The following is a 115,343-nucleotide window of genomic DNA, read 5'->3' on the forward strand; positions in this document are numbered from 1 at the left end:
TGCATAATGTCGCGCACCATGCGCTTTGAGTCATCGTCATCGTAGATGGTGAACTGACCGGTGTAGCCCAACAGGTCGGCGTCCTCGCGCAGCATGCGCACGCACATGGCATGGAAGGTGCACACCCACATGCCACGGGTGCCGCTGGGAATGAGTGCCGCCAGACGCTCGCGCATCTCTGCCGCGGCCTTGTTGGTAAACGTGATGGCAAGAACCTGCCAAGGTTTAACACCCAGGTCGCCGAGCATATGTGCGATGCGGAAGGTCAAGACGCGGGTCTTGCCCGAGCCGGCGCCGGCGAGCACCAGCAACGGGCCCTCGGTGGACAGGACAGCCTCGCGCTGGGCGGGATTAAGGCTGTCAATGTCGACGAGCGGCTTGGCGGGCTTGGGCGCCGGCGCGGGAGCGTCGTAAATGTCGAGCGGGACGAGCTCGGGCTCCGGCGCAGCAGGAGCGGTGTATGCATCGAGCGGCACGGGTTCCGGCGCGGGCGGCACGGATACCGCGGCGTTCTTTTCCCAGGGCAAGGGCTGGGTCATGGGCGACTCCTCATCTGACGGACGGCGCGCCTGCGGGCGGCGCCATAGTTTGAGCCGTACCAGTATACCGAGCCGCGCGGACACCGACGCAAATCACACCACGACTCCGTGCGTCACCGTCAGGCCGCCCCAGCGAATTTGGCGCAATGGGGTCAGGTTGGTCTGCACCAATCAATTGACAATCACGAAACCGCCGATGTCATGGCAGCAGCAGCGAGCGGTGGCCAGGGCGAACAAATTGGCATGAAAAGGGGCGGCATAGACCTTCTGGTCATGCCGCCCCCTTTGAATGACAAGTTGTCGCCCCGGCCGCCGCGCAGCGTCGACCAAGTTACAGGCCGAGCATAGGCTCCAGGACAAAGAAGTACGCGAGCACCACGATGCCCAGGATGATGCGGTAGACGCCGAAGCACTTAAAGTCGTGACGGCGCACGAAGCCCATAAGCCACTTGATGGCAATGAGCGACACCACAAAGGCGACGACGCAGCCCACGCCCAGGATGGCGATTTCGTTGGTGCCGAACGTGCCGCCCTTAATAAAGTACTTGACCAGCTTGAGCGCGCTCGCGCCAAACATAACGGGAATAGCCAGGAAGAACGTGAACTTAGACGCCACCGAGCGCGTGCAGCCCAGCAGCAGGCCGCCGATGATCGTGGAGCCGGAGCGCGATGTGCCCGGAATCAGCGAAAGCACCTGGAAGCAACCGATACCCAGCGCGGTCTTCCAGCTCAGATCCTCGAGCGTAGTGATGGAGCCAAAGTCCAGGTTATCGTCATCGTCTGAAGCGGCAGCCGCAGCGGGAGTGGCAAAATGCGCACCAGCGGGGCGTCCGCCCGCCACCACGGCACGCGAACCAAACGAACCGGCAAGAGCGGCCTGGTCGCGCTTGTTCGCACGCCAGTTCTCGATCACGATAAACAGCACGCCGTACACAATGAGCGCCAGCGCCACGACGGGAGCATTGTAGAAATGCTCCTCCATCCAGTCGTTAAGCGGCAGACCGATCGCCGCGGCGGGAATGCAGCCGAGCACAATCTTGCCCCACAGCACCCAGGTGTCGCGACGACCCTCCTTGCCTTTGCTGGGAGAAAACGGGTTGAGGTCGTAAAAGAACAGGACGCAGACGGCCAAAATGGCGCCAAGCTGAATCACGACCAGGAACATATTCCAGAACGTCTCGCTCACGTTCATCTTGACGAACTCGTCCACCAAGATCATGTGACCGGTCGACGAAACAGGCAGCCATTCGGTGATGCCCTCGACCAGGCCCATGAAGGCAGATTTTAGAAGCTCAATGATATCCAAAGGGACCCCCTCGTTAGACACCCGCCGATATTGTTCTGCGGACGGTTGCGGGCGATGTCCCATTATCAACCGTTCGGCCGCGACCGCGCCCACCCTTACCAAAAAACTCGCCCGTTCACAGAATTGCGAGCGGTCAAACCCAAATCCTTGGGTATAACTGCAACAAGATAAAGTGTCCGGCGGCCACGCATCCGCGCCCGCCCGATGCACGAGCCCCACGCCCGTGCGATAGACCAAGGAGGAAACCATGAACGAGGGCTACACCAAGGTATTTGTTTCACTCGACGGTACTGAGCAGCAGGATTTTGTGCTCGCACGCGCCATCAAGGTCGCCGCGAACAACGGCGCCAAGCTGATTATCGGCCACGTTATCGATTCCACGGCACTCGAGAGCGCCGGTTCCTATCCGGTCGATCTGGTCAACGGCCTAGAGGAGGCATTTAAGAACTCCATCGCCAAGCAGCTCGAAGAGGCCAAGGCCAATCCCGACATTCCCGAGGTCGAGGTCATGATTCGCGCCGGCCGCATTCGCGAGACGCTCAAAGACGAGATGCTCGACGTGGTCAAGCCCGACCTGGTGCTCTGCGGCGCTCGTGGCCTGTCCTCGATCAAGTATGCACTCCTGGGTTCAATTTCGACGTTCCTGCTGCGCAACACCGACTGCGACATCTTGGTCGTGAAGTAGCAAACGTACGCCTAACGCATCGCGGAGCGCAAGCCCACGTGCCCAAGTCTTCCAAGAGCGGGACCACCATTACGGTGGCCCCGCTTTGCTTTAGGCTGAGAATTGCTCCAGAACCCTCATTCTCTCAACGGAATCCGTCTGAATTTTCAGAGCGACCCGACCCAAATCTCCGGTTGCAGAGGCAAGTTCTGCAAGCTGGGCAGACACCTCTTCAGCCACTTCCGCCGCGATGTTCTTGATCATCTTGAGTGGCAGATGCAAATCTTGAGACATGAATTCGAAATCTTCAGGAGTCACCCCATCGATCACCCGGTGATCCCCAATATCAATCCCAAGATTATGGTCGTATCCCATTATCGTCGTGCAAACAATATCGTATGCAGGGGCCAACCTCTTTTCCCGCCAACTCGGACTATAAAGAAACGAATGGTTCTTGAGATGCGAGTCGCAATTCCCCAACGCATAATCGACCATTACCTGACGAGCGAACATTTGAGTATCAGCAATTACGTTAGACGATTGCTCTCTTATCAATCGGCCGCAAAGAGCCATATAGCAGCTATCGGGACGTGTCTCGTATTTCATATACGAAGGCCAGCCAACCGCTTGGCAAAAATCCTCCTGATGCAGCCTCAGAGGCACACCGAATCCGCTCATCGACGGCGGCTCATTGCTCCAGATTCTGTCATAACGCTCGGAAAAGAACGCACCAGGAATCGTATCCGAAGCTTCTGAACGGGCAATTTCAAGCCCAGCAGCAGACGCTGCCGTCATGCAAATTAATTCGTTGAACGGCAAATCCGGATGTTTAGTTGAAGCAATCTTGACTATGTGAGTCGAGGGGGCAGAGCCGAGCGGCAGCATCCAATCCCCCGACCCGGCCTTTTTTGCATCTTTACCGCGCGGTAAAAACCAACCGGTTTTAGACTGAGCGCCCGCCAACGACAGCCTCGAATCCTGCATATCATTTGCAATCTCAAACACTTCCGCCTTAGAAAGTGCCTCAAAATCCTCGTCTTGCAGAGGACGATAGCCCGGATCGTAGCTCGATTTCTCATCGCCGAGAAACCTCAAGGCACCAACGCACTCATCGCCCAAACGCTCGAGCATCGATAAATAGTCTGACTGGGGGATTTGAAAACGCATCGACAGCTCATGCCGAACCGGGCCCTCGGGAAGCATGCCCGAAAAGAAGGCCGAAAACTCATTGCTGGCATATGGCTCATGTCGCAAAGGAAGAGAAGCTGAGAGTGCGGCAGCATCGTCGCGTTCAAGATATCCCTCATCATATGCAAACGTCTCGTTTACGGGGTCGGCCCTCTCAAATTCTCCGACCAGCTCAAACGTTCCCCGATACTCACGATAAACCTTTAATGCCATGAGCCGTCGCCCCTCTCCCTCAGGATCAAATCGACCCCCAAGCTGTTAGCGATTTGAAGGGTTTGGCGAAGATTGGCACCCGCCTTTCCACGCTCAAGCTCGCTCACAAAGCGCAAACTGCACTGGTTGAAATCAGCCACATCGCGTTGGGTATAACCGAGCTTCTTCCGGCGCTCACGCAAATATGCACCGAGTTCAGCTGGGTCAAAAATCGTTCGCTCATTCCAGTCTTGCATGCTAATCCCCTATGATTATCCCAAACGGGACAATCATAGCACATCATGATGGAATTATCCCGTTTGGGATAATTGTCTTAACGTGAATGACGCTCCGGGACGTTACACCGCGACGACTACTCAAAGTATTGAAACTTGTTGGTCGAGAAGGCAAACGTGACGACAAAGCCTTTGCCGGGCTCGGATGCCGCGGTGACGTCGATGCCCATCTTGGAGCAGAGGCGCGCCACCAGGTAGAGGCCGATGCCCGTTGCGCGCTTGGTGGTGCGGCCGTTGTCGCCGGTAAAGCCCTTCTCGAACACGCGCGGCAGGTCGGCCGCGCTCACGCCGCGGCCGTTGTCCGCGACAGTGAGCTCGATGCGTTCGCTCGCCAGGCCCTCGTCCAGCAACGCGCCCGAAAACACGATCTTCGCGCCGTCCTCGCGCGCATATTTAATACTGTTCTGAATAAGCTGGCCCAGAATAAACTCGAGCCACTTCTCGTCGGTAAAGACCTCGAAGTCGAGGTTCTCGCACACCGGGGCCACGTGCGCCGCGATGAGCTCACGCGCGTTGGCCTTAATCGCGCCCGTCACCAAGGTCTTGAGATCCCAACGGCGAATCAGGTAGTCGCGCTCCACGACTTCCGAGCGCGCGTAGTACAGCGCCTGGTCGATATAGCGCTCCACGCGAGCCAGCTCACGGCCCAGGTCATCCACGCGCGACAGGTCGTCTTCGCTGCCGTCCAGGTTTTCCAAAATCAGGTGAGCCGCCGCCAGGGGCAGCTTGGCCTCGTGGACCCAGCTCTCGATATAGTCACGATAGTCATCGGTCTGACGCCGGCCTTCGGCAACCTCGTCGCAAGCGGCTTTGCCCACCCGGCGCAAGACCTCGTACTCGAGCTCGCCCTCGGCATAGGTCGGGCATTGCACCATCTCCTGCACCCATGTGGGACTCTCGAGCTCCTCTGCCGCACGCTCCAGCTGGCGCAGAAAACGGCGGCGGCGCGCATACTCGATCACGACGCCCAGCATGCCAAAGATAAAGGACACACCAACCGCCACGACCACAATAGATGTCGAAGCACCGGCGACCGCCAGCACAAAGCAGCTCAGCAGCACGCCGCACGTCCACACGGCGACGGGAAGCAGCGAGTCTTTAAAGAACTTGCCAAACGACATAGCCGGCCCCTAGACCGAATAGCCTTGGCCGCGATGCGTCGTCAAATACCCCTTGATGCCGATTTTTTCGAGCGTGGTGCGCAGGCGGTTGATGTTGACGGTGAGCGTATTGTCGTCCACGAAGGCGTCGGAGTCCCACAGGTCCTGCATGATGGCCGAGCGCGAAACGATCTTGCCCGCGCGACTCAGAAGCAGTGAGAGGATACGCAGTTCGTTTTTGGTGAGCTCGGTGCTGGTGCCGGTTTGCGTGTTGGTGACCATTGAGCGGGCGAGGTCGAGCTCCAGCCCCTTGTGGACAAGTGTACTGCGCTCGCCTGCCGCCGCGGTGCGACGCAGCAGTGCGTTGATGCGCGCCACAAGCACGCGCGCGCTGTAGGGCTTGGGAACAAAGTCGTCCGCGCCGAGCGTCATGGCCATGACCTCGTCGATCTCGGTCGTGCGCGACGTGAGAACGATGATGGGGACCTCGGATTCGCGACGGACCTCATGGCAGATATGCTGGCCGTCCTTGACGGGAAGCGTGAGGTCGAGCAGCACCAGGTCGGGCGCGGCGGCGAGAATATCGCGCGAGACATGCTCAAACGATTCGCAGACCTCAATTTCAAACCCGGCGCGGGCAAGGATGTCGATAAGCTCACGACGAATGGGCTCGTCGTCCTCAACGACATAAATCAGCGCCATGTGTCCTCCCATTTCGCGTAACTTGCACTTTCCACACCATTATGCCCACGGCGTCGCAGGTACACGCCTCGCGCGGTGCCAGGTGACAGAACTGTTCGCGAGCGGGGGCGTTTTGTCCGCCTCGCACTCGCAGCGGTGACGGGAACCAAAATGATTCTTTAATCCCCGTCCCAGAATAATCATTTAGCGGCGGGCGCGAAGCTTTTCGTAGCCGTCGGCAAAGAAGGCGACCGTCGCGGCATCAGACTCGGCGGCGTCGGCGTCGGTGGCAGGCACCACGCCGTGCTCGTCGCTTACCAGGAACAAGGCGCCCTTGAGCTGTGCGGGAATGTCTACGCGCGTGACCGGGATGCCCTTGGTCTGGGCCAGCTGCTCGATGAGCGTCGCCGTGCCACACAGGCACTCGTCCGCCGGCGCCACAAAGGCCAGCTCGCCGTTGTTGACGGCAGCGAGCAGCTCGGGCGCCACGCCGGTTTCGTCGGCCTCGGAGCGGGCCTCGGCGGAGCGGGCACGCAGCGCCTTGGCCGAAGTATCGGCCAGCGGCTCGTACTCACCCACCGTCATGGCGGCATTGCCGTTAACGTCGATCACCAGCATGAGCACGCCGTCGTGCGCGGTGTAATCGCCCTCGGCAAGCGACCACTCAACGTGCTGCTTGGCCCAGCTGAGCATGTTATGGGTAAGCGGCTCGCCCTGCACCAAGCGCTCGGACAGCGCGCGAATGTGACGGTTGAGCATGGGCACCTTTTTGTTGGACATGCGCCAACGGCAGATAAGCGCGGGCTTGTCGAGCGTAAACTTCTCGACCGCCTCCTGATTGGCGCAAAAGTCCTCGTACGCACGCTGATCCTCGGCATTGCCAAACAACTCGGCATCATCCACAACGGCCATATCCAACCTTTCTCAAAAACATACACCGCACCGTTATACCCAAAAAAGCCGCCCGCACCAACCGGCACGGACGGCAATAGATAGCTTTGGTTCGGGGCGAGCCAATACCGCTGGTGGAGCATAAGCCAGCGAGCCGGACCCAAGTGCCTCAGGTCGCCGCGAAAGAGGAGCGACGCGTACTTCTGTACGCGAGCGACGGTTTGAGCGGCGAGATGAGGTGCTTGGGTCCGGCGCAGGGTCGAGCAGTTACGCGGTTTGGTAAAACCGCGTAACGATATTAGTGCCTAAAATGCCTAGCTCCGGTGAAGACCATCGCAATACCATGCTCGTTGCAGGCCTGGATGCTCTCGTCATCGCGCTTGGAGCCGCCGGGCTGGATGATGCAGGTCACGCCGTGTGCGGCAAGCACGTCGACGTTGTCGCGGAACGGGAAGAACGCGTCGCTTGCGCAGGCAAAGCCGCCCTTCTCCACGCCCTCGCGCTCGCAGAAGTCCTCGGCGCGCTCGCAGGCAAGCAGCGCAGAGTCAACGCGGTTGGGCTGACCGGGGCCCATGCCAATGCCGGCCTTGCCCTTGGAGACCAGGATGGCGTTGGACTTGACGCCCTTGCAGACCTTCCAGGCAAACTCGAGCTCGGCCATCTCGGCATCGGTGGGCTTGCGGTCGGTGGGGAACGTAAAGGTCGCGGGGTCCTCGGTCACGTGGTCGACCTCCTGCACCAGCATGCCGCCGTCGATGGAGCGCAGTTCCACCTGGGCGCCGTGGTCCACGCCGCCGGTAGCCAGCACGCGCAGGTTGGGGCGCTTGGCCATGCGCTCGAGCGCCTCGGCAGTGTAGCTCGGGGCGATGATGACCTCGACAAACTGCTTGTTCTGATCGGCAAAATGCTCAACCAGCTCAAAGGGAACCTCGCGGTTGCAGGCGATGATGCCGCCGAAGGCGCTCTTGGGATCGCAGGCGAAGGCGCGGTCGTAAGCGGACGTAATGTCCTCGGCAACGGCGGAGCCGCAGGGGTTCTGGTGTTTGAGGATCACGCAGGCAGGCTCGTCGAACTCGCGGACCAGGTTCCAAGCGGCATCGGCATCCAGATAGTTATTGTAGCTGAGCGGCTTGCCCTGGATCTGCTCGGAGCCCACGAGCGGAAACTGCGAGCTCGCGGTGTTCTCGCAACCCTCGGCAAAGCGGTAGACCGTAGCCTTCTGCTGAGGATTCTCGCCATAGCGCAGGTCGTCGACCTTCTCCAGCGAAATCTCGAGCTTGGCAGAGGTATCCGCCACGTCACTTGCCTGGGCGGCAAGCCAACGGGAGATAGCCGTGTCGTAGGCGGCGGTGGTCTGGTAGACCTTCACCTGCAGGCGACGACGGGTGGAAAGCGTGGTGCAACCGCCGGTCTCGTGCATCTCGGCCAGGACGGCGTCGTAGTCGGCCGGATCGGAGATGACGGTAACGCTCGTGGCGTTCTTGGCAGCAGAGCGCAGCATGGAGGGACCGCCGATGTCGATGTGCTCGATGGCATCCGCGAAGGTGACCTCGGGGTTGGCAACGGTCTTCTCGAACTCGTACAGGTTGACGACGACCAGGTCGATCAGCTTAATGCCGTGCTGAGCGGCCTCCTGCATGTGCTGCTCGGAATCGCGGCGGGCCAGCAGCGCGCCGTGAACCTTGGGGTGCAGGGTCTTAACGCGGCCGTCCATCATCTCGGGATAGCCCGTGAACTCCTCGATGGGGGTTACGGGAACGCCCGCGTCCTCGATGGCACGAGCCGTGCCGCCCGTAGAGATGATCTCGACGCCAAAGTCATCGACCAACGTCCGTGCGAAATCGACGACACCCGTTTTATCGGTAACCGAGATCAACGCGCGTGCGATCTTCACATCAGATCCCATGCAGTCCTCCTGTCTGGTACGCCGCCGTGCTCTGTGAGTCGGTGATACGTCGATCTGCAGCGCTCGCGCAGCGGCATTGAAAATACTGATTCAATGTAGCGCATCGAGCGCGACGTTGCACCCCGCAACGCACGGCTGTGCAGAAAAAGTTTGCGAGCGGGGGTTGCAGAGGCGCCGCTGAGCACGGTGAGTTGATGGAACACAGGGGCACCATAATTAGATGCCAATGGCGTGGTAGAACTGTGCTCGATATGCATCCGCAAAAGAAAGAGGCACCATGGTCTCGCGGGTTCTCTACCGACCGTTTGATACTGAAGACTTTGACGCCATCGCGCTGATTCTGCAGCAGCTTTGGCATAACAATTCGGATAACGATGAGTACAACCGCCTTGAGGCCGCATGCGACCTCGCCTATTGCCTTTCGTCTTCGACGTTTTCGCAGGTTGCGGTAATTGACGGCGAGGCGCGCGGCATTGCGCTTGCACGCGCAGGACAGAGCCCCGGCGTCACTATCAACGAGCATTGGATGGATACCGAACGCGCGTTGCTGTCGCAGATGCGCGAACTGGAGCCCGATGCCTGCGCCGAGTATCTCTCGTTTGTGCGCGCAACCATCCGAACCAACAACCGCCTGCTCGAGAGCAGCCCATTGCCGCACGACAACGAAGTCACGCTGCTCGCCGTCGATCCCGATGTCCATGGCCTGGGCGTTGGCTCGGTGTTGCTCGATGCCGCTGTCTCGTACCTTTCCTCGCGCGGGGCGACAAGGGCGCACCTGTACACCGACTCCAACTGCTCGTGGAAGTTCTACGAGCTGCACGGCTTTAAGCGCACCGCCACGCACCGCGCCAACCGCGAGGAACGCCGCCACGCCATGCCGCGCGAAAGTTTCCTCTACGAGCTGGACCTAACCGTCTAGGCCCAGCAGCAGCACCTAGTCGTTGGGGACGTTCTTAAATGACTAGTCGTTGGGGACAATCTTCGCAGGCAGCGCCTAAAAATGGGATGGATCCGTCGGCAGTCGCCGGAGAAGATCCATCCCAAAAATCAAAGCTCGCTAGAACGTTCCGCCGCCGCCTCCGCCGACGCCGCCGCCTCCGCCGCCCGAGAAGCCGCCACCACCGCCGCCGCTCGAGCTATCGGAACTCGAAGCCAGCTCGCGGATGCTCTCGTGATACACATCGTTAAACGAATCGAGCGGCGACTCGGTACCGTAATGATGGTAGTACCACCAGTAGCAGGGGTAATTGTCGTAGAAACCGTCGGCCTCGCGCACCTCAGGAGGAACAGCCTCGGCAAGCTGACGCAGGACTTCCTTCGAAACGCCCAGCGCCGCACCCATCACCAGAAGTTTATTCCACAGGACCAGATCGCCGGGGACGGCCTCCTTTAGGCGCGTGAAGTCCTCGAGCCAATGCTTAAGCGCCCTGCAGCGAGCCGCCACCTCGGCGCCCTCCGGCGTAAAGCGGCGGAACGTAAGGCCCACGCCAATACCCACCAGCACAATCGGCACCGAGATAACCGCGGCTATAATGTTCGCCTGTGCGCCGTCGGTAAAGAAGATGGATCCCACGGGAACAAAGGCAATCAGAATACCGAGAACCAGGCAAAACACCATTGCGACAATGCCGTCCGAGGCAACGTACTCGCTATCGGCCAGCTTACCCTTAACGGTGTTCTGATAGTCCTCGAGCTTGTCGCCCACGGGTGTGGCGTGCTGCTTGACGTAGTGTTGCAGCTCGTCAAACGTGCGCGAGCGATCGCCGTTCTCGTCGGGCTTAGCACCGGCAAAGAAAACCTTGAGCACCATGTGGTCAATGCCCTTGGCCGATTTCCAGCCCGCATCACTCACCGTCACGCGATACGTCTGCTCTTCTTTTTCACGCCCCAACAGACCCTTCTTGGCCTTGGTCACGGTCGCCTGCTCCAGCTTGATCACACGGTCGTCAGTGAGCTTCATGAGCGTGGCGATATATGCCTGATCGGGCACTTCGTTCCAGCTCATGAGGGCCGAAAGCACGGCGGGATGGTCGGCCGAAGGCACATCGCGGAAATATTCGTCCTGAAAAAGCGGCTTGGGCTTGGGCTTGCGCAGCTTGAGCACAACGATTGTGCCGGTAAAGGCTACCGCCGCGACAACACTTAGCACGGCAAGTGCATTGGCAATCATGCGAGCGTGAGCGCGGCGGGCGTTAGCCTCGTCGGCCCATTCCTTCTCTTCGCTCAGGATCGTTGACATGCGCTCTTCGCCCGAGGCGGCAAGCTGCGGCACCCAGTCGCTGGGGAAGGCGATGCGTGCCTCGGCGAATTCGCCCTGATGCACGCAGGGAATGGTATAGGTGACCATGGGCTCGTCCTCATCGAGTGACACGTCACCCGTCAGCGGACCGTGGCCCCATGCGCGGAAGTTGTCGCCCTTGACGGCCGCCGTCCCGGCAGCGGCATTTGCGAAGCGCACTTCCATCTCGACGTCATCGGAATCCGCAGACCAGCCGTCACCCACGAACTTCCAGTAGAGCTCGGCGGTATCGGCCCAGTTCATGACTGCACCGGTCATGGTATAACTCACGTAATAGGTCGCGCTGTCGCCGCTCTCGTGAGGGCTGAACACCTTAATCTTTACGCCGTCACCGGTCTGCTCGACCGTGTAGACGCCAGAGTCGCCCTTGTTCGCGCTATCGACTTTGTTAAACGCGGTGTCCTCTTCCTCGACACTCAGCACGTCGACGCCCGCCGAGCCACCCTGCTGGTTGGAGCCCGTATTGATCTCCCAAAACACGCCGTTGATGTCGTCGTCGAAATCAAACTGGCGTCCCTCGACAACGGTCAGCGATCCATCGGCCTCAACCGTGACACCGATATAGGTTTGGGTCATGGAGTAGTCGCCGGCGTGCGCGGCGACAGGCAACAGCAACAACGCAAGCGCGACGAACGCACAAACGGAAGCGAATCGCGCAAACAGGTGGCGCTGCCGACTGACTTTGGCGGCGAGGGTGTTCATGAGCACATCCTTTATCTGTGGTACCAACAGCGTTATTGTCCCACGTTTGCGAGCGTACGACACGACCGTCTAGGCAAGCGGGGCGTCAATTGGGACAAAAGTCACTCCCTCCGCCAGCAGCTAGTCATTGGGGACATTCTTAAATGACTAGTCGTTTGGGACGCTCTTTGGCCGAGTCCCGCGCCAGCAATAGATACCACTTCATAGCTCCGTCACAGGTGTAGCGGCTTTGTGTGGGCGCGGCATGCGCTGATTGAGCCGCCAGCCGAGGGGCATAAAGCACTTGAGCGAAAACGGTTTGCCCCTTTGCCGTTCGCTTGAGGATCATGTCCCCCTTTTCCGCGGAACCCCCGGCAGTTGCGAAGAGCTGCCGGGGGTTCTGTCGTCTAAGGTACCGAGTTGATGGACGGGAACCAAAGCACCGAGTCTGCGGCCCGCTATACGCAATGCGGGGCCTCGATAACTTGCGGACCACAGTGACGCCTCCCTACCGCGCCCCGCGCTATACTCGTCCGCATGGATATCAACGCACGCAACATAGCAACGCCCGCCGCGAACGCGCCAACGACGCCGCCCGCCTCCGCCCCCGTCGTGGGCCGCTTTGCCCCGTCGCCTTCGGGCCGTATGCACCTGGGCAACGTGTTCAGCTGCCTGTGCGCGTGGCTTTCGGCCCGCAGCCAGGGCGGCAGCATCGTGTTGCGCATCGAGGACCTGGACGATCGCTGTAAGCGCCCGGAACTTGCCGCCCAGCTCATCGACGACCTAGCCTGGCTGGGACTGGAGTGGGACGAAGGCCCCTACTACCAGCACGATCGCCTAGACCTGTACGAGGACGCCCTGCACCAGCTGCAGGACGCCGGCCTCACCTACCCCTGTTTTTGCACGCGCGCCGAGCTCCACACCGCAAGCGCGCCGCATGCCAGCGACGGCACGCCCATCTACCGTGGCGCCTGCAGAGGCCTTTCTGCCGAGGAGGTCGCCCGCCGCAGTGCCCTGCGCGCCCCGGCCACGCGCCTGCGCGTGCCCGCCGTCGACGACCTCGCAGACGATGTGGTCGAATTCGTGGACCGCACGTATGGTGCCCAATGCGAAGCGCTCGCCACCGAGTGCGGCGACTTTTTGGTGCGCCGCAGCGACGGCGTGTTTGCCTATCAGCTGGCCGTGGTGGTCGATGACGCCGCCATGGGTGTTACCGAGATCGTACGCGGATGCGACCTGCTTGGCTCCACGCCGCGCCAGATCTATCTGCAGCATCTGCTGGGACTTCCCACTCCGCACTACGCACATATTCCGCTGCTCATGTCACCGGACGGCCGCCGCCTTTCCAAGCGCGACCGCGATCTGGACCTGGGCGAGCTCCGCGCTCGCTTTGGCACATCCGAGGCACTGCTGGGCTGGCTCGCCGGGCAAACAGGCATCGCGCCGGACACCACGCCGCGCACCGCCGAGCAATTGGTCGAGCACTTTAGCTGGGATGTTATCCACGCGCACCGGAAAAACATCACCATAACGGCCGAGTAGCCAAACGTCTTGCCGCTACGCAACATCCCAGGGCTGGAGTTCATCACCCAAGCGAACGATACAGTCGTAGAGCACGGTGTGGCGCTCGGCCGGGTTGGCATCCCGATGAAAATGGCCGTAGTACCAGCGCTTGTAGTCCAAGCGATCTTCCAGCTCATCGAAAAACGCCGTAAGTCGATCAACGCCGGGGCAATCCCAGCCGGGCGCCGGATAGAGCGTGGGCGAAAGCATGTGCGTAGAGCAGGTGTGGGTGATTACGTAGTCGACCTTCCAGCCCACGCTGTCGAGCTTTGTCCGTGCCTCCTCAAAGTTGCGCTCGTCCGGCAGCTCCTGTGGCCACCAGCTGGAATACGGAATGCGGTATTCCTTGTCCACGCTCGTGGCACCGCCCATAGTAAAGATCGTTGAGTTGTCGAGCTCAAAAACCTCGCCACGCGTCAGGCGCCGTATGGGAGAGGTGTCCGACAGGCGCTGCGTCAGCCCACCGTGCCACAGCTCCATGGGACGCTCCGCCCAATGGTCGAAGCGTTCGTGGTTACCGTCGACAAACAGCACGGTATAGAGCCGCGACTCCAGCCAGGCGATGTCGGCGCATTCCTCGGCAGAGAAATCCCACGGAAAGCCAAAGTCGCCCGCGATGATGAGATAGTCGTTACTCGTCAGACTATCCCCAAGCTCCCAGTCGCGCAGCTTTTGCATGTCGACGCCGCCGTGAATATCGCCCGTCACATAGACCGTCATCGGATTACCACTTCCCTCTTATATGTTTCGAGATCGTGCTCAATCTGCTCCTCACCCGTGGCGTTGACCCACCACGGCCATTTAACGCAACACACCGGCTCGTCTACCTGTGCAAACCGCGACCTGAGCTCTTCCAGGCTCACGGGGGCGTAGCTGTTAGCATCCACGCCCACGTCATAGCGCAGCAGCCCCTGCCTGAGGTTGAACTTGTTGTACGCGCCGCCGCAACTGTGGATATGCCCGTGCAAATGCCAGCTGCCGTGCGACATGCCCTGCCAGTCAGCCATAGGATAGTGGCTCAGCACGATTTTTTGGCGGTCGATCTTGAGCACGCAAATGGGCGGCTCGACGATAAAAGCATCCGCAACCGCAGGCTGCGTCCAGTCTTTGTCGTGGTTGCCGGGCAGTAGGTGGACGCGCTTACATGAAATGCTTTTGCGCAGCTCATAGGCGTCTTGGACCGTCATCTTAAAGCTGAAGTCGCCCAAGATGTAGAGCTCGTCATCCGCAGCAACCTTGCTGTTAATGTTGGCGACCATGGCATCGTTCATCTGCGCAACAGTCGACCAAGGCCTATCGCTAAGCCGTAGCATGTTCTCGTGTCCAAAGTGAGTATCGCCGGTAAACCAGATCACGGGGACCTCCTGTTGCTGCGGGGTATCCATCCCTTAGGGCTTACCCCTCGTTCTTCCATCCAAACGGGTCGAGCACCCAAAAAATCAGATCGAGTACGCCGCCGGTCATCATGGCGCCGGCAAGGGCCATGCAAACGTGCAGAGAACTGGCACTTCGGAGCACGTCGAATGGCCCCAGAACAGCCAGCAGCGCGACCGCTGCGCCGGCAAGGCACAACGCGAGGCACGGCCCCGCGTCCTTGACGCACTTCTTTGCGAGATGCTTGGTGTTGTCACTCATCAAAATCGAACTCCTTAGAGGGTCGTTGTTCAGGTACATGCCGCCGCGGCAGAGCAGGGCGACAGGGCAAGTGTCCCATGTCGTGCGGACACAGCTGAAAGCCCCCGCGCAAAAAACAGCGCGCCGCAGGATTCGTATCACCTGCGGCGCACCGAAAATAATCCGCTTTCCTCCGTCCCCAACGGATCAGCTGAGTTGGCGCCGCTTGACGGAAAGGAAGGAGCCGGCGGCGTCACGAGCTGCGGCAATGTCGCTAGGCATAGGAAACAGACGTGCTCCAAACGCTCTAAGCCCCAAGCCTACCCATTAAGAAATCGACTGCGGAAACGATTTTGATGCCGTCAATGTCGGTCGGATGGCTTCCCCGGCGAACAATGATGATCTTCTCGTAACCGCCGGTGATCTTCTCGAGCGACCTGAGCTCAAATGGACGCAATTCACGCTTGCGCGTCGCCTCCTCGTCAATCGACTCCGTGACCTGAATAAACTTACGATCCGAGCCGTCGCCGATCGCAACAAAGTCGATTTCAGCATCTCGAAGATGACCCGTGAAGACCTGGTATCCGTCATAGACAAGGCGATTGTAAATGGCATTTTCGAGAACACGCCCACTGTCGCTGCCGCGATACCCATCCAAGAAAGCTCGAAGTCCCAGATCCTCAATGTAGAATTTGCCACCGGTCTTCAAAATGTCCCGACCCTTAATATCAAATCGGCGCGCGTGCGAAAAGATATAGGTCTCCTCAAGGGCGGACACACAAGTGTCCACGACGCCGTGTGAGGATTTCGCCCCGTTCTCTGCCAGCGTTCCAACGATCTTATTAATTGATGTCGGGTTTGAAATGTTATCAGCCAAGTAGGAAGTGACGCGGTCGAGCACACTCCTGCTCGTCACCGACCGTCTGCCCCGACGGGCTTCGCGAGCCAAAATATCGCGCCCGACGATTGTCTGGTATGTGCTCCAGATATAGTCCTTCATTTCCTGCTCCGGCAGCTTTGAAGCAGCGAGGAACGGCAGGCCTCCAAACGTCAGATAGCGGTCAAGAAGATCGTCGAGTGCAACAATATCCTCCCGGCCAAAAACAGCAAGCCTATTCGTGACGTCAGTCGGACCAAGAAAGTCGACATATTCCGAAAAAGCGAGCGGATGCATCCGAATCTCGACATACCTGCCCGAGATTAAGGTCGCAATCTCTGACGAGAGGAGAAAAGCATTCGAACCCGTAACATATATATCGCAGTCCCGGTCGACACGAAGTGCGTTAATCGTCTTCTCCCATCCGGCAACCTCCTGAAGCTCGTCGAAGAATAGATAGCACCTCTTGCCCGCAGGCATTAGACCGTCCACGTGGCGGTAAAGCTCTCGCCAATCACGCACGCCCTCCAGCTCAAATGACTCCATCTTAAAGGTCAAAAGACATTCGGATGGAACGCCGTTATCCTCCAGATGTTTGCGCATCATGTCCAGAAGCGTCGATTTGCCACAACGGCGCATACCCGTTACGACCTTGATGACATCCGTGTCACGGAAGGCGATCAATTTTTCGAGATATCGATTTCTAGGGACCATCCGGCTGTTCATCGTTCGCCCCAATCTGCAAGTTTTTCTCACAGCATGACAAAAACTTGCGAATTATGCAAGTTTTTCTTACAAGTGACAAAAACTTGCAGAATCGTCTCCGGGTCATTTGCAACTGGATTCAGGCGAGGCCACGCCAAGGCGCAGACAACGGACGACACTGGGCCGTGGAAGTCGCTTGCTATTGAGAGTACGTCTCCTCCCAACCACCTATAAAACGAGACCGGAAAGAAAAGCCGCCCAAAACACGAACGATCGATCTGTTATCCTGGCGCCAACATAGTCTTTCGAAAGGTTTGGCCGGGATGACTACGCAGCAGCAGATTGATATTGAATTCGACTCGCTTGCACGCGAGAACGATTCACCCAAGCTCATCGCCAACTCGAAGGCGACAGGCGGAACACTACTATCCGTTATGAAGGAGCAGCTCTCAGCCTGCGGCTCTTTTGACTTTTGCGTAGCGTTTGTTGCAGACGGCGGCCTTCAAATCCTGGTCGAGACGTTCCAGGAGCTCAAGCAGCGTGGCATTAAGGGCAGGCTGCTCACGTCCACCTATCTCAACTTCAACTCACCCGATGTCTTTCGCAAGCTCCTGGAATACGACAACATGGAAGTTCGCGTATTCCAGGGTAATTTGCATGCCAAGGGATACATTTTTGATAAGGGCGAAACCAGCACGGTCATCGTCGGCAGCTCCAACATGACGCAGACCGCTCTCACCTGCAATAAAGAATGGAATGTGCTGTACCAGACTGTCGAGAACAGCCGCCTACTCAACGAACTGAGGGGCGAGTTCAATTCGTTGTGGAACGATACCTCAACCGTTTTGCTTTCCCAAGACTGGATTGAGAACTATGCCGCATATCGATCGGCACGTCCGCCAAAGCCCAAATCGAAACCGACATTCAAATCTGCGGAAACGCCGGCGCAGAATGACCTCGAAGAAATCAAGCCCAATAAAATGCAGCAGCGCGCCCTTGAGGCGCTCGGTGCAATCCACCGCAAGGACGAGACCCGCGCCCTGCTGGTCTCGGCAACCGGCACCGGCAAGACCTTCCTTTCGGCGTTCGACGTGCTCGCAACTAAACCCCGGCGCGTCCTCTTTCTTGCGCACCGTCGGCGCATTATCGACGCCTCCCGCGCAAGCTACGAACGCCTCTTAGGTAGTACCTATACGTTCGACACCTATCAAACTGGCAAGAATATAAGCAATGCTACCTGCGTGTTTGCCATGTGTTCTTCGGTCGCCAAACATCTGAGCGATTTCCGTCCCGATGAGTTCGACTACATCGTTATCGACGAGGCCCACCGCACGGGATCCCAGGGTTACCAATCCATCATGTCGCACTTTACGCCTCGGTTTTATCTGGGCATGACCGCTACACCCAATCGCACCGACGGCTATGACGTCTTTGCCCTTTTCAATCACGTCATCGCGTTCCAGATCACGCTGCAGGACGCTTTGGCCGAGGAGATGCTTGCCCCCTTCCATTATTTTGGCATTCACGATCTGGAGATTGACGACGAAACGGTCGAAGATATCGCCCTGTTCGGGCGTTTGACGTCCGACGAGCGCGTGCGTCATATCACCGAGAAGATCGAAGAATATAGCGTCACCAAAAGCAATCGCAGGGGCTTAATTTTTGGCTCTGTTAGACCAAATTTGACACGATCGGCTGTTCGCCGAACCGGAAAATAATCGGGCTATCCCCGCCCATCGCGGTCCGCGCCCTCCCCGTCAGCCTTCCCCGAAGATCCCAGCCTGACGTCGAAGGGCAGGCCGCCCTCGCGGACCACCGCCCTGAGGAATATGTTCATGGCGCCCGACATGGAGAGCCCGAGCTCGTCGAGCACGGCCACGGCCTCCCTTTTGACCTCGGGATCGATTCTTATCGTGGTGGCCGGGACGTTCGATGTCATTGCCGCTCCTTCCGCGGTCGCTGCTCCGTGGCCACCATTTTAATTCGCTAGGCCGCCCGCCCGTCCCAGTAGTCCATGAGGGGAGGCTCGAGGCCGAACATGCCGCGGACGCGGGTCGAGCAGGAGCCGTTGGCGAGCTGGCGGGCGACCGTGGACTCCGCCGCGCGCGAGCCCGCCGCCATGAAGGTGCGGCACCAGCGGAACCAGTCGAGGTAGGCCCCCAGGTGCTTGGTGGACACTCCCCTGAAGCGGGCCATGAACGAGCCGAGGAGCGAATGGACGGCGTTGATGCGGTTGATGGTGCCCTCCGAACGGTCCTTGGAATCATAGGATTCATGCGAGGCGACCTTCAGGTCGCGCAGCACGTCGATGTATGCGGCCGCCTTGTCCGTGGCGACGACCGCGCCCGCGCCGATGCGGTCGCGAAGGGCCTCCGCCGCACGCCTGCGCGAGACAACGCCGCGGCCCGAGACCTCGAAGAAGGTGGCGTCCGTGTCGCTGACGCCCGTCATGACGCAGATCTGCTCGCGGGAGAGGCCGCGCCTATGGACCTGCTTGCCGCGGTGGCGAGCCTTCCTCGGCAGGGTGAAGGAGCCCTTTGAATGGTTGCCCTTGAAGGACTCGGGGAAGTACGTCTCGTCGAGCTCGCAAGCCTGCCCCTGCCCCACATGGAACGTGGGCGAGTATTCCCTCAGGCACTCGATGAGCCTGTGGCGCATGGTCCAGGCGGTCTTGAGGCAGACACCGCAGCGGCCGGCGCACTCGCGGAGAGGGAGCATGAGGGCGAAGCACTCGGCGTAGGCCATCCAGGTCTCGCGGGGCAACTTGCTCGCGCCGAGGATCCGGTCGGTGGAGCCGGAGAACGTCCTGCCGCAGTCGCGGCAGAGGTAGCGCTGCTCGCCGTTCCTGGACTTGCCCTTCTTGACGATAGCGACCGAGCCGCAACGGGGGCAGCGCTCTACCTCATGGCCATCTCCCGCCGCATCGTCGAACATGGCGGCGCGGACGACGTCCCCGACCAACTCGACGGCTTTACGGCGCTCGGTCCTGCTGAGCTTCGCCAGGCTCTTCTTGAGGGTGATGACCAGGTCGTCTGCATCCATGGGCGCTCCTTCGACGTTAATTGAAGGGTACCGCCTCGCGGTGACATCGTTTTTATGTCAACCTTGGTCTAACAGAGCCTAATTTTTTGCAATCGAAACGCCGAGGCCAAGGAACTGTCACACAAATTCAACGCTCTCGGATATCGAACGGTTGCGATTAGCGGTCAAGATTCCGATGAGGTCCGCGATGCCGCGATCAGCCGACTTGAAGCCGGCGAGCTCGAGTACATTTTCTCGGTCGATATCATGAACGAAGGCGTCGACATCCCCTCGCTCAATCAGATCATCATGCTTCGACGCACCGACTCCGCAATCATCTTTATTCAGCAGCTCGGACGAGGTTTGCGCCTGAATGATGATAAGGAATACGCACTGGTGCTCGACTTTATTGGCAACTACCAGAGCAACTTCTTGGTGCCCATCGCGCTTTCGGGTGACAAGACGTATAACAAAGACCGCCTGCGCCGCCTTGTTCAAGAGGGCGATTCGGCGATCCCCGGATGCTCGACCGTGAGCTTCGATCGTATTTCCGAGGCACGCATTTACAAGGCCATCGACGGCGGCGATTTCACCTCCGTCAGGTTTTTGAAAAACGAATATCTCGACTTACGTCAAAAACTCGGCAAGATCCCCTCGCTGCTCGAATTTGATCGTAACGGCTCTATCGATCCGCTGCTTATCTTCAAGAATAGCGGCTTAGGCTCCTACCACGCATTTCTTTCCAAATACGAGCCGGACTACACGGTTCAATTTTCCTCTGATCAAACCAAGATTCTCAAATTTATTTCGCAAAAGCTCGCCGCGGGCAAGCGATTCGAAGACCTCTATTTGCTTCAAACGCTCGTCGAAGCCGGACACGAGGGCTATCGGCATATGCGCGAGGCCGCGCTTAGGAACTACCGCGCACAGCTTAAGGACAGCGCCGTTAGGTCGGCAATCGCAGTCCTTAAGGGCGACTTTGCCACTCCTAAGGATTTCGTTTCCCTGCTTATTGACGATGGAACCGGACCTCGTCTGACCGAAGCGTTTGCGACCGCCCTGCGCAACGCAGAGTTCAAGCGTCAGATTCTCGAGGTGCTGGATTTTGGTATTGAGCGCAACCGACTCGACTATGCCGAGACGTACGAAAACACAAATTTCGTTCTCAACGCCAAGTACACGTACGAGGAGGTTTGCCGTCTGATGAACTGGCAAAAGAACATCAACGGCCAAAACCTTGGCGGATACTTCTACGATGAGAAGACCAATACATTCCCCGTGTTTATTAACTATGACAAGGCTCCCGACATTAGTGAGTCAATTCAGTATGAAGACCGCTTTGTTTCGCCGAGCAAGCTCATCGCAATCTCGAAGGGCAACCGCACGCTCAACTCCCCCGAGATTTTGCGACTGCAGGCATGGCCGGGAAACGGCCTGAAGACGTATTTGTTTATGCGAAAGAACAAGGACGATAAGGATGGTAAGGAGTTCTATTTCTTAGGCGAAATGCATCCGACCGGCAAGTTCGAAGCCATTAAAACTAAGAGCGGCGACAACGCCGTCGAAATCGAATATGAGCTCAATGCGCCCGTGCGTCAGGACATTTACGAGTTTATGCTCAGCGATTTGAGCGAGGCCGAGTAATAACAAAAAAGGAGCGAGTCGCCATATGGCACCCGCTCCTTCTGTCTACTTAAGCCCGAGCTTCTTTTCGAGCTCATCGACAACCTTAACGTCCGCCGGAAGCCAATCGACATCCCACAGGTTATTGGTATCAAGCCATTTCATATCCTCATGAGCGTGCTCTTTGAACTCCCCGGAAAGGATGTTAGCCAGGTAGCACTGCATCGACAGGTGGAACGTCTCATAATCGTGTTCGACCGTGCAAAGATAGGCGAGGTTACCGATTGTGACCTCGAGCTCTTCTTGAATCTCGCGCACGATTGCCTGCTCGCCGGTCTCGCCCGATTCGAGCTTTCCGCCCGGAAACTCCCAGCCGTCTTTAAACTCGCCATAGCCGCGCTGACAACTCAGGATTTTCCCGTCCTTCTGAATAATCGCTGCTGCAACATTGATTGACTTCATAACTAGTTATCACCTCTCCAGTTGAGCCCAACCAGTATAGGTGATCGACCGCCCGCCATGTCCCAGTCGCCTCAAAACCACCTGCTCGACCAACCCATAACGCCGTTTTGCACCGGCACCCCATCCCCCGCTATCGAGGTCTAATGCTTTTCCGCGAAGTGAACGTCTGTTTTTGGACCCCTGAAGCATCCACATTTTTCGTCGGCAAAATCGCAGGATTCCAGCACCGAAACCGCAGGAAACGGCACCTCTAAAGTGTCGATGCTTCGGGGGTCCGATTTAGCTCGTTCACTTCTCGGGAAAAGTATTAGACCTCGTCGGCAGCAGCCCAAAAGGTGAGTCGTTTCTCCCCCGCGCAACCCAATAGACACATTCCGCTCCTCCCTCACACCACCCAAAAACTCATCCACTATTAATCTTGGCTCAAGAATCGCTTAATCTATAACCTGCACTATAGAGTTCGACCAAGGGCGGGGCGGCACCGCGCAACGCAGGCCGCCGAACGCAACGCTCGCGCCCGGGCAGATCGCCCGGCGTCGCGCCCATCGAACGAAAGGACAGGTCATGGACGACCTCGAAAAAGTTGAAACCATCCGCACCAAGTGCAACGTGAGCTACACCGATGCCAAAGCCGCGCTCGACGCCGCCGACGGCAACGTTTTGGACGCCATCATTTGGCTCGAGTCGCAGGGCAAGACCCAGACCACGTCGGCGCACGCCGCCACCGAGTCCGCGCCGGTCGACGAGCCTTCGGCCGAGATGGTCGCCGCGCAGGCTGCCTACGAAAAGTCGAGCGAAAAGACCGACTTCTCCAAGAAGATGGACAGCGTGTGGGAGTACCTCAAAAAGCTCTTCCGCCTGAGCCTGGACACCAAGTTTATCGCCACGCGCCGCGATGCGATCATCCTCAACATCCCCATCCTGATTCCCATCGTCGCGCTGTTCGCCTGGGGCGCCACGATTTGGCTGATGCTGCTTGGCCTGTTCTTTGGCATGCGCTACCGCATCGATAGCGACGGCGACGTGCCCGGCAGCATCAACAACCTGATGGACAGCGCTGCCAATGCCGCGGACGACATCAAGCAAAATCTGAACGACGACAAGTAATCGCAGACGGGGGCACGCATGGCACGGATCCTGATCGTAGAGGACGAGGAGAAAATCGCCCGCTTTGTGACGCTCGAGCTGGAGCACGAGGGCTACCAGGTGGAGCACGCCGCCGACGGCCGCACCGCCGTGGACCTGGCGCTGGAGCGCGACTATGATCTGATTCTGCTCGATGTCCTGTTGCCGCAGCTCAACGGCATGGAGGTCCTGCGGCGTGTCCGCAAGCACAAGGATGTGCCGGTGATCATGGTCACCGCGCGCGATGCCGTGATGGACAAGGTGGCCGGGCTTGATGCCGGTGCCGATGACTATCTGACCAAGCCGTTTGCGATTGAGGAGCTGTTCGCACGGATCCGCGTGGCGCTGAAGCGCTCGGAGGCCGTGCGGGCGGCTTCGGGCGTTGGCGGTGTCGGGGCCGGAGAGGGCGCTACGGGTGCCGCTGCGATGCCCCTGGCCGGCGGCTCGGCCCAGGCATCCGCCTCGCCCTCCCCCGCCGCGCTCGTCGTGGGTTCGGTCGCGCTCAATCCCGATCGCCGCGAAGTCACGGTCGACGGCTCGCCCATCGTGCTGACCGCCCGCGAGTTCGACGTCCTCGCCCTGCTTATGGCACATGCCGGCACCGTGCTCACGCGCGAGCGCATTGCGCACGAGGCGCTGGGCTACGACTACGTGGGCGATACCAACAACGTCGATGTGCACATCGCGCACCTACGCGCCAAGATCGAGGGCGGCGGCAGCGCCCGCATCATCCAGACCGTGCGCGGGGTGGGCTATGTCTGCCGCGCGTAACGCCGAGACCAAGCGCGTCACCTCCATCGCCCGTGCCATCAACTGGAGCTACATGTGGCGCCGCTTGGCGAGCTACGTCTGGCTCGATCTGTTGCTAGTGGTGATTGCGGCGGCGATTCTCGTCTATGGATACAACCAGACGCTGCCCGACGGCGCGTTTACCGCAGGATGGATCCCCAGCGCCACCGTTCGCGGCATGTCGCTGAAGCCCGCGCGCGGCTGGGACCTGACAACGCTCACCTATACCGTCGAGCTTGCGCGTACCACCAAGACCTTCCCCCTCGCGCAGAACCTCGCCGCGCTGTGGCCCCTCTATATCGTTGTTGTAGGTTGGCAGGTCACCAGCGTGCTCAACATGCTCGGCGGCGCCCGACGCGTGCGCCGCACCATGGCACCGCTCAACGACCTGGCTCTACGCGTGGACGAGCTCGGCCGTATGCAGCTCTCCAGCGGCAAGATGGAAACGCTGGAGCAGGCCATCGAGCGCGCAAGCGTCGACTCGCCAAGCGTCACCACCGGCGACGCCGACCTGGCGAGCATCGAGGTCGCGCTCAACCGCCTACTGCGTCAGATGCAAGAGGCCAAGCTGCAGCAGATGCGCTTTGTCAACGATGCGAGTCACGAGCTGCGCACGCCCATCGCGGTGATTCAGGGCTACGTGAACATGCTCGACCGCTGGGGCAAAGACGACCCGGACGTGCTAGCAGAGTCCATCGCCTCGCTCAAGACCGAAAGCGAGCATATGCAGGAGCTCGTGGAGCAGCTGCTGTTTTTGGCGCGCGGCGATGCCGGCCGCACCGTGCTGCGGCGCGCGAATACCAACCTGGCCGCACTGGTCGGCGAGGTTTGCGAAGAATCGCAGATGATTGATGCCACGCACGCGTATCGGCTGGCCTTTGACGCTGCGCTCGCCAGCGACCCGCGCTGCGACGCGCCCGTTGACGTGGCGCTTGTGAAGCAGGCTCTGCGCGTAATCGTGCAGAATGCCGCCAAGTATTCGGACGCGGGAACGACTGTCACATTTGCCATAACGCCCGATACGGGCACGGGCGCGATCGACATAAGTGTTGAGGACGAGGGCATCGGCATGAACCAGGAATCCGCAGCTCACGCGTTTGAACGGTTCTACCGCGCTGACAACGCGCGCGATGCCGGCGCACAGGGTTCGGGCCTGGGGCTCGCTATCGCCAAGTGGATCGTCGACAGCCACGGCGGCGTCATCGGTGTGACCTCGGTCGAAGGGGTCGGCAGCCGCTTTTCGATTCGCCTGCCGCGGTAGGGGCGCCTCTCACGAATCGAAGGTGAATGCTTTTCCACGAAGTGAACGACCTATTTTGGACCCCCGAAGCATCTGCACTTTTTGGCGCCAAAACCGCAAGAAAAACCTGACAAAACCGCAGGAAACGGCGTCTCCAAAGTGTCGATGCTCCAGGGGTTCAATTTCACTCGTTCACTTCGCGGAAAGCCATTCACCTTCGATTTACGGCAGCCCGTCAGTCACCCTCTCGGTATTAAAAATGGGGCAAGGCCACGCGCCTTACCCCATTTTTCGTTGGCTATAGCAGCTTGTGCGCTACTCGCGACACAGATGCACGGCGAAGCCGGCGAACTCGCGCTTAAAGTACACGAGCTTGGTGCCGCCGTCGGGCAGCAGCACGCGCGACTCCTCGTTGACCTCGAGCCCGCGCTCGACGAACCACTTCTCTGCTGCGTCAATGTCATTGACGGCAAAGCCGATGTGGCCCTTGGCGCCACGCCCGTTCTGCTTCATGATCTCGACCAGCGAATCGTTAAAGTACGAAACCGGGGTCTCGATAACGGGCAGACCCATCATCGTCGAGAACAGCTCCGCGATCTCCAAGGCGTCTGCCGAGTCGGTGGCGTTAATGCCCACATGGGCAACGCGCATGCCAAAGAGCTCGACCGGATTGGCGTTCTGCTCACTCATACAGTCAGCGCCTACTGAGCCATGACGTCGAGAACGGCCTTCTCGGCAGCGACGCGGTTCATGCCGGTCATGAAGGGCACGCCGCTCACGTACGGGCAGGTAAGGCCCTCGGGGGCAACGGTGGTGGCGATCAGCAGATCGGCGCCCTCGTCGCAAACGTCCTTGGCCTCGGAGATGGCGCACTGCACGATCTCGTACTTGTCAGCGTAACCGTTGGCGTCGAGCATGGTGGCGACCTTCTGGGCAACGAGCGTGGAAGTAGCAGCGCCAGCACCGCAAGCCAAAACAATCTTCTTCATAGGTAATGTCTCCCTTCGTGGTTTACTTTAGGTAAGTGTACCGCAGCGAGCGATGGCGCTCGGCCTCGATGCGCTTTTATGCCAGTTTGCCTGCGCACTGCGTATAATACATCGAGTACATGTTGTCATACCGCTCGCTTTATGAGCGACTAAGGACCCTAATATGCCCGATTCCCGCACCCTCTGGACCGCCGTCGTCATTATTTGTATCGCCATATCGGTGTTCTTTAGCGTAAAAAAACGCACCACGTTTAAGCGCCTGCAACAGCTTATGGCTGCCAAGCAGTGGGACGAGTTCGATCGTTTGCTCGATGGCAAACTCACCAGCATGCTGTACCCGCGCTACAACCGCGACTACCTGCGCCTGAACTCCTATCTGCTGCGCGAGGACCACAAGCGCGCCGACGAGATGTTCGATTTGCTGTTGGGGCTCAACCTGCCCAAGATGCAGCGCGTCGACCTGGTGATTAAGGCCTTTAACTACTACGTTGGCCAGGAGGACCGCAAAAAATCCAAGGAGCTCCTGCACGAGATCAAGGGCTTTGAGGGCGGTCAGGCCGAGGCAGTCGCGCACGAATGCCAACTGATGTACGACACGATGATCTTGAAGCGCCACAACGACATTCCCGAGCTGGAACGCATGCTCAAGGAGGCCGGTGACGACAAGGTCAAGAGCTGCCGCCTGGAATACCTGCTGGCCCTGCAGTACAAGAACAAGGGCGACGAAGCCAAGTTCCAGGAGTTCCTGGAGAAGTCGGGCCAACACTCGATGGCCGTCAACGCGTAACGGACGGCTTGTGCTAGACTTCTAGTCTCACGGGGGCGTGGCGGAATTGGCATACGCAGGAGACTTAAAATCTCTCGCCGCAAGGATTGTGGGTTCGAGTCCCACCGCCCCTACCACGTATTGTTTACGAGCCCGTGTTCCCCAGGGATGCGGGCTCGTTTCTTTTGGACGCCGATGGGAATCGAACCCGCGAGGGGGCGAGCGTCAAGCGGACGCGCAGCGTCCGCAGCGAGCCGGCGAGGGCGCCGGCAGGCGACCGAAGCCGGTGCGGATTTGCGCAGCAAATACGCGGACGTCCCACCGCCCCTACCATATGACGCTTACGAGCCCGTGTCCCCCAGGGATGCGGGCTCGTTTCTTTTAGATGCCGGTGGGACTCTAAGCTGCGGTGGAATAGATCCTGGTTATACCGTTTACCGGCCCATTTAGGAACTATTTCACCGTAACTCAGAGGGAGACGGTTAAAGAGCGCTCAGACTCGGGGTCCAGGCGATGGTGGGGGTTGCACCGTCGAGAGTCTCGTTGATGGTGGCGGCCATGCCGGCGAGTAGGCTATTCTCGCTTACGGTGAGCGTCTTGTAGCCGCCGGCACGCATGAGCTCGCGAATCACCACGGCGCCAGCCAAGATCACGCCCGCACGCTTGGGCTGCACGCCCGGCAGCGCGGCGATGCTGTCCGCGTCCAGCGCGGACATGCGCTCGATAGCGGCCGAAATCTGTTCCATCGAAAGCTCGCGCAGGTGCACAAAGCTCGAGTCGTACGGCTCCAGCTCGTGAACCAGTGCCACGAGCGTGGTAACGGTGCCGCCCACCGCGACCAAGCGCTCGGCACGCTCAAAATCGACGGGCAGGCCCTCAAAATAGGCAGCGAACTGCTCGCCGGCCCAGTTGGCAGCAGCAGCAAGCTCGCCGTCCGCAGGCGGCAGCGCCGAGAAGAACCGCTCCGTCACGCGGCGACAACCGATGTCCAGCGAACGCGTGCCCTCCAGCGCAAAGATCCCACGCTCCGGTGCGTACACACCCGTCGCGAGTTCCGTGGACCCGCCGCCCGAATCCGCGACAATAATGCGCTCGCCGGCAAAGTCGTGCGCCACGCCAAAAAACGTCAGGCGCGCCTCGACCTCGCCCGGAATCACCTGCGGTTCGAGCCCCAGCTCGCGCAGGCCGTCCAGCAGCAGGGCGGCATTGGACGCATCGCGCGCGGCACTCGTGCACGTGGTGCAGATGCACACGGCCCCAAAGGCATGCGCCTCGTCCACAAACATGCGACACGCGGCGAGCACACGCTCGACAGCCGCCTCGCAAAAGCGACCTGTCGCGTCGACGCCCTCGCCCAGATCGGTAATCTCGGTATGCTTGGACGATTCCACGATCGCCCCGCCCTCGACCTGGGCCAACACCAGTCGCGACGACACCGTTCCTAGATCGATCGCCGCCACCTTATATCGTTTGCAATCTGCCATTGCCGGCTCCCCTCCGGGCGCTATTTGCCGTTGGACACGACCGTCTGGCCCTCGACACCGTTAAACCCAAACAGCATGTCGAGCGCCTGGATGTACCACGGGGCGTCCTTACCGACTTCTTCGATTTCCTTGGCAACTTCGCTGGCCTTCTTGGCGTTCGACGACTTCTTGCTCGAAGACGAATCCGAATCGTCGTCCAGGCCCCGCACTTCAATCCTCTTCTCGCCGGGCATCACCAGGCCCAAGTCCTCGGATGCCGCGTCCTTGATACCCTCCTCCGAGAGCAGCTTGTCGACGCTTTTCTGCAGCTCGTCGTTGTACTGCTGGCGAATCTCGACCTGCTTGGCCAAGATATCGCTCGAACGCTTTGCCACGTACAGATCGCGCACGGGGAAATACAGGCTCACGAGCACCAGGGCAACGACAATGCCGATGAATAGCCCTCGCTGAGGACCGTGGGTAAAGTCGTAAATTGCCTTGACCACTGCGTTGTCGTTGGCGTAGTGCATGAAGTCCGAGCCCGAAAGACGGCTTGAGGGACGGCGCGGCTTGTCGGACGTCTGGGTCGAAGGGCGCGACGCATGCGCGGAACGCGATGGGCGCACCGGACTATCCGAGGAACTATTTGGCTGAACATTGGGATGCGAAGTCGCCGGCGAGCTATACCTGGAGCGATCAGCACCAGCATAACCAGACCCGCCAAGCTGCGCGGTACGCGCACGACGAGACGACGGCTCACGCGAACCGGCGGAATAGTACCTGTTGTCGTAAATCTGATCCATGTGCGCCTTGTGCGGTTGAGGTTTGTTTGCGCTAAGTCCCTTAGTTATAGCACGAGCACCCGCACCGCCTTCGCCAGCCTTTGCTCGACATAAAAAAGGCGCTGAGCCACACGGCCCAGCGCCCAATGGCGACCATCAGAAGTGGAGCGGAGCCGAGTCAACCCCGCCCCCACGGGCACCACTTGTTTAGCGGATGTTGTAGAACGCAGACTTGCCGGCGTAGCGCGCGCTGCCCTCGAGCTCGTCCTCGATACGGATGAGCTGGTTGTACTTGGCGATACGGTCGCTACGGCACGGGGCACCCGACTTAATCTGGCCGGCATTGACGCCCACGACCAGGTCGGCGATCGTGGAATCCTCGGTCTCGCCGGAGCGGTGACTCACGATGCAGGCGTAGCCGGCCTCCTTGGCGGTCTCGATGGCCTCGAGCGACTCGGTGAGCGTACCGATCTGGTTGACCTTGACCAGAATCGCGTTGGCAGCGCCCAGTTCGATGCCCTTCTTGAGGCGCTCGGTGTTGGTAACGAACAGGTCGTCGCCCACCAGCTGCACCTTGTTGCCGATGCGACGGGTCAGCTCGACCCAGCCATCCCAGTCCTCCTCGGCCATGCCGTCCTCGATGGAGATAATGGGGTAGGTGTCGACGAGCTTCTCCCAGTAATCGACCATCTGGGCGCTCGTGTACTCAACACCCTCGCCCTTGAGCTCGTACATACCGGTCTCGGCGTTGTAGAACTCGGTCGAGGCCGGATCCATGGCGTACATGAAGTCGACGCCGGGCTTAAAGCCAGCCTTCTCGACGGCCTTGGTAATGTACTCGAACGGCTCGGCATTGGTCTTGAGGTTGGGCGCGAAGCCGCCCTCGTCGCCCACGCCGCCGCCAAGGCCGGCCTCGTGCAGCACGCCCTTGAGGGTGTGGTAGACCTCGGCGCACCAGCGCAGGCCCTCGGCAAAGCTCGGAGCACCCACGGGCATGATCATGAACTCCTGGAAGTCAACGTTGTTGTCGGCATGCATGCCACCGTTGAGGATGTTCATCATGGGCGTGGGCAGCAGGTGAGCGTTGACGCCGCCCAGGTACTGGTACAGCGAAAGACCCGCCGACTCTGCCGCAGCGCGGGCAACGGCCAGCGACACGCCCAAGATGGCGTTAGCGCCGAGCTTGGTCTTGTTGGGCGTACCGTCGGCGGCGATCAGCGCGGCATCGACGGCACGCTGGTCGAAGGCATCGAGGCCCACGACGGCATCGGCGCACTCGTTGTTGACGTGCTCGACGGCCTGCGAGACGCCCTTGCCCAGATAGCGACCTTTGTCGCCGTCGCGCAACTCGCATGCCTCAAAGGCGCCGGTCGAAGCGCCCGAAGGCACCATCGCGCGACCGAAGCTGCCGTCCTCGAGCACGACCTCGACCTCTACGGTGGGGTTGCCGCGGCTGTCGAGCACCTCGCGACCGTAGACATCCAAAATGTCACTCATGTTGTCTCCCTCTCACTTGGAAACGGTTGATGCAAGCGACTGGCCGACTGTGCACCATTGGTGCGCCTCCGTAAGTTAGCCATGTCGCACTTTTTGCATTATGCCCTAAGTTAGCCGAGGGATACATATGAATTGGAGAAATCATTCTTTGGGGCGCTTGTTTTTGCACCGAGCATTCATCTCTAGAGGTCGCCCCCCCCATTAAATTCTTCTATCGGCATACCGTCTTTACCTGGCTTGCGAATGAAAGAGCCAATAATGTGCTTTTACATCGTTCAAAGTTCTGGATATCGTGCAATTCTAAGGGTCTGAAGTTCTGGATATCGTGCATAATCAGGTTATAAAAGTTCTGGATATCGTGTACGAGGTAGCCATGCTTAAACGAAAAGCCTATGACAAACTACTAAAATGGAAGCATGAAAGCGCTGGTAAAACAGCACTTCTTATTGAAGGAGCCCGCCGCGTCGGCAAGAGCACGCTTGCCCGCACGTTTGGAGAAACCGAATACAAGTCCTGCCTTGTCATTGATTTCTTTCAAGCACCTGCCGAAGTTAAGCAATATTTTGAGGACTATCGCACTGACTTCGACTCGCTCTTCCTCTATCTCTCGGTTTTCTATAACGTCAAACTCTATGAACACGAGACGCTTATCGTCTTTGACGAGGTCCAGATGTACCCGCAAGCACGCGGACTCATCAAGTATCTCGTTGCAGACGGACGTTACGACTACATCGAAACTGGATCCCTGCTCAGCATCAAGCAGAACATTAAAGATATCGTCATCCCATCCGAGGAAGAGTCTCTGGAACTTGAGCCCCTCGACTTTGAGGAGTTTCTTTGGGGCATGGACGAAAAGGGGCTGGCCGATCTCATTCGCATGAGTTTTAACAAGATGAAGCCGCTCCCCGATGCCCTACATCGCAGAGCGCTCTCCCTTATGCGCGAATACATGCTCGTAGGCGGCATGCCTGAGCCGGTATCCATCTATGTTGAACAGCGCGCTTTTGCGCCCGTCGACGCTTCGAAGCGCCGAATCGTCCAGCTCTATCGCAACGATATCTCTCGTTTTGCAACCGGTTACGAATTCAAAGTCGTCTCCGTACTCGATGGCATCCCGGGTCAGCTCTCTAGGCACGAAAAACGATTCAAGCTTTCCTCACTTGATAAAAACGCACGCATGCGCACCTACGAAGAAGCCTTCTTTTGGCTGGCAGACGCGCGAATTGCCAATATCTGCTATGCCGCAAGCGAACCGAGCGTGGGCCTTTCACTCAGCATGGAGCAAACGGCCCTCAAGTGCTACATGGCGGACACCGGCCTGCTTGTAACGCTTGCCTTCTCTGACAACAACGATACCGATGAAGACGTTTACAGGGCCGTGCTTCGCGGCGACATCGGATTGAACGAAGGAATGCTTACCGAAAACTACGTTGCCCAATCTCTAAAGGCCAATGGATACAGACTCTTCTTTTATTCCCAAAGCGGAAAGAAGGAGGGGGAGGAGCGCATGGAAATCGACTTCCTCGTTACCCGACCCTATGTCAATGCCGCCGGAAAGCCGCGCATCAGCCCCATCGAAGTTAAGTCGCCACGCAGATACGGAACCATCTCCCTCGACCGATTCCGCGCGCGCTTTAACAAGAAGATTGGGATGGCTTACGTGTTGCACCCTAAACAACTCGAGTGGGATGCCGAAGCACAGCTGGCACATCTTCCGTTGTATATGGCTTTTTGCTTGTAGAGACCTCTCTACGAATGGATGCCGTGAGAGACGCAGGCCTCACTCGCTTGCTTTTGCTTGGTCCCACAGGTCGTTGAGTTGAGCGGTTGAGCAGGCGGCGAGGTCATCGCCCGCCTCGTGCACGGCGGCCTCCATCGCAGCCCAGCGACGGCGGAACTTTGCCGTGCTGGCGCGAAGGGCGCTCTCGGCGTCGATTCCTTCTTTGCGCGCAACGTTGACTAGGGCAAAGAGCAGGTCGCCAAACTCCATCTCGCGCTCGGGCGAGCCGGGCTCCTCGGCCTCAAACTCGGCACGCTCCTCAGCTACCTCGTCCCACACATCCTGGACCGTCTCCCACTCAAAGCCCACGGCAGCCGCCTTGCGCGACACCTTCTGCGCCTGCATCAGCGCCGGCAGATGCGTGGGCACGCCGTCGAGCAGACCCTCGGGCGCAGCTTCGCCCGCTGCCACGGCCTTGTCCTTGGCAACCTTCTCGGCAAGCTTGACCTCATCCCAAATCTTGAGCACCTCGTCGGAGCTCTCGGCGTCCGCATCGCCAAACACGTGTGGGTGGCGGCGGATGAGCTTGGCGTCGATATCGCGCGCCACGTCGGCCAGCGTAAACTCGCCGGCGTCCGCCGCAATCTGCGCATGCAGTACTACCTGCATGAGCACGTCGCCGAGCTCCTCGCGCAGATGCGTGGCATCATCGGCCTCGATGCAATCGAGCGCCTCGTAGGCTTCCTCGATCATGTTCTTGCCGATGCTCTGATGCGTCTGCTCGCGATCCCACGGGCAGCCATCGGGCTGACGCAGACGCCAGATAGTCTGCACCAGATGCTGCAGCTCGGCCGACGCGTCGACCAGCGTGGACAGGTCGCGCGAACCCTCGGCATTTTGCTGAGCCATGTGCTGCGCCATAGTTATTCCTCCTCCAGGACCACGTGACGGAACACGCCGCCCTCGTAGATGCCGTAGCTATGCGTACCGTCCTTGGGAATGCTCACGCTGCCGGGATTGAAGAGCCACAGGCCCGGGTGCGCGGCGCTCTCCTCGTTGACCTTGATGTGCGTATGGCCGTAGACGAGCGCGGAGCCCTCGGGCAGCGCGGGCGCGTGGTCGACGCTGTTGTGCATGCCGGCGCCAAAGACGTGGCCGTGCGTCAGGAACAGCTCACGGCCGGTCTCGTCAAACAGCGTGGCGTAGTCGGCCATGACCGGGAAATCGAGCACCATCTGGTCGACCTCGGCGTCACAGTTGCCGCGCACCGCGATGATGCGGTCGGCCAGGGCATTGAGCAGCGGAATCACACGCTTGGGAGCGTAATCGCGCGGCGGGTCGTTACGCGGACCGTGATAGAGCAGGTCGCCCAGCAGGACGATGCGGTCGGGCTGCTCGGACTCGATGGCGGCGACCAGGCGCTCGGTCCAGTATGCCGAGCCGTGGATGTCGGAGGCGATGAGGTATTTCATGGTGGTCCTTTCGGGTGGGGTTGATGGAGCTGGGCGTGGCGTGCCGCCAGCCGCGTTACTCAAATCGCAGTGCCGCGCTCTGGGCCGCCTGCATCACGCGTTGGAGCGGCACATTGTGCTCGCGGGCAAGGCGGGCGCAGTCTTCGTACTCGGGCGCCGCGCGCTCGCTGCCGTCGGGCAAAGTCGCCACCTTGACGGACACCTCGCCCCATGGCGTTGTTACGCGCTCAAAGCGGCGTGGTAGGCAAACGCGCTCCATAACCTGGCGGCGGATGCCATTGGTCGTGGTTTCCAAAAAGACAATCGTCTGCAGGCGCTCGATATCCTCGTGGGTACAGATTACCTGCAACTGCCAGCCGGGACGGCCCTTTTTGCAGTAAAGCGGCAACCAATGCACTTCGCGGGCGCCGGCCTTGCGCAGGCAATCGGCAGCGTAGGCAAGCACCTCAGGCGACGCGTCATCGATGTCGCACTCCAGTTTGACGATAGTTTCGGGCGCATCGGTCTCGCGAGACAGCGGGGATGTGGTATCGCATGGCATACGGTCCGGCTCCTTTCCGCACGGGCTCGTTTTGTTCACCCAAACGCTAACACATCGCGGGCGGCGTGGATGTGGCGGAGCGCGATGAGCGCGATTTTCCCTGTCCGCAAGAAACCGACACCCCGGCGCGCTCGTCGCATCGAGAGCCGCGCCGCTACAATGGAGCGAATTCGCCTGACGCAAAGGAGCTGCCATGTCTGCTTGCCCGCTGGTCGATTGCCATACCCACACCTCGTTTTCGGACGGGCACGCCTCGTTTGAGGACAACGTTCGCGCCGCTGCTGCGGCCGGGTGCCACGTCATGGTCTCGACTGACCACCTCACCCTACCCGCCAGCATGGACGCCAACTGCGAAGTGCAGGTTGTCGAGGGCGACCTGCCGGCACATCGCCTGGCCTTTGAGGACGCCCGCAAGCTTGCCGCGCAGATTGCGCCGGAGCTCGAGCTTATCTATGGCTTTGAATGCGATTGGTACGAGGGCTGCGAGCCTTTGGTCGAGCGCTGGTCAGCGGGTGCCATAGTGCGCTTGGGCAGTGTGCACTGGACTGGCGATCCGGGCGATATCATGGCCGGTGCTGCGGGCACGGCGGGGACGGAGGACGTCGCTCGTCCCGATACGCCCGATTCGCTTTGTGGCTGGGTCGACGATGACACCGACCTGCATGTTTGGGAAAACCTGGGCGTACGCGGCGTGTGGGAGCGCTATGTCGATAACTGGTGCCGCGCCTGTGAAAGCCCGCTTAACTTTGATGTAATGGCCCACCCCGACCTGGTCATGCGCTTTTCGAAGGAAGGCTTTGCGCCCGACTTTGACCCCGCGCCATTCTGGGAGCAGATGGCAGAGTGTGCACACGACACGGGCCGCCGCGTTGAGGTCTCGACTGCCGCGCCGCGCAAGGGGCTCGACGACTACTACCCCGCGACCGGATTGCTGCGTTGCTTTGCCCATGCCGAGGTGCCCATTACCTTTGGTTCGGATGCGCACCGCGCCTGCGATATCTGCTGGAACATCCGCGAGGCCCAGGCCCACGCCTACGACTGTGGCTATCGAACCTTCGACATCCCCCACCTCACCGGAGAATGGGAGCCCACGCCCCTCGCCTAAGACTAGTCGTTGGGGACACTCTTCACAAATGACCCCTTGGGGACGGAGGAAAACAGGTCGTTTTGCTCACCACCGACGCCCGTGCAACACCACCCGCCAAAAAGAACGCCCGTTTACTACGATGAACCGCAAACCTCCGACCATCGGCTTAATGTGGAAAATAAAACCGCAGGTAGAAGCGTTGACGATTTGCTCAAAATCGACGTGTGGTCAGCAGATCCAGTTTCATCGTAGTAATTGGGCATGCTATTTGGCAGCGCCGGCAAAGACTGTCCCAAACGACTAGTCGTTTAAGAACGTCCCCAATGACTAGTGGCGGCGGGCGTTGAGTTCGCCGGCCAGTTCGTCGAGGGTGATGCCGTAGCGCTCAAGCGTCACGAGCAGGTGGTAGACCAGGTCGCCGGCCTCGTAGCGAATGTGATCGTGGTCGTTATCCTTACAGGCCATGATGACCTCGCTCGCCTCCTCGGCAAGCTTCTTGAGCAGCTCGTCCTCGACGTCGGTCAACAGGCGAGCGGTGTAGCTCTCCTGCGGCGATGCGTCGCGACGACCATGAATCACCTCGGCCAACCCCGTCAGCGTCTCACCGATATTTCCATCCTGAACATTCGCAGTGCGCACACCCATGGTTCAATCCTTTCTGGTTGGCCAAGCGCTTAGTCGAGCGCCCGCCCTACGCGAGTTTCTTAAAGAAGCAGGTACGGTTGCCGGTGTGGCAGGCCGGACCCGGCGAGTCGACCTTGACCAGCAGCGTATCGCTATCGCAGTCGGCCCAGAGTTCCTTGACCTCCTGCATATTGCCGCTCGTCGCTCCCTTGTTCCAGAGCTCCTGGCGGCTACGGCTCCAAAACCACGTGGTGCCGGTCTTGAGCGTCAACCCCACCGACTCCTCGTTCATCCAGGCAACCATAAGCACCTCGCCGGTGTCATACTGCTGAACAACACAAGGAATCAGCCCCTTGGCGTCGTATGTAAGCTTTGAAGGATCGGTTATCTCTTCCATTTCTCTTCCCAAATTCAAACTTCGCAGGTCGGCGAGGGTTGCCCAGGTGCCCGAGATTCCGAGCGACAAGCCCGACGACGCGTACTTTGGTACGCGAGGAGGGTTGGAGCCGGAAGGTTGGGTGCCTGGGCAAGCCGCAGCGCTAGAAATCCAATCTCATGGGAATACCTTGAGATGCCATGTATTCCTTCACCTGGCGAATGCTGAAGGTTCCAAAGTGAAAGACGCTGGCCGCCAGCACGGCGTCGGCTTCGCCCTCGATCACGCCCTCGGCAAAATGCTCGAGCGTGCCCACGCCGCCGCTCGCGATGACGGGAATCGGCACCGCGCGCGCCACGGCACGAGTGAGTGCCAGGTCAAAGCCAGCCTTGGTGCCGTCGCGATCCATGCTGGTGAGCAAGATCTCGCCGGCGCCGCGACGAACCGCCTCCTCGGCCCACGCCACCGCATCGATACCCGTGGCGTTACGGCCGCCCGCCGTGAAGACCTCCCACTTGTCGGCACCGGATGCGCCGGGCAAACCAACGCGCTTGGCATCGATCGCCACGACCACGGCCTGGCTGCCAAACGCCGCGGCAGCCTGGCTAATCAGCGACGGGTCGCGCACGGCGGCGGAGTTGAGCGACACCTTGTCGGCACCGGCGGCCACCATGGTTCGCATGCCCGCCAGGTCGCGAAAGCCGCCGCCCACGGTATAGAGAATGGCCAGCTCCTCGGCCGCATGCGCCGCCATCTCGATGGTCGTCGCACGGTTGTCGCTCGTTGCGGTAATGTCCAGAAAGACGACCTCGTCCGCACCCTCACAGTCGTAGGCACGCGCCAACTCCACCGGATCGCCCGCATCGCGCAGGCTCACAAAGTTGACACCCTTGACCACGCGGCCGTCCTTAACGTCCAGACAGGGAATCACACGCTTGGTAAGCATGGGCTACTCCTCCCCTCGGGCGGCGGCCAGCGCCTGTGCCAGCGTAAAGTTGCCCTCGTAGAGCGCACGACCGGTAATGGCGCCTTCAATCGCGTCCTCACCGGTCGCGGCCAGCGCGCGGATGTCGTCGAGCGTCGAGATGCCGCCCGAAGCCACGACGGGAAAGCCCACGACCTCGGCCACATGGCGATACGCCGCCACATCGATGCCCGTCTGCATGCCATCGCGCGCGATGTCGGTATACACCAGATGCTTAAAGCCCAGCTCGGAAAGCTGCGCCACGGCATCGTCGAGCGCCACGCCCGCGCCATCGCGCCAGCCGTTCACCTTGACCTGGCCGTCGCGCGCGGCAATGTCAGCCACCAGCAGCTCACCAAAGCCTTGGGCCGCCACCTCGGCAAAACCCGGCTCGGTCACGAGCACGGTGCCCAGCGCGATGCGGCGAGCACCATAGCCTGCCAGCTCGTCGATGCGTGCGAGCGAGCGGACGCCGCCGCCCACGTCCACGGACAGACCGTCGACGCCGCAGATGGCCTCGATCGCTGCCGAGTTGGCAGCGCACGCGTCCTCGTCCTCGCCAAAGGCAGCGGACAGGTCGACGACGTGCACCCAGCTCGCGCCCTGCTCGGCAAACGAGCGGGCGACGGCCACGGGGTCGTCGGAATATACCTTGCAGCGGCTGCGGTCGCCGCGCTCCAGGCGCACGACCTTGCCGCCGATCAAATCGATTGCGGGAAATAGGATCATCGGCCACCCTCCTCGACGATGTTAACGAAGTTCTTAAGGATGCGCTGGCCCAGCGCGGAGGATTTCTCGGGATGGAACTGGCAGCCCCACACGTTGCCATGGCGCACGATGCACGGGAAGCTCCGCGTATAGTGCGTGCGCGCCAGCACATCGGCGGCATCGGCGTCGTCGGCCACCGCGTAGCTGTGGGTGAAATACATGTTGGCGCCCTCGGCAAAACCGGCAAGCAGCGGATCGGCCGCACCGGCGGGCGTCATGTGCACCTGGTCCCAGCCCACGTGCGGCACCTTCAGGCGGCTCGACTCCAAGCGCGTGCACGAGCCGCGCATAATGCCCAGGCCATCGACCCAGGGACCACCAGCCTGCTCGGAAGCGCTGTCGTCCGCGTCCGCACCCTCGTCCGCTGGCACGCCCTCGTTGCCGCGCTCAAAAAACAGCTGAAGGCCCAGGCAGATGCCGAGCAGCGGAGCTCCGGCGGCAACGGCGTCGAGCGCCGCGTCCGCCTCGCCGCTCTGGCGCATAAAGGCGATCGCGTCATAGAACGCGCCCACGCCCGGGATGACCAGGCCGTCGGCGTTGCGGATCTGCTCCGGATCGTCCGACGTGCAGGCAGCGGCACCAGCGCGCGCAAGCCCGCGCACGACGCTCGACAAGTTGCCCTTGTGGTAGTCGACCACCACGATCTTCGGTTCGCCCACGCGACCCTCCCTTTTCCCATTCAAAACCTGCCAAAAAGGGACAGGTTTATTTTGGTCGGTTAAACGTTCACCCACCACATGAGACAGCATTTCCGCAGATAAAACCTGCCAAAATAAACCTGTCCCTTTTTGGCAGGTTACAGCGAGCCCTTGGTACTGGGGATGCCCTGCACGCGGGGATCGAGCTCGCAGGCGTGGCGCATCGTGCGGCCCACGGCCTTAAAGGCGGCCTCGATAATGTGATGCGAGTTGCCGCCCGCCAGCTCGCGCACGTGCAGCGTGAGCTTGGCATCGCGCGCAAAGGCGTAGAAGAACTCAACGGCCAGCTCGGTATCAAAGCTGCCCACGCGCTCGGTCGGCACGGGCAGCTCGCAATAGGCCTGCCCGCGGCCCGAGATATCCACGGCGGCCATCACGAGCGTCTCGTCCATGGCAATCGCCGCGTCGGCAAAGCGTGTAATGCCCGCCTTGTCGCCCAGCGCCTGGCAGAACGCCTCGCCCAGCACGATGCCCGTATCCTCGACGGTATGGTGCGCGTCGACCTCAACGTCGCCCACCGCGTGTACCGTCAAATCAAACAAACCGTGGCGGCCAAAGGCGTTGAGCATGTGGTCGAAAAACGGCACGCCGGTCGAGATATCGCACGTACCGGTTCCATCTAGGTCGAGCTTGACGACAATATCGGTCTCCCCCGTCTTACGGGTTACCTCGGCATAGCGGCCCATCTACATCTCCTCCTTCACCAGCGCGGCAAACGCAGCCAGCACCTCATCATTTTCCTGCGGGGTACCCACGGTAATGCGCAGACAGTCCGCAAGCCCCGGCGCATAGCTAAAATCGCGCACCAAAATCGAATACTCATCGCGCAGACGCTCGCGCACGCGCGTGGCATGCGGCGTGCGCACGAGCACAAAGTTCGCCGCGCTCGGCCACGCCTCCACGGGCAGGCCCTCGGCAGCCATCGCGCGCAGGGCGGCCAGCTCGTGCTCGCGCTCGGATGCGACCTGCGCCACCACGGGCGCATAGGCATCACGGGCACGCACGCAGGCAAGTGCCGCCGCCTGGCTCAGCACGTTGACCGAATAGATCTGGCGAATCGCCGCGAACACGTCGATAACCTCGGGCGCCGCGATCACGCAGCCCAGGCGCGTGCCGGCGGCGCCAAATGCCTTGGACAGCGTATGCAGAATCACCAGGTTGGGATGCTCGGCGATAAGTCCCTGCGCCGTGGTGGCCGCGCCAAACGAATCGTCGGCAAACTCAACGTAGGCCTCGTCGACCATGACCATGCCGGGGCACGCATCGCACAGGGCCGCGACAAAGTCGAGCGGAGCCACATCACCCGTGGGATTGTTGGGCGAGGTTACGATTGCCAGGTTGCATTCGAGTGCCGCTGCAAGCACGGCTGCCTGGTCGAGCTCAAAGGTCGCCGGATCGCGCCACACGTCGCGCACCTCGGTCTGACAGAGCGACGCAAAGAACGCGTACTCGCTAAAGCACGGTGGGCAGTTGAGCAAAGTCCTCCCCGCGCCGCCAAACGCCAGCAGATAGTTATAGAGCAGCTCGTCGCCGCCGTTTCCCACGCAGATGTTCTCGCGCGTCACGCCATGCCAGGCAGCAAGCTCGTCGCGCAGGTCGTTGGACATGGGATCGGGATAGCGGTTGAGCGGCGTGGCAGCCAGGGCGGCGTCGACCGCCTCGCGCACGCCAGCGGGCACGGGATAGGTGTTCTCGTTGGCCGAAAGGTTGATGCGCGTGGGCGTAAAGTTAGGATCGTAGGGCTCAATACCGGCCAAGTAGGGCTGGACGAGCTCCTTCATGCGCGGCGTGAGTTCGGCCATATTAGGCCTCCTCGACGACCGCGCCAACGGCACCGCCCGCAGCCGCCGCCAGGTCCACACCCTCGGCAACCGTCGCCACAGCGTCGCCCGGCCAGGCGACCTTGGTCAGATCGGCCGCGGCCAGAGACTCGGCACTCACGGCATCCTCGCCCTGCTCCAACACGCGGCGACGCAGAGCGGCGGAAAGCGCGTGCGCCCACAGGCCCTCAGCCTCGGCCAGGCGCTGCGTAGCGGGAGCGTCGGAGAGCAGGCCCTCGGGCGTATAGCAGATGACGCTCGAGCGTTTGACGAACTCCTCCACCGAAAGCGGGTTGGAGAACATGGCGGTGCCGCCGGTCGGCAGCGTGTGGTTGGGTCCGGCAACATAATCGCCGAGCGGCTCGGAGCTCCAAGCGCCCACAAAGATGGCCCCGGCGTTGCGAATGCCGCCGAGCAGGCCCATCGCGTCCTTGCAGTGCAGCTCCAGGTGCTCGGGCGCCACGGTGTTCACCGCTTCGACGGCGGCAGCCATGTCGGCGGCCACCACGATGGTGCCCTCATTGTCGAGCGAAGCGCGCGTGATCTCGGCGCGTGGCGACTGCGCTACCAGAATATCGATACCCGCCTCGACCTCACGCGCAAACCGCTCGTCGCAGGTCACCAGATAGCTGGCTGCCAGCGGATCGTGCTCGGCCTGGGCCATCAAGTCGGCCGCGACCACCATGGGCTTGGCCGTAGCATCGGCCAGCACACAGACCTCGGAGGGGCCGGCGACCATGTCGATACCCACGTCGCCCGAGACAATCTGCTTGGCCGCGGCGACAAAGGCGTTGCCCGGGCCGGTGATCTTGTCGACGCGCGGAATGGTCTCGGTACCGTACGCCAGTGCGGCCACGGCCTGGGCGCCGCCCACCATATAGATCTCGTCCACACCGCCGAGCTTTGCCGCGGCGAGCGTGTAGGGGCTGATCAGGCCGTCCCTTTGCGGCGGGGTCACCATGACCACGCGCTTGACGCCGGCGACCTTGGCGGGAATGGCGTTCATAAGCACGGTGGAAGGGTACTGCGCACGACCGCCCGGCACATAGATGCCGGCCGCAGCAAGCGGGGTCACCTTAACGCCGAGCATCGTGCCGTCCGGGCGCGCGGTAAACCAGCTCTGCTCGACCTCGCGCTGGTGGAACTCGCGAATCTGACGCGCGGCCTTCTCGAGCGCCGCGACAAAAGCGGGATCGAGGCCCTCGAGCGCGGCATCAATCTGCTCTTGCGGCAGACGGAAGCTCTGCAGCTCAACGCCGTCAAAGCGCTGGCAATAGTCGCGCACCGCGGCATCGCCGTTGGCACGCACGTTGGCCACGATATCGCGGGCGGTGTCGACGATGTTTTGCGGCAGTACGCCCTTACGGTTGAGCTGGTTGGTAACGAGGCGCTCACCGGGAGCAAGCTTGATGGTCTTCATATCGGTATCCCCTATCGGTCGAGGTTTTGTTCGAAAAACGAGAGACCGGGCGGCGGCGCCAGTCGGCCCGCAACCCGGACGTTGGGGCGCCCGTGCGTGCTCGCGCTATTGTGCCGAGCCCGCAACGGGCTCAAAATGCTTGTCCTTCACGGCTGCCGCCAAGCGATCTGCCAGATTGCGAACGCGCGGATCCAGGCGCGCGGCACCCGGATTGACAAAGAAGCGGGCCGTGCAGTCCATAATGCGACCGGTGATGACCAGGTCGTTGTCGCGCAACGTGGCGCCCGTGGCGGTAATGTCCACGATGCGGTCAGTCATGCCGACGATGGGACCCAGCTCAATATTGCCGTGCAGCGAAACGATGTCGGCATTCACGCCGCGCTCGGCATACCAGGCGCTCGCGATGCGAGGGTATTTGGTGGCCACGCGAAGCGACCCGCGACGGGCGTAGTTGCGCTCGGCCTGACCGGCGCGCCATGCGGGCTCCGCCTCAATGAAAGTGCACAGGCCGTAGCCCAGATCGACCAGCTGCAGCAGGTTGAGGTCTGCCTCGATAAGCGAGTCCCAGCCGCAGATGCCGCAGTCGGCGCCGCCGCAGCCCACAAAGGCAGGCGCGTCGCTGGGGCGCACGATGACAAACTCGACATCTCCGACCGCGCCTTCGCCGGTACGCGTGTCGCGGCCGCGCACGATCAGGTGACGGCCGGGATCGCGCAGCTCAGAGACGTCTAAGCCTGCAGCCTCGAGCACGTCGAGCGTGTCGGCCTTAAGCGAGCCCTTGGGCACGGCAATGCGCAGCGGACCCTCGGCGCCACGGCCCACGGCATGGTCACCATCGGAAGCGGCATCCTCGGCCGAGGTGCGCGCGGCCTCCAGGCGCTCGAGCGAAAAGGCGAAGCCCGCCGCCGGCACCTCGATGCCGTCGCCGAACGCGCCGGTAAAGATGGAGTCGTAACGGCCGCCCGAACCGACCGGGTCAGGCAGGCCGCCGGCATAGGCCTTAAAGACCAGGCCCGTGTAGTAATCGAAAGAGTTCATGATAGAGAAGTCGAACGACAGCACCTGGGCGTCCTCGGGAGCCAGACCCTCGACCAGGGCACGTAGCTCGCGCGTCAGCGGCGCGGCGATACCGGCGGCAGCCAGCAACGCGTCAACGCGGTCGAGCACTTCGGGGCCACCGTGCAGGCGCGGCAGCTCGCTAATGGCGGCTTTGACGGCATCGGACTCGGCGCTTGCCGCCACGCGGGCATCGAGGCCCACAAAGTCGTTGGCGTGCACGCAGCGCAGCGCCTCGGCAGCCAGCTCGCGATCTTCGCACGCCGCAAGCAGCTCCTTAAACGGACGCACGCTACCTGCGATAATGCGTGCATCGGGCAGTGCGAGCTTACGCACAGCCTCGGCCACGAGCGAGACAATCTCAACATCGCCCGCGGTATCGCCCGCACCGATAAGCTCAAAGCCCAACTGTGTAAACTGGCGCGAGCCGCCGGCGTTGCGCTGGCACTCACGAACCACCGGCGCCTCGTAGCGAAGGCGCAGGGGCAGGTCGGCCGCACGCATGCGGGTCGAAACCAGGCGCACAATCGGCAACGTGTTATCGGGACGAACCACCAGCAGGCGACCGTCGTCGTCAAAAAGCTTGAACGGCGTGTCCGCGATGCGGCCGCCTTCCTCGAGCGAACCCTTGTCCTCGAGCAGCGGCGTCTCGACCGGAAGGTAATGATGCTCCCTGAAACAGCCCTTCACCGTCAGCGCAATCTCCTCGCGCGCCTGAGCCTCCTCGGGCAATATGTCCCGGAATCCCCACGGTGTGGCCGTCATCTGGTGAGCCTCCTCATGCTGCGTTTCATATAGAACAGAAGACCGGCATAGCTCCGCCGGTCTTCTGGGTACTTTAGCATACTAGAGTGCTTGCGGGGAGAATCGCCCTCCTCGGCTCACAGCGTATTCATTTGGAAACATAGGAGCGGATCGCCCGCGGCCCCGCTCGCCCAGCGGAAAAGTTCACGGACGAGGGCCGGGGAGGCATGCTTTGTTTTGAGAAGTGGGCTCCGCGAACTTCTCAAAACAAAGCATGCCTCCCCGGCCCCGGCAATGTAATCTTGGCTGACCAAAGTTAGATGCACGGCTTCTAAGGCAGCGTAAGCATGGTCCCCATTACATAAAAAATAATCAGCCCCCGCATATCGAAACGGTCGAGAGGGCCTGCTCCGGGCGGGTTGCCTTGCTCCGGGAAGTTCGCGAAGCCCACTTCCCGGAGCAAGGCAACCCGCCCGGAGCAGGCCCCAGCGCGAGGCCGTCCCGGATGCTATTCGTTGTCGCCTGCGGTCATTTGCGTTGCGGAGAGCGCGCCGTCGGCAGCAGTTGCGGCTGCGGCGTCGGGCCAGACCCAGTCGGTAAAGGCCGGGTGATCGAAGCCCTCGTCGCACGCGAACTCAAAGGCCTCGGTGCGGAAAGCCTCCCACTCATCAATCTGCTCGGCAAACTTATCGGCGTCGACCATGTGCAGCACGTCGGCGGCCAGTGCCCAGCGGTCCATGTTATTCAGGCGCAGCATGTCGAAGGGCGTGGTCGTGGAGCCCTTCTCCTCGTAGCCGTGGACGCGGAAGGCGTCGTGGCCGGGGCGGTTCCAGATCAGGCGGCGAATCGTGCCGGCATAGGCGTGGAATGCAAAGAGCACGGGTTTCTCACCGCAGCCGAACAGCTCAGCCCAGCGCTCATCGCTGATGGCCTGGTCGTTCTCGCAGACGTTCTGAATCTTGAGCAGATCGACCACGTTGACGAACCACACCTTAATGCCCAGCTCGCGCAGCATATCGGTTGCAGCCAGGGCCTCGAGCGTCGGCACGTCGCCGCACGTGGCGACCACGACGTCGGCCTCGGCGAGCGAGTCGGCAGTCGATGCCCACTCCCAAGTCGCGACACCCTCGGCGAGCTCGGACTTGGCCTCGTCGACCGTCTGGAAGGTGGGGGCGGGCTGCTTGCCACAGAAGATGGCGTTAACGCAGTCGGTGGACTGGTAGACGCGCTCGGCCACAGCAAGCGCCATGTTGGCGTCAGCCGGATAGTAAGCATTCACGATATGCGTGTCGTTGGCTTTGTTGAGCAGCAGGTCGATAAAGCCGGGATCCTGGTGCGAGAAACCGTTGTGGTCTTGGCGCCACACGTGGCTCGACAGCAAAATGTTGAGACCGCTGATTGGAGCACGCCACGGAATCTCGCGCTTGGTGGCCTCGAGCCACTTGCAGTGCTGGTTGACCATGGAATCGACCACGTGGACAAAGCTCTCGTAGGAGCTCCACACGCCGGAGCGGCCGGTGAGCACGTAAGCCTCGAGGAAGCCCTCGCACTGGTGCTCGGACAGCTGCTCGACGACCTTGCCGGAGCCGGCCAGCAGCTCGTCGTTGGCCTCGTCCTCGTAGAAGCCGGCATCCCACTGCTTCTTGGTCACCTTGTAGGCGGCCTGCAGGCGGTTAGACGCGGTCTCGTCGGGACCAAAGATGCGGAAGTCGTCCATGTTCTTGGCCAGAACGTCGGCAGTGTACTCGCCAAAGACGCGGGCGGCCTCGGTGGAACCCCAGCCGTGGCCTTTCTCGGCGACGGGAATCTCGTGAGCGTGAATATCGGGCAGCTCGAGCTCGCGGCGCACCTTGCCGCCGTTTGCGTTGGGATTGGCGCCGATGCGCAGCTCGCCGGTCGGCATAAAGGCCGTCACCTCGGGGCGCACCTGGCCCTCGGGCGTAAAGAGCTCCTCGGGCTTGTAGGAGCGCAACCACTCGCGCAGCACGCGGAAGTGCTCGTGGGTGTCCTTGGCACTCGCCAGCGGCACCTGATGCGCGCGCCAGGAGTCCTCGGTCTTCTTGCCGTCAATCTGCTTGGGGCAGGTCCAACCCTTGGGCGTACGGAACACAATCATGGGGTAGGCCGGACGGACCACGGTCTCACCCGCGGCGGCCTGGGCCTGTGCGGTGGCCTTGATGTCGCAAATCTCGTCAAAGACCTGCTCAAACAGGGCGGCGAAACGCTCGTGGATGCTTGCATGGCTCTCGTCGTCAAAACCGGCGACAAAGAAGTGCGGCTTATAGCCCATGCCCTCAAAGAACTTGGTGAGTTCTTCGTCGGACACGCGGGCAAGAATGGTGGGGTTGGCGATCTTATAGCCGTTGAGGTGCAGGATCGGCAGGACGATACCGTCGGTTGCCGGGTTCACGAGCTTGTTGGACTGCCAAGAGGTCGCGAGCGGACCGGTCTCGGACTCGCCGTCGCCCACCACGGCCACGGCCAGCAGGCTCGGGTTGTCCATGACGGCGCCGTAGGCATGGCTGAGCGTGTAGCCGAGCTCACCGCCCTCATGGATGGAGCCGGGCGTCTCGGGCGCAAAGTGGCTCGGGATGCCGCCGGGATAAGAGAACTGGCGGAAGAACTTCTGCAGGCCTGCCTCGTCATTGGTGATGTCGGGGCGAATCTCGCGGTAGGTACCATCGAGCAGCGACTGGGCGGTGCCGGCGGGGCCACCGTGGCCCGGGCCCATCAAGAAAATGGCGTTCTGGTTGTGGTCGGCAATAAGGCGGTTGACGTGGCCGAACAGGAAGTTGATGCCGGGCGTGGTGCCCCAGTGACCGACCAGGCGGTGTTTAACGTCCGGGCGACCAAAGTCGCGCACCTCACCGGTCTTCTCGTCGACAAAGTCGGGGCGCATGAGCGGATTAGAGCGAAGGTAGATCTGACCGACGGACAGATAGTTCGATGCGCGCCAATACAGGTCGACGCCCTCGAGCTCGGAAGCCGGTACCTCGTGGCCCAGCTTTTGCCACGGCGTCCCCAGTGTTTTAGCCATTGTTTACGTCCCTTCGCTGCGCGGTCGCCTTCCGATACGGCAACCTTTCGTTGGGACTAGTATATTTGCTAAAACGTTTTATCATGGTGAAAAAACGTTTTAGCATCCTGATTTGCCATGTAGACAGGCAAAAGCAGACATTCACCTGCGGCATTGCCTGTCACAGGTGCTCCACATTCAGTCTCTGCAAATTGATAAACGTGTTTAGTTGTGTTTAGTAAGCTCGAGAACGCTGTCCTTAACGATAAGCGCCGGCTCCAGAACGACCTCTTCGGCACGCCTACCGCCCCTACCGGCAAGACGCTTGGACATGCAGCCAAAAGCATGCTCCGCGAGGACACCAGGATCCTGCTCGATCGCGGTCAGCGCCGGCTCAAAGAGAACGTCGGCCGCCGAGTTGTCATAGCTCACCACCGAGATATCGCCCGGAATGCTCTTCCCCATCTCGTGCAGGCGCTTGAGCAAACCGAGGGCAATGTTGTCCGAGCTTGCGAACACGGCGGTGGCGTCAGTTGCGAGCACCGCCTCCGACGCCTCGTATGCGCTCGGAATGTAGTACTCGCTCTCAAACTCCAAACGTGCGTCGATCGGCAGCCCCACCTCGCGCAGCGCACGCTCGTAGCCGGCAAGACGTTTACGACCCGTATTGGAACGGCGAGCATTAACCAAGCAGGCAATGCGACGGTGACCCTGCTCGATCAAATAGCGGGTAGCCATGTAGCCACCCATCTCGTGGTCGAACATCACCTTGTCGCACTCGAGCCCCTCAATGGCGCGGTCGACCATTACCGCCGGAATGGGCAGATGGCTGACTTCTTCGCGCAGGGCGCGGTCGTCGGAGAACTCGTCACCCACCACCAGAAAGACGCCGTCGACGCCGCGCGTCACCAGCTGGCGCAGCAGCTCAAGATCATCGTCGGCACTTCCACCCGAGCTGGTAATAAAGAGCGCATAGCCGTCCTCGCGGCAGCGCTTTTCCAAGCTGCCGGCGAGCGAGGCAAAAAAGCGGCTCTCGATATTGGGAACGATAAGGCCCAGCGTACGCGACTCGCGCATGACCAGGCTACGAGCAATCTGGTTAGGAACATAGTGGTTGCGCGCGGCGACCTCCTTGATGAGCTTGCGGTTTTCTTCCGAGATGCGACAGGGCCGATTATTGAGAACAAGCGAGACCGACGAGGGGGAAAGCCCCACCTCCTGGGCGATCTGCTTGAGGGTGACTTTGTTGGCCATCTCGCTCCTTCCGGGTTTACGCGCAATCTCTTGAAAGTATAGCGACTGCCCCTCTACCTCGGTGATAAACACTTTACCAATCCGGTGGACGGCTGTTTTATCGCCGTCAGCGCACCAAATCCGTCCGGGTGGGGTATATTGCAATCGATTGATGACGACGACCACCAAAAGGCGGATATTCATATGCACGAGAACGACTTTTTTAACGAAGACCTGCTGTGCGCGCTCGCTGGCGTTGCCGGCGAGGACAACGTGCTGATGAGCGAGCCCATGCGCGAGCACACCACGTTTAAGATCGGCGGCCCGGCCGACGTCTTTGTCACGCCCGATACCGAGCAGGCCCTCGTCGCCACGCTCGATACCTGCTATCGCTGCGATCTGCCCCTCACCATCGTGGGCAACGGCTCCGACTTGCTCGTCGGTGACAAGGGCATCCGCGGCATCGTCGTGGCACTGGGCGAGGGCCTCTCCGACATTACGGTCAACGGCACGCACGTTACGGCAGCAGCCGGCACCTTGCTTTCCGATGTCGCCGCGGCGGCAGCCGAGGCCGGTCTCACCGGCATGGAGCCCATCTCGGGTATCCCCGGATCGGTCGGCGGCGCCTGCTACATGAACGCCGGCGCCTATGGCGCCTGCATGGCCGATGTGCTGGAGTCTGTGCGCGTCTACAAGCCCGCCCGCATGCTCGACGACGGCACCCGCGGCAGTGGCAACATCATCGAGTTCGATGTCAACGAGCTTAACCTGGGCTATCGCAAGAGCCGCATCGCTGACGACGGCTTTACCGTGCTTTCGGCCACCTTCAATCTCGCCCCGGGCAACGCCGCGATGATCAAGGCCGACATGGACGACTATCGCCAGCGCCGCGAGGACAAGCAGCCACTCGACATGCCGAGCGCCGGCTCCACCTTCAAGCGCCCCGAGGGCTACTTTGCCGGCAAGCTCATCATGGATGCCGGCCTGCGCGGCCATGCTGTCGGCGGCGCGCAGGTAAGTGAGAAGCACTGCGGCTTCATCGTCAACGCCGACCACGCCACCGCCGCCGACGTCGACGAACTCATCCGCCACATCCAAGCAACCGTCAAGGACCAATTCGGAGTAGACCTACAACCCGAAGTCCACCGAGTAGGCGAATTTTTATAGCCCGCTCGCCGCGGTCCACTTTAATTAATAACGGGACAAGTGATGTAGCTCACTTGTCCCGTTTTCATTTATTTGCGAAGAACATCGGCCATCCGCAGGATTGAAATCATCGACCGATAAGTGAGTTCCACCTTTTCGCCCGCAAGCAGTCGTTTCGAGCCAATCTCATCTAGCCCCACAAGCCGAGAAAACAGCAAGCTACTCATCGTGCCCTCGTCAATTGATTCCTTTATGGTCTTCAAAACGTCCGTATCATGAAGCGACGCCGAGCTGTAGGGGGCAACACGAGCGGAACTCTCAATTAACGACGAGACAAAAGGATGGAGATGCTTTGGACATAATCCATCAAACACCACATCCCCATTGTCATCCGAGCCGACTAGTCGCCAACTATAATGATCGACCCAGTCGTCTCCGTCATATATGGTGTCCATGAGCAACTTCCCGTCTAGAGAGAAACCTGTTTGAACATCGGGGCGCAAGACCGCAATCCATATAGGACCCGCAGCAGCTCCAACCCAACGCACCACACGACAATTGTATATTGCGACTATTTTAGATCTACATGATCAGTTCGAGTTCGCAACAAGGCGATTATTGCAGCTAGGTTATATTTCATTTTCCACTTTGATGAGCCGTCGGCTCCAAATTCCAAAACCGAAGTCCACGGAGTCGATAATTTTATTTAAAAAGAAGGCCCCGAAAGGGGCCTTCGCCATCTTTATATCAGACAACCAGTCCGGTGTGTCGCGCTTTGAACCCGGAAGGTCCGGGACTGCGGGCGAGGCATAAGGTTGGTCGCGAGTTCCGCACGCAAAGAAGGCCACTTAATGTGGCCTTCGTCTTGCGCAGGACTGTAGAGCAGGCAACCTTATGCCTCGCCCGCAGTCCCGGACCAACCAGCTTCAAGCCGCAGTTACGACAGCGCAATACCGCCGAGCCAGCCCCAGCGCACGCCAGAGCCAGTGCCGTAGAACCCAATGAACGAGTCAAGCGACCTCGACGTGATGGCGCCCTCGTTACTCATAACGATGCCGCCACCAACATAGATGCCCACGTGGCCATAGATCAGGCCCGGTATGCCGGTACCGCTATGCGATGAGTCGGCAACAATCATGCCCACCTGCAGCGCCGAGCGGTCGGAGCTATAGCACCAGGCATTAAACATGTCGCACGCGTTGCCGCCAAAGTAGCCAACGCCGGCGTTGCGGAAGACATTGGTGACCCACGCTGCGCACCAGTTCTGACCCGGCGAAGGCGTGGAGTAGCACGCGTTGACGACGGCCTGCTGCTTGCCCGAGCCGGCATTCTGTTGCGGGGTTCCGGGCGCATACGATCCGCCACCCGAGCTTGAACCACCCGAGTAGGAATTGTTCTTGTTCGCGGCGGCCGCGGCAGCGGCGGCGGCCTTCTTGGCAGCCTCCTCGGCCTGGGCGGCAGCGAGAATCTCGGAATCGCGCTGAGCCATGAGCTCCTTGACGTCGTCGGAAAGACCGCTCAGCACGGTCTGGACCTCTTGCTGCTTGGCCTGCATGTCCTGCATCTGGGCAGTCTGCTGGTCCTTGAGCTTCTCTAAGTCGGCTTTTTGCGACTCGAGCTCAGACTTCTGCGTATCGAGCTCTTTCTGTATGGTCTGGATATCCTCGATGGCGTCGCGGTCGCTCTTGTTGATCTTCTCAACATAGTGCGCATTGGCGACGAGCTCCTCAAACGAGCCCGAGGCGAGCAGCAGCGACAGGATGTTGGTGCCGCCCGACTTATAGCTGGCGGAAACGCGATCGGAAAGATCGCCGCGCTTCTTTTTGAGCTCGGCCTTCTTTTCGTCAATCTGCGCCTGCGTGCTGTCAATCTGGCCCTGTACGCCCTCGATATCGTTGAGGGTCTGGGCGTTCTTGTTGGCCAGCGCCGCGTATTCATTTGCGATGCTGTCGAGCTGGGCCTGGACCTCGTCAAGCTGAGCCTGGGCCGCATTGAGCTTGTCGGTGGTTTCCTTGGTGGCCTCCGCAGCATGGGCGCGAGTGGGCAGACCAAAAAGAACGGCTGCAGAAGCTGCGCCGAACAGGGCCTTGAGGGCAGTGCGACGCGAAAGCTCCTGGGAAAGGATGGAATCGCTGTTTGGTGACATATCTACTCCGTTACATGTTTATTTATATGTCGCTCAACTCATACATATTAGCGTACATCCGACGCATCCCAACGATTTCCACGAACGGCAGCAAACCGCATGGTCGGCGGCTCGTATGCAAACGTCAAAGTCAAGGTTACGCCCACGCCAAACATTTCAATGAGTACGTTAGCATGTTCATCTGCTTTTCCCGCCCTGCACGTTTTGGGTGCCCCTGCCTGCGCTATACTCCCCTGAAGAAGTGTTCCTGATTCGATAGGAGACTACATGTCCAAAGCACTCGACCCCAAAGACACCTGCGTCCTCGTAACCGGCGGCGCCGGCTTTATCGGCTCGCACACCGTCGTTCAGCTGCTCGAGGGCGGCTACCAGGTCGTCATCGTCGACGACCTCTCCAACTCCAGCGCCGTCGCCGTCGACCGCGTCAAGACCATCGTGGGCGAAGAGGCTGCCAAGAACCTCACCTTCTACGAGGCCAACGTGCTCGACCGCGAGGCCATGAACAAGATCTTCGACACCCATCAGATCGACCGCGTCATCCACTTCGCCGGCTTTAAGGCCGTCGGCGAGTCGGTGAGCAAGCCCGTCGAGTACTACCACAACAACATCGAAAACACCCTGGTGCTCATCGACGTCATGCGCAACCATGGCTGCAAGTCCATCATCTTCTCGAGCTCCTCGACCGTCTACGGCGATCCGGACAACCCGCCTGTCACCGAGGAAGACCCCAAGAAGCCCGCAACCAACCCCTATGGCTGGACCAAGTGGATGATCGAGCAGATCCTTATGGACGTTCACACCGCCGACCCCGAGTGGGACGTCGTGCTGCTCCGCTACTTCAACCCCATCGGCGCCCATCCGTCGGGCCTGATCGGCGAGGACCCCAAGGGCATCCCCAACAACCTGGTGCCCTATGTCGCGCAGGTTGCCGTGGGCAAGCTCGAAGCCGTTCAGGTCTTTGGCAATGACTACCCCACTCCCGACGGCACGGGCGTGCGCGACTATATCCACGTGTGCGATTTGGCCTCCGGCCACGTTGCCGCCCTCAACTGGATGAACGGCAAGACCGGCGTCGAGATCTTTAACCTGGGCACCGGCACCGGCACCTCGGTGCTCGAGGTCGTCGCCGCCTTCTCCAAGGCCTGCGGCAAGGAGCTGCCCTATGTGATTCGCGAGCGCCGTGCCGGCGATATCGCCGCCAACTGGTGCGATGCCTCCAAGGCCGAGCGCATGATGGGCTGGAAGGCCCAGTACGACATCGCGGACATGTGCCGCGATAGCTGGAACTGGCAGAGCCACAATCCCAACGGCTTCGCCGACGCCGAGTAGCAAATACCTACATACCGCTCTTGCCCCGATCTCACGTTGTGAGGTCGGGGCTTTTTCACGGCATGTAACCATTCGCCGAAAATCGACCAACTTTTATATCTTGCCTGTACATGTTTAAACAACATGTTTTACAATAGGCATATCGAATCAGAACATCGGAGGCGGACTGCACACCCATCGGCAGGCCGACCCCACAACAAGAAGGTTGGTGAGCGCATTCATGGAGCGTGCAAGCGGCGTCCTCATGCCCGTCTCATCTCTGCCCGGACCATACGGAATCGGCGGCTTTGGCTGGAATGCCTACGACTTCGTCGATTTTCTCGCCTCGTGCAAACAACATTACTGGCAGATTCTGCCCCTTACGACGACCAGCTATGGCGATTCGCCCTATCAGTCGTTCTCGGCCCGCGCGGGCAACCCTAACTTCATTGACTTTGCCGAGCTTATCGAGGCCGGCTATCTGGAGCAGCACGATATCGACGGCGTGTACCTGGGCTCCGACCCCAGCAACGTCGACTACGGCGCCATCTTTGCTGGCCGCCGCCAAATCCTCGACCGTGCCGCCGAGCGCTTCGCCGCGGATAAACCGGCCGATTTCGACGACTTTATCCAGGCAAACGAGGGCTGGCTCATTCCCTACTGCGAGTTTATGACCGTGAAAGAGGAGTGCGGGCTCAAGGCCTTTTGGGAGTGGCCCGAGGAGCTCCGCCGCCGCGGCGAGGCATCCAGCAAGGTCTGCGCCGCCCATCCCGAGCGCATGCTCTACCACCAGATGACGCAGTACTTCTTCGATCGCCAGTGGGGCCGCCTCAAGGCCTATGCCAACGAGCACGACATCCTGATCATCGGCGACCTGCCCATCTACGTCTCGCGCGACTCCGTCGAGATGTGGGCCACGCCCGAGCTCTTTAAGATCGACGCCGCCGGCAATCCCGTGAGCGTCGCCGGCACGCCGCCCGACCAGTTCTCGGCCACCGGCCAGTACTGGGGCAACCCCATCTATGACTGGGATGCTATGGAAGCAGACGGCTTCTCCTGGTGGGAAGGCCGCATCCGAGCCGCCCTCGACATGTACGACATCATCCGTCTGGACCACTTCCGCGGTTTCGAGGCATTTTGGGAGGTGCCGTTCTCCTCTCCCGATTCGTCATATGGTACATGGACGCAGGGACCCGGCCTCAAGTTCTTCAAGACACTCGAGGAAAAGCTCGGCACGCTGCCCATCATCGCCGAGGACCTGGGCTTCCTCACCCCCGGCGTCATCGACATGCGCGACAACTCGGGCTTCCCCGGCATGAAGATCCTGCAGTTTGCCTTTGAGGGCACCAACTCGTACTACCTGCCGCATAACTACATCGCCAACACCGTCGCCTATGTGGGCACCCACGACAACGAAACGGCGCGCGGTTGGTTTGAGGGAACGGCCACCCCGCGTCAGCGCGAGCAGGCAGCCCTGTACACCCATCAGCAGACCGGCGAACCCATGGCAGATGCACTCAATCGCACCATCGCCGCCAGCGTGAGCGATACCTGCATCTACACCATGCAGGACCTGCTCAATCTGGGCAACGAGGCGCGCATTAACACCCCCGCCACCCTGGGCGGAAACTGGACCTGGCGCATGCTCGATGGCGCCATCACCCGCGAGCTCGAGCACAAGCTCACCGGCTGGACCGAGACCTACTTCCGCATCCCATCGGAAGCCGAAATCGAGCTTCCTCAATAGGAGCCACCGCGCCCGACCCCACCCCACCGTGCGGACGCGACCGCTTTTCCCGCGCGAGGCCACTCCAATCCCCTCGCGCGGGCTTCTTTTGAATTTCTGACATGTCGTCAACTCGCCACAGGAGGAAACATGCCCTGTATCAATCTTGCGGATCTTGCCGAGCAGTCCTTTGGAACTTCGCTCGAGCAACTCGATGACCGCCGCATTTACAAACTGCTGGTCAAGCTCGTGCAGGAGCGCTCTGCTGCCTGCCCACTCAACAATGGCAAGAAAAAGCTCTACTACATCTCTGCTGAGTTTTTGATTGGAAAACTGCTGATCAACAACATGATCGACCTTGGCATCTATGCCGAGGTTAAAGACCAGCTCACCGCTGCCGGCCACGACCTCAACAAGATTGAGGAGTTTGAGGTCGAACCGTCGCTGGGCAACGGCGGCCTGGGCCGTCTGGCCGCGTGCTTCCTGGATTCCATTGCCACGCTGGGCCTTACCGGCGACGGTGTGGGCCTCAATTACCATTACGGTCTGTTCCGTCAGCGTTTTACCGACAACCAGCAAAAGGCCGTCCCCGATGAGTGGCTTAGCGAGCAGGACATCCTGATCGATGACGACCGCTCCTACACCGTCGAGTTTGGCGATTTTGCCGTTACCTCCAAGCTCGTCAACATCGATGTGCCCGGTTACGACCAGCCCACCAAGAACCGCCTGCGTCTGTTCGACCTGGCAAGTGTCGACGACGGCCTGGTCCCCGGCAGCTCCATCGACTTCGACAAGACGAAGATCGCCAAGAACCTCACCTTGTTCCTCTATCCGGATGATTCCGATGAGCAGGGCCGCCTGCTTCGCATCTACCAGGAGTACTTCATGGTGAGCAACGCCGCCCAGCTCCTGATCGATGAGGCCGTCGAGCGCGGCAGCAACCTGCACGATCTGGCCGACTACGCCGTGGTCCAGATCAACGACACGCACCCCACCATGGTCATTCCCGAGCTCATCCGCCTGCTCACCACCGAGCACGACATCGAGTTTGACGAGGCCGTTACCATCGTGCGCTCCATGGTCGCCTACACCAACCACACGATCCTTGCCGAGGCGCTCGAGAAGTGGCCGCTCGCCAGCCTGCAGAAGGTCTCGCCCGCCATCGCCGACATCATCGTCAAGCTCGACGAGGTTGCCAAGGCCGAGCACGACGACCCGCGCGTCGCCATCATCGACGAGCACGACACCGTCCACATGGCCCACATGGACATTCACTTTGGCTTCTCCATCAATGGCGTCGCCGCACTCCACACCAAGATTCTGGAGGACACCGAGCTTCACCCGTTCTACGAGATCTATCCCGAGAAGTTCTCCAACAAGACCAACGGCATCACCTTCCGCCGTTGGATCCATGGCGCCAACCCCGCGCTCGCCAGCCTGCTCGACGATGTGATCGGCACCGATTGGCGCAGCACCGGCGACCTGAGCAAGCTCGCCGAATTCGCTAACGACAAGGATGTTCTTGAGCGCCTGGCCGCCACCAAGGCCGAAGCCAAGACCATCATGCGCCAGTTCATGGCGCTCGAGCAGGGCGTGACCATTCCCTCCAACGCCATCATCGACGTCCAGGTCAAGCGCATCCACGAGTACAAGCGCCAGCAGATGCTCGCGCTCTACATCATCTGGAAGTATCTCGACATCAAGAACGGCAACAGACCTAAGCATCCCGTCACCATCATCTTCGGCGGCAAGGCGGCACCTGCCTACACCATCGCCCAGGACATCATCCATTTGATCCTGACACTGTCGCAGTGGATCGCCAACGACCCCGACGTGGCCCCCTACCTGCAGGTTGTCATGATCGAGAACTACAACGTCACCGCTGCTGAGCGTGTGATCCCCGCCGCCGATATCTCCGAGCAGATCAGCTTGGCCTCCAAGGAGGCGAGCGGCACCTCCAACATGAAGTTCATGCTCAACGGCGCTTTGACCCTGTGCACGCTTGACGGTGCCAACGTGGAGATTGCCGAGCTCGTGGGCGACGAGAACATCTACACCTTTGGTGCCTCTTCCAAGCAGGTCGAGCAGCTCTACGCCGACGGCAGCTATGACGCCGGCGCGCTCTATCGCAAGCCCGGCATCAAGCTGCTGGTGGACTTCATCACCAACCCCGCCTTTATGGCGACCGGCAACGCCGAGCGCCTGCAGCGCCTGCACGACGACATCAAGGGCAAGGACTGGTTTATGGCCCTGCTCGACATTGAGGAGTACATCCAGACCAAGGAGCGCGTGCTAGCCGACTACGAGGACCAGGACGCTTGGATGCGCAAGGCGCTGATCAACATCGCCAACGCCGGCACCTTCTCGTCTGACCGCACGATCTCCCAGTACAACGACGAGATTTGGCACCTGAGCTAATTTCGTTTCCTTTACCCATCCTCTTGAAAGCGGAGTCGCAGCAACGCGGCTCCGCTTTTTTGCCCGCGTGTTGCCCGTGGCCCGCCTCGACAAAATCGTCTCAATCTGTAACACCTACTCGGCCAAAACGGCCCTACCTGTTACAGATCAAGCCAAACCGGTCCTTTCCCTAGGGTTTATCTCAATCTGTAACATCTAACGTCTGAAATCCGCCCTTACTGTTACAGATCGAAACAAATGGATAAGCCGGCTAAAACAATCTCGTTCTGTAACAGGTAGCTGCCGAAATCAGTCTCTCGTGTTACAGATCGAGACGGAAGGACAGGCGGCTCAACTCAATCTCGTTCTGTAACATCTAAACCCAATTCGAACCTCTACCTGTTACAGATCAAGACAAACGACCGACCAGACAACCCCGTCATAAAGAAAGGCTCCCCTCTCGCCTAGTGGACGGAAGGGGAGCCTTATATGTGACCACGGCAAAAGGATGGCAAAGCCGCAGTCGCCCAAAAGGAGGGCCTGATTGGATCGGGCCTAGATAAGGTTCTTGCCAGACACCTTATCGAAGAGGTGGGTCGCGTTCTTCTCAAACTTGAACCAGATGGGGTCGCCCGCCTTGAGCGCACCCTTGGCCTCGAGGTCGACAACGGGAATGATCAGGACGAACTGGCCATCGGGAGCGGTCACGTGGACATGCTCGGTCGAACCCATGAGCTCGGTCACCTCGACGGTACCCTGGAGCGCGCCCTCCTCGTCCTTGTCGGCAAGCAGAATCTGCTCGGGACGCACGCCGGCCGTGATCTCCTTCACGTCGCCGCCGTCCCAATTAAGGGCGAGCTGAGCGCAGGTCTCGGGGGCCAGCGCGACATTCATGTCGTCGGTCTTGACGGTAAAGCCGTTGCCCGAGCGCACCAGCTGGGCATCGAAGAAGTTCATCTGCGGCACGCCGATGAAGCCGGCGACGAAGATGTTCGCGGGATGGTTGAAGACCTCCTGCGGGGTGGCGATCTGCTGGACGACGCCGTCCTTCATGACCACGATGCGATCGCCGAGGGTCATAGCCTCGGTCTGGTCGTGGGTAACGTAGATGAAGGTGCCCTTGATCTCGTGACGCAGCTTAATGAGCTCGGCGCGCATCTGGTTACGCAGCTTGGCATCCAGGTTGGACAAGGGCTCGTCCATCAGGAAGACCTTGGGGTCACGCACGATGGCGCGGCCGATGGCGACACGCTGGCGCTGGCCGCCGGAGAGTGCCTTGGGCTTACGGTCAAGGTACTCGGTAATACCCAGGATCTCGGCAGCAGAGCGAACCTTGCGGTCGATCTCGTCCTTGGGGACCTTCTTGAGCTCGAGCGTAAATGCCATGTTCTCGTACACCGTCATGTTGGGGTACAGAGCGTAGCTCTGGAACACCATGGCGATGTCGCGGTCCTTGGGCGCCACGTCGTTGACGCGCTTGCCGTCGATGAGCACGTCGCCCGAGGTAATGTCCTCCAGGCCGGCGACCATGCGCATCGTCGTGGACTTACCGCAGCCAGAGGGGCCAACGAGGACGATGAACTCCTGGTCGTGAACGGTGAGGTTGAAGTCCTCTACAGCGAGCACACCGTCCTCGGTAACCTTGAGGTTGTGCTTCTTCTCCTCGGTCTTCTTCTTTTTGCCAAAGAAGCCCTTCTTTTTGGACTCGGTGTTGGGATACACCTTCTGAACATGTTTGAGAACAATCTCGGCCATGTCTCTACCTTTCGATATGCGGCGCCGCGCTGAGGGGCGCCGCAGAAACTTGCAAAACAGTTACGGCATTAGCCCTTGACGGCACCTGCCACCACGCCGTCGATGATGTACTTCTGACAGAGGATGTACATGATAACGATGGGGATAACGACCATCATGATGCAGGCCATCATGGGGCCGAGCTCGACGTGGCCGTAGCCGCCGCGGAAGTACTGAATCAAGATAGGAATGGTCTTGTACTTGGTGGAGTCGAGCGTAAGGTAGGGCAGCAGATAGTCGTTCCAGACCCACATGGTCTCGAGGATGCCGACCGAAAGATAGGTGGGCTTCATGATGGGAAGGACGATCTTAAAGAACACCTGGACCGGGTTGCAGCCATCAATCATGGCCGCCTCCTCGATCTCGAGCGGGATGTTCTTTACAAAACCGGCGAACATAAAGACCGCCAGGCCCGCGCCAAAGCCCAGATAGATAAAGCAGATGTTGAACGGCGTGTTAAAGCCGATGCGGTCCGCCAAATTGGACAGCGTGAACATGAGCATCTGGAACGGCACGACCATCGAGAACACGAACAGGTAATAGAAGAAGTTCGAGATCTTGTTGTTGACACGAACCACGTACCAAGCGCACATGGAGCAGCACACCAAGATCAGCACGACCGACGTGACCGTGATGATGAGCGAGTACATAAATGCCGAGGCAAAGCCCTGCTCGTTAAGGGCGTGCATGTAGTTTGCGAGGCCGTTGAACGTCTCGGGCGTGAGCAGATCGAATGCCGTGGTGGTGCTGATTGCGGTCGCTTTCTTAAAAGAATTAAGCGCAATCATGAACACGGGGTAGATCCACGCGAGCGACAGGATCGTAAAGAAAATCGAGAGCGCGCGGTTGATAACCTTATCGCGTTTCATTACTGCTGCACCTCCTTGGACCTCGTGGCCTTAAGCTGGATCATGGAAATAGCAACAACCAGGATGCAGAAGATAACCGCCTTGGCCTGACCGATGCCCTGCCATGCAATACCGGCACGCGAATAGAACGTGTTGTAGATGTTCAGGGCGAGCATCTCGGTGGAGTGCGCGGGGGCGCCGCCGGTAAGGGCGAGGTTCTGGTCGAACAGCTTAAAGCCGTTGGTGATGGACAGGAACAGGCAGATGGTGATGGTCGGCATCAGGTTAGGGACCTTAACCTTCCAAAACGTCTGCCATGCCGTGGCACCGTCGACCTTGGCGGCCTCGATGTAGTCGGACGGAATGGACTGCAGACCAGCGATGTAGATGATCATCATGTAGCCGACCTGCTGCCACAGGGTCAGGATGATAAGGCCCCAGAAGCCAGCAGCAGAGTTAAGGGCGATGAGCTGGGCGCCGATGTTGGAGAGCAGGCAGTTGATCAAGATCTGCCAGATGTAGCCCAGCACGATGCCGCCGATCAGGTTCGGCATAAAGAAGATCGTACGGAAGATGTTAGTGCCCTTGAGCGCCTTGCGGGTGAGCGCCTGCGCGATGGCGAGGGCAATCACGTTGATGAGCACCGTCGACAGGAAGGCAAACGCCACCGTAAAGAAGAACGACGTGGTAAACTGCGAATCGGACAATGCGCGCACGTAGTTCTCGATACCGACAAAGTGCGCGTTGTTAATGGTAATAAACTGGCAGAACGAGAGATAGAAGCCCTGGATAAAGGGAATCACGAACCCGATCATAAACGCCAGGCACGTGGGCAGCATAAAGAGCGGCCACCAGCGCTTGAGTGCTTTGCCCATAAAAGGGTCCTTTCAATATGCAGGGGGCGGGCAAACCTACGTCTGCCCGCCCCCTGTCGCTAATCAGATAGCTTGGGCAGCAACTGCTTACTCGGAAGCAGCCTTCTCGGTCTTCCAGCCATCGACGAAGGCGTTCTTGACGCCGTCCCACTTGCTGTTATCGGCAGCGTAGGCAATCAGAGCCTGCTTGAGGTTCTTCTTCCACTCCTCGGAGGGAATGTAGACGAAGTCCCAAGCGACGGTCTTCTTGCCGTCCTTGGCCATGGCAACGGCCTGCTGCGAGAAGACGTTGGTGGTCTCCTTGGCGCTCTTGAACGGAGCGGTCAGACCCATCTTGTCGGCGATGATGCTGGTCGGGGTGTCAGCGGTGACGCACCAATACATGAAGTCCTCGGTGGCCTTCTGGGCATCCTCGGAAGCCTGGGAACTGACGCACCAATAGTTCTCGCCGCCGGAGCACAGGCCCTGGTTCTCCTCGCCGTCAACACCGATGTAGATGGGCATCATGCCAATCTGATCGTCGGTCATGCCGGCCTTGACGAGGTCAGAGTAGGCCCAAGAGCCGTTCTGGTAGAAGACGGCCTTGCCGGTTGCGAACTCGTTGGTGGCGTCGTCGCCGGTCTTGGAAGCAAGCTGCGAAGGATCGCAGGTGGAGTCGGTGATGTACAGGTCGAAGATCTGCTTGTAGTTGTCGAGGAACTCACCCTTGATCTCGTCGTCCTCCTGGTTGTGCTCCTTCTCAAACTCGTAGTAGAGCGGCATGTTGGCAAGGTGGGTGGTGTAGCGCCAGCTGGAGGAGTCGTCCATGCCGGCGGAAGTGAAGGCACCCTCGACACCAAGCTCGTCCTTGCGGGCCTGGATGTCATCGGCACAAGCCTTCAGCTTGTCGAAGGAGTTGATGTCCTCGGCCTTGTAGCCAGCCTTCTCGAGCAGCTGCTTGTTGTAGATGATGCCGAAGCTCTCCTGGACCCAGTCGATACCCAGATCCTTGCCGTCGGACTGCAGAGCCAGGGAGTCGTCAATGAGCTCACCGCGGAGCTTGGTATCGGACAGGTCGGCGCAGTAATCCTTCCAGTTCTTAAGACCGGTGGGGCCGTTGACCTGGAACAGGGTCGGAGCGGAGCTCTTGGACATCTCGGACTTAAGCTTCTCCTCGTAGGTGTTGGAAGCGGCGGTCACGATCTTGACCTCGACGCCCTTCTCCTTCTTATAGGCCTTGGCGATCTCCTTCCACTCCTTGTCGACCTCGGGCTTGAATTGGAGGAAGTAGACCTCGGCAGCGTCACCAGAAGCAGAGGAGCCGGAGCCGGCAGAACCACCGCAACCCACGAGGCCCAGACCAAGAACCGCAGCCGCGGAACCAGCAAAACCCAGGAACTGCCTTCTGCTCATTTCGTTCTTCATTACAATCCACCCTTTCACACCGTGGCGGCACCCTTTGCCGCCGCCTTCGGAGATTGGCTCGGGGACTTTGCCCCTTTTGCTGATTTGAACGATACGCTATTTGACTAGTTGTTTGAACAAGTATTACTAGAGCGGTAGAAAAACTTCGGTGAACGGTAATTTCAACTTGATACTTGACAAGTTTTGTATAAACAATTATTTGTTATCGAATGCAGAGAAAACGCCCGGTCAAGCCGATGCATCGTCGGTTTGACCGGGCGTTTTCGCTTTGAGGGCATGAGTCTCGTCAGGCTGCGAGCTAGCCGGCTATCGCTTGGAGTTGACGCGGTAGTGGAAGATCTCGGGATGCGTGCGGGCATGCGTGACCTCGAACAAGATGCCATCCGAGGTGTACGACTGGCTCTCCATGACGGCAACGCAGTTGTATTTGCCGAGGTCAAGATAGCTGCAGTCCTCATCGTTGGCGAGCTCGACGCTCACTGTACGGCGACTCGCCATCACCTTGACGCCGCGTTTGTGCTCCAGATAGTCGTAAATTGACTTTGCGGCGATCTCGGGCGTCAGGCCCTTGGCGATTGACGCCAAAAAGTAACCATGGTCCACTTGGCGCGCGTTGCCGTTGAGGCTTCGGACACGCACCACGCGAATCAACTCCTCGCCCACCTTAAAGCCCAGGCGACGAGAGAGTTGCTCGGTGCAAATCAAATGCTCAAAAGACTTAACGTCCGTCGATGCAACGGCATTGTTGCGCTTTGCAAATTCGCCAAACGACTCGACTTCCTCGAGTGCGCCCAGCATGTCGGTTTCACCCTTGAGCCAAATAACGCGCACGCCCTTGCCGTGTATAGGCTGCACAAACATCTGGTCGGCCAGCATGCTCAAGGCGCGTCGAACGGTATTGCGCGTGCAGCCAAATTCCGCGGTCAGCTCGGCTTCGGTTGGCAGCATCTCCTGAAACGCATAAGTCCCGTTAATGATGCGCGAACGGATCTCGCGGTAGATTCCTTCGTAAATCGCTTTTGGCATGACTTCACCTCTAATGAATATGTATGGCTAGGCACGATAGCATTTCTTGAAGTTGTTTAAACCGATTATCGGCAAAGCGACAGGATTTAACCGTTGACGGTTTCTGTCACGCTCAAACCGGTTTCGCTCAAAACTGCCGGTATGACAATCGTCTGGTCCTCTACAATGAATCCATTGTTTAAACGTTTCACCACGCGCAACGCGCCTCGATATTCGGGAGGCAGAACATGCTGCAAAAAATCCAACGCTTTGGCGGGGCAATGTTCGCGCCCGCCATGTTGTTTTCCATATCGGGCCTTATGGTCGGCGTCTCCGCCCTCGCAACGTCTGCGGATATCGTCGGCGACCTCGCCGTATACGGAACCCCTTGGTACGTTTTTTGGACCATCATCCAGCGCGGCTCGTGGACGGTCTTTAAACGACTTCCGCTCCTTTTTGCCGTAGCGCTGCCCATCGGCCTTGCCCAAAAGCAACCGGCACGTTGTTGCCTCGAGGCGCTCGTGGCCTATTTTGCCTATTGCTTCTTTTTGAGCGAGATCATCAAGCTGAGCGGAGACAACCTTGGACTTAAGTACCCGTCGTCTTTGACCTCCGCTAGCGGCATCACCATCATCGACGGCATCAAGACGCTCGACACCGGCATTATCGGCCCGCTGGCGGTGTCGGCAACCGTCGTCGCCATCCATGACCGCTTCTACGATGTCAAGGTTCCCGATTGGCTCGGCACCTTCTCGGGCTCCTCGCTGGTCTACCTCATCAGCTTTTTTGCCGTGTTTGCCCTTGCCGCCATCTCGGCCGCCATCGTGCCCTTCGCATACGCCGTGACCGAAACGCTGCGCCACGCACTTGCGGGCGTCGGCCCCTTCGGCGTGGGCATCTTTGTGTTTTTGGAGCGAGCACTCGAGCCCATGGGGCTGCACCACCTGCTCTATATGCCCATCTATTACGACAATCTGGTCATTCACGACGGTATTTACGCCACGTGGACCAACCTGCTCCCCATTCTCTCCCATAGCACGCGCCCTTTAAATGAACTTGCGCCCTGGGCAGGTTTTACCGCCACCGGCTGGGGCAAGCTCTTTGGCCTTCCCGCCATCGCGGCAGCATTCTATTTCACCGCCAAACCCGAACGCCGCGCCGGCCTTAAGGTCATCCTTTTGCCCGCCATCGTCGCCTCGGTGGTCTGCGGTGTCACCGAGCCGCTCGAGTTTCTCTTTATGTTCACCTATCCTGGACTCTTTTTGCTCTACGCCGTCCTATCCTCCTGCCTTGCCATGACCATGAACTTCTTCGGTATCGTCGGCATCTTCTCGGGCGGTCTCATGGAAATGACGGCCTTCAACTTCATCCCACTCATGCGAATGCATGCCGGCTCCTACCTTTTGGCGCTCGGTATCGGTCTTGCCTTTAGCCTCATCTTTTTTGTTAGTTTTCGAGCACTCATCTTGGTCTATGACCTTAAGACGCCGGGCCGCGAGGATCATGTCTCCAATCGCGCGGCAATCGATCGTTTAACGGGAAGCGGCTTTGCCAAAGAGCAATCTCCCAATGGCGAGGTCAGTATTCAATCCGATCAAGATCACGTCCTCGCTGAGCGGGTAATTCAGCTTTTAGGTGGCGTTGGCAATATCGTGGGCGCAACCAACTGCGCCACGCGCCTGCGCGTCGAGGTCGCAGACCCTTCCATCGTTGCAGATAACGCGTCGTTTGTCGCGGTGGGCGCCAAGGGCCTCATCATTACGGGCAAGACCGCCCAGGTGATTATCGGCATCTCCGTTCCCCGCGTTAAAGAGCATTTTGACCAGATCATGGGCCTCGAGCCGGGATTTGTGCCCACCACCTCGGCCTCCCCTGCCGCCAGCGCAGCCCATAAGCGCGGCGATATCTGCTTCTTCGATATCGACGGAACACTCGCCTGGCAAGACCCTCGAGTGGCACAAGAGCTTCCCGAGAGCGAGCGAGACCTCTCCCCCTATCCCAATGAAGCGGTCTCGCAAGCCATCCGTAATTTTGTCGCCAAGGGCAATATGGCGTTTATCTGCACAGGGCGCACGCTGAGCTGCATCCATCCAAAGCTGCTCGATCTGCCCTGGACCGGCATCGTCTGCCTCGCGGGTGGCTATGTCGAACTTGAGGGACACGTGATTCGCGATTTGGCGATGACGCCCGGCATGCTGCAGCGCCTTGCTCCCATTCTTGAGCAATCGGACGAAGTGATTCGTTTTGAGGGACTCAATGGCGTCGTTCGCATGAGTGCCGATGCGCCCGACGCCCCCGGATACGCCCGCACCGTGGGCGATGCAATTACGCAGCTGCAACATTACAGCGCCTACAAGATCTTAATGTCCACGTCGCTTGCCAACCGCATCGCTCAGGATCAAGCGTTTGAGCCGCTGCTCTGCTTTAACGAGCTCGAGCTCGAAGTGACCGAGATTTCGCCTCGCGAATGCACCAAGCGCGAGGGTATCCAGTCCGTACTCGACGCCCTCGACCCCCACCACGGAACCGTATACGGCATCGGCGACGCCAGCAATGACGTCTCGCTGATGAACGCCGTCGATGTCGGTATCGCCATGGGTAATGCGCCGGACTTCCTCAAGGAAAAGGCCGACTATGTCACCGACAGCATCGACCACGACGGCGTCGTCACCGCGCTCGAACACTTTGGGCTTATCTAGCCAAGCCCCTACCGCACTTGCGGCCGCATGGACCAATCGTCTTCAACCGCCGCGCTCGACGCCCTAATGTGGCAATATGTTGTCTGCATAATGCAACGATGCAACCTATCAAAGAATGCGAGAACCCGTGTCCAGTCCGTTTACCAGCTTTTTAGCCCAGCACTTTGACCAGATTAACGACTATCTGGCCACGTTCTTTGACGGACAGGCGACTTCCGCCGATATCGAGCGCTACCTGTACGCGCCGCTCTCGGCTTTTACGGCCAACGCCGGCAAGCGCCACCGCCCGCTTATCTGCATGCTCGCCGCAACCGCAGTGGGCGGTAGCTTTGAGAGCGCCCGCAGCGCCGCGGCAGCTATCGAGCATTTCCAGTCAGGCGCGCTGATTCACGACGACATCGCCGACAACGGACAGCTTCGTCGAGGCAAGCCCTGCATGCACCTTACCGAGGGCACGGGCCTTGCCATCAATTGTGGCGACCTGGCGCTCACCATGGTCACCAAGACGGTTCTCGACGATCCCACGCTCGAGTCCGACGTGAAGCTGCGTGTGCTCCACGAGCTTACCGAGATGATCGTCCGCACCATCGAGGGTCAAGCGCTTGACCTGGGTTGGGTCCGTGACGAGCGCTTTGATATCTCGGTTGATGACTACCTGGACATGGCGACGCACAAGACCGCGTATTACAGCGGAGCCACGCCGCTTGCCGCCGGAGCCATTATCGGCGGCGGCAGCGAAGAGCAGGTCGAGGCGCTACGCGCCTTTGGCCTGCACACCGGCCTTGCCTTTCAGATTCAGGACGACCTGCTCAACTTGGTCGGCACCAAAGAGGCCGCCAACAAGGACTTCCGCACCGACATCACCGAGGGTAAACGCACGCTCGTTGCCGTGCACGCCCTGTCTGATGAGCGCCATCACGACGAGGTCGAGGCAATCCTTTCCTCGGGCACCGAGGACCCCGCGCAGCTCGCGCGCGCCGTGGAGATCTTCCAGGAGACCGGCTCCATCGATTACGCCCACAACTATGCGCTCGACCTGACCGCCAAGGCCAAGGCCGCTATCGAAGGCGTCGAGCTCGACCCGCATGCGCGCGAGCTCTTCCTCTCCATGGCAGATTTCTTTGTGGAGCGCCTCAACTAGCGGGGGTCACAAAACCTGTGGGCAGCGCGTTTGGGTACAAGTTGCTACACTGTTGAGTGCATGTTTATGCATCCCTTTGCGTTGTCTATCCGACACGTGTTCAAATAGTACGAATGGTACGCCGAAAGGGGTTCGTTCATGGAACCTATTACAACGGGCATGCAGGGAGCAGCCGTCGAGGACGTGCAGTCTCGTCTCCTGCAGCTCGGCTACACGATTGATGCCACCGAGGTCGCCGACAAGCGTTTTGGTGCCACCACCGAGCAGGCTGTTGGCACCTTCAGGCTCGACAGCGGTCTTGCCGCTGGCTGCGCCGTCGATATCCCCTGCTGGAGCGCCCTGGTCGACGCCTCGTACAAGCTGGGCGACCGCACGCTTTACCTGCGTATGCCCAATTTCCATGGCGCCGACGTTCAGGCCCTGCAGCGCGCGCTCAACGTTTTGGGTTTTGCCTGCGGTGAGGACGACGGCTATTTTGGCCCGCACACCGAGGCCGCTCTGCAGCAGTTCCAGGAAAATGTTGGCCTGTTTGCCGATGGCATGGCGTTCCAGGATACCTACGCCTATATCAACCGCCTGCATCACGTGTGGGAGGGCAAGCCCTCGGTTACCGAGGCCGAGTCGCGCATCGGTTTTGCCCGCGCCGCCAACGTGCTCGAGCGCTTCCAGATTGCCGTCATCGGTGAGGACCCCATCGCACGCAGCGTTGCATCGCGCATGTGGAACATCGCCACGGCGACGACCGACAGCAGCGGCATGATGCTTTGCGATTCCGAGGTTCCGACCGACGTGGATCTGGTGCTCGAGATTGCAAGCGATGAGCTGCCCGCAGATGCTGCGCCGCGCGCCACGATCGCCCTTGCCGAGTGTCACAACCTTGCACAGCGCATCCGCACCGCCAATGTCGCCGCGCAGCAAAAGCCCGCGCGCATCCGCATTGAGCTCACGGGCATGACGCGCTACAACGGAACCTTCACCGCAAGTGATGCGCAGACACTCGCCGTACGCCTGCTCGATGGCGTTTGCGATGCCCTCGCAGATTAGGTAAACTAAACGGGTTGCTTTTGGGCAACACCACACATTGGGACGTAGTTCAACGGTAGAACTCCGGTTTTTGGTGCCGGCTGTTGGGGGTTCGAATCCCTCCGTCCCAGCCCCAAAGAACATAGCGCTCCAGGCTCTTATGAACCTGGAGCGCTTTTTCGTGGGCATGCGGAGGGATTCGAACCCGCAAGGGTGCGGAGCTGAGGAAACGCGAAGCGTTTTCCAGCGCAGCACGCAAGGAGCGAAGCGACGCAGCGGGGCGCGGCCGCCGGCAGGCGGACGCGGAATCCCTCCGTCCCACATCGACCGAGAGCTCCTCGCGTTAAGAAAATCGAGCCAACGCCGCCAAGCGGAGGGATTCGAACCCGCAAGGAATCCACCTATATAAGACAGACGCCCCAGGCCCATAACGACCAAGAGCGCCTTGCATCTAGAATTATCAGCCCAGTTCCGAAAAGCGAGCCGCATGCAACAACCAAGTAACCACAGGCCCCGGGAGAGCGGGGACATCGGCTTAGGTTTATCGCGAGTTCCGCACGAACAGGAGGCCACGTGACCTCGATGTTTTGGACGTGACAGCGAGAGGGGTCCTGGTATGGCAAGGTGACGTGAAACAAGGCGGCGCTGACCTTCTGGTCGCGCCGCCGAAGTTGAACGTCAGATTGCCGTGCCAGGGCCCCTCGCAGCGTCAAGAAGACCGCCGTTCGGTAGAACGGCGGAACTAATTGTTCAGCATGCGGTCGAAGCTTCCCGAGTCGCCATCCCGATAGTCGGCGGTCATCAGAATCTCCTGCGGAATGCGTCCGCCCTCGCGCAGCACATTGCGGAACTGCACGCGCGTGACCATGGGCAGGTCTTTGATCGCCGCCGCCAGGTTCTGCGGCACGCCCTGGTTGGCAGCTGCGGGCTCGCACTCGCCGCCAGCTTTCACGCGACGCTTGTGCTCGGCGAGCATGGCGCGATACATACCGGCATGCAGGCGGATCTCAACCACATTGGCGTTACGGGTCTGCTCGACAATGCGCGCACCCTCTCGATCGATGTCGCCCACGTAGTAGACATAGTTAAAGCGATAGCCGATCTCGGCCAGATAATCATCCAGTGCGTGTGAAACGCTCGCCTTGCAGCCGCCGCCAAAGATCACGCCACCCACCTTGGTGCCAAAAAGCTTGGCGTGCTTGCGGCCGCGCAGGAGCTTGACGATCTCGTCATAGGTGTCCAGGTTCTCGACCATAATGAACGGCTTGTCGGCGCCCAGCGTAAAGAAGCCCGTAAAGTGCACAGGACGGTTGGGAGCAACCTTGATTGCCTGCATGCTAATGCCCTTTTCGGTCATACGCCGAATCAGACGCTCGCCATGCTTGCCGTCAAAGGCCTTCTCATCGTTAAAAATCTGGTAGGCGCGCTGGCGACGCGAAGCGACCGGCGTGTCGGCGCCGCGATTCTGCTCTATCCAAGCCTGGATGATCGCAATCTCCTCGGCAATCTTGCGGTTGGACATCTCGTTGTGCTGAGTGCGCTGCTGAGCCTTTTTGCCATCCTTGCCCTCGACCTTAACAATTTGAGTCTGCTGCTCCTTAATCTTGGAGAGCGCCATTGGCGTAGGAACGACCTTGAGCAGCTGCCTTCCCAGGACACGTGCCAGAGCAAACGCCGAAACCTCGCCATGAGCGGGCGGCTCAGGCTGCTGGACGTCCGCATCGTTTGCAGTCGGTTTGGGCTGCGTCTGGGATTTGCGCTTGGAATCTGCCTGAGCTTTGCGCTCTTGCTTTGGCGCGGACGAGCTCTTTTGCGAACGTTCGGGCTTGTCCTCCTTCGCCGGCTGGCGCTTGGGCTGCTCCCCCGGGGTCTCAGCCTTCGCATCCTTGTTTTGCGTCGCTGCATTCTCGGCCGCAGCCTCGGCATTTGAGCCACGACCGCCGCGGTGACGACGGCGGCGGGGCTTGCTCGAAGCGCTCTCCCCTGCCTGCTTATCAGCGGACTGTTGAGCTTTGACCTCGGTGCCAGCCGCAGACTGCGGCTCGGAAGGCTGCTGCTCGCGAGCCACCGGCTCAACGGTTTTCTCGGTTTGTTCGGCCTTCTCGGCCTGAGTGGTCGAAGCCGGCTCGCCCTTCTCCTGACGCTTTACGGGATACGCGCGTCCCGCAAAACCGCGACCGGGACGACACGAACCCGGAGCCCTCTTGGCAGACTCCTCAACATCGCCTGCAGCATTGGAAGGCTCTTCAGCCTCATGCGCGACATCCTGCTGCGCAGCCTTAAAGTGAGCACCGCGACGACGCTTGGGCTCTTGGGCCTCCATGGGCTTTTGCTCCTTCGCGGGCTTCTGCGACTCGGCAGCAACCTCGGTCTCAACAGCCTCGGTATCGAGCTCATCCTTTTGAGCCACGGCGCGACGGAAGCGCTCCTGCTGGGCACGGCGCTGAGCATCGCGCTTGCCGCCCCCGCCAAAACCGCCGCGGCCAGCCTTGGCCGTAAAGGCGCGAACGACGCTCTCGTCAAGCAGCTCGTCGGTATCGACATGCTCGCGCGGAGCTGTTTCCACCGAAGCGGGCGCCTCTACAACGTCCTCGACGGCCTCTTCGACAGCCTCGGCAAGCTGCTCCTGAGCATCACTTATCTCGGCATGAATGGTATAGAACGCCGGACGTCCGTTAATGCCGCTGCCCTCGATCTTGGTAACGATCTTTGCCGCGATGAGTTCGTCGCGCATCGCCTTGGTGTCGCATTCCTTATCGACGGAGCGGAAAATCTGCGCCAGCGCGCTCGACTTGATCTTGAGTGCCTTGCGGCAGAGCAGGTCGTAGGCAACTAGCTTGGCGCGCTCGGCAGAAAGCGACGTCTGGCTGCTCAGACGCTCAGCCAGGGCATCGACATTATTTTGGTTATCGGAATATACCGTCTTGGCCACGGGGCCCCTTTCATATGTACACATATACGTCTATATGGTACATCGCGCGAGCCTATCCACGCAAAACATCTGCGAGGACGCCTTTGCATCACCCGTTCCCGCAAGAAAAAAGACCGAGCCCGCGTCGTTGCGGACCCGGTCTTTCCGAGTCATATGGATGGAACGGTTAGCTCATCAAGTTGACTAGGCCTTGGCAGCCTCGGCGTCGGCGGGAGCCTCGGCGGCAGCAGTGCGGCCATACTCGGCCTTGCCCATCTCGGACCACTCGGGCTCCTCGTCGGGCATGGAACCGGCCTCCTTGCCGAAGAACTCCTTGAGGCAGTTGACGGCAACGATGAGGCCCAGGACCATCAGCAGGACGGCGAAAACGAGCTGCAGGCCCTTGGTGGCGGCGACGGAGACGGCGGCCGTGGTGGCGGTAGCCGGGATGGTACCGAAGAAGCCGTAAGCCTGGACAGCGGCCATGCAGCCCATGGCGCTCTGGACCAGCGAGGTGAAGGTGCAGCAGAGCAGGAAGGCGACGGGCACGTAGAGCATCCAGCCCTTGCGGCCGGTGCACTTGCAGAACACGGCGAGGGTGATCATGGTCATACCGCCGAGCAGCTGGTTGGAAGCACCAAAGAGCGGCCAGATGTTGGCATAGCCACCAAAAGCAAGGGCGAGACCGGGAAGCAGGGTGACGACCGTGGCGAACCAGGGGTTGCCGAGAACCTTCATGTAGCCGGCCTTGGACTCGATGGCCAGGGCGTCGTTGGTCTGGGCAAAGAACTCGGAGAACGAGGTGCGGGCGATGCGGGCGACGGCATCGAGCGAGGTCAGGGCCAGAGCGGAAACGTTCATGGTCATAAAGACGGTAGCGAGCGTGCCGTCAACACCGAAGGCCTGCATACCGCGGGAGATGCCAGCGGCGAAGATCTGGAACGGGGTGGAAGCGACGCCGGCGTTGAGGGCGCCGGTACCGGCGGTGTTCATGTCGGAGAACATGATGCCGGCGACGATGATGGCAAGGATGCCGACGAAGGACTCGACGATCATGGCGCCATAACCGACCTTGACGGCGTCCTGCTCCTTCTCGACCTGCTTAGAAGAGGTGCCGGAAGAAACGAGGCTGTGGAAACCGGAGAGAGCACCGCAAGCGACGGAGACGAACAGGACCGGGAACATCATGCCGGAGGCAGTGGAGAAGCCGGTGAAAACCGGAGCGGTGATGGTGGCCTGGCCGTTGACGCCCAGGACGACGATGCCGAGGACAGCGCAAACGATCATGACGATCATCATGATGGAAGTGAGGTAGTCGCGAGGGGTCTTGAGCATCTGGATGGGCATGGCACCGGCAAAGACCAGGTAGACCATGACGACGGCGAACCACTGGAACTTGTCCAGGTAGACCGGGAACTGCATGCCGACGGCGAACATGAGGACCATGAGTACCACGCCGGTGACGAACTCGGCAGCGCCGGTGAGGTTGAACTTCTTCTGGGCCCAACCAAAGGCCATGGCGACGAAGGTAAACAGGATGGAGATGGTGCCAGCGCAGCCAGCGGCATAGGACTTGGTGAAGTCGATGGCACCGGTAGCAGCACCAGAAGCGTCAACGGCCGGGGTGAACATGAACGTCTTGCAGACCATGTCGGTGAAAGCGGCGATGACGATGATGCAGAACAGCCAGCAGAACAGCAGGAACAGGCGACGGCCGGTCTTGCCGATGTACTTCTCGATGAGCTGGGCCAGGGACTTGCCGTTGTTCTTCATCGAGGCGTACAGGGCGCCAAAGTCGTGGACGGCGCCAAAGAAGATGCCGCCGACGAGGACCCAGAGCACGACGGGAAGCCAGCCGAAGGCCATGGCGACGATCGTACCCGTAACAGGGCCGGCACCGCAGATCGAGCTGAACTGGTGCGAGAACGCGGTGAAGGCGGAGACGGGCGAGAAGCTGTTGCCGTCTTTCATGCGCTTGGCCGGCGTGAGGGCCTCTTTGTCAACGCCCCACTTGTTGGCCAGCCATCGGCCATAGCCCAGATAGCCGCAGGCGAGCACCGCCGCGGCCACAACCATGAGCAAAACTCCGTTCATTACATTTCCTCCTCTAAAAAGAACTTCCCAGACATAAAAAATGAGGGCCGTCGGTTGCGCTCGACGGCCCTCATCTTCATCAGCCGCCCGTTATCGTACGGGCTAGCTGTATGTGCTAACCCGCATCAGATAATTACTACGCTGATAATGTTTAGCTGATGCGTGAACATGTCTAAGAAATCCTCTTCAATCATGATGTGAACGATCCGTGCGTGTTCACATCCCCCAGTGGTTGAAAAGGAGTATGAAACTTTAGTTACCTAAAGTCAACGCAAATATGTAATGAATTTTCAACTTTTTTGAATTTCTCGGTATAAAACGCCACTGACCTCGGACTTTACCCCACGACAGTTTTTGCTTGAGAGATGCTCCTCGGGGGCGGGGCGGGCGCCTGCCGCCATATATGAACTTTCCTGCTCGGACAATCCTGCTCACGACGGAGGCCACATTAAGTGGCCTCCTGTTCGTGCGGAACTCGCGATAAAGTTCATATATGGCGGCAGGCGCCCGCCCCGCCCCCGAGGAATTCCCATCCCAAATGTGCGGAGCAAAGCTCCGCACACCAACTTATTCTTTCAGCCAAAGCACGCCGGAAATTCGATGCAGGCTGGCTAACCTTGCCGGACGCTGTCGACGCCGAACCAGCTCAGAAGCTATATCGATACAGAAAGGTCCCCGACCGGAGGGGCCGGATATAAGGTTTATCGCGAGTTCCGCACGCAAAGAAGGCCACTTAATGTGGCCTTCGTCTTGCGCAGGACTGTAGAGCAGGAAACCTTATATCCGGCCCCTCCGGTCGGGGACCGCACCCGTACGACTACAGCGTCATGTTTGGATCGGCGTCGACGTCGAACGGCGAGATTTCACCTCGGTCGAATTTACGGCGGGCGACCTCCGCGATCATGGCGGCGTTATCGGTGCAGGCAGACAAGGGCGGCACCGTCACGCGGATCCCCTGACGCCCGAGCTTCTTGATCATCATCTCGCGCAGATGCGGATTGGCCGAGACGCCGCCGCCGATGCAATACTCCTTGCACCCGGTGGCATGCAGAGCGTTTTTTGCCTTCTTGTACTGCACGTCAAAGACCGCCGCCTCGAACGAAGCCGCCAGGTCGGGCAGGTGGATCGTGCGCCCGGCCTTAGTCTCCTGCTCGATGTAGAGCGTCACCGCCGTCTTGAGGCCCGAAAGCGAGAAGCGATAGTCCCCCCTGCTGTTCAGCGCACGGGGGAAATCGATCGCCTTGGGGTTGCCCGTCTCGGCAAGCTTGGAGATGATGGGGCCTCCGGGATAGCCAAGACCCAGTGCCTTTGCCACCTTGTCGAAGGCTTCGCCCACGGCGTCGTCCAGCGTCTCGCCAAGCACTTCGTAGTCGCCCCATGCCTTTACGTGCACGAGCATGGTGTGCCCGCCCGAAACGAGCGTAAAGATAAACGGGGGCTTAAGGTCGGGCTGCGCCAACAGGTTGGCAAACAGGTGACCCTCCAGATGATTGACGCACACCAGCGGTTTGCCGGCAGCATACGCAAAGCCCTTGGCAAAGGCGACACCCACCACCAGGGCACCCACCAGGCCAGGACCTTGCGTCACGCCCACGGCGGCAAGCTCACTTGGTGCAATGGCTCCGCCCGTAAGGCCCAGCGACGCTGCGGCGTCCTCGAGCGCCGCGTCCACGACGCTCACGATGACCTCAACGTGCTTGCGCGAGGCGATTTCGGGCACCACGCCGCCAAAGCGAGCATGAAAATCGATCTGCGTCGACACCTGGTTGGCCAGCATATTGCCGTCCGCATCGATAATTGCCACGGCCGTCTCGTCGCAGGAGCTCTCGATGGCAAGCACCAGGCGACGGCGTTCGATTTCGGCACGCTCCTCAACGGTGCGCTCGGACGCGGGCAGCGGCCATGCGCGCTGCTCGGCAGCAGTTGGCTCGGGCGAGGCATTGTCGAGAGGAAGCACCAGGGGCAGCGGTGCCGTCATGACGATGGCATCCTTGCCGGCACCGTAGTAGCCACGGCGACGACCCGCCTCGGTAAAGCCTAGGGCGGTATAGAGTGCAATTGCGCCCTCGTTGCCGTCCTCAACCTCAAGCGAAGCCGTGGTGCAGCCGAGCATCTGCGCGTCATAGCTCACGTGCGACAGAAGCTTGCGGGCGATACCCTCACGGCGATGAGTCGGATCGACGGCAACGTCCATAATCTGCACGTCCCCGTCGACGACCATGCCGCCGGCAAGACCCAGCAGCTGACCGTCGTCGTGCGCCACCCACCAGCTACGCGGAGCGGCAACGTCCTCGCCCAGCTCGGACAGGAACATGCCCGGCGTCCACGCCTCGTGTCCGGCGCCTTCAAAGCAGGCTGCCTCCAGCGCGCTCGCACCCTCGGCATCCGCCACGCCCATGGGGCGGAATTGCAGATGACGTCCGGCGAGCTCGTCGGCAACACCTGTCACCTCACTCTGCGCGCTCTCGGCAAGGCCCAGGCGCTTGCGCTCGTTTTCCTCGGCGTCCGAAAGGCGCGTATAGATCGGCAAGACGCGAGCCGGATCGCCATCGCCTGCGGCGTGCGCCATCAGCAGGCCCTCGCCCGAGGGCCACCACAGATCTCGCTCCACGCAGCGCGCCGTCTCGTCCTCACCCAGCAGCTTGCCATAACGCACGAGACCGTCACCAGTCAGCTGAACCTGATCCCAGTCCGCGGTCTGGCGCCACTCATCAAGCGCCACGGCGGCCTTGACCACACGCTCGCGCTCAAACAGACGCTCGGGACCCTCATCCCCCAGCACATACAGCGCCGGGTACACCTCGCCGCGCATGGCGTCGGCAAGAACACCAAGCTTGCCGCGTACGCCGGCCTTCCATGCCGTCCAGGCGCAAGCGTCAAGTGTCGACACCCCGAGCAACGGCACGTTGGCACCACGTGCCAGACCCTTTGCGGTGGAGATGCCGATACGCACGCCCGTAAACGAACCCGGGCCGCGGCCGACCACATAACAGCCGACATCGCTGCGATCCAGGCCGGTCTGCTTCAGTAGGCCATCAACAGTATTCACGAGCTCAACGTTGGCATGACGGCGACACAGATGGTCCCCACTCACCAACTTTGCCTCGCCTGTCTGCACGTCAATCCAGCTTGCCGCGCAGGCAAGCATGTCGGTCGATGTGTCGAGCGCCACCACCAGCGCGTTGTCGTTATGCAAGCTCATCTTGTACAGCCTTATCTATCAAATGGGAAAGCTCATCCGCGCGCTCGCCGTGTGCCTCAAGCGTTATCGTTCGCACGTCGCTGTCGTCCTCATCGCGCTTAAGCGTCACCGAAAGATACTCATCTGTCAGTTCATCCTGAAACTGCTCGCCCCATTCCAGCAGGCAAACACCCTCATAGCCCAGCACGTCAAAAATGCCCGTATCCTCAAGCTCGTAGGCATGCTCCAGGCGGTACAGATCAAAATGGAACAGCGGAATACGCCCTTGGTCATGAACGGCCATGAGTGCGAACGTAGGGCTCGTGACCATATGCTCATCGCCCAGAGCGCGCGAAACGCCCTTGGTAAAGCGGGTTTTGCCCACCCCGAGGCCGCCGGTCAAAATCAGCACATCGCCATCTTCTAGACACGGTGCGACCAGCTCGCCAAAATGCTCCGTATCGGCAGTACGAGCCGTTCTATAGGTACCTACCCCCAGGCGCTCCAGGGACATATGCGCTCCTTATTATTCCGAGGCGGTCTCCGGCGCGGGGTGCCGCTCCAGATAGTCGCCCAGCATCTTAAAGTCTTCCTCCAGCAACTCCTGCCACGCCGGATTGCGCAGCGCCGCCGCAGGATGAAACGTCGGCATCACCACAAAGTGGCCCATCTGATGGAACCTGCCGCGCAGCTTGGTAATGCCGATCTCGGTCTTGAGCACAAAGTGCGTTGCGGGGTTACCGAGCGTCACGATGATATCGGGCCAGATGCTTCGAATCTGCTCGCGCAAAAACGGTGAGCAAGCCAGCACTTCCTCGGGACGCGGATTGCGGTTTCCCGGCGGGCGACACTTAAGCACGTTGGCGATATAGACGTCCTCGCGCTTAAGACCTGCCAGGGACAAAATGCCGTTGAGGTCTTCACCCGCCGCCCCCACAAAGGGTTCGCCCTGCAAATCCTCGTTGCGACCCGGTGCTTCACCAATAAACATGACGCGAGCGTGGGGGTTTCCCACGCCAAACACGATGCTATGGCGCGACTGATAGAGCTGGCAGAGATGGCAGTCGCCTAAAACAGCCTCAATCTCCTCGAGTGCGACCTCACGTGGCGCCTGATGGGTATGGCCGGGGATGTGCATGACGCCCATAGCGGCTCCTACACGTAGACCTTGTCGAGACGCATGCCAAAGCCGCAGGCGACCTCGTAGTTAATCGTTCCGCGCAGTCGGGCCATCTCGTCCATAGTGATCTCGGCATCGCCATCGCGGCCGACAATAATCATCTCGTCACCATACTCGGCCTCGGGAATCTCGTGTGCCGGGTTGGACTGAATGGCGACCATAAACTGATCCATGCAGATATTGCCAACCTGACGCACGCGCTCGCCGCGATACAGCACATCCATACGATTGGAAAGCGTACGCGATAGGCCGTCGGCATAACCGATCGGCAGCGTGCAGATCTGAACGCGCGTACGCGGTACGCGGTAGGTAAAACCGTAGCCCACGCCCTCGCCCATCGCAGGGTGCGCCACGCGCGTCACGCGCGCATGAACGCTCATAACGGGATCGAGCTGCATCACACGGCTACTCAGCTCGCACGGCTGCATGCCATACAAGCCAACGCCGGCGCGAATCATATCAAAATGCATCGAGGGGTCGAGCATCGAGGACGGCGTGTTGGCGCAATGCACGATACCGCACTCAAAACCCGCATCCTTAATGGCCTGAACGGCCTCGGTAAAGCGCTGGCACTGCAGCTTGTAGTCCCAGCCCGAAGGTTCATCGGCCGTGGCAAAGTGCGTAAATACGCCGTCGCACTGAATACCGCGATGGAAATCAATACCGCGGACAAAGTCGAGCACCTGCGTGTAATGTACGCCGATGCGGTTCATGCCCGTCTCGATGGCGAGATGATACTTGCCCACCTTGCCCGCCGCGACGGCACATTCGCCATACGCAAGAGCAAAGTCGGACGTATAGACCGAGGGCATGATATCGAACTCGAGCAACGTCGGAATGGCCTCGATAGGCGGCTCGCTTAGGATGAGGACGGGTTTCGTAATCCCGCCCTGTCGGAGCTCAACGCCCTCGTTAACCGTCGCCACGGCAAACATGTCGGCGCCGGCCGAATACATAATCTTGGCGCACTCAACAGCTCCATGACCATAAGCGTCGGCTTTAACCACGCAGCACAGGCGCTGACGCGGATTCAGCAAATTCTTATAGGCCCTCGTGTTGCGGCGAAGCGCCCCGCGGTCGATCTCGACCCAGGACCAACGCGTCAAATCGGCTTTATTCATAATTAGTCATCCGACCCTTCGTCCGTGATTCCCAGATCATCGAGCGCATCCTTTGCCGCCAACTCCATGGCGGGACCGATCAAGTCGATAAGATCGGTCGCGATAACGCTCTTCTCGCCAAACTCCGTCGCCGCGGCAAAACCGGCATAGCTATGAAGCGCGACGGCATACGAGTACAGCAGCTCCCAGCGGTCCATCTCGTCGCGCATGGTGGCTAGCGTGCCGGCCAGAATACCCGCAAGGACGTCACCCGAGCCAGCGGTCGCCAACGACGCCGGGCCAGAGAGCGGCAGCAGCACGCGCTCAACACCGCAAATGGCCGTCGTCGGGCCCTTAGCGATAACAACGAGGTTATCGGAACCGGCGGCCCAGACAACCTTTTGCGCGGCGGCAATCGCGGTTCCAAGGTCATTGACCTCATCACCGGCGACGAGACGCGAAAGCTCACGATAATGCGGCGTCATAACGAGCGGCTGCTCACGACGATACATCTCGGGATTACTGTCGATGCCATCGATTGCAATCTTGGCAAGGCAGTTGAGAGCATCGGCATCCAAGATAAGCGGTACGTCGAGCTCAAGCAGACCCGAAACCACCTGCATGGCACCGGCAGATGTCGTCATGCCGGGACCACACAGCACGCAGCTATATTTCTTGGCAATCTCACATACCGTCATGCGCGCAGCGGCACCAAAAGAACCGCGGGAATCAGATGGAATAGCAAAGACCGGAATCGAGGGGAGCGCCATGCGGATAAGGTTGGCACACGCATCCGGAGTCGCGACTGCCACATAGCCGGCGCCTGCGCGGGCAGCGGACTTGGCAGCCATAATGGCCGCACCAGGATACTGCGCCGATCCGGCAACAATGAGCACCGAGCCGCGCGAGTACTTATCGATATTCGTAGGCAGCGGAGCAAAATAGTCCACAAGGTCACCGAGTTCCACGATCTCGGCAGCATGGTCGACATCGTCAATAACCTCATCAAGGCGGTCATACAGACCGCCGCAGACCAGATCGCCTGCATATTCGGGACCGTCAGCGCTGTATAAGCCGATCTTGGGAGCAATCATCGTCACCGTACGCTCGGCACGAATGCAGTCGTCATCCACCACACCCGTCTCGGCATTCAGGCCCGAGGGAACATCGATGGAGACAACGCGATCGGCATTTTCATTGACCGTGGGGATCCAGATTGAAAACGGCGCACGAAGATCACCATGAAAACCGGTACCAAAAATGGCATCGACTACAACATCAGCCTTATCAATCAGCACCTCCAGCTCATCACGAGAGGGGCCGACACACACACGCACGTCGCGACCAGCAGTACGACGGGCGACATGACGAGCGAGAGCGGCAGGGATCTCATCCGGCTCAACCGGAGAGACGATATCTACATCAACGCCCTTATGCGTCAGAATGTCAGCGGCAACCCAGCCATCTCCGCCATTGTTGCCAAAACCGACCAATACAAGAACGCGATCGGGGTTGAGCTTTAAAATCTCGTTGGCAGCAAATTCGCCCGCCAACTCCATGAGTTCGGCCTTCGAGGTACCCTCACGCTCGATAATATCTTCGAGGCGAACGACTTCCTCGGTACTCAAAACCGGTTTCATCTATGCTCCTAGCATATCTTGCGGATCATCATCCAGATGTTCCGACAAAGCAGATTGTTGCAGCTGTTCGAGCTCGTCTAAGACAGAACGAGCCTCTTTAAATGTCTGAGCAACGCGCTCCTTCGTGCTCACCTTTTCTTCCTTGGGTTTAGGTCGAGCATCCTCGGTGATCGCAATGGCATTAGCGACAGCCAAGTCACCCGTCAGAGTAATAGAAAGAGCGACCTCGACAACACCCAATTCCCGGGCGATTTCAAGAGCACGACCCGAAAGCAGCGCTTTTGGCTTGCCGAGCTTATCGCGCGTTACGGAAACGTCTTTACGGCCAACGCCCTGGCTAAAACCCGTACCAAGCGCCTTAAGCACCGCCTCGCGAGAAGCAAAACGACTGGCATAATGCGCGGCAGGACGAGACGAGGCATCGCAATACGAACGCTCTTCATCGGTAAACACGCGCCGAACAAACGCGGGCGTATTCTCAAGGATTGATTTCATTCGCGAAATCTCGACGATATCAACGCCGATTCCGGCTTCGGCCATAATCACCTCCATGCTGCACAGACTATGACATTGTAGCCCGTTCGCAGAAGATGCGACAAACGAGGGTCAAAAACACAGCGAGAGTGGAGTGATGGCCCTATAAACGCAAAAAAGGGGGAGGCCGCGAGGCCTCCCCCTTCTACATTCCCAATGGCGGCTCGGTGCCGTCCACCGGTCAGCGGCGCCCTGGCCTCCCACGGGCTGACCCCGCAGTACTCTCGGCGCGATGGGGCTTAGCTTCCGGGTTCGGAACGGGACCGGGCGTGCCCCCCATGCTCTGGCCGCTGACCGGTGGGCGGCGCCCACCGTTCTCGGTGTCCGGTATCGCGTACACGTGCCCTGGGGGCCGCATGGCGTATAGGGGGGAGTGACTCGGGGGCATCCTCGTGCCCGGACCGCGCATGGGCGCTGGGTCCCGCGGGCCGCGAGGTGCGGTTCCGGAAGAGCTCGGGCGATTAGTGCGGCTCGGCTGAGGACGTCGCCGTCCTTGCACCTGCCGTCTATCGACCAGGTAGTCTACCTGGGCCCTTACCGGAAGGAGAACTAATCCCTGGAACGGCTTCCCGCTTAGATGCCTTCAGCGGTTATCCGCGCCGCACGCGGCTACCCGGCCGTGCCGTTGGTCGACAACCGGTTCACCGGAGGTGCGTCCACCCCGGTCCTCTCGTACTGGGGGCAGCCTCCATCGATTCTCCTGCGCCCACGGAGGATAGGGACCGAACTGTCTCACGACGTTCTGAACCCAGCTCGCGTACCGCTTTAAACGGCGAACAGCCGTACCCTTGGGACCTGCTCCAGCCCCAGGATGCGATGAGCCGACATCGAGGTGCCAAACCTTGCCGTCGATGTGGACTCTTGGGCAAGATCAGCCTGTTATCCCCGGAGTACCTTTTATCCGTTGAGCGACGGCCCACCCACTCGGGGCCGCCGGATCACTAGAGCCTGCTTTCGCACCTGCTCGGCTTGTGGGCCTCGCAGTCAAGCCCGCTTGTACTCTTGCATTCAAAAGGACGGTTGCCGACCGTCCCGAGCGGACCTTCGCGCGCCTCCGTTACCCTTTAGGAGGCGACCGCCCCAGTCAAACTGCCCGCCTGGCACGGTCCCCGAGCCGGTTGACGGCCTCGGGTTAGGACGCCGGTCGCGCGAGGGCAGTATTCCAAGGGCGGCTCCCCGGGGGCTGGCGCCTCCGGATCGATGCCTCCTGCCTATCCTCTACACGCGGGACCAGCGGCCAATGCCAAGCTGCAGTGAAGGTTCACGGGGTCTTTCCGTCCTTCCGCGGGTAAGTCGCATCTTCACGACCAGTGCAATTTCACCGGGTCCATGGTCGAGACAGCGCCCAAGTCGTTGCGCCTTTCGTGCAGGTCGGAACTTACCCGACAAGGAATTTCGCTACCTTAGGACCGTTATAGTTACGGCCGCCGTTTACCGGGGCTTGGCTTCGGGGCCTCGCCTTAACGGCTAACCCCTCCGCGTGACCTTCCGGCACCGGGCAGGCGTCAGACCCTATACGTCGCCTTGCGGCTTCTGCAGAGTCCTGTGTTTTTGGTAAACAGTCGCTTGGGCCTCTCCACTGCGGCCCGCCTCCGCTCCCCGGGCAAGCCGGTTCACGTACGCGCGGGCACCCCTTCTCCCGAAGTTACGGGGCCATTGTGCCGAGTTCCTTGACCATGGTTGACCCGATCGCCTCGGTATGTTCTACCCACCCACCTGTGTCGGTTTGCGGTACGGGCGCGCACGCGCCTGCCTAGGGGTTTTTCTAGGGACCTCGGGCTCACTCGCTTCGCTCAGTCGCTTCGTCCGGAGCCTCGCCCTTCTGCGGACCGGATTTCCCTGGTCCGCGGGCCGCGCTCCATCACGGGGACGTCCAGAACCCCGCCGAGCCACCCCCATCCGTCGCCCCGTCGGTCGTAGCGCCGCGTGCGCGGTGCAGGAATGTCTGCCTGCTGCGCGTCGGCTACGCCTCCCGGCCTCGCCTTAGCCCCCGACTGACCCTGGGAGGATTAGCCTTGCCCAGGAAACCTCGGGTTCACGGCGGACGAGTTACTCTCTCGTCTCTCGCTACTCATGCCAGCATTCTCACTCCCATGCGCTCCACCGTCGGTCGCCCTGACGGCTTCTCCGCCCATGGGAAGCTCCCCTACCGATTCTAATGAATAAAATCCCGCCGCTTCGGTGTCCAGCTTAGCCCCGTGTATTGTCGGCGCATGTCCACTCGACCAGTGAGCTGTTACGCACTCTTTGAATGCATGGCTGCTTCTAAGCCAACATCCTGGTTGTCTGGGCGGACGCACATCCTTTGCCACTCGGCTGGAACTTGGGGACCTTAGCGGGCGGTCCGGGCTGTTTCCCTCTCGAGCACACAGCTTAGCCCACATGCTCTGACTGCCGCGCTCTGGGCCGCCGGCATTCGGAGTTCGGTTGGATTCGGTAGGCGGCGAAGCCCCCTCGTCCATCCGGTGCTCTACCTCCGGCGGTGAACGCGCGACGCTAGCCCTAAAGCTATTTCGGGGAGAACGAGATATCTCCGGGTTTGATTGGCCTTTCACCCCTATCCGCAGGTCATCGCCGCCGTTTTCAACCGACGTGCGTTCGGCCCTCCACGGGGTCTTACCCCCGCTTCAGCCTGCCCACGGATAGCTCACCCGGCTTCGCGTCCGCGGCGCGGGACTCAAGTCGCCCTGTTAAGGCTCGCTTTCGCTCCGGCTCCCTTTCGGTTAACCTCGCCCCGCGCCAGCGACTCGCTGGCTCATTCTACAAAAGGCACGCCGTCACACCCTAAAAGGGTGCTCCGACTGCTCGTGGGCGCACGGTTTCAGGTACTGTTTCACTCCCCTCCCGGGGTGCTTTTCACCTTTCCCTCACGGTACTGGTGCGCTATCGGTCACAGGGTAGTACTCAGGCTTGGATGGTGGTCCACCCAGGTTCGGACCGGGTTTCACGTGCCCGGCCCTACTCAGGGACCGCGTCGCGCCGTCCGGTCTGGGTTCGCGTACGGGGCTGTCACCCGCTGCGGCCGGCCCTCCCATGCCGTTCCGCTCCCCAGCCGGACCTGCGCCCGGGGGCGGCAGCCCCCGGATGCGCGGCCCTGCAACCCCGTCGGCGGAACCCCTGCCGGGTATGCCCGCTCGACGGTTTGGCCATCGGTCCCCTTTCGCTCGCCGCTACTCGGGGAGTCTCGAGATTGATTTCCTCTCCTCCGGGTACTTAGATGTTTCAGTTCCCCGGGTTGTCCTCCCCGGCCCTATGTGTTCAGGCCGGGGATATGCACACTGCTGTGCATGGGTTCGCCCATTCGGAGACCCCCGGGTCGAAGGATGTGTGCTCCTCGCCGGGGATTATCGCAGCTTGCCGCGTCCTTCATCGGCTCCCTGTGCCAAGGCATCCGCCGTGCGCCCGTGGTATCTTGCGGGACCGCATCGGGCCCGCGGGATATCCACGTGTCGCTAAAATTAATTAATCGATATCATGAATAGCGCTCGTATGTCGCAATTCGGGTATCTCATACCGCGGCACAGTGTATGTACTGTGCTCGCGATCAGATGCTCCTCACTCATATATAAGTGAATTCTTCTTGTTTGGATCGGATGAATGATTGCTATCATTCTCTGTTTAAATCGCAGAAAAGAATCGAGTCTGGAAGATGAATCTCTTCCATCTCTCTCCTATCGCTATGCGGCTCTCAAGGTACGCGGGTGCGACCCCGGGGACCGGGTGCTGCGGGGACTTCCCCGGGAAGACATCTGCCGGACGGGCTCCTGCCCTCTATTCGAGTTAAGTTGATCTCTCTAGAAGATTTATCTCCCTAGAAAGGAGGTGATCCAGCCGCACCTTCCGGTACGGCTACCTTGTTACGACTTCACCCCCCTCACCCTCCACACCTTCGGCGCCTCCCCCCTCTCGGTTGGGCCGGCGACTTCGGGTGCAGACGACTCGGGTGGTGTGACGGGCGGTGTGTACAAGGCCCGGGAACGCATTCACCGCGGCATGCTGATCCGCGATTACTAGCAACTCCGACTTCATGGGGGCGGGTTGCAGCCCCCAATCCGAACTGGGGCCGGCTTTCCGGGATCCGCTCCCCCTCGCGGGGTGGCATCCCTCTGTACCGGCCATTGTAGCACGTGTGCAGCCCAGGGCATAAGGGGCATGATGACTTGACGTCGTCCCCGCCCTCCTCCGCCTTGACGGCGGCGGTCCCGCGTGGGTTCCCGGCATCACCCGATGGCAACACGCGGCGGGGGTTGCGCTCGTTGCGGGACTTAACCCAACATCTCACGACACGAGCTGACGACAGCCATGCACCACCTGTATGGGCTCCTCTCGGCCACGGGGTCTCCCCCGCTTCACCCATATGTCAAGCCCTGGTAAGGTTCTTCGCGTTGCTTCGAATTAAGCCACATGCTCCGCTGCTTGTGCGGGCCCCCGTCAATTCCTTTGAGTTTTAGCCTTGCGGCCGTACTCCCCAGGCGGGACGCTTAATGCGTTGGCTGCGGCACGGGGGGGATCGTCCCCCCACACCTAGCGTCCATCGTTTACGGCTGGGACTACCAGGGTATCTAATCCTGTTCGCTCCCCCAGCTTTCGCGCCTCAGCGTCGGTCTCGGCCCAGAGGGCCGCCTTCGCCACCGGTGTTCCACCCGATATCTGCGCATTCCACCGCTACACCGGGTGTTCCACCCTCCCCTACCGGACCCAAGCCGCGGAGGTTCCGGGGGCTTCGGGGGGTTGAGCCCCCCGCTTCGACCCCCGGCCTGCCGGGCCGCCTACGCGCGCTTTACGCCCAATGAATCCGGATAACGCTCGCCCCCTACGTATTACCGCGGCTGCTGGCACGTAGTTAGCCGGGGCTTCTTCTGCAGGTACAGTCTTGACTCTTCCCTGCTGAAAGCGGTTTACGACCCGAAGGCCTCCGTCCCGCACGCGGCGTCGCTGCGTCAGGGTTCCCCCCATTGCGCAAGATTCCCCACTGCTGCCTCCCGTAGGAGTCTGGGCCGTGTCTCAGTCCCAATCTGGCCGGTCGGTCTCTCAACCCGGCTACCCGTTGTCGGCACGGTGGGCCGTCACCCCGCCGTCTACCTGATGGGCCGCGGAGCCATCCCCTCCCGTCGGGGCTTTAGCCGGGGTGCCATGCGGCACCCCGGGGTATCCGGTATTACCCGTCCTTTCGGGCGGCTATCCCGGGGGAGGGGGCAGGTTCTCCACGTGTTACTCAGCCGTTCGCCACTCGCTTCTGCCCGAAGGCAGGTGCCGTTCGACTTGCATGTGTTAGGCGCGCCGCCAGCGTTCATCCTGAGCCAGGATCGAACTCTCCGTCCAAAGTAAATGGGCTTCGAGCCCGTCCGGTCCTCTCAGTTCATCGCTGATCGGTTCCGTTCGATTCATATGGTTTTAGTATAGGAAAAGGAATTTCTCGGGGCCGCCTCTCGGCGGCCTTGCGAAAAACAAATCCAAGTTAGACCATTTCAAATGGTTCGATGTCTGCCCGGATGCGACACCCGTAGGTGTCCATCCTCGCAGTATCCGGTTCTCAAGGTGCACGCCTGCGCGGTACATCCGGTTCGACCGGGCCGCGCGGCAAGGAGATATATTGCCAGACCGGAGGGGCCCCGGGGGCGGGAATCTGAGCGCACACATTTCCTACACAACCAAGAATCATCCGCCTTTAAATCCAAAAAGGAGGGGACCTCGTATCCGAGATCCCCTCCTCCGCCTATCTATGGAAATAGGATTTCAAACCCTTAGGCCAACAGCTTGCGACCAGATTCCTCGATGGAATCAAGCGCCGCATCCGCCTCAGCTGCATCCGCGCCCTTAGCGAAGATGTACAGCTTGATCTTAGGCTCGGTACCAGACGGACGGACAATGCCCTTGTTGCCGCCCTCGAGATCGAACTCGATGACGTTTGCCTTGGGCAGGCCGTTCAAGCAGGTGTTGTAGTCCACAACAGCCTCGATCTTGGACCCTGCGAGCTCCGCAGGCGGATTCTCGCGCAGACCGGCCATGATGCCCGCCATCTTTGCAGCACCCTCAGCACCCGGATAGCTCAGCGAAATCGTCTTGTTGTGATAGTAGCCATACTTCTCGTAAAGCTCGTGCATCGCGTCGGCGAGGTTCTTACCCTGCAGCTTGTAATACTGAGCCATCTGGCAAATCAGCAGCGAAGTGCTCACCGCGTCCTTGTCGCGTACGTGATCACCGGCCAGATAGCCGTAGCTCTCCTCGAAACCGAAGATAAAGCGATCGACTTCACCAGCATCGGAAAGCGAGGTAATGATGTCACCGATGTACTTGAAGCCCGTCAGGCAGCGACGGAGCTCAAAGCCATACTCCTCGGCCAGAGCATCGACCATGGCGGAAGAAACAATGGTAGTGACCGCGACTTTCTTTGTGAGATCCTCGCCGCGAGCGGCACGGGTCTTGCAAATATAGTCGAGCAGCAGGACGCCCATCTCGTTACCGGTCAACAGCAGGTAGTCATCACCATTCTTGACAGCAACGCCAACACGGTCGGCGTCGGGATCGGTCGCAAGCAGCAGATCGGGGTGAACCTGCTCGCAGAGATCGATGCCCTTCTGCATAGCCTGACGGATCTCGGGGTTAGGATACGGGCAGGTCGGGAAATCGCCGTTAGGCTCCTTCTGCTCGGGAACAACCGTGACATCGGTGATGCCAGCGCGCTCAAGAACCGTAGTAACGGGGATAAGGCCCGTACCGTTGAGCGGCGTGTAGACAAGCTTAAGCGGAGCGCCGGCAATTTCCTCGGCAGAAAGGTTCGTCACGCCGCGAGCAAGGACGGCCTCGTAATAACGCTCGAGACAGGAGTCGTCAATCCACTTGACCAGGCCCTGCTCAACAGCCTCATCAAAGTCCATAGACTTCACGCCGGTAAACGCATCGGTCTCGGCGATAGCCTTAGAAATTGCATCGGCGGCCTCACTGGTGATCTGGCAGCCGTCGGGGCCATAGGCCTTATAGCCGTTATAAGGCGCCGGATTATGGCTAGCGGTCATGCAAATACCACCGGAGCACTTAAGGTCGCGGACGGCCCAGGAAAGCGTCGGCACGGGAGAAATCTTAGGATACACGAGAGCAGTCACGCCGTTTGCTGCAAGAATGGCAGCCGTCGTCTTAACGAACAGCTCACCTTTATTGCGGCTATCGCGAGCGATGGCGACCGTCGGATGCTCGAAGGTCGCATTGAGGTAGTCAGCGAATCCCTGGGTCGCACGACCGACCGTATAGATATTCATACGGTTAGTGCCCGCACCGATAGTGCCGCGAAGGCCAGCAGTACCGAAGGCGAGATCCTGGAAGAAAGCGTCGGTGATGGCGTCCTCATCACCCTGCTCCTTCATCGTGTTAAGCTCAGCGAGGAGCTCCTCGTCCTTGACATTGGCAATCCAAGTATCAAGCAGCTCATGAACATCTGCCATGTGAGTCCTTCCGTCACAATCAATAAAACGACCCGTGTAAAACAGGACAAGCGCAGCAGTGCGCTAAAGCAAATATTAGTCCATTGAGAACAGAGAACCGACAAAAGAACGGTGAACGTCTATATTCAGCGGTGGATGATTAAATTGATTTAATTGCAAAAGGAATGTTGCCTATAAACGCAAAAAGGGGGAGGCCGCGAGGCCTCCCCCTTCTACATTCCCAATGGCGGCTCGGTGCCGTCCACCGGTCAGCGGCGCCCTGGCCTCCCACGGGCTGACCCCGCAGTACTCTCGGCGCGATGGGGCTTAGCTTCCGGGTTCGGAACGGGACCGGGCGTGCCCCCCATGCTCTGGCCGCTGACCGGTGGGCGGCGCCCACCGTTACGGTGTCCGGTGTCCACTCACGTGCCCTGGGGGCCGCATGGCGTATAGGGGGGAGTGACTCGGGGGCATCCTCGTGCCCGGACCGCGCATGAGCGCTTGTCCCGCGGGCCGCGAGGTGCGGTTCCGGAAGAGCTCGGGCGATTAGTGCGGCTCGGCTGAGGACGTCGCCGTCCTTGCACCTGCCGTCTATCGACCAGGTAGTCTACCTGGGCCCTTACCGGAAGGAGAACTAATCCCTGGAACGGCTTCCCGCTTAGATGCCTTCAGCGGTTATCCGCGCCGCACGCGGCTACCCGGCCGTGCCGTTGGTCGACAACCGGTTCACCGGAGGTGCGTCCACCCCGGTCCTCTCGTACTGGGGGCAGCCTCCATCGATTCTCCTGCGCCCACGGAGGATAGGGACCGAACTGTCTCACGACGTTCTGAACCCAGCTCGCGTACCGCTTTAAACGGCGAACAGCCGTACCCTTGGGACCTGCTCCAGCCCCAGGATGCGATGAGCCGACATCGAGGTGCCAAACCTTGCCGTCGATGTGGACTCTTGGGCAAGATCAGCCTGTTATCCCCGGAGTACCTTTTATCCGTTGAGCGACGGCCCACCCACTCGGGGCCGCCGGATCACTAGAGCCTGCTTTCGCACCTGCTCGGCTTGTGGGCCTCGCAGTCAAGCCCGCTTGTACTCTTGCATTCAAAAGGACGGTTGCCGACCGTCCCGAGCGGACCTTCGCGCGCCTCCGTTACCCTTTAGGAGGCGACCGCCCCAGTCAAACTGCCCGCCTGGCACGGTCCCCGAGCCGGTTGACGGCCTCGGGTTAGGACGCCGGTCGCGCGAGGGCAGTATTCCAAGGGCGGCTCCCCGGGGGCTGGCGCCTCCGGATCGATGCCTCCTGCCTATCCTCTACACGCGGGACCAGCGGCCAATGCCAAGCTGCAGTGAAGGTTCACGGGGTCTTTCCGTCCTTCCGCGGGTAAGTCGCATCTTCACGACCAGTGCAATTTCACCGGGTCCATGGTCGAGACAGCGCCCAAGTCGTTGCGCCTTTCGTGCAGGTCGGAACTTACCCGACAAGGAATTTCGCTACCTTAGGACCGTTATAGTTACGGCCGCCGTTTACCGGGGCTTGGCTTCGGGGCCTCGCCTTAACGGCTAACCCCTCCGCGTGACCTTCCGGCACCGGGCAGGCGTCAGACCCTATACGTCGCCTTGCGGCTTCTGCAGAGTCCTGTGTTTTTGGTAAACAGTCGCTTGGGCCTCTCCACTGCGGCCCGCCTCCGCTCCCCGGGCAAGCCGGTTCACGTACGCGCGGGCACCCCTTCTCCCGAAGTTACGGGGCCATTGTGCCGAGTTCCTTGACCATGGTTGACCCGATCGCCTCGGTATGTTCTACCCACCCACCTGTGTCGGTTTGCGGTACGGGCGCGCACGCGCCTGCCTAGGGGTTTTTCTAGGGACCTCGGGCTCACTCGCTTCGCTCAGTCGCTTCGTCCGGAGCCTCGCCCTTCTGCGGACCGGATTTCCCTGGTCCGCGGGCCGCGCTCCATCACGGGGACGTCCAGAACCCCGCCGAGCCACCCCCATCCGTCGCCCCGTCGGTCGTAGCGCCGCGTGCGCGGTGCAGGAATGTCTGCCTGCTGCGCGTCGGCTACGCCTCCCGGCCTCGCCTTAGCCCCCGACTGACCCTGGGAGGATTAGCCTTGCCCAGGAAACCTCGGGTTCACGGCGGACGAGTTACTCTCTCGTCTCTCGCTACTCATGCCAGCATTCTCACTCCCATGCGCTCCACCGTCGGTCGCCCTGACGGCTTCTCCGCCCATGGGAAGCTCCCCTACCGATTCTAATGAATAAAATCCCGCCGCTTCGGTGTCCAGCTTAGCCCCGTGTATTGTCGGCGCATGTCCACTCGACCAGTGAGCTGTTACGCACTCTTTGAATGCATGGCTGCTTCTAAGCCAACATCCTGGTTGTCTGGGCGGACGCACATCCTTTGCCACTCGGCTGGAACTTGGGGACCTTAGCGGGCGGTCCGGGCTGTTTCCCTCTCGAGCACACAGCTTAGCCCACATGCTCTGACTGCCGCGCTCTGGGCCGCCGGCATTCGGAGTTCGGTTGGATTCGGTAGGCGGCGAAGCCCCCTCGTCCATCCGGTGCTCTACCTCCGGCGGTGAACGCGCGACGCTAGCCCTAAAGCTATTTCGGGGAGAACGAGATATCTCCGGGTTTGATTGGCCTTTCACCCCTATCCGCAGGTCATCGCCGCCGTTTTCAACCGACGTGCGTTCGGCCCTCCACGGGGTCTTACCCCCGCTTCAGCCTGCCCACGGATAGCTCACCCGGCTTCGCGTCCGCGGCGCGGGACTCAAGTCGCCCTGTTAAGGCTCGCTTTCGCTCCGGCTCCCTTTCGGTTAACCTCGCCCCGCGCCAGCGACTCGCTGGCTCATTCTACAAAAGGCACGCCGTCACACCCTAAAAGGGTGCTCCGACTGCTCGTGGGCGCACGGTTTCAGGTACTGTTTCACTCCCCTCCCGGGGTGCTTTTCACCTTTCCCTCACGGTACTGGTGCGCTATCGGTCACAGGGTAGTACTCAGGCTTGGATGGTGGTCCACCCAGGTTCGGACCGGGTTTCACGTGCCCGGCCCTACTCAGGGACCGCGTCGCGCCGTCCGGTCTGGGTTCGCGTACGGGGCTGTCACCCGCTGCGGCCGGCCCTCCCATGCCGTTCCGCTCCCCAGCCGGACCTGCGCCCGGGGGCGGCAGCCCCCGGATGCGCGGCCCTGCAACCCCGTCGGCGGAACCCCTGCCGGGTATGCCCGCTCGACGGTTTGGCCATCGGTCCCCTTTCGCTCGCCGCTACTCGGGGAGTCTCGAGATTGATTTCCTCTCCTCCGGGTACTTAGATGTTTCAGTTCCCCGGGTTGTCCTCCCCGGCCCTATGTGTTCAGGCCGGGGATATGCACACTGCTGTGCATGGGTTCGCCCATTCGGAGACCCCCGGGTCGAAGGATGTGTGCTCCTCGCCGGGGATTATCGCAGCTTGCCGCGTCCTTCATCGGCTCCCTGTGCCAAGGCATCCGCCGTGCGCCCGTGGTATCTTGCGGGACCGCATCGGGCCCGCGGGATATCCACGTGTCGCTAAAATTAATTAATCGATATCATGAATAGCGCTCGTATGTCGCAATTCGGGTATCTCATACCGCGGCACAGTGTATGTACTGTGCTCGCGATCAGATGCTCCTCACTCATATATAAGTGAATTCTTCTTGTTTGGATCGGATGAATGATTGCTATCATTCTCTGTTTAAATCGCAGAAAAGAATCGAGTCTGGAAGATGAATCTCTTCCATCTCTCTCCTATCGCTATGCGGCTCTCAAGGTACGCGGGTGCGACCCCGGGGACCGGGTGCTGCGGGGACTTCCCCGGGAAGACATCTGCCGGACGGGCTCCTGCCCTCTATTCGAGTTAAGTTGATCTCTCTAGAAGATTTATCTCCCTAGAAAGGAGGTGATCCAGCCGCACCTTCCGGTACGGCTACCTTGTTACGACTTCACCCCCCTCACCCTCCACACCTTCGGCGCCTCCCCCCTCTCGGTTGGGCCGGCGACTTCGGGTGCAGACGACTCGGGTGGTGTGACGGGCGGTGTGTACAAGGCCCGGGAACGCATTCACCGCGGCATGCTGATCCGCGATTACTAGCAACTCCGACTTCATGGGGGCGGGTTGCAGCCCCCAATCCGAACTGGGGCCGGCTTTCCGGGATCCGCTCCCCCTCGCGGGGTGGCATCCCTCTGTACCGGCCATTGTAGCACGTGTGCAGCCCAGGGCATAAGGGGCATGATGACTTGACGTCGTCCCCGCCCTCCTCCGCCTTGACGGCGGCGGTCCCGCGTGGGTTCCCGGCATCACCCGATGGCAACACGCGGCGGGGGTTGCGCTCGTTGCGGGACTTAACCCAACATCTCACGACACGAGCTGACGACAGCCATGCACCACCTGTATGGGCTCCTCTCGGCCACGGGGTCTCCCCCGCTTCACCCATATGTCAAGCCCTGGTAAGGTTCTTCGCGTTGCTTCGAATTAAGCCACATGCTCCGCTGCTTGTGCGGGCCCCCGTCAATTCCTTTGAGTTTTAGCCTTGCGGCCGTACTCCCCAGGCGGGACGCTTAATGCGTTGGCTGCGGCACGGGGGGGATCGTCCCCCCACACCTAGCGTCCATCGTTTACGGCTGGGACTACCAGGGTATCTAATCCTGTTCGCTCCCCCAGCTTTCGCGCCTCAGCGTCGGTCTCGGCCCAGAGGGCCGCCTTCGCCACCGGTGTTCCACCCGATATCTGCGCATTCCACCGCTACACCGGGTGTTCCACCCTCCCCTACCGGACCCAAGCCGCGGAGGTTCCGGGGGCTTCGGGGGGTTGAGCCCCCCGCTTCGACCCCCGGCCTGCCGGGCCGCCTACGCGCGCTTTACGCCCAATGAATCCGGATAACGCTCGCCCCCTACGTATTACCGCGGCTGCTGGCACGTAGTTAGCCGGGGCTTCTTCTGCAGGTACAGTCTTGACTCTTCCCTGCTGAAAGCGGTTTACGACCCGAAGGCCTCCGTCCCGCACGCGGCGTCGCTGCGTCAGGGTTCCCCCCATTGCGCAAGATTCCCCACTGCTGCCTCCCGTAGGAGTCTGGGCCGTGTCTCAGTCCCAATCTGGCCGGTCGGTCTCTCAACCCGGCTACCCGTTGTCGGCACGGTGGGCCGTCACCCCGCCGTCTACCTGATGGGCCGCGGAGCCATCCCCTCCCGTCGGGGCTTTAGCCGGGGTGCCATGCGGCACCCCGGGGTATCCGGTATTACCCGTCCTTTCGGGCGGCTATCCCGGGGGAGGGGGCAGGTTCTCCACGTGTTACTCAGCCGTTCGCCACTCGCTTCTGCCCGAAGGCAGGTGCCGTTCGACTTGCATGTGTTAGGCGCGCCGCCAGCGTTCATCCTGAGCCAGGATCGAACTCTCCGTCCAAAGTAAATGGGCTTCGAGCCCGTCCGGTCCTCTCAGTTCATCGCTGATCGGTTCCGTTCGATTCATATGGTTTTAGTATAGGAAAAGGAATTTCTCGGGGCCGCCTCTCGGCGGCCTTGCGAAAAACAAATCCAAGTTAGACCATTTCAAATGGTTCGATGTCTGCCCGGATGCGACACTGAATGTGTCCATCCTCGCAGTATCCGGTTCTCAAGGTGCACGCCCCGCGGCTGATCCGGTCCCACCGGGCCGCGCGGCAAGGAGATATATTGCCAGACCGGAGGGGCCCCGGGGGCGGGAATCTGAGCGCACACATTTCCTACACAACTATGCCTCTGACTGACGTTTGCCAGTCGTTTGCTACCGCTCGCCGAGCACATCTTTATATAGAGAGGCCCCTTGGCTAGAGCCGATATGCGCCCCTGGCCAAAGCGCAGCCGGCATCTAGCAGTTCATCGCGCTCCTCCACCGAAAAGCCCTCGGCGTACACGCGCACCACCGGTTCGGTCCCGCTGGGACGGATCAGCAGCCAGGTGTCATCCTCAAATGCCAGACGTAAGCCGTCCATATGGCTTACGCTCTGCGGCGCCTTGCCGCATATCGACTTGGGATTCACGCCGGGAAGCAGCGTGCGCAACGTCTCGGCATCCTCGGCCTCAAGGCGCAAATCTCGACGTCCGTAACTCGTCTTGCCAAAGCTCGCCTCGAGCTGATCGATAAGCACGCCCAAGGGCGCGCCGGTCTTGGCCATGAGCTCGCACAAAATCAGGCAGGCAAGGATGCCGTCGCGCTCGGGCATGTGCGCGGCGATACCGATACCACCGGCCTCTTCACCGCCCACGAGAACGCCGCCCTTCTTCATCTCGGCGGCTATATATTTAAAACCGACGGGCTTGATGACCACGCGGCAACCGAGCGCCTCGGCAATGCGACGCACAAGCGTGGAGCATGAAAGGTTGACGACGACGCGTCCCTTTAGATTGCGATACTGGACCAAATCGCCCAAAACGAGCGCCATAATCTGATGTGGATGTATATATCTGCCGCGCTCATCAACCGCGCCGATACGATCGGCGTCGCCATCAGTCACCAGACCGGCGCACGCCCCGTCTTCGACAACTGCGCGCTCACAAGCATCCACCCACGGCTCGACCGGGTCGGGGCAGATATCTCCCCTATCGGTCGTCTCGTCGGCGTGAATCTCATGGACTTCGACGCCAAGCTCTCGAAGCAAGTCGGCAAGATATCCCTGCGCAGCTCCGCCCATGGGGTCAACCACCACACGCATATGCGCGGCGCGAATGGCATCCGCGTCGACAAACGATGCCACCGCTCGCATATAGTCGGGAATGATATCTGCCGTGCGGTATTGCCCCTCAAGCCCCAGCGGCTCGGCGGCCATCGTCTCCTCGAGCTCTTCGATGACATCCTGGTTGGCCGTCGAGCCATCACCCATCCGCAGCTTGAGGCATAGATAGCCCTGCGGATGATGTGAGCCCGTCACCATAAGCGCGCCGCATGCCTCGCCGTCATACGCAGCCGCCCACGTAAGAGCGGGAGTCGGCACCGGTCGAGACACGAGCACGGCATCGAGCCCGTGGGCGGCAATCACACCCGCCGCGAGCTCGGCGAACTCGCGCGCTTGCGGCCGAGTATCAAATCCTACATATACCGTTTTACCGGGATTCGTCTTTTGCCATAGCCTGCCGATAGCATCAGTGACACGAGCGACGTTGTTGATAGTAAAGTCTCCGTCGACGCGAGCTCGCCAACCGTCAGTTCCAAAGTGAATTATCGCGCACACGCGCAGACACCTCGCAGTGTTTGGATCATGGTACGCATGAGGTATACCCGCAACGGGCATCCGGCAAGCCGCCGGCACGCTCGTTCACCGTTTAGGCAAAAGCGTCGAGGTGCGCACCGCCAACAAAAAAACCGCCCCAGCGGGGGCGGTGATTCGATACTCCCATTTTCGGGTTCTATATATTGAGCGCATCTGCCATAGCGGCTGTCGTAACCGCCGTGGTTCCGCAGCAGCTGCCTACCATTGCGGCGCCCGCCCGCTTCCACTCGACGCATGCGCGAGCGAAGGCTTCGGGGTCCTCATGCCACACGGGACCATCCTGTGTCTGAACCGGATTTCCCGCATTGGGACGCACCGTGACGGGAGTAGTCGCCGATGCAACCATCCTGGGCACCGCCGCGTTCGCGGCCGCAAGCGAACAGCAATTAACACCAACCGAGTTTGCGCCGTGTTTTTCGGCGTACAAAACGGCTGCCTCGATGTTGAGGCCATCGCCCAACAGGTCGCCTTTATCGTCAACGACAAAACTCACCAGGACAGGCATACCGTCGGCGGCATCTCGGGCGCCGGCAAGCATGGGCTGCAAATTACGGATAGACGTCACCGTCTCGATCAGCAGACCGTCAACACCAGCATTGAGCAAGGCGTGCGCTTGTTCGCGCGCAATGCCTCGGATTTCACGATACTCGGCAGAGTCCTCGGCAAACCACTCAATACAAATCGGGCCCATCGAGCCCAGCAGCAGCTGTGGGTGCGCCTGGCGAGCATCGTCGACGGCCCCGCGATTGACCTCCGCCACGGACGGCGCAATCTGGTCGTGCTTGAGGGCATAGCTTGATGCCTGAAAGGTGTTGGTAATGAGCACCTGCGCGCCGGCGGCGACATACAAGCGATGGATACGAGAAACGGTCTGCGGCTCTGCCAGATTCCAAAACGCCGGTGGAATGTCGGCGGCATCGTACTCACTCAACAGAACACTGCCCATGGGGCCCTGCGCCAACAAGGTCTCGCTCGACAAGCGGCGCGTAAGTTCCTCGGCACCAAAGCGGTTGTAATAACTCGTATCCATATATATCCCGCTATTCCTCGACGCTGATTCCCTGCTTTTCGAGATAGGCGAGCCAGCGGTTCATCGTGTCCTCGGATAGAGCATGCTCCATCATGCAGGCCTCGGAATCGGCTCGCTCAAATTCGACACCGAGCTCCTGAACCAAAAACGTGCGGACCAGACGATGGCGATACCAGATAGCCGAGCCGACCTCGCGCCCACGGTCAGTCAGGATAACTTTGCCGTAGTGAGACTGTTCGACAAGTTCAGATGCCTTGAGAGCCGAAACCGCCTTGTTGACCGATGCCTTCGAGACGCCAAGGCGCTGTGCGATATCGACCGACCGCACGCCGCCGGTCTCCCCATCTTCGCTTTCGATGCGAACCATGCACTCCAAGTAGTCTTCGTTCGCCACCGTTAGGTGTAGCTCGCGCGAGCTATTTGTCGTATCCATGAACATCCGTCCCTTCTGCACTCAATGGCTGATTCTACCCCATCCAAGCGTCGCGGTATGCCGCGGCATACCGTGCTAGAGTTCTTGTTGCACACGACGACCAAGATTGGAGCGATCTTTATGGAAAACACCACCACGGACCCCGACGTCCTCGAGCGTTTTTTGCGCTATGTCCAGATCAACACGCAGTCCGAGGATGCCAACTGCGACCAGGTGCCGTCGAGCACCGTACAGTTCGACCTTGCCAACGTGCTTGCCGAAGAACTGCGCGAGCTGGGTGCAACCGATGCCCATGTAAGCGAAAACGCCTATGTCTGCGCGCACATTCCCGCTAGCGCCGGTTCCGAGAATAAGCCCGCCCTGGGCCTGATCGCGCACCTCGATACCACCGAGGTCGCGCCGGGCGCCGGCGTAGCGCCGCACATCGTGCACTACGAGGGCGGCGATCTGGTTTGCGGCATCGTCGACGGCAAGCCCGTGTCCATGAGCACCGCCAAACTTCCTGCCCTCAACAACCTGGTGGGTGAGGACCTTGTCTGTACCGACGGAACTACGCTGCTGGGCGCCGATGACAAGGCGGGTGTCGCCGAAATCATGGCGCTTGTCGCACGCATCGCGCAGGATCCCTCCCTGCCCCATCCCGCGCTCGGCATTTGCTTCTGCCCGGACGAGGAAATCGGTCACGGTGCCGAGCTGTTGGATATCGAGGCCTTCGGCTGCAAGTACGCTTACACGGTCGACGGCGGTCCGGTTGGCGAGCTTGAGTGGGAGTGCTTCAACGCCGCCGAGGCAACCGTTCGCTTTGAGGGCCAGTCCATTCACCCCGGCGACGCCAAGGGGCGCATGGTCAACGCGGGCAACCTGTTCTGCGACTTCAACGCCCTGCTCCCCTACGAGCAGCGCCCGGAATACACCGAGGGCTACGAGGGCTTCTATCACCTTGAGGGCGTCTCGGCAACGGTCGACCATGCCACGGCGCGCTATATCGTCCGTGATCACGATGCCGCCAAGTTCCAGCAGAAACTCGAGCTGATGAATGCCGCCGCCGCACTGCTCAACCAGCGACTGGGCGAGGAGCGCGTAACGGTCGAGATTAAGCAGCAGTATCGAAATATGGCCGAGATCGTTCGTGACTATCCCGAGCTTATTGATGTTGCCAAGGAAGCCTACCTTGCCTGCGGCGTTGAGCCCCAAGTACTGCCGATTCGCGGCGGCACCGACGGCGCACAGCTGTCGTTCCGCGGCCTGCCCTGCCCCAACCTCTCGACAGGCGGCTACTGTTACCACGGCGTCAACGAGTTTGTCCCGGTCAGCTCGCTCGTCAAGATGACCGACGTCCTGCAGGAGCTCGTCGCCCGTTTCGCATAAGACTGGCTGCATGAGGCCAAAAGACGAATCGCCCCGTCCTCAACCGAGAACGGGGCGTTTTTTGGTGCAAGAAAAGTAGTCGGCATCGCAGGTTGAGCCAACGTCAGCGAGCGACGTCCAGAGCGAACAAGTTGGCATGAAAAAGGCAGGGCATTGACCTTCTGGTCATGCCCTGCCTTTTGAATGACAAATTGTAGCTCTGGGCGTCGCGCAGCGTCGAGCCGCTACGCGGGCTGGTAAGCCCGCGTAACCCTAGTAGTTGGCTTCGTAGCCGTTGCCGTCACCGGTGGGCTCTTCGTAGTAATCGGAGCCGTCGCTCGAATCGTCGGAATCGTCCGAGCCACCCGACGAGGTCGCGGTGCCATATGCGTAGTCCTCGGACGTATTGTTGTTGAGGTCACCGATCGTGGAGCTGGAGCCGTCTGAAAGGCCCATGGTGTTGGGGCCCTTGGGATCCTCACCGGCGTCGACGCGGGCCATCATTTCCTTAAGCTCGTCTTCGTAAACAAAGACATAGCTCACGCCGTCGATCATAGTGCTGTCGTCGGCGTACGAGGGCAGGTTGGCCGAGTAGATGCCCTCGACATCCATGCCGCGCATGGCGTTGACCGTGGACACGATATCCTGAACGCTCATATCGGTTACGAGCATATCGGACAGCGAATTAACCAGGCCAAAGATCTTCGTGGCATCGAAGTTATTGAGAATCTGGTTGGCAAGGGCGCCAAGCACCTGACGCTGATGGCGCATGCGCGTGTAATCGCCGTCGGCATAGGTGTAGCGGCAGCGGGCATAGGTAAGGGCAGTAGCGCCGTCCATATGCTGCTGACCAGCGGTAATCTTAATATCCAGGTGCTCGGGATCGTCGACGTCGTCGGTCGCGTTGATGTCGATACCGCCAACCGAATCAATAAGCGACTGCATGCCGTCAAAGCTGACCTCGGCATAGTGAGAAATCTGCACGCCGCACAGCTCGTTGACCGCCTGGACCATGGCCTCGGCGCCGCCAACGGTGTGGCAGGCGTTGATCTTCATGGTCTCGCCCTTGTACACGACCTTGGTGTCGCGCGGAACGGAAATGAGCGTCGCCTGCTTTTGCGTGGGGTCGATGCGTGCCAGGATAATCGAGTCGGCACGATACGTATCTTCGCCCGGACGACCGTCGGTACCAAGAAGCAACACGTAGAACGGATCTTTTGCCTCATCGGTATCGACCAGAATCTGGCGCAGGTTGTTGGTAATGACATTGGAGTCGCCAAGCTTGCCCATGATAGTGGCAAACCACAGACCTGCAGCGGTCGTGGCGCTCAGCAACACACCGAGCACGGCGATGAGCGCGACACGGCGAACCGTGCGGCCGCGACGGCGCTGACGGGCGCGCTCGGAATAGCGTGCGACATTGTCGCGACTGTAGATCTTGGCCTGCGCACCAGTCGAGGGTCTTCGGGTGTTATCCGCTAGGGGCTTCTTGTTAAACATAGGCAACCTGCATTAGTAGATGACGGGATCGGGAACGGTGGCATGTTCGACATGCGCGCCAAGCGCCTGCAGCTTTTCGACAAACTGCTCGTAGCCACGTTTGATGTGATGGATGGCCGAGACCTCGGTAACGCCATCGGCGATAAGACCGGCAACCACAAGAGCCGCGCCGCCACGCAGGTCGGGTGAGGTGACCTGTGCGCCCGAGAAGCCCTTGACGCCGTGAATCATGGCGTGATGGCTCTCGATACGAATATCGGCACCCATACGCACGAGCTCGGAGGCGAACATGAAGCGGTTCTCGAAGATGTTCTCGGTAATTACGGAGCTTCCGTCGGCAAGGGCCGAAAGCACCATGATCTGCGCCTGCATGTCGGTCGGGAAACCCGGGAACGGAAGCGTCTGGATATCGACCGGCTTGATGCGCTCGGCGCGATTGACGTGGACACCGTTCTCGATACGCTCGCACTCGATGCCCATAAGTTCCATCTTTTTGAGCACCATTCCCAGGTGGATGGGGCAGAAGCCCGTAACATCGACGCCGCGCTCATCGGCCATGAGGGCGCCGGCGACGATAAAGGTGCCGGCCTCGATGCGGTCACCCACCACGCAATGGGTAACGGGATGCAGCTCCTCCACGCCCTCGATGGTCACGACGGGCGTGCCTGCGCCGACGATCTTGGCACCCATCTCGTTGAGCATGTTGGCAAGGTCGACGATCTCGGGCTCGCGGGCAGCGTTGTCGATAACCGTGGTGCCCTGTGCGCGCACGGCAGCCATGATGAGGTTCTCGGTGGCGCCCACGCTCGCGAATTCGAGCGTGACGGTGGTGCCGTGCAGACCCTGGGGAGCACTGGCGTTGATGTAGCCGTGGGCGGTGTCGAACTCGACGCCCAGAGCCTCGAGACCCAAGATATGCATATCGATCTTGCGAGCACCCAGGTTGCAGCCGCCCGGCATGGCGATCTTGGCGCGATGGAAACGACCCAGCAGGGGACCCATCACAGCCGTGGAGGCGCGCATCTTGGCGACAAGCTCGTAGGGCGCCTCCCAAGAATCGACCTGGGAGGTATCGATCTCGAGCGTGTGCTCGTCGAGAACATCGATCGTAGCGCCCATGCCCTTGAGCACCTTGCCCATCACGTGGACATCGGAAATATCGGGCACGTTCCGCAGCGTCGTCTTGCCCGGCGCCAGAAGCGTTGCCGCCATAAGTTTGAGCGCGGAGTTCTTAGCACCCGAGACAGGCACGGAACCTCCGATGGCGTGGCCACCCTCAACGCGGATAATATCCAAGGTCTACCCTTTCAAAAAGCATGCCCGGGGTGGCTGGGCCATCCCGGGCATGATGTGTTCGCAAATGGTCGAACGCTAAAACGTTTGACTATTGGGCAAGCTTGAGCTTACACCATGCGATTTCATTATAGAGGTAGGCGCGGCGTGCATCATCCTCCGACAAATTACCCAGCTTCTCTTCAAAACCTTGAATATCAGCTTTAACCTTGTCGGCGTCGACGGTCGCCAAATCGCAAGCGCGCTCGGCGAGGACGGTCACGACATCTTCCGCAACCTGGGCATAGCCGCCGGCCACGGCAAACGTGTGGTCGACAGTGCCCATGGCCTTATCGGAAACGCGAACGTAACCGCGGTCGATCGTGCAGATTTCGCTGGAGTGAGCAGGTAAAACGCCAAACTCGCCATCCGTAGACGGAATCGACACAAACGCAGCGTCACCCTCATAGGCGAGGCTCACGGGGCACACGATGCGGATACGCATAACCTACTTCTCCTCCATCTTGCGGGCGCGCTCGCGCACGTCCTCAATCGTGGAGGCATAGCGGAATGCCTGCTCGGGCAGGTCATCGGCCTTGCCGTCGACAATCTCGGCGAAGGAGCGGACGGTATCCTCGACACGGACGTAGACGCCGGGGTTGCCGGTGAACTTCTCGGCAACGTGGAAGGACTGCGAGAGGAACTGCTGGATCTTACGAGCACGGTTGACCGTAAGGCGCTGCTCCTCGGACAGCTCGTCCATACCCAGAATGGCGATGATGTCCTGAAGGTCGGAGTACTCCTGCAGGAGCTCCTGGACCTTGACGGCAACACGGTAGTGCTCCTCGCCGACGATCGAGGGATCGAGAGCGTCAGAAGAAGACGCGAGCGGGTCGATAGCCGGGAACAGGCCGAGCGACGAAATGCTACGCGAAAGAACCGTGGTGGCGTCGAGGTGCGTAAACGTCGTGGCAGGTGCCGGGTCGGTCAGGTCGTCTGCAGGGACATAGACAGCCTGGACGGAGGTAATGGAGCCCGTCTTGGTCGAGGTAATGCGCTCCTGGAGGTCACCCATCTCGGTAGCCAGCGTGGGCTGGTAACCGACGGCGGACGGCATACGGCCCAGCAGTGCGGAAACCTCGGAACCTGCCTGGGAGAAGCGGAAAATGTTGTCGATGAACAGCAGAACGTCCTGGCCGCGATCGCGGAAGTACTCAGCGGTGGTAAGGCCGGCCAGACCGATGCGCAGACGCGCTCCGGGCGGCTCGTTCATCTGACCATAGACCAAGCAGGTCTTGTCGATAACGCCCGACTCGCTCATCTCGAGATAAAGGTCGGTACCCTCACGGGTACGCTCGCCGACACCGGTGAACACCGAGGTGCCGCCATGCTCCTGGGCGAGGTTGTTAATGAGTTCCTGAATCAGAACGGTCTTGCCGACGCCGGCGCCGCCGAACAGACCCGTCTTGCCGCCACGGATGTAGGGCTCGAGCAGGTCAACGGCCTTGATGCCGGTTTCGAAGATCTCGGTCTTGGTGGTGAGCTCGTCGAAGCGGGGCGCTGCGTGGTGGATGGGATGGAACTCCTCCACCTCGGGCATAGGCTTGCCGTCGACGGGCTTGCCCATGACGTTCCAAATGCGGCCGAGTGTCTTGGGACCAACGGGCATCTTCATGGGCTCACCGGTATCGGTGGCAATGAGACCACGCTGCAGACCGTCGGTCGAGGACATGGCGACCGTGCGGACGACGCCGCCCGGAAGCTGGCTCTCAACCTCGAGGATCGTGCTCAGGTGACCGATCGGGGTCTCGGCCTCGACCGTGAGCGCGTTGTAGATCGGGGGCACCGCACCGTCAAACTTGACGTCGACGACAGGGCCGATGATACGCACGATGCGACCATCACCGGCAGTCGTCTTCTTGGTGGCTTCCTCGACCGCAAGCTTTACGGTGTTATTAGCCATTACTGTTCCTCCAATGCTGAGGCTCCGCCGACGATCTCGTTAATCTCGGTCGTGATCGAAGCCTGGCGCACGCGACTATACGTGCGGGTAAGGGTCGAGATGATCGCGGTGGCGTTTTCCGTCGCGGAGTGCATGGCCTTGCGACGTGCACCCTGCTCGGCAGCCGCCGAATCGATCAGGGCCTGGTAGATGACCGTCAGGATATACGACGGTACAAGCTTGCCGAGAACATGCTCGGGAGAGGGCACGAACTCGAACGTGGACGAGATGCGCTTAGGGGCGTCGGTCTCGTTCTTACGCGGACCGTGGGCCATAGCGATCATCTCGGGATCGAGCGGCAGCAAGTGCTCGACGCGAAGCTCCTGATCCACGCGGTTCTTGGCGTGGTGGTAGACAAGCTCGACGCGGTCAAGCTCGCCGGCACGATACGCATCGCAGATATGAGAGGAAATCATGCGAGCCTGATTAAAATCGGGCTCGGAGGAATTGCCCTCAAAGTGCATGACGACGTTTGCGCGGTCGCGGAAATACGTGGCCGGCTTACGTCCACACGCAATGATCTCGCACTCGATGCCATCGTTCGCCCAAGAAGCGGCGAGCTTTTCGGCCGTGCGCTCCACCGTCGTATTGAAACCGCCGGCAAGGCCGCGGTCCGAGGCAATAACGACAATCAGGCCATGCTTGACGCTCTCATGCTTCTGTAGCATGGGATCGGTGCCCGAGCAGGAGGCGTCGCCGGCGACCGTCAACATGACGTCGGTCAGCGCCTCCTTATAGGGCTCGGCCTGCTTGGAGCGATCGAGGGCACGACGGATCTTGGCCGTAGAGACCATCTCCATCGTGCGCGTGATCTGCTTGGTCGTGGTAACCGAGGAGATTCGCTTCTTAATGTCGCGAAGGTTGGCCATAGGGCTTAGTTCTCCTCTGATCCAGTCGTATCGGCATGGTGCTTGGCCATGAACTGCTGCTTGAAGTCACCGATAACGCGCAGAAGCTCAGCCTTGGTGTCATCGTCGATCTTCTTGGCGCGAACCTTATCGAGCAGCGAGCCAAAGCCGTTGTCCAGGTACTCGATAAGCTCAGCGCGGAAAGGCAGCACGTCGGCGATCTCCAGGTCGTCCAGGAAGCCCTCGTTGCCTGCAAACAGAACTGCAATCTGCTCGCCAACCTCAAACGGCTTGTAGCGCGGCTGCTTAAGGAGCTCAGTCATGCGAGCGCCGTGGGTAAGCTGCTTTTGCGTGGCCTCGTCGAGGTCGGAGCCGAACTGCGTAAAGCCGGCGAGCTCCTGGTACGAAGCGAGGTCAAGACGAAGATTGCCGGCAACCTGCTTCATGGCCTTGGTCTGTGCGTCGCCACCGACGCGGGACACGGAGATACCCACGTCGACTGCCGGGCGCTGGCCCTGGAAGAAGAGCTCGGACTGCAGGTAGATCTGACCATCGGTAATGGAAATGACGTTGGTCGGAATGTAGGCCGAGACGTCGCCGTCCTGGGTCTCGATGATCGGCAGAGCCGTCATGGAGCCGTAACCGTTCTTCTTGGACATCTTGACGGCACGCTCGAGCAGACGAGAGTGCAGGTAGAAGATGTCGCCAGGATAGGCCTCGCGTCCGGGCGGACGATGCAGCGTCAGCGACATCTGACGGTAGGCCACAGCCTGCTTGGACAGGTCGTCGTAGATGACGAGCACGTGGCCGCCGGGGTTGGTCTCGCTGGCGGGCTTGCCGTCCTCGCCGTTGTACATGAAGAACTCGCCGATAGCGGCACCGGCCATAGGCGCGATGTACTGCATAGGGGCGGAATCGGCAGCGGTTGCCGAAACGATGATGGTGTACTCGAGCGCACCGTGCTGAGCGAGGGTCTCGCGGATGTTGGCAACCGTGGAGGCCTTCTGGCCGATGGCGACATAGATGCAGACCATGCCCTTGCCGCGCTGATTGAGGATAGCGTCGATGGCAATGGCGGTCTTACCGGTCTTACGGTCGCCGATGATGAGCTCACGCTGACCACGGCCGATAGGCACCATGGAGTCGATGGCCAACAGACCGGTCTGAACCGGCTCGCACACCGGGGTACGGTCGATGACGCCGGGGGCCTTAAACTCGATAGGACGACGGTGCGTGGCGACAATGTCACCCAAACCGTCGATAGGCTGGCCGAGCGGATTGACGACGCGGCCGAGCATGGCACGGCTCACGGGGATATCCATAATGCGGCCAGTGGTGCGGCACTCGTCGCCTTCCTTGATGGAGTCGACGGCACCAAACAGAACGGCGCCGACCTCGTCACGGTCAAGGTTCTGGGCAAGGCCGAAGACGGTCTCACCGGTATCGGAGCTCTTGAACTCCAGAAGCTCGCCTGCCATGGCGCTCTTGAGGCCGGTGACGCGCGCGATGCCGTCGCCTACCTCGTCGACCGTTGAAACCTCATGCGTATCGACCGTCGCGGAGAGGCTCGTGAGCTGCTCCTGCAGTTTCTTGGCGATATCCTGGGCATTGAGGGTTTCGGACATTAGGCTTCACCTCCGTACGAATTAGCAGAGTTTGCGAGGGTCTCCTGCGCAACGCGCAGCTGCGTCTTGACGGAAATGTCACGACGCTCGCCGCGGGCCTCGAGCACCAGGCCGCCCACGATAGACGGGTCGACCTGCTCGATAAGGAATACCTTGCGACCGAAGTCCTGCTCGCATTTCTTAGTGATGGTTTGACGCAGCTCGTCGTCGAGCGGGATCGCCGTGGTGACGGTCACGCCCACTACATCCTCGTCTTCCTCGGCAACATACTTAAAGGCAGCTGCCACCTTGGGAAGAAGGTCGAGCTGGTCGCGCTTGGACATGGTGTCGAGCACGGCGATGATCTCGGGGCTGGCGGAAGCCAGGCGCTCGATCATCTCGAGGTCCTCGAACACATGGTTCTCGGCCTTAGCGGCTTCCAGAAGGGAGCGCGCGTAAGTCTCGAGCACCTTGTCCTGATAGCGGCTAGTCGGCATTCAGGCTACCTGCTTCCTGGATGTAGCGCTCGATGAGCTTCTTCTGCTCGGTCTCGTCCTCGAGTGCCTCGCCCACGATCTTGGTGGCGACGGCAACGGACAGGTCGGCGATGGAGCTCGCGGCACCGGCGTAGATGGACTTGCGCTCGTCCTCGACGGTCGTATGGGCCTTGGCGATGATCTCCTCGGCCTCCTTGTGAGCAGCCTCGATGATACGGGCGCGCTCGGACTCGGCGTCCTTACGGGCCTCGAGAACGATGTCGGCAGCCTGACGACGGGCGTCGGTGACGATCGAGTCGGACTCAGCGCGCTTGGCGATAGCCTCCTGCTTGGTCTTCTCGGCCTCGTCGAGGCTCTCCTCGATCTTCTTGCCGCGCTCCTCCATGGTTTTCATGATGCCCGGCAGGGCGACCTTGGCCAGCACGATCCAGATAATCAGGAAGGCGATAAGCGCCGGGATGAACTCCGCCATCTTAGGGATGAGGATGTCCGCACCGGCAGCGCCGTCCTCGGCGAACGCGGAAACCGGCATGAGCAGCGCGGCCGCGGACGCGGAGAGTGCGATCGCGCTCTTCTGGGATGAAAGATTCATACTTGACGCTCCGTGCTATTTAACGATCAGCGCGACAACGAAGCCGATCAGAGCCAGAGCCTCGCCGAAGGCGGAGCCCATGATGAAGACGGTGAACACGCGGCCCTGGACCTCAGGCTGACGGGCCATAGCACCCGTAGCACCCAGAGCAGACAGGCCGATAGCAAGACCAGCGCCGATAACACCGAGACCGTAACCGATAACTCCCACGATTCCTCCTTTGTCGTGCGTGTCTTATTTCACGCAGGATAACCTTATTTATAACTGCCGGGCTCCATGGGTACGGGCACCGGCGGTTTAACGAATTGCCTTACCTTTAAGGCGCGAACGGAAGACTACTCCTCCTCCGCGACCTCCTCTGCCTCGGAGACGTACACGGCGGTAAGGACCGTGAAGACGTAAGCCTGGATGGCGCCGACCACAAGCTCGATCGCATAGATCAGGATGAGGATGGCAAGCCAGGCCAGCGAAGGCAGGGCACCGACGGCGTGGGCCGCGGAAACCTGCTGAAGCAGCGGCTGCATGAACATGCTCGCCATGATGGCGAACGAGCCCATGACCACGTGTCCTGCGAACATGTTGCAGAACAGACGGACGGCGAGCGTGATGAGGCGCAGGAAGGTCGAGAAAAGCTCGACGACCCACACAAGCACGTTCATCGGGAAGCTCACGCCCTGCGGGGCGAGGCTCTTGATGTAGCCGATCACGCCGTGAGCCTTGCATCCGTAGTAGATGAAGTACACGAAGGCGAAGATGGCGAGCGCGGCGGTGGAGCCGATTGCGCCGGTGCCGGGCTTCATTCCCGGAATCAGGCCGATCATGTTATTGATCAGGATGAACAGGAAAAGCGAGCACAGGAACGGGAAGTGCTTCTTCCAGTTCTCACCCACGACGCCCTTGCCGATATCGTTCTCGACGTACTCGATGATGTACTCGAAACCGTTGACGAAGAAGCCCTTGGGAACCAAGGTCTGCTTCTTCTTGAACACGGCCAGGACGATCAGGAGCACGATCGTGGAGACGATCAGCCAAAACGAGTACTGCGTGATGCCGCAGCTTAGATCGCCCACGACGGGGGTGGAGCTGAACTCGCTGACCAGATGATTAATCTCATCAGGCAGCTTTTCAAAAATTTCCACGACTTACCTTTCGACCTCATGAGGATCTCGCAGCGCCTTGGCGACACGAACCGTGCAGGCGGCCATAAAGGCCACGAAGCCGATCGCCTCGCCCAGAAGGAACATGCGAAATGCCTCTCCGAACAACGCAAACACAACCAAGGTAAAGACGAGCAGGGCGATTGCCGAGACCGCCAGACTCACCATGCCCTTGAGCATGTCCGCATTCTGCTTATCGTCAAGAACCGGCTTGAGCGTAAAAACAAAGGGAAGAAAGGCGATTGCGCCCGCGATGGCGCCCGCAACGATAGCGAGCAGATCGGCTACCTGAAACACTGGCGTCCTCACTTTCCTTTTTAACGCTTCACAGAACAGTTCCCGCCAAACATTGGTGACTATTGTACGAGCCAATCGCTAAAGTACAACCGAAAAAGCATCGGTTAGTACGCACCTGTTCGTTTTCTTAAGACCTTCTTTATGCCGCAGGTACGGTAACGCGTTTTTCCGTACCCTGCGGGGCGAAACGTCCGTTAACAGGGGTGAGCGCGGTCGCCTTTTATTTGTCCGCGCGCACCGTTTCTTCGTATTTTCGACGTTAGCCGGTTTGGCCCAGAGACTACAGCGTGCCGTAGATGCGGTCGCCGGCATCGCCCAGGCCGGGGACGATGTAGGCGGCCTCGTTGAGGTGGTCGTCAATGGCGCAGGTATAGATATGCACGTCGGGGTCTTTCTCGGTCAGCGACTTGAGGCCCTCGGGGGCCGCGACGATGCACAGCATGCGAATGTCCTTGACACCGCGCTCGCGCAGATAGCCGATAGCCATCTCGGCAGAACCGCCCGTGGCGAGCATGGGATCGACGACCAGGCAGATACGTTGGTCGATATCCCTGGGCATCTTGCAGTAATACTCATGCGGCTCGTGGGTGACCTCGTCGCGCTCCATGCCAATGTGGCCCACGCGGGCAGAGGGCACCAGGTCGAGGATGCCGTCGACCATGCCAAGGCCCGCGCGCAGAATGGGGACGATGGCGAGCTTCTTGCCGGCAAGCTGCTTAAACGTGGCAGTGGTGATGGGAGTCTCGACTTCGACATCCTCCATGGGCAGGTCGCGCATGGCCTCGTAGCCGTCAAAAAGCGCGAGCTCGCGCACGAGCTGGCGGAACTGGTTGGTGCCGGTCGACTTATCGCGCAGGATCGACAACTTGTGCTGGACGAGCGGATGGTCGACAAGCGTCACGCGGGACGCATCGTAGGTAACGGTCATGGGTTGATTGCCCCTTTCGTTGCGGCCGCAAAACGACCTTGCTGACATGACGCACAGCGATGTTGCCGCCGCCCGCCATGCATAAGTTTAGCGGTTTGTTGTATCGAACGCTCCGTCACAACCCTACTGAGTGGTGCTGAGCGAACGCCTGACCGCATCGTGCCAACCGTCCAGGTTGCGCTCGCGACGCTCAACGGACATATGGGGATGGAACGTCTTGACGATCTGGGCGTTTTGCTCCAGCTCCTCCAGATCCTCCCAATACCCAACCGCAAGACCCGCCAAGTACGCGGCACCGATTGCCGTGGTCTCCACCGTCTCGCATTGCAGTACAGGGATATCCAGCAAGTCTGCCTGGAACTGCATGATGAACTCGTTGCGCGAGGCACCGCCATCGACGGACAGGCGCTCAATCGAAAGACCCACATCCTGCTCCATGGCACGCAGCACGTCATAGCTCTGATAGGCCATGGACTCGCAAGCGGCGCGCACGATGGTCGCTCGAGTCGAAGCTCCAGTCAGACCGCATACGATGCCGCGGGCGTGCGCGTCCCACCAAGGTGCACCCAAGCCCGCAAAAGCGGGGACAAAGTAGCATCCCTCGTTATCGCCGATCGAGGAGGCGAGCCGTGCCGATTCGGATACGTTGGAGATAACGCCCATGTTGTCGCGCAGCCAGTTCATCGTTGAGCCGGCGGCAAAAATAGAGCCCTCGAGCGCATAGCTGACCTTGCCGTCCGCAGCGATACCGATGGTGGAGACCAGGCCATTCTTGGATTCGACGATCTCGTCGCCGGTATTCATGAGCATAAAGCAGCCCGTGCCATAGGTGTTTTTGGTCTGGCCGGGATGGAAGCAGCAGTGACCGAACAGCGACGCCTGCTGGTCGCCCGCCACACCCATGATGGGCGGCATGTTGGTCATGATGTCGCTCGCTACGCGGCCGTAGTCACCGGCGCTCCAACGGACCTCGGGCATCATGGCACGCGGGATGTCGAAGAGAGCCAGCAGGTCATCGTCCCAGTCCAGCGTATGAATATTGAAGAGCGCCGTGCGGCTGGCGTTGGTGTAGTCGGTGGCGAAGGTTTGGCCGCCGGTGAGGTTATAGATGAGCCAGGTATCGATGGTGCCAAACATGAGGTCGCCCGCTGCCGCGCTCTCGCGCGCGCCGTCGACGTTGTCGAGAATCCACTGCACCTTGGAGGCCGAGAAATACGGGTCGAGCGTAAGGCCGGTGCGGGAACGCACCAGCTCCTCGCGGCCCTGCTCGGCCAGTTTATCGATTGTCGAGGCGGTGCGGCGACACTGCCACACGATGGCGTTGTAGATAGGCTGGCCACTCACGCGGTCCCACACCACCGTGGTCTCGCGCTGGTTGGAGATACCGATGGCGGCGATGCGATCGGAATGGATGCCGCTCTTAAACTGGACCTCCATCATCACGCCGATCTGGCTGGCAAGCACCTCCGTGGGATCCTGCTCCACCCAGCCGGGGCGCGGGAAGCTGGTTTTGACGCTACGACGTGCCTGGGCGACAATGCAGCCGTACTCGTCGACGATGGTCGCGAGCACCGAGGTGGTGCCGCAGTCGAGCGCCATGATGTAGGAACCGCCAAAGTTAAACGAGGCATCTTCCATGCCCAGGCTGCCCAGATTCAACGACATCGCTTACACCTTTCTATTGCATCGGGTCGGACAGAACCCGCTCGATCTCTGATGCGGGAAGTGCGCCTTGGCGCAGGATCTGAAGCTCGCCATGCTTAAACGTCACGATGGTCGAAGCGTCGCGGCACGGGGTCTCGCCCGCGTCGACGGCCAGATCAACCCCCTCCAGAATACGGTCCTCAACGTCGGCAAAGCTTGCCGGCGCGGGCGTGCCATGCGTATTGGCGCTGGTGCAGGCAAGAGGGCTGCCGCAGGCGCGGATGAGCGCTTGCACCACGGGCGAGGCCGAAGCGCGAAGTGCCACCGTGTCGTCGGCGGCGCGCATAAAGGTCGGCACGCAGGGGGCCGCCTTGACCACGATAGTCAGGGCACCCGGCCAGCATCGTCGGGCGAGCACGCGGGCCTCATGAGGGATATCCACGCCATAGCGATCGAGTGCCTCGGCATCATCAACCAGCCAGGCGACCGTTTGCGTGAGCTCGCGCTGCTTGAGGGTAAAGATACGACGATAGCCGGTACCGAGTGCGGGGACCGCGGCGCCGTTGACGGTGACCTGCGGATCGCGCGGCCACGGCAGAGGTTCACTTGTATCTTGTGGAACGGCATCCGAGAAGACGTTGACTGCCACGGCGACACCGTAGACCGTCTCGGTTGGAATAAGCGCCAGGCCACCGCGACCGAGTAGCTCGGCCGTACGCTCGACGGCGAGCCGATGCGGCTCACGCGTTCCCTCGAATACCCGATAGACCGTCTGCATGTGTATGCCAGCCCCTTACGCTCTGGTGCAAGTTTATTTACTGTGGGGCATTCTCGCACGAAACGTTCAACCTATTTGCCCAGAGCGCATGTTGGTTTGGTGAGCGGCTCTAGTAGTCGGTGAAAGTGAGGGGGTTATTGGACTGCGACGAACTTCTTTGGCCTGCCGGCGTGGCGTTCTTGGGCGGCGTAGCGCTCGATGCTGTCTATCGTTATCATCCGACGGCCGTCGACGAGTTCAACATCGAGCTTTCCTGCTTTGACCAGCGCGGTAATCCGCGAAGCGGAGACTTTGAGGTCCAGCGCTGCGTCTTTAAATGTTCGGCACGCCGCTTCCCGAGCGTCATCGTGGTCGATTTCGACTGAAAGGGCCACGACCTCGGCCGAGCGTTCGTACCCTGCCGGAGTCAAACCGTTGTTGAGGTCGTCGGCCAAAAACGCCATCAGTGCCTCGGTGGCATGGGCAATCGCTTCTTCGCGCGTGTCGCCATCGGCAAAGGTGCCAGGAATCTGCGGGAAGCTAGCGCAGTAACCGTCGTCTTCTTTTATGAGAACGCAGTCATAGGTAAATCGCTGCCTCATTTTGCCTCCAGCTACCATCCAGCTTGGCGACGAATACTTGCCCACGTGCCCTTCTTTGGTCGATCACCACCAGAGCCGTTCGCGGTGACAACACGGTCACCAGAAACATGCTTAGCATGACTACCGACTTGCGCGACCTCCACGAATCCATCGTGCTTGAGTAGGGCAATGATTTCCCGAAAGGTAGGAGGTTGCATGGGCCGACCTCTTTCAGCCGTCCTAATTATAAACTAATTTATAATTTTTGCTAACCAGTTAATAAATATTACTGGCGCTGTTTGGGCTCGGTGACGATGGCTCGGACGATGCGGGGACGATCGGTGAGGTCGCGGACGATGCGCACGTCCGAGAGACCCGCCTGGCGACAGAGCTCGGCCGCGGCATCGAGGGCGCCCTCGTAGAGCTCGCAGGCAAACAGGCCGCCGGCGCGCAGCATATAGGGCGCCGCATTGAGCAGGCGGCGGAAGATATCGAGGCCGTCGGCGCCGCCCTCGAGCGCTAAATCGGGCTCGAAGTCCTTGACCTCGTGCGGCAGCGAGCGCATGACGTCAGTCGGAATGTAAGGCGGGTTGGAGACGAGCACGTCGAAGGTGCCCCATTCCTCGCGGGGGATAGAGCTCACCAGGTTTGTGAGGCTGAAGGCGACCTCATCGGACGTAAGCCCGAGCGCGTCGCGGTTTTTGGTGGCCAGGTCAATGGCACGCGGTTCGATATCGGTAGCGGTGCAGGTGACATGGCCGCGGCGCTCCCAGGCAAGGGAAAGCGAGATGCAGCCCGTGCCGCAGCCGACCTCGAGAACGCGGGCGATACGGGGCTCGACCGGAGCGGGCGCGGCGGCATCCTCCGTCAGAGACGCCTCGTGGTCGGCGCCTTCGATGGCGATGCCGTATTCGTCGAGCTCGGGCTCGGCGGCTTCCGCGGCTTCGGCTTCTGCTATCTGCGTGGCGGCTTCCTCGGCCTCGCGGTCGGCCAGTTCCTCGGCATAGGCACGGCTGCCCAGTACGTCGCCACCCAGCGCAGCCTCATCGGCAGCCGTGAGGTTAGCGGCACGGCGCTCGGCCGTCGCTCGCTCGTCGGCCAATGCGGCTTCGACTTTGCGCGCTTGCTCGACCTCGTCGTTCCAGGGCAGCTCAACGCGCTGACGGGCGGCAGCCTCGGGGCTCAGCACCTCGGCATCCAGATAATTGAGGACTTCCTCGACGAGCATCTCGGTCTCGGGACGCGGAATGAGTACGCCGGGGGCGCACGCGACGTCGATCATGCGGAACTGCGTGCTGCCGGTGATGTACTGCAGCGGCTCGCCCTTGGCGCGGCGGACGACCGCCGCGTGCATGGTCTCGAGCTGCGCCGCATCGAGCGTCTCGTCCATACGCATATATAAGTCAATGCGCGCCAGACCCGTGGCTGCGCACAGCAGCCACTCGGCAGAAAGTCGGGGGTGTTCCTCGCCGCGCTCGGCCAGGTACTCCTTGGTCCACTCGAGACAACGCTTGATGGTCCAGATCTCGTTTGCCATGGGGTCCTCCCCTCTTAAGCGCCGGGCGGCGCGCGAATGTCGGAGCAGATTGTACGCGAGGCCAGCGCTTGGCAAGAGACGATTGAAGGCGATTATCGAGAATCAGCCCAGAATTTTGCACCGGGCTCGCTCAAAGTGTTCATTCGCCGACGTCTAGATTTGCATTCGTCAAGCTTTTGGCAAGGTTGCCCCAAAACTAACCAATATCTAACCAAACGCTTGCCACATCACTTGACGCGCAACGCGTCAAAAATCACCCCGCGACTTCTTGGACGATTTTTCAAGCAATATTTTCAATTGCAGATGCATACCGTTAATTGCTTTCAGCAGGTAGACAGCTTGAAGTCTATCAAAGACGATTGAATAACATCTCAAAGCAATAAGCCCAACCTAGTCGTTTAAGAACGTCCCCAATGACCACCTCTAAGGCGCCGCAGGTTGAGCATAAGTCAGCGAAAACGCCCCTAAGCGAGCAAGGTGACGTGAAAGAGGAGGGAAGCGTACTTCGGTACGCGACCGACGATTGAACGTCAGATTGCCGCTTAGGGGCGTTTGCAGCGTCGAGCCGTTACGCGGTTTGGTAAAACCGCGTAACCTAAACAGCCTGTGCCAGCTTCTCGGCTCGCTCGGCGGCGGCGAGCGCCTCGATCACGGTGCCGAGCTGGTCGCCCAGAAGGACGCCGTTGTAGGTGGAGTTGAAACCGATGCGGTGGTCGGTCACGCGGTCCTGGGGCTGGTTGTAGGTACGGATCTTCTCGGAACGGTTGCCGTGGCCGATCTGGCTTTGGCGCTCGGCACCAAGCTCTGCCTGCTGCTTCTCGAGCTCCATCTCGTACAGACGGGCGCGCAGCATCTGCATGCAGACCTCGCGGTTCTGGATCTGGGAGCGCTGCTCCTGCGACTGCACCACGGTGTTGGTGGGCAGGTGGGTGATACGCACGGCGGAGTAGGTGGTGTTAACGCACTGACCGCCAGGGCCCGAAGCGCAGTAAGTATCGATGCGCAGGTCGGACTGGTTGATCTGGACGTCAATCTCCTCGGCCTCGGGAAGCACGGCGACGGTTGCCGTGGAGGTCTGGATGCGGCCCTGGGACTCGGTCTTGGGAACGCGCTGGACACGGTGCACGCCGGACTCGAACTTCATGACGGAGTAGACGCGGTCACCCTCGACCTTGAACTCGATGGACTTAAAGCCGCCGGCCTCGCTGGGACTGGAATCGAGCACGGTGGTCTTCCAGCCGCGAGACTCGCAAAAGCGCTGGTACATCTTGTACAGGTCGCCGGCGAAGATGGCCGCCTCGTCGCCACCGGCGGCAGAGCGGATCTCGACGATGGTATTCTTGTCGTCGTTGGGGTCGCTCGGGATGAGCATGTACTTGATATCTTCCTCGAGCTGGGGAAGCTTAGCCTCGTTTTCGGAGATGTCCATCTGGAGCATCTCCTTCTCATCGGCGTCGGTGGTATCGTGGAGCATTTCCTTGGCAGCCTCGATGTCGTCGAGCGCGCCGATGTACTCGCGCGAGGCAGCAATGAGGTCGGACTGGTGCGCGTACTCCTTGTTGAGACGCGTGAACTCCTTGATGTCGGAGGCGACGGCCGGGTCGGACAGCTTCTTCTCGAGCTCCTCGTAGGCCTTGATGATCTTTTCGAGCTTGTCGCGCATGGCAGGACTCCTTTATATGCGTGAAGATGAAAATCGGCAGAGTTGATGGGGCGCATGGCGCCACTGCGGGGGTAAGCCCAGCTAGAACATGTCGATCTTCAGATACATGCGCATCCCTTCGCGTGTGGGGTACATAGTTGCGGTCTAACCCATACATGATAGCGTGCGCAGACAAACCTGCATATAACCCGCACGGAATGAGTGGACGTAGCCGTTGGGGACGCTCCTTAACGACTAGTCGTTTAAGAACGCCCAACGGCTAACAAAGGGACTGTCGCTTTGTCACATTCTAGAGCGTTTGAAGCAGAGCGATGAAAAAGCGGATACCCTGGAGGTAGGCGCGGCGGGTAATGCGCTCGTTAGTGCCGTGGACACCGCACTCACACTCGTCGTCATCAACCACAAAGGCCGAGAAGCGAATGCACTCAGGGCAAATGTGCTGGTAGTTGGCAGCGTCGGTCGCACCGATTACGGTCGAGGGCACAATTGCTACCGGCTCGAATGATCCGTTTTCCTCCGTCCCCTTTGGATCACGGAAATAGCGGGCGGCAATGGAGCGAACCGCCTCGAGGCCGGGACCACCGATGCGCGGGGACGGCGAGGGTTCGGAGCTACCGGGGCCCAGCTCCACTTCGACACGACCGGCAAGGTCCGCCCCGGCAACCGCCTCACGGCAGCGCGCCACAACGTCGGCCACGCTCGTGCCCTCGAGCATGCGGAAGTTGATGTTGGCCCACATATCCTGCGGCATTACGTTGGCGCCGGTGCTGCCACCCTCGATCTGCGTGGGTGCGCAGGTGGTCGTCACCAGCGGATAGAGCTTTTTGCTGGCGAGGCAATCGCAGACAATGGCATCCCCGTTGGCGGCAATTTCATCGGCCGTGTAGAGCCCCAACTCGACGAGTTGGGCGGCAAGCAAGTCGGTCACGCGCGGCGGCCACTCGATATCGCAGATTGCGGTGATGGCACGACTGAGCATCTCGAGCGATGTGCCGCCGTAGGGGTTAGACGAATGCCCGCCTTCACTCTTCGTCTT

General features: G+C 60.3%; 93 protein-coding genes, 2 tRNA genes and 6 rRNA genes (2 of these 101 running past the window's edge). 22 read left to right on the forward strand and 79 right to left on the reverse strand.

Annotated features, from left to right (window positions below):
- Both ACGHEN_RS09680 and ACGHEN_RS09685 read right to left on the reverse strand, forming a co-directional pair.
- A protein-coding gene (locus tag ACGHEN_RS09680; protein WP_390399063.1) for an ATP-dependent helicase crosses the window boundary here: on the reverse strand, positions 1–539 show its 5' portion. It extends 2,338 nt beyond the left edge of the window; 539 of the gene's 2,877 nt are visible here — the first part of the coding sequence; its start codon is at positions 537–539; its stop codon lies off the left edge, out of view.
- A 331-nt stretch (positions 540–870) separates the two neighbouring features.
- Positions 871–1,845: an undecaprenyl-diphosphate phosphatase gene (locus ACGHEN_RS09685; RefSeq protein ID WP_195246632.1), complete on the reverse strand. Its 975-nt coding sequence runs from the start codon at positions 1,843–1,845 to the stop codon at positions 871–873.
- A gap of 247 nt (positions 1,846–2,092) precedes the next feature.
- Between ACGHEN_RS09685 and ACGHEN_RS09690 the strand changes: the two genes are divergently transcribed.
- The gene (locus ACGHEN_RS09690; protein ID WP_006235921.1) at positions 2,093–2,530 is read left to right on the forward strand and encodes a universal stress protein; all 438 of its coding nucleotides are present in this window, start codon (positions 2,093–2,095) and stop codon (positions 2,528–2,530) included.
- Between the two features lie 90 nt (positions 2,531–2,620).
- Here ACGHEN_RS09690 and ACGHEN_RS09695 read toward each other — a convergent pair whose 3' ends face one another.
- The 6 genes from ACGHEN_RS09695 to purH all read right to left on the reverse strand — a co-directional run bounded on the left by ACGHEN_RS09695 (position 2,621) and on the right by purH (position 8,763).
- On the reverse strand, positions 2,621–3,910 hold the full coding sequence (locus ACGHEN_RS09695) for a HipA domain-containing protein (protein WP_390399066.1): 1,290 nt from the start codon (positions 3,908–3,910) through the stop codon (positions 2,621–2,623).
- Entirely contained in the window at positions 3,901–4,146 is a 246-nt protein-coding gene (locus tag ACGHEN_RS09700) for a helix-turn-helix domain-containing protein (RefSeq protein WP_138374527.1), read from the reverse strand. The genes ACGHEN_RS09695 and ACGHEN_RS09700 overlap by 10 nt, the downstream gene beginning before the upstream one ends.
- Before the next feature lie 116 nt (positions 4,147–4,262).
- Positions 4,263–5,306 carry a sensor histidine kinase gene (locus ACGHEN_RS09705; protein WP_390399068.1) on the reverse strand — a complete coding sequence of 348 codons (1,044 nt, stop codon included), beginning with the start codon at positions 5,304–5,306 and terminating at the stop codon, positions 4,263–4,265.
- A gap of 9 nt (positions 5,307–5,315) precedes the next feature.
- Positions 5,316–5,987, reverse strand: a complete 672-nt coding sequence (locus tag ACGHEN_RS09710) for a response regulator transcription factor (RefSeq protein ID WP_390399071.1) — start codon at positions 5,985–5,987, stop codon at positions 5,316–5,318.
- A gap of 183 nt (positions 5,988–6,170) precedes the next feature.
- Complete coding sequence (locus ACGHEN_RS09715) at positions 6,171–6,878, reverse strand: hypothetical protein (protein WP_390399074.1); 708 nt, start codon at positions 6,876–6,878, stop codon at positions 6,171–6,173.
- 277 nt (positions 6,879–7,155) lie between these two features.
- Positions 7,156–8,763 carry a bifunctional phosphoribosylaminoimidazolecarboxamide formyltransferase/IMP cyclohydrolase gene (gene purH / locus ACGHEN_RS09720; protein WP_117766417.1) on the reverse strand — a complete coding sequence of 536 codons (1,608 nt, stop codon included), beginning with the start codon at positions 8,761–8,763 and terminating at the stop codon, positions 7,156–7,158.
- A 277-nt stretch (positions 8,764–9,040) separates the two neighbouring features.
- Here purH and ACGHEN_RS09725 point away from each other — a divergent pair, with 277 nt between their 5' ends.
- Positions 9,041–9,682, forward strand: coding sequence for a GNAT family N-acetyltransferase (locus ACGHEN_RS09725; RefSeq protein ID WP_390399075.1), 642 nt, complete (start codon positions 9,041–9,043; stop codon positions 9,680–9,682).
- 138 nt (positions 9,683–9,820) lie between these two features.
- Here ACGHEN_RS09725 and ACGHEN_RS09730 read toward each other — a convergent pair whose 3' ends face one another.
- A complete protein-coding gene (locus ACGHEN_RS09730) occupies positions 9,821–11,764 on the reverse strand; it encodes a DUF2207 family protein (RefSeq protein ID WP_390399077.1) in 1,944 nt (647 codons plus the stop codon).
- Positions 11,765–12,280: 516 nt separating this feature from the next.
- Here ACGHEN_RS09730 and gluQRS point away from each other — a divergent pair.
- Positions 12,281–13,285 (forward strand): tRNA glutamyl-Q(34) synthetase GluQRS, encoded by a 1,005-nt coding sequence (gluQRS, locus tag ACGHEN_RS09735; protein ID WP_390399078.1) that lies wholly within the window; start codon positions 12,281–12,283, stop codon positions 13,283–13,285.
- 15 nt (positions 13,286–13,300) lie between these two features.
- Here gluQRS and ACGHEN_RS09740 read toward each other — a convergent pair whose 3' ends face one another.
- From ACGHEN_RS09740 to ACGHEN_RS09755, 4 genes are all read right to left on the reverse strand, one after another.
- Positions 13,301–14,026 (reverse strand): metallophosphoesterase, encoded by a 726-nt coding sequence (locus ACGHEN_RS09740; RefSeq protein ID WP_390399080.1) that lies wholly within the window; start codon positions 14,024–14,026, stop codon positions 13,301–13,303.
- Complete coding sequence (locus tag ACGHEN_RS09745; RefSeq protein WP_390399082.1) at positions 14,023–14,661, reverse strand: metallophosphoesterase; 639 nt, start codon at positions 14,659–14,661, stop codon at positions 14,023–14,025. Before ACGHEN_RS09745 ends, ACGHEN_RS09740 begins: the two co-directional genes overlap by 4 nt.
- Positions 14,662–14,701: 40 nt before the next feature.
- On the reverse strand, positions 14,702–14,941 hold the full coding sequence (locus ACGHEN_RS09750) for a hypothetical protein (protein WP_118081513.1): 240 nt from the start codon (positions 14,939–14,941) through the stop codon (positions 14,702–14,704).
- 286 nt (positions 14,942–15,227) lie between these two features.
- Positions 15,228–16,523, reverse strand: coding sequence for an ATP-binding protein (locus ACGHEN_RS09755; RefSeq protein ID WP_390399083.1), 1,296 nt, complete (start codon positions 16,521–16,523; stop codon positions 15,228–15,230).
- Positions 16,524–16,825: 302 nt separating this feature from the next.
- Between ACGHEN_RS09755 and ACGHEN_RS09760 the strand changes: the two genes are divergently transcribed.
- The gene (locus tag ACGHEN_RS09760) at positions 16,826–18,220 is read left to right on the forward strand and encodes a DEAD/DEAH box helicase family protein (protein ID WP_390399084.1); all 1,395 of its coding nucleotides are present in this window, start codon (positions 16,826–16,828) and stop codon (positions 18,218–18,220) included.
- A gap of 5 nt (positions 18,221–18,225) precedes the next feature.
- Here the strand turns inward: ACGHEN_RS09760 and ACGHEN_RS09765 are convergent, their stop codons facing one another.
- Both ACGHEN_RS09765 and ACGHEN_RS09770 read right to left on the reverse strand, forming a co-directional pair.
- The gene (locus ACGHEN_RS09765; protein WP_390397797.1) at positions 18,226–18,441 is read right to left on the reverse strand and encodes a type II toxin-antitoxin system RelB/DinJ family antitoxin; all 216 of its coding nucleotides are present in this window, start codon (positions 18,439–18,441) and stop codon (positions 18,226–18,228) included.
- Positions 18,442–18,488: 47 nt separating this feature from the next.
- The gene (locus ACGHEN_RS09770; RefSeq protein WP_390397795.1) at positions 18,489–19,544 is read right to left on the reverse strand and encodes an IS1595 family transposase; all 1,056 of its coding nucleotides are present in this window, start codon (positions 19,542–19,544) and stop codon (positions 18,489–18,491) included.
- An 81-nt stretch (positions 19,545–19,625) separates the two neighbouring features.
- Here ACGHEN_RS09770 and ACGHEN_RS09775 point away from each other — a divergent pair, with 81 nt between their 5' ends.
- The gene (locus tag ACGHEN_RS09775) at positions 19,626–21,167 is read left to right on the forward strand and encodes a DUF3427 domain-containing protein (RefSeq protein ID WP_390399412.1); all 1,542 of its coding nucleotides are present in this window, start codon (positions 19,626–19,628) and stop codon (positions 21,165–21,167) included.
- Between the two features lie 45 nt (positions 21,168–21,212).
- Here ACGHEN_RS09775 and ACGHEN_RS09780 read toward each other — a convergent pair whose 3' ends face one another.
- Positions 21,213–21,608, reverse strand: coding sequence for a (deoxy)nucleoside triphosphate pyrophosphohydrolase (locus ACGHEN_RS09780; RefSeq protein ID WP_022093855.1), 396 nt, complete (start codon positions 21,606–21,608; stop codon positions 21,213–21,215).
- A gap of 564 nt (positions 21,609–22,172) precedes the next feature.
- Here ACGHEN_RS09780 and ACGHEN_RS09785 point away from each other — a divergent pair.
- Genes ACGHEN_RS09785 through ACGHEN_RS09795 form a run of 3 tightly spaced genes read left to right on the forward strand, consistent with a single transcriptional unit; the run spans position 22,173 to position 24,783 of the window.
- Positions 22,173–22,715 carry a DUF4342 domain-containing protein gene (locus ACGHEN_RS09785; protein WP_390399086.1) on the forward strand — a complete coding sequence of 181 codons (543 nt, stop codon included), beginning with the start codon at positions 22,173–22,175 and terminating at the stop codon, positions 22,713–22,715.
- An 18-nt stretch (positions 22,716–22,733) separates the two neighbouring features.
- Positions 22,734–23,504, forward strand: coding sequence for a response regulator transcription factor (locus tag ACGHEN_RS09790; RefSeq protein ID WP_390399088.1), 771 nt, complete (start codon positions 22,734–22,736; stop codon positions 23,502–23,504).
- A complete protein-coding gene (locus tag ACGHEN_RS09795) occupies positions 23,488–24,783 on the forward strand; it encodes a sensor histidine kinase (RefSeq protein ID WP_390399090.1) in 1,296 nt (431 codons plus the stop codon). Before ACGHEN_RS09790 ends, ACGHEN_RS09795 begins: the two co-directional genes overlap by 17 nt.
- A 294-nt stretch (positions 24,784–25,077) precedes the next feature.
- Here the strand turns inward: ACGHEN_RS09795 and ACGHEN_RS09800 are convergent, their stop codons facing one another.
- Complete coding sequence (locus ACGHEN_RS09800; RefSeq protein ID WP_390399091.1) at positions 25,078–25,452, reverse strand: VOC family protein; 375 nt, start codon at positions 25,450–25,452, stop codon at positions 25,078–25,080.
- 11 nt (positions 25,453–25,463) lie between these two features.
- Positions 25,464–25,751 (reverse strand): PTS sugar transporter subunit IIB, encoded by a 288-nt coding sequence (locus ACGHEN_RS09805; protein WP_148332642.1) that lies wholly within the window; start codon positions 25,749–25,751, stop codon positions 25,464–25,466.
- A 163-nt stretch (positions 25,752–25,914) separates the two neighbouring features.
- Here ACGHEN_RS09805 and ACGHEN_RS09810 point away from each other — a divergent pair, with 163 nt between their 5' ends.
- Positions 25,915–26,538: a hypothetical protein gene (locus ACGHEN_RS09810; protein ID WP_148332640.1), complete on the forward strand. Its 624-nt coding sequence runs from the start codon at positions 25,915–25,917 to the stop codon at positions 26,536–26,538.
- Between the two features lie 31 nt (positions 26,539–26,569).
- Positions 26,570–26,654: transfer RNA gene (locus ACGHEN_RS09815), tRNA-Leu, on the forward strand.
- Positions 26,655–26,999: 345 nt separating this feature from the next.
- On the opposite strand, the gene ACGHEN_RS09820 is transcribed toward ACGHEN_RS09815, so the two are convergent.
- The 3 genes from ACGHEN_RS09820 to eno all read right to left on the reverse strand — a co-directional run bounded on the left by ACGHEN_RS09820 (position 27,000) and on the right by eno (position 30,259).
- Complete coding sequence (locus tag ACGHEN_RS09820; protein WP_390399093.1) at positions 27,000–28,001, reverse strand: hypothetical protein; 1,002 nt, start codon at positions 27,999–28,001, stop codon at positions 27,000–27,002.
- 20 nt (positions 28,002–28,021) lie between these two features.
- Positions 28,022–28,783, reverse strand: a complete 762-nt coding sequence (locus ACGHEN_RS09825; RefSeq protein WP_390399094.1) for a hypothetical protein — start codon at positions 28,781–28,783, stop codon at positions 28,022–28,024.
- A 186-nt stretch (positions 28,784–28,969) separates the two neighbouring features.
- Positions 28,970–30,259 carry a phosphopyruvate hydratase gene (gene eno, locus ACGHEN_RS09830; protein WP_390399095.1) on the reverse strand — a complete coding sequence of 430 codons (1,290 nt, stop codon included), beginning with the start codon at positions 30,257–30,259 and terminating at the stop codon, positions 28,970–28,972.
- A gap of 373 nt (positions 30,260–30,632) precedes the next feature.
- Here eno and ACGHEN_RS09835 point away from each other — a divergent pair, with 373 nt between their 5' ends.
- A complete protein-coding gene (locus tag ACGHEN_RS09835) occupies positions 30,633–32,000 on the forward strand; it encodes an ATP-binding protein (RefSeq protein ID WP_390399098.1) in 1,368 nt (455 codons plus the stop codon).
- Positions 32,001–32,039: 39 nt separating this feature from the next.
- Here the strand turns inward: ACGHEN_RS09835 and mazG are convergent, their stop codons facing one another.
- The 3 genes from mazG to larC are packed head-to-tail and all read right to left on the reverse strand — an operon-like array spanning position 32,040 to position 33,992.
- On the reverse strand, positions 32,040–32,900 hold the full coding sequence (mazG, locus tag ACGHEN_RS09840) for a nucleoside triphosphate pyrophosphohydrolase (protein WP_118081466.1): 861 nt from the start codon (positions 32,898–32,900) through the stop codon (positions 32,040–32,042).
- Between the two features lie 2 nt (positions 32,901–32,902).
- Complete coding sequence (yfcE, locus tag ACGHEN_RS09845; protein ID WP_373204951.1) at positions 32,903–33,451, reverse strand: phosphodiesterase; 549 nt, start codon at positions 33,449–33,451, stop codon at positions 32,903–32,905.
- A gap of 55 nt (positions 33,452–33,506) precedes the next feature.
- On the reverse strand, positions 33,507–33,992 hold the full coding sequence (gene larC, locus ACGHEN_RS09850) for a nickel insertion protein (RefSeq protein ID WP_373204952.1): 486 nt from the start codon (positions 33,990–33,992) through the stop codon (positions 33,507–33,509).
- A 193-nt stretch (positions 33,993–34,185) separates the two neighbouring features.
- Here larC and ACGHEN_RS09855 point away from each other — a divergent pair, with 193 nt between their 5' ends.
- Complete coding sequence (locus tag ACGHEN_RS09855) at positions 34,186–35,097, forward strand: PHP domain-containing protein (protein WP_390399101.1); 912 nt, start codon at positions 34,186–34,188, stop codon at positions 35,095–35,097.
- Positions 35,098–35,406: 309 nt separating this feature from the next.
- Here ACGHEN_RS09855 and hisE read toward each other — a convergent pair whose 3' ends face one another.
- The 11 genes from hisE to ACGHEN_RS09910 all read right to left on the reverse strand — a co-directional run bounded on the left by hisE (position 35,407) and on the right by ACGHEN_RS09910 (position 47,819).
- Positions 35,407–35,724 (reverse strand): phosphoribosyl-ATP diphosphatase, encoded by a 318-nt coding sequence (hisE, locus tag ACGHEN_RS09860; RefSeq protein ID WP_006235893.1) that lies wholly within the window; start codon positions 35,722–35,724, stop codon positions 35,407–35,409.
- Between the two features lie 46 nt (positions 35,725–35,770).
- The gene (gene hisI, locus ACGHEN_RS09865) at positions 35,771–36,100 is read right to left on the reverse strand and encodes a phosphoribosyl-AMP cyclohydrolase (protein WP_055285578.1); all 330 of its coding nucleotides are present in this window, start codon (positions 36,098–36,100) and stop codon (positions 35,771–35,773) included.
- A gap of 142 nt (positions 36,101–36,242) precedes the next feature.
- Complete coding sequence (hisF, locus tag ACGHEN_RS09870) at positions 36,243–37,025, reverse strand: imidazole glycerol phosphate synthase subunit HisF (protein WP_390399103.1); 783 nt, start codon at positions 37,023–37,025, stop codon at positions 36,243–36,245.
- Between the two features lie 3 nt (positions 37,026–37,028).
- Positions 37,029–37,772, reverse strand: coding sequence for a HisA/HisF-related TIM barrel protein (locus tag ACGHEN_RS09875; RefSeq protein WP_390399106.1), 744 nt, complete (start codon positions 37,770–37,772; stop codon positions 37,029–37,031).
- Positions 37,769–38,470 (reverse strand): imidazole glycerol phosphate synthase subunit HisH, encoded by a 702-nt coding sequence (locus ACGHEN_RS09880; protein WP_316365380.1) that lies wholly within the window; start codon positions 38,468–38,470, stop codon positions 37,769–37,771. Before ACGHEN_RS09880 ends, ACGHEN_RS09875 begins: the two co-directional genes overlap by 4 nt.
- Positions 38,471–38,607: 137 nt before the next feature.
- The gene (hisB, locus tag ACGHEN_RS09885) at positions 38,608–39,195 is read right to left on the reverse strand and encodes an imidazoleglycerol-phosphate dehydratase HisB (RefSeq protein ID WP_118388252.1); all 588 of its coding nucleotides are present in this window, start codon (positions 39,193–39,195) and stop codon (positions 38,608–38,610) included.
- Positions 39,196–40,311 (reverse strand): histidinol-phosphate transaminase, encoded by a 1,116-nt coding sequence (hisC, locus tag ACGHEN_RS09890; protein ID WP_390399110.1) that lies wholly within the window; start codon positions 40,309–40,311, stop codon positions 39,196–39,198. It abuts the gene before it with no gap.
- A gap of 1 nt (position 40,312) precedes the next feature.
- Positions 40,313–41,749 (reverse strand): histidinol dehydrogenase, encoded by a 1,437-nt coding sequence (gene hisD, locus ACGHEN_RS09895; RefSeq protein WP_390399111.1) that lies wholly within the window; start codon positions 41,747–41,749, stop codon positions 40,313–40,315.
- Between the two features lie 105 nt (positions 41,750–41,854).
- The gene (gene hisG, locus ACGHEN_RS09900) at positions 41,855–43,570 is read right to left on the reverse strand and encodes an ATP phosphoribosyltransferase (RefSeq protein WP_390399112.1); all 1,716 of its coding nucleotides are present in this window, start codon (positions 43,568–43,570) and stop codon (positions 41,855–41,857) included.
- Between the two features lie 487 nt (positions 43,571–44,057).
- The gene (locus tag ACGHEN_RS09905) at positions 44,058–46,586 is read right to left on the reverse strand and encodes a phosphoketolase (protein WP_390399115.1); all 2,529 of its coding nucleotides are present in this window, start codon (positions 46,584–46,586) and stop codon (positions 44,058–44,060) included.
- A gap of 204 nt (positions 46,587–46,790) precedes the next feature.
- A complete protein-coding gene (locus ACGHEN_RS09910; RefSeq protein WP_117774262.1) occupies positions 46,791–47,819 on the reverse strand; it encodes a LacI family DNA-binding transcriptional regulator in 1,029 nt (342 codons plus the stop codon).
- Between the two features lie 183 nt (positions 47,820–48,002).
- On the opposite strand from ACGHEN_RS09910, the gene murB reads away from it, so the two are divergent.
- The gene (gene murB / locus ACGHEN_RS09915) at positions 48,003–48,965 is read left to right on the forward strand and encodes a UDP-N-acetylmuramate dehydrogenase (protein WP_390399117.1); all 963 of its coding nucleotides are present in this window, start codon (positions 48,003–48,005) and stop codon (positions 48,963–48,965) included.
- A gap of 68 nt (positions 48,966–49,033) precedes the next feature.
- Here the strand turns inward: murB and ACGHEN_RS09920 are convergent, their stop codons facing one another.
- Complete coding sequence (locus ACGHEN_RS09920) at positions 49,034–49,399, reverse strand: hypothetical protein (RefSeq protein WP_147350683.1); 366 nt, start codon at positions 49,397–49,399, stop codon at positions 49,034–49,036.
- A gap of 482 nt (positions 49,400–49,881) precedes the next feature.
- Positions 49,882–51,090, reverse strand: a complete 1,209-nt coding sequence (locus ACGHEN_RS09925) for a hypothetical protein (RefSeq protein ID WP_390399119.1) — start codon at positions 51,088–51,090, stop codon at positions 49,882–49,884.
- 267 nt (positions 51,091–51,357) lie between these two features.
- Between ACGHEN_RS09925 and galE the strand changes: the two genes are divergently transcribed.
- The 3 genes from galE to ACGHEN_RS09940 all read left to right on the forward strand — a co-directional run bounded on the left by galE (position 51,358) and on the right by ACGHEN_RS09940 (position 56,542).
- Positions 51,358–52,419, forward strand: coding sequence for a UDP-glucose 4-epimerase GalE (galE, locus tag ACGHEN_RS09930; protein ID WP_118081984.1), 1,062 nt, complete (start codon positions 51,358–51,360; stop codon positions 52,417–52,419).
- Between the two features lie 208 nt (positions 52,420–52,627).
- Positions 52,628–54,145, forward strand: coding sequence for a 4-alpha-glucanotransferase (gene malQ, locus ACGHEN_RS09935; RefSeq protein WP_390399121.1), 1,518 nt, complete (start codon positions 52,628–52,630; stop codon positions 54,143–54,145).
- Positions 54,146–54,274: 129 nt separating this feature from the next.
- Positions 54,275–56,542 carry a glycogen/starch/alpha-glucan phosphorylase gene (locus tag ACGHEN_RS09940; protein ID WP_390399123.1) on the forward strand — a complete coding sequence of 756 codons (2,268 nt, stop codon included), beginning with the start codon at positions 54,275–54,277 and terminating at the stop codon, positions 56,540–56,542.
- Positions 56,543–57,076: 534 nt separating this feature from the next.
- Here the strand turns inward: ACGHEN_RS09940 and ACGHEN_RS09945 are convergent.
- From ACGHEN_RS09945 to ACGHEN_RS09965, 5 genes are all read right to left on the reverse strand, one after another.
- Positions 57,077–58,276, reverse strand: a complete 1,200-nt coding sequence (locus ACGHEN_RS09945; protein WP_390399126.1) for an ABC transporter ATP-binding protein — start codon at positions 58,274–58,276, stop codon at positions 57,077–57,079.
- A gap of 68 nt (positions 58,277–58,344) precedes the next feature.
- Positions 58,345–59,184: a carbohydrate ABC transporter permease gene (locus ACGHEN_RS09950; protein ID WP_022095055.1), complete on the reverse strand. Its 840-nt coding sequence runs from the start codon at positions 59,182–59,184 to the stop codon at positions 58,345–58,347.
- Positions 59,184–60,038: a carbohydrate ABC transporter permease gene (locus ACGHEN_RS09955; RefSeq protein WP_225093984.1), complete on the reverse strand. Its 855-nt coding sequence runs from the start codon at positions 60,036–60,038 to the stop codon at positions 59,184–59,186. The genes ACGHEN_RS09950 and ACGHEN_RS09955 overlap by 1 nt, the downstream gene beginning before the upstream one ends.
- Positions 60,039–60,125: 87 nt before the next feature.
- Positions 60,126–61,442 (reverse strand): ABC transporter substrate-binding protein, encoded by a 1,317-nt coding sequence (locus tag ACGHEN_RS09960; protein ID WP_022095056.1) that lies wholly within the window; start codon positions 61,440–61,442, stop codon positions 60,126–60,128.
- Positions 61,443–61,748: 306 nt separating this feature from the next.
- The gene (locus ACGHEN_RS09965; RefSeq protein WP_390399130.1) at positions 61,749–62,468 is read right to left on the reverse strand and encodes a GntR family transcriptional regulator; all 720 of its coding nucleotides are present in this window, start codon (positions 62,466–62,468) and stop codon (positions 61,749–61,751) included.
- Positions 62,469–62,695: 227 nt separating this feature from the next.
- On the opposite strand from ACGHEN_RS09965, the gene ACGHEN_RS09970 reads away from it, so the two are divergent.
- The 4 genes from ACGHEN_RS09970 (at position 62,696) to ACGHEN_RS09985 (ending at position 67,441) form a co-directional block, all read left to right on the forward strand.
- The gene (locus ACGHEN_RS09970) at positions 62,696–65,146 is read left to right on the forward strand and encodes a PTS transporter subunit EIIC (RefSeq protein ID WP_390399131.1); all 2,451 of its coding nucleotides are present in this window, start codon (positions 62,696–62,698) and stop codon (positions 65,144–65,146) included.
- A 127-nt stretch (positions 65,147–65,273) separates the two neighbouring features.
- Positions 65,274–66,287, forward strand: coding sequence for a polyprenyl synthetase family protein (locus ACGHEN_RS09975; RefSeq protein WP_390399133.1), 1,014 nt, complete (start codon positions 65,274–65,276; stop codon positions 66,285–66,287).
- Between the two features lie 138 nt (positions 66,288–66,425).
- Positions 66,426–67,331, forward strand: a complete 906-nt coding sequence (locus ACGHEN_RS09980; protein ID WP_390399136.1) for a peptidoglycan-binding protein — start codon at positions 66,426–66,428, stop codon at positions 67,329–67,331.
- Positions 67,332–67,369: 38 nt separating this feature from the next.
- Positions 67,370–67,441 (forward strand) — tRNA-Gln (locus ACGHEN_RS09985).
- A gap of 611 nt (positions 67,442–68,052) precedes the next feature.
- Here ACGHEN_RS09985 and ACGHEN_RS09990 read toward each other — a convergent pair.
- From ACGHEN_RS09990 to ACGHEN_RS10075, 18 genes are all read right to left on the reverse strand, one after another.
- Positions 68,053–70,242, reverse strand: coding sequence for a hypothetical protein (locus tag ACGHEN_RS09990; RefSeq protein WP_390399138.1), 2,190 nt, complete (start codon positions 70,240–70,242; stop codon positions 68,053–68,055).
- Positions 70,243–70,425: 183 nt separating this feature from the next.
- The gene (locus tag ACGHEN_RS09995) at positions 70,426–72,315 is read right to left on the reverse strand and encodes a carbon starvation protein A (RefSeq protein ID WP_390399141.1); all 1,890 of its coding nucleotides are present in this window, start codon (positions 72,313–72,315) and stop codon (positions 70,426–70,428) included.
- Between the two features lie 817 nt (positions 72,316–73,132).
- Entirely contained in the window at positions 73,133–75,517 is a 2,385-nt protein-coding gene (gene tsaD / locus ACGHEN_RS10000) for a tRNA (adenosine(37)-N6)-threonylcarbamoyltransferase complex transferase subunit TsaD (RefSeq protein WP_390399144.1), read from the reverse strand.
- Positions 75,504–76,010, reverse strand: coding sequence for a tRNA (adenosine(37)-N6)-threonylcarbamoyltransferase complex ATPase subunit type 1 TsaE (gene tsaE / locus ACGHEN_RS10005; RefSeq protein WP_390399147.1), 507 nt, complete (start codon positions 76,008–76,010; stop codon positions 75,504–75,506). The genes tsaD and tsaE overlap by 14 nt, the downstream gene beginning before the upstream one ends.
- A 12-nt stretch (positions 76,011–76,022) precedes the next feature.
- Positions 76,023–76,643, reverse strand: coding sequence for a uracil-DNA glycosylase (locus ACGHEN_RS10010; RefSeq protein WP_390399150.1), 621 nt, complete (start codon positions 76,641–76,643; stop codon positions 76,023–76,025).
- Positions 76,644–76,651: 8 nt separating this feature from the next.
- On the reverse strand, positions 76,652–77,797 hold the full coding sequence (gene alr / locus ACGHEN_RS10015) for an alanine racemase (RefSeq protein WP_349125497.1): 1,146 nt from the start codon (positions 77,795–77,797) through the stop codon (positions 76,652–76,654).
- A 2-nt stretch (positions 77,798–77,799) separates the two neighbouring features.
- The gene (locus ACGHEN_RS10020; RefSeq protein WP_390399153.1) at positions 77,800–79,416 is read right to left on the reverse strand and encodes an NAD(P)H-hydrate dehydratase; all 1,617 of its coding nucleotides are present in this window, start codon (positions 79,414–79,416) and stop codon (positions 77,800–77,802) included.
- Entirely contained in the window at positions 79,417–79,956 is a 540-nt protein-coding gene (gene acpS / locus ACGHEN_RS10025) for a holo-ACP synthase (protein ID WP_390399156.1), read from the reverse strand. It abuts the gene before it with no gap.
- Positions 79,957–80,129: 173 nt separating this feature from the next.
- A 5S ribosomal RNA gene (rrf, locus tag ACGHEN_RS10030) occupies positions 80,130–80,245 on the reverse strand.
- Positions 80,246–80,391: 146 nt separating this feature from the next.
- Positions 80,392–83,368: ribosomal RNA gene (locus ACGHEN_RS10035) — 23S ribosomal RNA — on the reverse strand.
- 397 nt (positions 83,369–83,765) lie between these two features.
- A 16S ribosomal RNA gene (locus ACGHEN_RS10040) occupies positions 83,766–85,272 on the reverse strand.
- The 16S, 23S and 5S rRNA genes sit together here, the layout of an rRNA operon.
- A 422-nt stretch (positions 85,273–85,694) precedes the next feature.
- Positions 85,695–87,389, reverse strand: coding sequence for a phospho-sugar mutase (locus ACGHEN_RS10045; protein ID WP_390399158.1), 1,695 nt, complete (start codon positions 87,387–87,389; stop codon positions 85,695–85,697).
- Positions 87,390–87,635: 246 nt separating this feature from the next.
- Positions 87,636–87,751 (reverse strand): 5S ribosomal RNA (rrf, locus tag ACGHEN_RS10050).
- A gap of 143 nt (positions 87,752–87,894) precedes the next feature.
- A 23S ribosomal RNA gene (locus ACGHEN_RS10055) occupies positions 87,895–90,871 on the reverse strand.
- A 397-nt stretch (positions 90,872–91,268) separates the two neighbouring features.
- Positions 91,269–92,775: ribosomal RNA gene (locus tag ACGHEN_RS10060) — 16S ribosomal RNA — on the reverse strand.
- Between the two features lie 403 nt (positions 92,776–93,178).
- The gene (locus ACGHEN_RS10065) at positions 93,179–94,579 is read right to left on the reverse strand and encodes a phosphoglucomutase/phosphomannomutase family protein (protein ID WP_390399160.1); all 1,401 of its coding nucleotides are present in this window, start codon (positions 94,577–94,579) and stop codon (positions 93,179–93,181) included.
- A gap of 175 nt (positions 94,580–94,754) precedes the next feature.
- Positions 94,755–95,648 carry a homocysteine S-methyltransferase family protein gene (locus ACGHEN_RS10070; protein ID WP_373204965.1) on the reverse strand — a complete coding sequence of 298 codons (894 nt, stop codon included), beginning with the start codon at positions 95,646–95,648 and terminating at the stop codon, positions 94,755–94,757.
- Positions 95,649–95,658: 10 nt separating this feature from the next.
- Positions 95,659–96,081, reverse strand: coding sequence for a metal-dependent transcriptional regulator (locus ACGHEN_RS10075; RefSeq protein WP_118081609.1), 423 nt, complete (start codon positions 96,079–96,081; stop codon positions 95,659–95,661).
- A 120-nt stretch (positions 96,082–96,201) separates the two neighbouring features.
- On the opposite strand from ACGHEN_RS10075, the gene pepT reads away from it, so the two are divergent.
- Positions 96,202–97,449 carry a peptidase T gene (gene pepT, locus ACGHEN_RS10080; protein ID WP_390399164.1) on the forward strand — a complete coding sequence of 416 codons (1,248 nt, stop codon included), beginning with the start codon at positions 96,202–96,204 and terminating at the stop codon, positions 97,447–97,449.
- Positions 97,450–97,701: 252 nt separating this feature from the next.
- Here pepT and ACGHEN_RS10085 read toward each other — a convergent pair whose 3' ends face one another.
- The 17 genes from ACGHEN_RS10085 to ACGHEN_RS10165 form a co-directional block, all read right to left on the reverse strand.
- Positions 97,702–98,928: an LCP family protein gene (locus tag ACGHEN_RS10085; protein WP_390399166.1), complete on the reverse strand. Its 1,227-nt coding sequence runs from the start codon at positions 98,926–98,928 to the stop codon at positions 97,702–97,704.
- Positions 98,929–98,940: 12 nt separating this feature from the next.
- Complete coding sequence (gene murA / locus ACGHEN_RS10090; protein WP_390399169.1) at positions 98,941–100,224, reverse strand: UDP-N-acetylglucosamine 1-carboxyvinyltransferase; 1,284 nt, start codon at positions 100,222–100,224, stop codon at positions 98,941–98,943.
- An 88-nt stretch (positions 100,225–100,312) separates the two neighbouring features.
- Positions 100,313–100,705, reverse strand: a complete 393-nt coding sequence (gene atpC, locus ACGHEN_RS10095; RefSeq protein WP_055286336.1) for an ATP synthase F1 subunit epsilon — start codon at positions 100,703–100,705, stop codon at positions 100,313–100,315.
- A gap of 3 nt (positions 100,706–100,708) precedes the next feature.
- The gene (atpD, locus tag ACGHEN_RS10100; protein ID WP_390399171.1) at positions 100,709–102,163 is read right to left on the reverse strand and encodes a F0F1 ATP synthase subunit beta; all 1,455 of its coding nucleotides are present in this window, start codon (positions 102,161–102,163) and stop codon (positions 100,709–100,711) included.
- Entirely contained in the window at positions 102,163–103,071 is a 909-nt protein-coding gene (gene atpG / locus ACGHEN_RS10105; RefSeq protein WP_006235716.1) for an ATP synthase F1 subunit gamma, read from the reverse strand. The genes atpD and atpG overlap by 1 nt, the downstream gene beginning before the upstream one ends.
- A 5-nt stretch (positions 103,072–103,076) precedes the next feature.
- Entirely contained in the window at positions 103,077–104,675 is a 1,599-nt protein-coding gene (atpA, locus tag ACGHEN_RS10110) for a F0F1 ATP synthase subunit alpha (protein ID WP_390399174.1), read from the reverse strand.
- A complete protein-coding gene (locus ACGHEN_RS10115; RefSeq protein ID WP_099432315.1) occupies positions 104,675–105,151 on the reverse strand; it encodes a FoF1 ATP synthase subunit delta in 477 nt (158 codons plus the stop codon). Before ACGHEN_RS10115 ends, atpA begins: the two co-directional genes overlap by 1 nt.
- Positions 105,141–105,743 (reverse strand): F0F1 ATP synthase subunit B, encoded by a 603-nt coding sequence (gene atpF / locus ACGHEN_RS10120; RefSeq protein ID WP_117716380.1) that lies wholly within the window; start codon positions 105,741–105,743, stop codon positions 105,141–105,143. Before atpF ends, ACGHEN_RS10115 begins: the two co-directional genes overlap by 11 nt.
- 15 nt (positions 105,744–105,758) lie before the next feature.
- Positions 105,759–105,953 (reverse strand): ATP synthase subunit C, encoded by a 195-nt coding sequence (locus ACGHEN_RS10125; protein WP_022094262.1) that lies wholly within the window; start codon positions 105,951–105,953, stop codon positions 105,759–105,761.
- A 125-nt stretch (positions 105,954–106,078) separates the two neighbouring features.
- Positions 106,079–106,882 carry a F0F1 ATP synthase subunit A gene (gene atpB, locus ACGHEN_RS10130; protein ID WP_022094263.1) on the reverse strand — a complete coding sequence of 268 codons (804 nt, stop codon included), beginning with the start codon at positions 106,880–106,882 and terminating at the stop codon, positions 106,079–106,081.
- 3 nt (positions 106,883–106,885) lie between these two features.
- The gene (locus ACGHEN_RS10135; protein ID WP_390399179.1) at positions 106,886–107,197 is read right to left on the reverse strand and encodes a hypothetical protein; all 312 of its coding nucleotides are present in this window, start codon (positions 107,195–107,197) and stop codon (positions 106,886–106,888) included.
- A gap of 280 nt (positions 107,198–107,477) precedes the next feature.
- Positions 107,478–108,125, reverse strand: coding sequence for a uracil phosphoribosyltransferase (gene upp / locus ACGHEN_RS10140; RefSeq protein WP_390399181.1), 648 nt, complete (start codon positions 108,123–108,125; stop codon positions 107,478–107,480).
- A 123-nt stretch (positions 108,126–108,248) separates the two neighbouring features.
- Complete coding sequence (gene glpK, locus ACGHEN_RS10145; RefSeq protein ID WP_390399184.1) at positions 108,249–109,790, reverse strand: glycerol kinase GlpK; 1,542 nt, start codon at positions 109,788–109,790, stop codon at positions 108,249–108,251.
- Between the two features lie 13 nt (positions 109,791–109,803).
- Positions 109,804–110,547, reverse strand: coding sequence for an L-threonylcarbamoyladenylate synthase (locus tag ACGHEN_RS10150; RefSeq protein ID WP_390399186.1), 744 nt, complete (start codon positions 110,545–110,547; stop codon positions 109,804–109,806).
- Positions 110,548–110,681: 134 nt separating this feature from the next.
- Positions 110,682–111,173, reverse strand: a complete 492-nt coding sequence (locus ACGHEN_RS10155) for a type II toxin-antitoxin system HicB family antitoxin (protein WP_390399188.1) — start codon at positions 111,171–111,173, stop codon at positions 110,682–110,684.
- Complete coding sequence (locus ACGHEN_RS10160) at positions 111,140–111,325, reverse strand: type II toxin-antitoxin system HicA family toxin (RefSeq protein WP_390399191.1); 186 nt, start codon at positions 111,323–111,325, stop codon at positions 111,140–111,142. Before ACGHEN_RS10160 ends, ACGHEN_RS10155 begins: the two co-directional genes overlap by 34 nt.
- Positions 111,326–111,393: 68 nt before the next feature.
- The gene (locus ACGHEN_RS10165) at positions 111,394–112,644 is read right to left on the reverse strand and encodes a N5-glutamine methyltransferase family protein (protein WP_390399193.1); all 1,251 of its coding nucleotides are present in this window, start codon (positions 112,642–112,644) and stop codon (positions 111,394–111,396) included.
- Between the two features lie 36 nt (positions 112,645–112,680).
- Here ACGHEN_RS10165 and ACGHEN_RS10170 point away from each other — a divergent pair, with 36 nt between their 5' ends.
- On the forward strand, positions 112,681–113,007 hold the full coding sequence (locus ACGHEN_RS10170) for a hypothetical protein (protein ID WP_349125219.1): 327 nt from the start codon (positions 112,681–112,683) through the stop codon (positions 113,005–113,007).
- Between the two features lie 232 nt (positions 113,008–113,239).
- Here ACGHEN_RS10170 and prfA read toward each other — a convergent pair whose 3' ends face one another.
- Both prfA and ACGHEN_RS10180 read right to left on the reverse strand, forming a co-directional pair.
- Positions 113,240–114,307 carry a peptide chain release factor 1 gene (gene prfA, locus ACGHEN_RS10175; RefSeq protein WP_055252487.1) on the reverse strand — a complete coding sequence of 356 codons (1,068 nt, stop codon included), beginning with the start codon at positions 114,305–114,307 and terminating at the stop codon, positions 113,240–113,242.
- A gap of 289 nt (positions 114,308–114,596) precedes the next feature.
- Positions 114,597–115,343 carry the 3' portion of a M20/M25/M40 family metallo-hydrolase gene (locus ACGHEN_RS10180; protein WP_390399196.1) on the reverse strand. The gene runs 669 nt beyond the window's last position, so only the last 747 of its 1,416 coding nucleotides appear in the window; its start codon lies beyond the right edge, outside the window; its stop codon occupies positions 114,597–114,599.

Source organism: Collinsella sp. i06-0019-1H4, from assembly GCF_042849575.1.
Taxonomy (GTDB): Bacteria; Actinomycetota; Coriobacteriia; order Coriobacteriales; family Coriobacteriaceae; genus Collinsella.

Coding starts and splice junctions, on each gene's coding strand:
- ACGHEN_RS09690 (WP_006235921.1), top strand. CDS start 2,093: ATGAACGAGGGCTACACCAAGGTATTTGTTTCACTCGACGGTACTGAG.
- ACGHEN_RS09695 (WP_390399066.1), bottom strand. CDS start 3,910: ATGGCATTAAAGGTTTATCGTGAGTATCGGGGAACGTTTGAGCTGGTC.
- ACGHEN_RS09700 (WP_138374527.1), bottom strand. CDS start 4,146: ATGCAAGACTGGAATGAGCGAACGATTTTTGACCCAGCTGAACTCGGT.
- ACGHEN_RS09705 (WP_390399068.1), bottom strand. CDS start 5,306: ATGTCGTTTGGCAAGTTCTTTAAAGACTCGCTGCTTCCCGTCGCCGTG.
- ACGHEN_RS09710 (WP_390399071.1), bottom strand. CDS start 5,987: ATGGCGCTGATTTATGTCGTTGAGGACGACGAGCCCATTCGTCGTGAG.
- ACGHEN_RS09715 (WP_390399074.1), bottom strand. CDS start 6,878: ATGGCCGTTGTGGATGATGCCGAGTTGTTTGGCAATGCCGAGGATCAG.
- purH (WP_117766417.1), bottom strand. CDS start 8,763: ATGGGATCTGATGTGAAGATCGCACGCGCGTTGATCTCGGTTACCGAT.
- ACGHEN_RS09725 (WP_390399075.1), top strand. CDS start 9,041: ATGGTCTCGCGGGTTCTCTACCGACCGTTTGATACTGAAGACTTTGAC.
- ACGHEN_RS09730 (WP_390399077.1), bottom strand. CDS start 11,764: ATGAACACCCTCGCCGCCAAAGTCAGTCGGCAGCGCCACCTGTTTGCG.
- gluQRS (WP_390399078.1), top strand. CDS start 12,281: ATGGATATCAACGCACGCAACATAGCAACGCCCGCCGCGAACGCGCCA.
- ACGHEN_RS09740 (WP_390399080.1), bottom strand. CDS start 14,026: ATGACGGTCTATGTGACGGGCGATATTCACGGCGGCGTCGACATGCAA.
- ACGHEN_RS09750 (WP_118081513.1), bottom strand. CDS start 14,941: ATGAGTGACAACACCAAGCATCTCGCAAAGAAGTGCGTCAAGGACGCG.
- ACGHEN_RS09755 (WP_390399083.1), bottom strand. CDS start 16,523: ATGAACAGCCGGATGGTCCCTAGAAATCGATATCTCGAAAAATTGATC.
- ACGHEN_RS09760 (WP_390399084.1), top strand. CDS start 16,826: ATGACTACGCAGCAGCAGATTGATATTGAATTCGACTCGCTTGCACGC.
- ACGHEN_RS09765 (WP_390397797.1), bottom strand. CDS start 18,441: ATGACATCGAACGTCCCGGCCACCACGATAAGAATCGATCCCGAGGTC.
- ACGHEN_RS09770 (WP_390397795.1), bottom strand. CDS start 19,544: ATGGATGCAGACGACCTGGTCATCACCCTCAAGAAGAGCCTGGCGAAG.
- ACGHEN_RS09780 (WP_022093855.1), bottom strand. CDS start 21,608: ATGAAGTCAATCAATGTTGCAGCAGCGATTATTCAGAAGGACGGGAAA.
- ACGHEN_RS09785 (WP_390399086.1), top strand. CDS start 22,173: ATGGACGACCTCGAAAAAGTTGAAACCATCCGCACCAAGTGCAACGTG.
- ACGHEN_RS09790 (WP_390399088.1), top strand. CDS start 22,734: ATGGCACGGATCCTGATCGTAGAGGACGAGGAGAAAATCGCCCGCTTT.
- ACGHEN_RS09795 (WP_390399090.1), top strand. CDS start 23,488: ATGTCTGCCGCGCGTAACGCCGAGACCAAGCGCGTCACCTCCATCGCC.
- ACGHEN_RS09800 (WP_390399091.1), bottom strand. CDS start 25,452: ATGAGTGAGCAGAACGCCAATCCGGTCGAGCTCTTTGGCATGCGCGTT.
- ACGHEN_RS09805 (WP_148332642.1), bottom strand. CDS start 25,751: ATGAAGAAGATTGTTTTGGCTTGCGGTGCTGGCGCTGCTACTTCCACG.
- ACGHEN_RS09810 (WP_148332640.1), top strand. CDS start 25,915: ATGCCCGATTCCCGCACCCTCTGGACCGCCGTCGTCATTATTTGTATC.
- ACGHEN_RS09820 (WP_390399093.1), bottom strand. CDS start 28,001: ATGGCAGATTGCAAACGATATAAGGTGGCGGCGATCGATCTAGGAACG.
- ACGHEN_RS09825 (WP_390399094.1), bottom strand. CDS start 28,783: ATGGATCAGATTTACGACAACAGGTACTATTCCGCCGGTTCGCGTGAG.
- eno (WP_390399095.1), bottom strand. CDS start 30,259: ATGAGTGACATTTTGGATGTCTACGGTCGCGAGGTGCTCGACAGCCGC.
- ACGHEN_RS09835 (WP_390399098.1), top strand. CDS start 30,633: ATGCTTAAACGAAAAGCCTATGACAAACTACTAAAATGGAAGCATGAA.
- mazG (WP_118081466.1), bottom strand. CDS start 32,900: ATGGCGCAGCACATGGCTCAGCAAAATGCCGAGGGTTCGCGCGACCTG.
- yfcE (WP_373204951.1), bottom strand. CDS start 33,451: ATGAAATACCTCATCGCCTCCGACATCCACGGCTCGGCATACTGGACC.
- larC (WP_373204952.1), bottom strand. CDS start 33,992: ATGCCATGCGATACCACATCCCCGCTGTCTCGCGAGACCGATGCGCCC.
- ACGHEN_RS09855 (WP_390399101.1), top strand. CDS start 34,186: ATGTCTGCTTGCCCGCTGGTCGATTGCCATACCCACACCTCGTTTTCG.
- hisE (WP_006235893.1), bottom strand. CDS start 35,724: ATGGGTGTGCGCACTGCGAATGTTCAGGATGGAAATATCGGTGAGACG.
- hisI (WP_055285578.1), bottom strand. CDS start 36,100: ATGGAAGAGATAACCGATCCTTCAAAGCTTACATACGACGCCAAGGGG.
- hisF (WP_390399103.1), bottom strand. CDS start 37,025: ATGCTTACCAAGCGTGTGATTCCCTGTCTGGACGTTAAGGACGGCCGC.
- ACGHEN_RS09875 (WP_390399106.1), bottom strand. CDS start 37,772: ATGATCCTATTTCCCGCAATCGATTTGATCGGCGGCAAGGTCGTGCGC.
- hisB (WP_118388252.1), bottom strand. CDS start 39,195: ATGGGCCGCTATGCCGAGGTAACCCGTAAGACGGGGGAGACCGATATT.
- hisC (WP_390399110.1), bottom strand. CDS start 40,311: ATGGCCGAACTCACGCCGCGCATGAAGGAGCTCGTCCAGCCCTACTTG.
- hisD (WP_390399111.1), bottom strand. CDS start 41,749: ATGAAGACCATCAAGCTTGCTCCCGGTGAGCGCCTCGTTACCAACCAG.
- hisG (WP_390399112.1), bottom strand. CDS start 43,570: ATGACGGCCACACCGTGGGGATTCCGGGACATATTGCCCGAGGAGGCT.
- ACGHEN_RS09905 (WP_390399115.1), bottom strand. CDS start 46,586: ATGGCTAAAACACTGGGGACGCCGTGGCAAAAGCTGGGCCACGAGGTA.
- ACGHEN_RS09910 (WP_117774262.1), bottom strand. CDS start 47,819: ATGGCCAACAAAGTCACCCTCAAGCAGATCGCCCAGGAGGTGGGGCTT.
- murB (WP_390399117.1), top strand. CDS start 48,003: ATGCACGAGAACGACTTTTTTAACGAAGACCTGCTGTGCGCGCTCGCT.
- ACGHEN_RS09920 (WP_147350683.1), bottom strand. CDS start 49,399: ATGGACACCATATATGACGGAGACGACTGGGTCGATCATTATAGTTGG.
- ACGHEN_RS09925 (WP_390399119.1), bottom strand. CDS start 51,090: ATGTCACCAAACAGCGATTCCATCCTTTCCCAGGAGCTTTCGCGTCGC.
- galE (WP_118081984.1), top strand. CDS start 51,358: ATGTCCAAAGCACTCGACCCCAAAGACACCTGCGTCCTCGTAACCGGC.
- ACGHEN_RS09940 (WP_390399123.1), top strand. CDS start 54,275: ATGCCCTGTATCAATCTTGCGGATCTTGCCGAGCAGTCCTTTGGAACT.
- ACGHEN_RS09945 (WP_390399126.1), bottom strand. CDS start 58,276: ATGGCCGAGATTGTTCTCAAACATGTTCAGAAGGTGTATCCCAACACC.
- ACGHEN_RS09950 (WP_022095055.1), bottom strand. CDS start 59,184: ATGAAACGCGATAAGGTTATCAACCGCGCGCTCTCGATTTTCTTTACG.
- ACGHEN_RS09955 (WP_225093984.1), bottom strand. CDS start 60,038: ATGGGCAAAGCACTCAAGCGCTGGTGGCCGCTCTTTATGCTGCCCACG.
- ACGHEN_RS09960 (WP_022095056.1), bottom strand. CDS start 61,442: ATGAAGAACGAAATGAGCAGAAGGCAGTTCCTGGGTTTTGCTGGTTCC.
- ACGHEN_RS09965 (WP_390399130.1), bottom strand. CDS start 62,468: ATGCCAAAAGCGATTTACGAAGGAATCTACCGCGAGATCCGTTCGCGC.
- ACGHEN_RS09970 (WP_390399131.1), top strand. CDS start 62,696: ATGCTGCAAAAAATCCAACGCTTTGGCGGGGCAATGTTCGCGCCCGCC.
- ACGHEN_RS09980 (WP_390399136.1), top strand. CDS start 66,426: ATGGAACCTATTACAACGGGCATGCAGGGAGCAGCCGTCGAGGACGTG.
- ACGHEN_RS09995 (WP_390399141.1), bottom strand. CDS start 72,315: ATGAACGGAGTTTTGCTCATGGTTGTGGCCGCGGCGGTGCTCGCCTGC.
- tsaD (WP_390399144.1), bottom strand. CDS start 75,517: ATGAGCTTGCATAACGACAACGCGCTGGTGGTGGCGCTCGACACATCG.
- tsaE (WP_390399147.1), bottom strand. CDS start 76,010: ATGTCCCTGGAGCGCCTGGGGGTAGGTACCTATAGAACGGCTCGTACT.
- ACGHEN_RS10010 (WP_390399150.1), bottom strand. CDS start 76,643: ATGGGCGTCATGCACATCCCCGGCCATACCCATCAGGCGCCACGTGAG.
- alr (WP_349125497.1), bottom strand. CDS start 77,797: ATGAATAAAGCCGATTTGACGCGTTGGTCCTGGGTCGAGATCGACCGC.
- ACGHEN_RS10020 (WP_390399153.1), bottom strand. CDS start 79,416: ATGAAACCGGTTTTGAGTACCGAGGAAGTCGTTCGCCTCGAAGATATT.
- acpS (WP_390399156.1), bottom strand. CDS start 79,956: ATGGCCGAAGCCGGAATCGGCGTTGATATCGTCGAGATTTCGCGAATG.
- ACGHEN_RS10045 (WP_390399158.1), bottom strand. CDS start 87,389: ATGGCAGATGTTCATGAGCTGCTTGATACTTGGATTGCCAATGTCAAG.
- ACGHEN_RS10070 (WP_373204965.1), bottom strand. CDS start 95,648: ATGGATACGAGTTATTACAACCGCTTTGGTGCCGAGGAACTTACGCGC.
- ACGHEN_RS10075 (WP_118081609.1), bottom strand. CDS start 96,081: ATGGATACGACAAATAGCTCGCGCGAGCTACACCTAACGGTGGCGAAC.
- pepT (WP_390399164.1), top strand. CDS start 96,202: ATGGAAAACACCACCACGGACCCCGACGTCCTCGAGCGTTTTTTGCGC.
- ACGHEN_RS10085 (WP_390399166.1), bottom strand. CDS start 98,928: ATGTTTAACAAGAAGCCCCTAGCGGATAACACCCGAAGACCCTCGACT.
- atpC (WP_055286336.1), bottom strand. CDS start 100,705: ATGCGTATCCGCATCGTGTGCCCCGTGAGCCTCGCCTATGAGGGTGAC.
- atpD (WP_390399171.1), bottom strand. CDS start 102,163: ATGGCTAATAACACCGTAAAGCTTGCGGTCGAGGAAGCCACCAAGAAG.
- atpG (WP_006235716.1), bottom strand. CDS start 103,071: ATGGCCAACCTTCGCGACATTAAGAAGCGAATCTCCTCGGTTACCACG.
- atpA (WP_390399174.1), bottom strand. CDS start 104,675: ATGTCCGAAACCCTCAATGCCCAGGATATCGCCAAGAAACTGCAGGAG.
- ACGHEN_RS10115 (WP_099432315.1), bottom strand. CDS start 105,151: ATGCCGACTAGCCGCTATCAGGACAAGGTGCTCGAGACTTACGCGCGC.
- atpF (WP_117716380.1), bottom strand. CDS start 105,743: ATGAATCTTTCATCCCAGAAGAGCGCGATCGCACTCTCCGCGTCCGCG.
- upp (WP_390399181.1), bottom strand. CDS start 108,125: ATGACCGTTACCTACGATGCGTCCCGCGTGACGCTTGTCGACCATCCG.
- glpK (WP_390399184.1), bottom strand. CDS start 109,790: ATGTCGTTGAATCTGGGCAGCCTGGGCATGGAAGATGCCTCGTTTAAC.
- ACGHEN_RS10150 (WP_390399186.1), bottom strand. CDS start 110,547: ATGCAGACGGTCTATCGGGTATTCGAGGGAACGCGTGAGCCGCATCGG.
- ACGHEN_RS10160 (WP_390399191.1), bottom strand. CDS start 111,325: ATGCAACCTCCTACCTTTCGGGAAATCATTGCCCTACTCAAGCACGAT.
- ACGHEN_RS10165 (WP_390399193.1), bottom strand. CDS start 112,644: ATGGCAAACGAGATCTGGACCATCAAGCGTTGTCTCGAGTGGACCAAG.
- ACGHEN_RS10170 (WP_349125219.1), top strand. CDS start 112,681: ATGTCGGAGCAGATTGTACGCGAGGCCAGCGCTTGGCAAGAGACGATT.
- prfA (WP_055252487.1), bottom strand. CDS start 114,307: ATGCGCGACAAGCTCGAAAAGATCATCAAGGCCTACGAGGAGCTCGAG.